The 112,627-nt window shown below is 69.7% G+C and carries 109 protein-coding genes and 1 pseudogene (2 of these 110 cut by a window edge); 69 read left to right on the top strand and 41 right to left on the bottom strand.

From position 1 onward, the window contains the following. Positions 1–315 carry the final stretch of a LacI family DNA-binding transcriptional regulator gene (locus MST3598_RS01540; protein ID WP_029260156.1) on the top strand. Its footprint begins 690 nt before the window's first position, so the window shows 315 of its 1,005 coding nt (coding positions 691–1,005); its start codon lies beyond the left edge, outside the window; it ends in the stop codon at positions 313–315. A gap of 15 nt (positions 316–330) precedes the next feature. Here MST3598_RS01540 and MST3598_RS01545 read toward each other — a convergent pair whose 3' ends face one another. Continuing rightward, on the bottom strand, positions 331–1,551 hold the full coding sequence (locus MST3598_RS01545; RefSeq protein ID WP_029260155.1) for an MFS transporter: 1,221 nt from the start codon (positions 1,549–1,551) through the stop codon (positions 331–333). An 82-nt stretch (positions 1,552–1,633) separates the two neighbouring features. Here MST3598_RS01545 and MST3598_RS01550 point away from each other — a divergent pair, with 82 nt between their 5' ends. The 9 genes from MST3598_RS01550 to MST3598_RS01590 all read left to right on the top strand — a co-directional run bounded on the left by MST3598_RS01550 (position 1,634) and on the right by MST3598_RS01590 (position 8,895). Beyond that, positions 1,634–1,933, top strand: coding sequence for an ArsR/SmtB family transcription factor (locus MST3598_RS01550; protein ID WP_029260154.1), 300 nt, complete (start codon positions 1,634–1,636; stop codon positions 1,931–1,933). 73 nt (positions 1,934–2,006) lie between these two features. Further along, a complete protein-coding gene (locus MST3598_RS01555) occupies positions 2,007–2,534 on the top strand; it encodes a hypothetical protein (protein WP_136025486.1) in 528 nt (175 codons plus the stop codon). Positions 2,535–2,621: 87 nt separating this feature from the next. Beyond that, complete coding sequence (locus MST3598_RS01560; RefSeq protein ID WP_029260152.1) at positions 2,622–3,188, top strand: TetR/AcrR family transcriptional regulator; 567 nt, start codon at positions 2,622–2,624, stop codon at positions 3,186–3,188. 107 nt (positions 3,189–3,295) lie between these two features. Continuing rightward, positions 3,296–4,726, top strand: coding sequence for an MFS transporter (locus tag MST3598_RS01565; protein WP_029260151.1), 1,431 nt, complete (start codon positions 3,296–3,298; stop codon positions 4,724–4,726). Between the two features lie 220 nt (positions 4,727–4,946). After that, positions 4,947–5,723, top strand: a complete 777-nt coding sequence (locus MST3598_RS01570) for a Rossmann-like and DUF2520 domain-containing protein (protein WP_029260150.1) — start codon at positions 4,947–4,949, stop codon at positions 5,721–5,723. Further along, on the top strand, positions 5,720–6,619 hold the full coding sequence (gene panC, locus MST3598_RS01575) for a pantoate--beta-alanine ligase (RefSeq protein ID WP_029260149.1): 900 nt from the start codon (positions 5,720–5,722) through the stop codon (positions 6,617–6,619). The genes MST3598_RS01570 and panC overlap by 4 nt, the downstream gene beginning before the upstream one ends. Continuing rightward, positions 6,616–7,485, top strand: coding sequence for a 3-methyl-2-oxobutanoate hydroxymethyltransferase (gene panB, locus MST3598_RS01580; protein WP_029260148.1), 870 nt, complete (start codon positions 6,616–6,618; stop codon positions 7,483–7,485). The genes panC and panB overlap by 4 nt, the downstream gene beginning before the upstream one ends. 151 nt (positions 7,486–7,636) lie before the next feature. Continuing rightward, entirely contained in the window at positions 7,637–8,137 is a 501-nt protein-coding gene (locus MST3598_RS01585) for a hypothetical protein (protein WP_157749845.1), read from the top strand. Then, positions 8,080–8,895, top strand: a complete 816-nt coding sequence (locus MST3598_RS01590) for a hypothetical protein (protein WP_096359365.1) — start codon at positions 8,080–8,082, stop codon at positions 8,893–8,895. The genes MST3598_RS01585 and MST3598_RS01590 overlap by 58 nt, the downstream gene beginning before the upstream one ends. Before the next feature lie 99 nt (positions 8,896–8,994). On the opposite strand, the gene MST3598_RS01595 is transcribed toward MST3598_RS01590, so the two are convergent. Beyond that, the gene (locus tag MST3598_RS01595; protein WP_157749846.1) at positions 8,995–10,629 is read right to left on the bottom strand and encodes a glycosyltransferase family 2 protein; all 1,635 of its coding nucleotides are present in this window, start codon (positions 10,627–10,629) and stop codon (positions 8,995–8,997) included. Positions 10,630–10,870: 241 nt separating this feature from the next. After that, entirely contained in the window at positions 10,871–11,149 is a 279-nt protein-coding gene (locus tag MST3598_RS01600; protein WP_029260145.1) for a helix-turn-helix domain-containing protein, read from the bottom strand. Positions 11,150–11,236: 87 nt separating this feature from the next. On the opposite strand from MST3598_RS01600, the gene map reads away from it, so the two are divergent. From map to MST3598_RS01625, 5 genes are all read left to right on the top strand, one after another. Continuing rightward, positions 11,237–12,010: a type I methionyl aminopeptidase gene (gene map, locus MST3598_RS01605; protein ID WP_029260144.1), complete on the top strand. Its 774-nt coding sequence runs from the start codon at positions 11,237–11,239 to the stop codon at positions 12,008–12,010. A gap of 44 nt (positions 12,011–12,054) precedes the next feature. Next, entirely contained in the window at positions 12,055–12,573 is a 519-nt protein-coding gene (locus MST3598_RS01610; RefSeq protein ID WP_029260143.1) for a hypothetical protein, read from the top strand. A 43-nt stretch (positions 12,574–12,616) separates the two neighbouring features. Next, positions 12,617–13,252, top strand: coding sequence for a PadR family transcriptional regulator (locus tag MST3598_RS01615; RefSeq protein WP_021198429.1), 636 nt, complete (start codon positions 12,617–12,619; stop codon positions 13,250–13,252). Between the two features lie 45 nt (positions 13,253–13,297). Further along, positions 13,298–14,992 carry an ABC1 kinase family protein gene (locus tag MST3598_RS01620; protein WP_029260142.1) on the top strand — a complete coding sequence of 565 codons (1,695 nt, stop codon included), beginning with the start codon at positions 13,298–13,300 and terminating at the stop codon, positions 14,990–14,992. A gap of 134 nt (positions 14,993–15,126) precedes the next feature. Then, positions 15,127–17,127, top strand: coding sequence for a BCCT family transporter (locus MST3598_RS01625; protein ID WP_021198427.1), 2,001 nt, complete (start codon positions 15,127–15,129; stop codon positions 17,125–17,127). Positions 17,128–17,153: 26 nt separating this feature from the next. On the opposite strand, the gene MST3598_RS01630 is transcribed toward MST3598_RS01625, so the two are convergent. Beyond that, on the bottom strand, positions 17,154–18,770 hold the full coding sequence (locus tag MST3598_RS01630) for an SDR family oxidoreductase (RefSeq protein WP_096359367.1): 1,617 nt from the start codon (positions 18,768–18,770) through the stop codon (positions 17,154–17,156). Positions 18,771–18,928: 158 nt separating this feature from the next. Between MST3598_RS01630 and MST3598_RS01635 the strand changes: the two genes are divergently transcribed. From MST3598_RS01635 to MST3598_RS01645, 3 genes are all read left to right on the top strand, one after another. Beyond that, the gene (locus tag MST3598_RS01635; RefSeq protein WP_029260140.1) at positions 18,929–20,152 is read left to right on the top strand and encodes an MFS transporter; all 1,224 of its coding nucleotides are present in this window, start codon (positions 18,929–18,931) and stop codon (positions 20,150–20,152) included. A 232-nt stretch (positions 20,153–20,384) separates the two neighbouring features. Then, positions 20,385–20,858 (top strand): SRPBCC domain-containing protein, encoded by a 474-nt coding sequence (locus MST3598_RS01640; RefSeq protein ID WP_231924906.1) that lies wholly within the window; start codon positions 20,385–20,387, stop codon positions 20,856–20,858. Further along, the gene (locus tag MST3598_RS01645; protein WP_029260139.1) at positions 20,855–21,172 is read left to right on the top strand and encodes an ArsR/SmtB family transcription factor; all 318 of its coding nucleotides are present in this window, start codon (positions 20,855–20,857) and stop codon (positions 21,170–21,172) included. Before MST3598_RS01640 ends, MST3598_RS01645 begins: the two co-directional genes overlap by 4 nt. Before the next feature lie 4 nt (positions 21,173–21,176). On the opposite strand, the gene MST3598_RS01650 is transcribed toward MST3598_RS01645, so the two are convergent. Both MST3598_RS01650 and MST3598_RS01655 read right to left on the bottom strand, forming a co-directional pair. Beyond that, positions 21,177–21,731, bottom strand: coding sequence for a MarR family winged helix-turn-helix transcriptional regulator (locus MST3598_RS01650; RefSeq protein WP_021198422.1), 555 nt, complete (start codon positions 21,729–21,731; stop codon positions 21,177–21,179). Then, a complete protein-coding gene (locus tag MST3598_RS01655; protein ID WP_096359369.1) occupies positions 21,731–21,973 on the bottom strand; it encodes a hypothetical protein in 243 nt (80 codons plus the stop codon). The genes MST3598_RS01650 and MST3598_RS01655 overlap by 1 nt, the downstream gene beginning before the upstream one ends. A gap of 128 nt (positions 21,974–22,101) precedes the next feature. Between MST3598_RS01655 and MST3598_RS01660 the strand changes: the two genes are divergently transcribed. Both MST3598_RS01660 and MST3598_RS01665 read left to right on the top strand, forming a co-directional pair. After that, complete coding sequence (locus MST3598_RS01660; RefSeq protein ID WP_029260137.1) at positions 22,102–22,545, top strand: MarR family winged helix-turn-helix transcriptional regulator; 444 nt, start codon at positions 22,102–22,104, stop codon at positions 22,543–22,545. 66 nt (positions 22,546–22,611) lie between these two features. Then, positions 22,612–22,938: a DUF7882 family protein gene (locus tag MST3598_RS01665; RefSeq protein WP_021198419.1), complete on the top strand. Its 327-nt coding sequence runs from the start codon at positions 22,612–22,614 to the stop codon at positions 22,936–22,938. A gap of 154 nt (positions 22,939–23,092) precedes the next feature. On the opposite strand, the gene MST3598_RS01670 is transcribed toward MST3598_RS01665, so the two are convergent. Together MST3598_RS01670 and MST3598_RS01675 are read right to left on the bottom strand one after the other, a co-directional pair. After that, positions 23,093–23,845 (bottom strand): SDR family NAD(P)-dependent oxidoreductase, encoded by a 753-nt coding sequence (locus MST3598_RS01670; RefSeq protein ID WP_029260136.1) that lies wholly within the window; start codon positions 23,843–23,845, stop codon positions 23,093–23,095. 269 nt (positions 23,846–24,114) lie between these two features. After that, positions 24,115–25,473 (bottom strand): formylglycine-generating enzyme family protein, encoded by a 1,359-nt coding sequence (locus MST3598_RS01675; RefSeq protein ID WP_157749847.1) that lies wholly within the window; start codon positions 25,471–25,473, stop codon positions 24,115–24,117. 144 nt (positions 25,474–25,617) lie between these two features. Between MST3598_RS01675 and MST3598_RS01680 the strand changes: the two genes are divergently transcribed. From MST3598_RS01680 to MST3598_RS01690, 3 genes are all read left to right on the top strand, one after another. Next, positions 25,618–26,007, top strand: a complete 390-nt coding sequence (locus MST3598_RS01680; RefSeq protein WP_029260134.1) for an ArsR/SmtB family transcription factor — start codon at positions 25,618–25,620, stop codon at positions 26,005–26,007. 2 nt (positions 26,008–26,009) lie between these two features. Next, the gene (locus MST3598_RS01685) at positions 26,010–26,987 is read left to right on the top strand and encodes an SRPBCC family protein (RefSeq protein ID WP_029260133.1); all 978 of its coding nucleotides are present in this window, start codon (positions 26,010–26,012) and stop codon (positions 26,985–26,987) included. A gap of 161 nt (positions 26,988–27,148) precedes the next feature. Continuing rightward, a complete protein-coding gene (locus MST3598_RS01690; protein WP_029260132.1) occupies positions 27,149–28,501 on the top strand; it encodes a flavin monoamine oxidase family protein in 1,353 nt (450 codons plus the stop codon). Here the strand turns inward: MST3598_RS01690 and MST3598_RS01695 are convergent. The 8 genes from MST3598_RS01695 to MST3598_RS01730 form a co-directional block, all read right to left on the bottom strand. Next, positions 28,492–29,217 (bottom strand): Pr6Pr family membrane protein, encoded by a 726-nt coding sequence (locus tag MST3598_RS01695; RefSeq protein WP_029260131.1) that lies wholly within the window; start codon positions 29,215–29,217, stop codon positions 28,492–28,494. The genes MST3598_RS01690 and MST3598_RS01695 overlap by 10 nt on opposite strands. A gap of 92 nt (positions 29,218–29,309) precedes the next feature. Continuing rightward, a complete protein-coding gene (locus MST3598_RS01700; protein ID WP_021198399.1) occupies positions 29,310–29,699 on the bottom strand; it encodes a DoxX family protein in 390 nt (129 codons plus the stop codon). A 29-nt stretch (positions 29,700–29,728) separates the two neighbouring features. After that, positions 29,729–30,490, bottom strand: coding sequence for a ribonuclease H family protein (locus MST3598_RS01705; protein WP_029260130.1), 762 nt, complete (start codon positions 30,488–30,490; stop codon positions 29,729–29,731). 58 nt (positions 30,491–30,548) lie between these two features. Next, positions 30,549–30,809: a hypothetical protein gene (locus tag MST3598_RS01710; protein WP_029260129.1), complete on the bottom strand. Its 261-nt coding sequence runs from the start codon at positions 30,807–30,809 to the stop codon at positions 30,549–30,551. Positions 30,810–30,904: 95 nt separating this feature from the next. Continuing rightward, a complete protein-coding gene (locus MST3598_RS01715) occupies positions 30,905–31,240 on the bottom strand; it encodes a hypothetical protein (protein ID WP_021198396.1) in 336 nt (111 codons plus the stop codon). A 64-nt stretch (positions 31,241–31,304) separates the two neighbouring features. After that, positions 31,305–31,610: a protealysin inhibitor emfourin gene (locus tag MST3598_RS01720; protein WP_029260128.1), complete on the bottom strand. Its 306-nt coding sequence runs from the start codon at positions 31,608–31,610 to the stop codon at positions 31,305–31,307. Next, entirely contained in the window at positions 31,585–32,655 is a 1,071-nt protein-coding gene (locus MST3598_RS01725; protein ID WP_029260127.1) for a M4 family metallopeptidase, read from the bottom strand. Before MST3598_RS01725 ends, MST3598_RS01720 begins: the two co-directional genes overlap by 26 nt. 179 nt (positions 32,656–32,834) lie before the next feature. Then, positions 32,835–33,278 (bottom strand): hypothetical protein, encoded by a 444-nt coding sequence (locus MST3598_RS01730; protein ID WP_029260126.1) that lies wholly within the window; start codon positions 33,276–33,278, stop codon positions 32,835–32,837. A gap of 163 nt (positions 33,279–33,441) precedes the next feature. Here MST3598_RS01730 and MST3598_RS01735 point away from each other — a divergent pair, with 163 nt between their 5' ends. The 7 genes from MST3598_RS01735 to MST3598_RS01765 all read left to right on the top strand — a co-directional run bounded on the left by MST3598_RS01735 (position 33,442) and on the right by MST3598_RS01765 (position 41,526). Further along, positions 33,442–34,758 (top strand): ABC transporter substrate-binding protein, encoded by a 1,317-nt coding sequence (locus MST3598_RS01735; RefSeq protein ID WP_051671179.1) that lies wholly within the window; start codon positions 33,442–33,444, stop codon positions 34,756–34,758. 2 nt (positions 34,759–34,760) lie between these two features. Next, on the top strand, positions 34,761–35,723 hold the full coding sequence (locus MST3598_RS01740) for a carbohydrate ABC transporter permease (protein WP_051671178.1): 963 nt from the start codon (positions 34,761–34,763) through the stop codon (positions 35,721–35,723). Continuing rightward, positions 35,720–36,664 (top strand): carbohydrate ABC transporter permease, encoded by a 945-nt coding sequence (locus MST3598_RS01745; RefSeq protein WP_081860178.1) that lies wholly within the window; start codon positions 35,720–35,722, stop codon positions 36,662–36,664. Before MST3598_RS01740 ends, MST3598_RS01745 begins: the two co-directional genes overlap by 4 nt. Then, on the top strand, positions 36,661–38,298 hold the full coding sequence (locus tag MST3598_RS01750; RefSeq protein ID WP_136053515.1) for an amylo-alpha-1,6-glucosidase: 1,638 nt from the start codon (positions 36,661–36,663) through the stop codon (positions 38,296–38,298). Before MST3598_RS01745 ends, MST3598_RS01750 begins: the two co-directional genes overlap by 4 nt. Positions 38,299–38,420: 122 nt before the next feature. Beyond that, on the top strand, positions 38,421–39,737 hold the full coding sequence (locus MST3598_RS01755) for an ABC transporter substrate-binding protein (protein WP_029260121.1): 1,317 nt from the start codon (positions 38,421–38,423) through the stop codon (positions 39,735–39,737). Between the two features lie 2 nt (positions 39,738–39,739). After that, on the top strand, positions 39,740–40,633 hold the full coding sequence (locus MST3598_RS01760) for a carbohydrate ABC transporter permease (protein ID WP_029260120.1): 894 nt from the start codon (positions 39,740–39,742) through the stop codon (positions 40,631–40,633). After that, a complete protein-coding gene (locus MST3598_RS01765; RefSeq protein WP_021198386.1) occupies positions 40,630–41,526 on the top strand; it encodes a carbohydrate ABC transporter permease in 897 nt (298 codons plus the stop codon). Before MST3598_RS01760 ends, MST3598_RS01765 begins: the two co-directional genes overlap by 4 nt. Before the next feature lie 66 nt (positions 41,527–41,592). Here MST3598_RS01765 and MST3598_RS18835 read toward each other — a convergent pair. Beyond that, a pseudogene (locus MST3598_RS18835) lies at positions 41,593–42,270 on the bottom strand (GntR family transcriptional regulator); the annotation flags it as partial. A 78-nt stretch (positions 42,271–42,348) separates the two neighbouring features. Here MST3598_RS18835 and MST3598_RS01775 point away from each other — a divergent pair. Together MST3598_RS01775 and MST3598_RS01780 are read left to right on the top strand one after the other, a co-directional pair. After that, complete coding sequence (locus MST3598_RS01775) at positions 42,349–43,437, top strand: mandelate racemase/muconate lactonizing enzyme family protein (protein ID WP_029260117.1); 1,089 nt, start codon at positions 42,349–42,351, stop codon at positions 43,435–43,437. A gap of 105 nt (positions 43,438–43,542) precedes the next feature. Then, complete coding sequence (locus MST3598_RS01780) at positions 43,543–44,910, top strand: MFS transporter (protein ID WP_157749848.1); 1,368 nt, start codon at positions 43,543–43,545, stop codon at positions 44,908–44,910. Positions 44,911–44,978: 68 nt separating this feature from the next. Here MST3598_RS01780 and MST3598_RS01785 read toward each other — a convergent pair whose 3' ends face one another. Both MST3598_RS01785 and MST3598_RS01790 read right to left on the bottom strand, forming a co-directional pair. Then, complete coding sequence (locus tag MST3598_RS01785) at positions 44,979–45,797, bottom strand: SDR family oxidoreductase (RefSeq protein ID WP_029260115.1); 819 nt, start codon at positions 45,795–45,797, stop codon at positions 44,979–44,981. 167 nt (positions 45,798–45,964) lie between these two features. Then, on the bottom strand, positions 45,965–46,621 hold the full coding sequence (locus MST3598_RS01790) for a GntR family transcriptional regulator (RefSeq protein WP_021198381.1): 657 nt from the start codon (positions 46,619–46,621) through the stop codon (positions 45,965–45,967). Between the two features lie 149 nt (positions 46,622–46,770). On the opposite strand from MST3598_RS01790, the gene MST3598_RS01795 reads away from it, so the two are divergent. The 6 genes from MST3598_RS01795 (at position 46,771) to MST3598_RS01820 (ending at position 55,606) form a co-directional block, all read left to right on the top strand. Further along, the gene (locus MST3598_RS01795) at positions 46,771–48,852 is read left to right on the top strand and encodes a beta-galactosidase (RefSeq protein ID WP_029260114.1); all 2,082 of its coding nucleotides are present in this window, start codon (positions 46,771–46,773) and stop codon (positions 48,850–48,852) included. Next, complete coding sequence (gene gcvPA, locus MST3598_RS01800; protein ID WP_096359373.1) at positions 48,849–50,231, top strand: aminomethyl-transferring glycine dehydrogenase subunit GcvPA; 1,383 nt, start codon at positions 48,849–48,851, stop codon at positions 50,229–50,231. Before MST3598_RS01795 ends, gcvPA begins: the two co-directional genes overlap by 4 nt. Further along, positions 50,228–51,811: an aminomethyl-transferring glycine dehydrogenase subunit GcvPB gene (gcvPB, locus tag MST3598_RS01805; protein ID WP_029260112.1), complete on the top strand. Its 1,584-nt coding sequence runs from the start codon at positions 50,228–50,230 to the stop codon at positions 51,809–51,811. The genes gcvPA and gcvPB overlap by 4 nt, the downstream gene beginning before the upstream one ends. Then, complete coding sequence (locus MST3598_RS01810) at positions 51,808–53,094, top strand: ATP-NAD kinase family protein (RefSeq protein ID WP_051671177.1); 1,287 nt, start codon at positions 51,808–51,810, stop codon at positions 53,092–53,094. Before gcvPB ends, MST3598_RS01810 begins: the two co-directional genes overlap by 4 nt. Positions 53,095–53,142: 48 nt before the next feature. Continuing rightward, a complete protein-coding gene (locus MST3598_RS01815) occupies positions 53,143–53,901 on the top strand; it encodes an SDR family NAD(P)-dependent oxidoreductase (RefSeq protein WP_029260110.1) in 759 nt (252 codons plus the stop codon). 184 nt (positions 53,902–54,085) lie between these two features. Then, positions 54,086–55,606 carry an SDR family NAD(P)-dependent oxidoreductase gene (locus MST3598_RS01820; RefSeq protein ID WP_029260109.1) on the top strand — a complete coding sequence of 507 codons (1,521 nt, stop codon included), beginning with the start codon at positions 54,086–54,088 and terminating at the stop codon, positions 55,604–55,606. 111 nt (positions 55,607–55,717) lie between these two features. Here the strand turns inward: MST3598_RS01820 and MST3598_RS01825 are convergent, their stop codons facing one another. Then, positions 55,718–56,056, bottom strand: coding sequence for a winged helix-turn-helix transcriptional regulator (locus MST3598_RS01825; protein ID WP_021198374.1), 339 nt, complete (start codon positions 56,054–56,056; stop codon positions 55,718–55,720). Positions 56,057–56,132: 76 nt separating this feature from the next. Here MST3598_RS01825 and MST3598_RS01830 point away from each other — a divergent pair, with 76 nt between their 5' ends. Then, positions 56,133–56,789: an FMN-dependent NADH-azoreductase gene (locus tag MST3598_RS01830; RefSeq protein ID WP_029260108.1), complete on the top strand. Its 657-nt coding sequence runs from the start codon at positions 56,133–56,135 to the stop codon at positions 56,787–56,789. Positions 56,790–57,054: 265 nt separating this feature from the next. On the opposite strand, the gene MST3598_RS01835 is transcribed toward MST3598_RS01830, so the two are convergent. Both MST3598_RS01835 and MST3598_RS01840 read right to left on the bottom strand, forming a co-directional pair. Beyond that, complete coding sequence (locus MST3598_RS01835; RefSeq protein WP_029260107.1) at positions 57,055–58,137, bottom strand: sensor histidine kinase; 1,083 nt, start codon at positions 58,135–58,137, stop codon at positions 57,055–57,057. A 10-nt stretch (positions 58,138–58,147) separates the two neighbouring features. After that, complete coding sequence (locus MST3598_RS01840; RefSeq protein WP_021198371.1) at positions 58,148–58,819, bottom strand: response regulator transcription factor; 672 nt, start codon at positions 58,817–58,819, stop codon at positions 58,148–58,150. An 87-nt stretch (positions 58,820–58,906) separates the two neighbouring features. Between MST3598_RS01840 and MST3598_RS01845 the strand changes: the two genes are divergently transcribed. From MST3598_RS01845 to MST3598_RS01865, 5 genes are read left to right on the top strand one after another with little or no spacing between them, the layout of a single operon-like run. Further along, positions 58,907–59,575 carry a M15 family metallopeptidase gene (locus tag MST3598_RS01845; protein ID WP_029260106.1) on the top strand — a complete coding sequence of 223 codons (669 nt, stop codon included), beginning with the start codon at positions 58,907–58,909 and terminating at the stop codon, positions 59,573–59,575. Then, positions 59,572–60,696, top strand: a complete 1,125-nt coding sequence (gene alr / locus MST3598_RS01850; protein ID WP_029260105.1) for an alanine racemase — start codon at positions 59,572–59,574, stop codon at positions 60,694–60,696. The genes MST3598_RS01845 and alr overlap by 4 nt, the downstream gene beginning before the upstream one ends. Then, positions 60,693–61,643, top strand: coding sequence for a D-alanine--D-alanine ligase family protein (locus tag MST3598_RS01855; protein WP_029260104.1), 951 nt, complete (start codon positions 60,693–60,695; stop codon positions 61,641–61,643). The genes alr and MST3598_RS01855 overlap by 4 nt, the downstream gene beginning before the upstream one ends. Then, positions 61,640–62,683 (top strand): acyltransferase family protein, encoded by a 1,044-nt coding sequence (locus tag MST3598_RS01860; RefSeq protein WP_051671176.1) that lies wholly within the window; start codon positions 61,640–61,642, stop codon positions 62,681–62,683. The genes MST3598_RS01855 and MST3598_RS01860 overlap by 4 nt, the downstream gene beginning before the upstream one ends. Before the next feature lie 53 nt (positions 62,684–62,736). Beyond that, positions 62,737–63,126 (top strand): VOC family protein, encoded by a 390-nt coding sequence (locus tag MST3598_RS01865; protein WP_029260102.1) that lies wholly within the window; start codon positions 62,737–62,739, stop codon positions 63,124–63,126. A gap of 67 nt (positions 63,127–63,193) precedes the next feature. On the opposite strand, the gene MST3598_RS01870 is transcribed toward MST3598_RS01865, so the two are convergent. The 5 genes from MST3598_RS01870 to MST3598_RS01890 are packed head-to-tail and all read right to left on the bottom strand — an operon-like array spanning position 63,194 to position 69,139. Next, positions 63,194–64,210, bottom strand: coding sequence for an ABC transporter substrate-binding protein (locus tag MST3598_RS01870; RefSeq protein WP_029260101.1), 1,017 nt, complete (start codon positions 64,208–64,210; stop codon positions 63,194–63,196). A 39-nt stretch (positions 64,211–64,249) separates the two neighbouring features. After that, positions 64,250–65,029, bottom strand: a complete 780-nt coding sequence (locus MST3598_RS01875; protein ID WP_029260100.1) for an ABC transporter ATP-binding protein — start codon at positions 65,027–65,029, stop codon at positions 64,250–64,252. Continuing rightward, positions 65,026–66,174 (bottom strand): FecCD family ABC transporter permease, encoded by a 1,149-nt coding sequence (locus tag MST3598_RS01880; protein ID WP_029260099.1) that lies wholly within the window; start codon positions 66,172–66,174, stop codon positions 65,026–65,028. The genes MST3598_RS01875 and MST3598_RS01880 overlap by 4 nt, the downstream gene beginning before the upstream one ends. Next, on the bottom strand, positions 66,171–67,937 hold the full coding sequence (locus MST3598_RS01885; protein WP_029260098.1) for a prolyl oligopeptidase family serine peptidase: 1,767 nt from the start codon (positions 67,935–67,937) through the stop codon (positions 66,171–66,173). The genes MST3598_RS01880 and MST3598_RS01885 overlap by 4 nt, the downstream gene beginning before the upstream one ends. Next, positions 67,934–69,139 (bottom strand): hypothetical protein, encoded by a 1,206-nt coding sequence (locus MST3598_RS01890; RefSeq protein WP_029260097.1) that lies wholly within the window; start codon positions 69,137–69,139, stop codon positions 67,934–67,936. The genes MST3598_RS01885 and MST3598_RS01890 overlap by 4 nt, the downstream gene beginning before the upstream one ends. Before the next feature lie 115 nt (positions 69,140–69,254). Between MST3598_RS01890 and amiA the strand changes: the two genes are divergently transcribed. From amiA to MST3598_RS01920, 7 genes are all read left to right on the top strand, one after another. After that, positions 69,255–69,353 (top strand): streptamidine family RiPP, encoded by a 99-nt coding sequence (gene amiA / locus MST3598_RS18745; RefSeq protein ID WP_017831216.1) that lies wholly within the window; start codon positions 69,255–69,257, stop codon positions 69,351–69,353. A gap of 85 nt (positions 69,354–69,438) precedes the next feature. Continuing rightward, positions 69,439–70,239, top strand: a complete 801-nt coding sequence (locus MST3598_RS01895) for a hypothetical protein (protein WP_036271764.1) — start codon at positions 69,439–69,441, stop codon at positions 70,237–70,239. Beyond that, a complete protein-coding gene (locus MST3598_RS01900) occupies positions 70,236–71,213 on the top strand; it encodes a CocE/NonD family hydrolase (protein WP_029260095.1) in 978 nt (325 codons plus the stop codon). Before MST3598_RS01895 ends, MST3598_RS01900 begins: the two co-directional genes overlap by 4 nt. Beyond that, positions 71,210–72,613: a YcaO-like family protein gene (locus MST3598_RS01905; RefSeq protein WP_029260094.1), complete on the top strand. Its 1,404-nt coding sequence runs from the start codon at positions 71,210–71,212 to the stop codon at positions 72,611–72,613. Before MST3598_RS01900 ends, MST3598_RS01905 begins: the two co-directional genes overlap by 4 nt. Positions 72,614–72,621: 8 nt before the next feature. Then, positions 72,622–73,641 (top strand): hypothetical protein, encoded by a 1,020-nt coding sequence (locus MST3598_RS01910; protein WP_029260093.1) that lies wholly within the window; start codon positions 72,622–72,624, stop codon positions 73,639–73,641. Beyond that, complete coding sequence (locus MST3598_RS01915) at positions 73,638–75,293, top strand: ATP-binding cassette domain-containing protein (protein ID WP_036271762.1); 1,656 nt, start codon at positions 73,638–73,640, stop codon at positions 75,291–75,293. The genes MST3598_RS01910 and MST3598_RS01915 overlap by 4 nt, the downstream gene beginning before the upstream one ends. Then, positions 75,290–76,999 carry an ATP-binding cassette domain-containing protein gene (locus MST3598_RS01920; protein ID WP_081860173.1) on the top strand — a complete coding sequence of 570 codons (1,710 nt, stop codon included), beginning with the start codon at positions 75,290–75,292 and terminating at the stop codon, positions 76,997–76,999. The genes MST3598_RS01915 and MST3598_RS01920 overlap by 4 nt, the downstream gene beginning before the upstream one ends. Here MST3598_RS01920 and MST3598_RS01925 read toward each other — a convergent pair. Continuing rightward, positions 76,960–79,494 carry a DEAD/DEAH box helicase gene (locus tag MST3598_RS01925; protein WP_029260090.1) on the bottom strand — a complete coding sequence of 845 codons (2,535 nt, stop codon included), beginning with the start codon at positions 79,492–79,494 and terminating at the stop codon, positions 76,960–76,962. The genes MST3598_RS01920 and MST3598_RS01925 overlap by 40 nt on opposite strands. Positions 79,495–79,643: 149 nt before the next feature. Here MST3598_RS01925 and putP point away from each other — a divergent pair, with 149 nt between their 5' ends. Then, positions 79,644–81,155 carry a sodium/proline symporter PutP gene (putP, locus tag MST3598_RS01930; protein WP_021198353.1) on the top strand — a complete coding sequence of 504 codons (1,512 nt, stop codon included), beginning with the start codon at positions 79,644–79,646 and terminating at the stop codon, positions 81,153–81,155. Positions 81,156–81,177: 22 nt separating this feature from the next. On the opposite strand, the gene deoD is transcribed toward putP, so the two are convergent. From deoD to MST3598_RS01945, 3 genes are all read right to left on the bottom strand, one after another. Beyond that, on the bottom strand, positions 81,178–81,891 hold the full coding sequence (gene deoD / locus MST3598_RS01935) for a purine-nucleoside phosphorylase (protein WP_096359375.1): 714 nt from the start codon (positions 81,889–81,891) through the stop codon (positions 81,178–81,180). Between the two features lie 70 nt (positions 81,892–81,961). Next, entirely contained in the window at positions 81,962–82,630 is a 669-nt protein-coding gene (locus tag MST3598_RS01940; protein ID WP_029260088.1) for a DNA alkylation repair protein, read from the bottom strand. 19 nt (positions 82,631–82,649) lie between these two features. Further along, on the bottom strand, positions 82,650–83,687 hold the full coding sequence (locus MST3598_RS01945) for an FUSC family protein (protein ID WP_021198350.1): 1,038 nt from the start codon (positions 83,685–83,687) through the stop codon (positions 82,650–82,652). Positions 83,688–83,800: 113 nt separating this feature from the next. Between MST3598_RS01945 and MST3598_RS01950 the strand changes: the two genes are divergently transcribed. The 13 genes from MST3598_RS01950 (at position 83,801) to MST3598_RS02005 (ending at position 98,495) form a co-directional block, all read left to right on the top strand. Continuing rightward, positions 83,801–84,379, top strand: a complete 579-nt coding sequence (locus MST3598_RS01950; RefSeq protein ID WP_051667828.1) for a TetR/AcrR family transcriptional regulator — start codon at positions 83,801–83,803, stop codon at positions 84,377–84,379. Positions 84,380–84,603: 224 nt separating this feature from the next. Beyond that, positions 84,604–85,920: a cytosine permease gene (locus MST3598_RS01955; RefSeq protein ID WP_231479821.1), complete on the top strand. Its 1,317-nt coding sequence runs from the start codon at positions 84,604–84,606 to the stop codon at positions 85,918–85,920. Further along, positions 85,917–87,056, top strand: a complete 1,140-nt coding sequence (locus MST3598_RS01960; protein ID WP_029260086.1) for a DUF917 domain-containing protein — start codon at positions 85,917–85,919, stop codon at positions 87,054–87,056. Before MST3598_RS01955 ends, MST3598_RS01960 begins: the two co-directional genes overlap by 4 nt. Beyond that, a complete protein-coding gene (locus tag MST3598_RS01965) occupies positions 87,056–88,606 on the top strand; it encodes a hydantoinase/oxoprolinase N-terminal domain-containing protein (protein WP_029260085.1) in 1,551 nt (516 codons plus the stop codon). The genes MST3598_RS01960 and MST3598_RS01965 overlap by 1 nt, the downstream gene beginning before the upstream one ends. A gap of 70 nt (positions 88,607–88,676) precedes the next feature. Then, the gene (locus tag MST3598_RS01970) at positions 88,677–89,735 is read left to right on the top strand and encodes a hypothetical protein (RefSeq protein WP_029260084.1); all 1,059 of its coding nucleotides are present in this window, start codon (positions 88,677–88,679) and stop codon (positions 89,733–89,735) included. A gap of 94 nt (positions 89,736–89,829) precedes the next feature. Then, positions 89,830–90,075: a hypothetical protein gene (locus MST3598_RS18505; RefSeq protein WP_029260083.1), complete on the top strand. Its 246-nt coding sequence runs from the start codon at positions 89,830–89,832 to the stop codon at positions 90,073–90,075. 65 nt (positions 90,076–90,140) lie between these two features. Next, a complete protein-coding gene (locus MST3598_RS01975) occupies positions 90,141–93,023 on the top strand; it encodes a helix-turn-helix transcriptional regulator (protein ID WP_172889120.1) in 2,883 nt (960 codons plus the stop codon). Between the two features lie 74 nt (positions 93,024–93,097). Then, positions 93,098–93,301: a cold-shock protein gene (locus MST3598_RS01980; protein ID WP_017831237.1), complete on the top strand. Its 204-nt coding sequence runs from the start codon at positions 93,098–93,100 to the stop codon at positions 93,299–93,301. 257 nt (positions 93,302–93,558) lie between these two features. Beyond that, complete coding sequence (locus tag MST3598_RS01985; RefSeq protein ID WP_029260081.1) at positions 93,559–94,584, top strand: iron-siderophore ABC transporter substrate-binding protein; 1,026 nt, start codon at positions 93,559–93,561, stop codon at positions 94,582–94,584. Between the two features lie 33 nt (positions 94,585–94,617). Then, positions 94,618–95,667: a FecCD family ABC transporter permease gene (locus tag MST3598_RS01990; protein WP_029260080.1), complete on the top strand. Its 1,050-nt coding sequence runs from the start codon at positions 94,618–94,620 to the stop codon at positions 95,665–95,667. Beyond that, on the top strand, positions 95,664–96,746 hold the full coding sequence (locus MST3598_RS01995; protein WP_029260079.1) for a FecCD family ABC transporter permease: 1,083 nt from the start codon (positions 95,664–95,666) through the stop codon (positions 96,744–96,746). The genes MST3598_RS01990 and MST3598_RS01995 overlap by 4 nt, the downstream gene beginning before the upstream one ends. After that, a complete protein-coding gene (locus MST3598_RS02000) occupies positions 96,743–97,543 on the top strand; it encodes an ABC transporter ATP-binding protein (RefSeq protein WP_029260078.1) in 801 nt (266 codons plus the stop codon). Before MST3598_RS01995 ends, MST3598_RS02000 begins: the two co-directional genes overlap by 4 nt. Beyond that, positions 97,533–98,495 carry a siderophore-interacting protein gene (locus MST3598_RS02005; RefSeq protein ID WP_029260077.1) on the top strand — a complete coding sequence of 321 codons (963 nt, stop codon included), beginning with the start codon at positions 97,533–97,535 and terminating at the stop codon, positions 98,493–98,495. Before MST3598_RS02000 ends, MST3598_RS02005 begins: the two co-directional genes overlap by 11 nt. Before the next feature lie 135 nt (positions 98,496–98,630). On the opposite strand, the gene MST3598_RS02010 is transcribed toward MST3598_RS02005, so the two are convergent. Continuing rightward, a complete protein-coding gene (locus tag MST3598_RS02010) occupies positions 98,631–99,473 on the bottom strand; it encodes an alpha/beta fold hydrolase (protein ID WP_096359379.1) in 843 nt (280 codons plus the stop codon). A 96-nt stretch (positions 99,474–99,569) separates the two neighbouring features. On the opposite strand from MST3598_RS02010, the gene MST3598_RS02015 reads away from it, so the two are divergent. Further along, a complete protein-coding gene (locus MST3598_RS02015; RefSeq protein ID WP_029260075.1) occupies positions 99,570–100,136 on the top strand; it encodes a TetR/AcrR family transcriptional regulator in 567 nt (188 codons plus the stop codon). Between the two features lie 112 nt (positions 100,137–100,248). Then, the gene (locus MST3598_RS02020; RefSeq protein ID WP_029260074.1) at positions 100,249–101,061 is read left to right on the top strand and encodes a tryptophan-rich sensory protein; all 813 of its coding nucleotides are present in this window, start codon (positions 100,249–100,251) and stop codon (positions 101,059–101,061) included. Here MST3598_RS02020 and MST3598_RS02025 read toward each other — a convergent pair. From MST3598_RS02025 to MST3598_RS02050, 6 genes are read right to left on the bottom strand one after another with little or no spacing between them, the layout of a single operon-like run. Further along, positions 101,043–101,714, bottom strand: coding sequence for a response regulator (locus MST3598_RS02025; RefSeq protein ID WP_029260073.1), 672 nt, complete (start codon positions 101,712–101,714; stop codon positions 101,043–101,045). The genes MST3598_RS02020 and MST3598_RS02025 overlap by 19 nt on opposite strands. Next, positions 101,711–104,269 (bottom strand): ATP-binding protein, encoded by a 2,559-nt coding sequence (locus MST3598_RS02030; protein WP_029260072.1) that lies wholly within the window; start codon positions 104,267–104,269, stop codon positions 101,711–101,713. Before MST3598_RS02030 ends, MST3598_RS02025 begins: the two co-directional genes overlap by 4 nt. Beyond that, positions 104,266–104,868 carry a potassium-transporting ATPase subunit KdpC gene (kdpC, locus tag MST3598_RS02035; protein ID WP_029260071.1) on the bottom strand — a complete coding sequence of 201 codons (603 nt, stop codon included), beginning with the start codon at positions 104,866–104,868 and terminating at the stop codon, positions 104,266–104,268. The genes MST3598_RS02030 and kdpC overlap by 4 nt, the downstream gene beginning before the upstream one ends. A 25-nt stretch (positions 104,869–104,893) precedes the next feature. After that, positions 104,894–107,035: a potassium-transporting ATPase subunit KdpB gene (kdpB, locus tag MST3598_RS02040; protein WP_029260070.1), complete on the bottom strand. Its 2,142-nt coding sequence runs from the start codon at positions 107,033–107,035 to the stop codon at positions 104,894–104,896. Between the two features lie 2 nt (positions 107,036–107,037). After that, positions 107,038–108,717: a potassium-transporting ATPase subunit KdpA gene (gene kdpA / locus MST3598_RS02045; protein WP_029260069.1), complete on the bottom strand. Its 1,680-nt coding sequence runs from the start codon at positions 108,715–108,717 to the stop codon at positions 107,038–107,040. After that, positions 108,717–108,806 carry a potassium-transporting ATPase subunit F gene (locus MST3598_RS02050; RefSeq protein WP_017201862.1) on the bottom strand — a complete coding sequence of 30 codons (90 nt, stop codon included), beginning with the start codon at positions 108,804–108,806 and terminating at the stop codon, positions 108,717–108,719. The genes kdpA and MST3598_RS02050 overlap by 1 nt, the downstream gene beginning before the upstream one ends. Positions 108,807–109,112: 306 nt before the next feature. Here MST3598_RS02050 and MST3598_RS02055 point away from each other — a divergent pair, with 306 nt between their 5' ends. Both MST3598_RS02055 and MST3598_RS02060 read left to right on the top strand, forming a co-directional pair. Beyond that, positions 109,113–110,276 (top strand): SLC13 family permease, encoded by a 1,164-nt coding sequence (locus MST3598_RS02055; RefSeq protein ID WP_029260068.1) that lies wholly within the window; start codon positions 109,113–109,115, stop codon positions 110,274–110,276. Positions 110,277–110,393: 117 nt separating this feature from the next. Continuing rightward, the gene (locus MST3598_RS02060) at positions 110,394–110,843 is read left to right on the top strand and encodes a hypothetical protein (protein WP_029260067.1); all 450 of its coding nucleotides are present in this window, start codon (positions 110,394–110,396) and stop codon (positions 110,841–110,843) included. Positions 110,844–110,896: 53 nt separating this feature from the next. Here the strand turns inward: MST3598_RS02060 and MST3598_RS02065 are convergent, their stop codons facing one another. The 3 genes in view from MST3598_RS02065 to MST3598_RS02075 are tightly spaced (at most 32 nt apart) and all read right to left on the bottom strand, a layout consistent with a single transcriptional unit that may run on beyond the window. Then, positions 110,897–111,493: a GNAT family N-acetyltransferase gene (locus MST3598_RS02065; RefSeq protein ID WP_029260066.1), complete on the bottom strand. Its 597-nt coding sequence runs from the start codon at positions 111,491–111,493 to the stop codon at positions 110,897–110,899. Between the two features lie 32 nt (positions 111,494–111,525). Further along, the gene (locus tag MST3598_RS02070) at positions 111,526–112,134 is read right to left on the bottom strand and encodes an FMN-binding negative transcriptional regulator (protein WP_029260065.1); all 609 of its coding nucleotides are present in this window, start codon (positions 112,132–112,134) and stop codon (positions 111,526–111,528) included. Beyond that, positions 112,134–112,627 carry the 3' portion of a DMT family transporter gene (locus MST3598_RS02075; protein ID WP_029260064.1) on the bottom strand. The gene runs 439 nt beyond the window's last position, so only the last 494 of its 933 coding nucleotides appear in the window; its start codon lies off the right edge, out of view; the stop codon is at positions 112,134–112,136. The genes MST3598_RS02070 and MST3598_RS02075 overlap by 1 nt, the downstream gene beginning before the upstream one ends.

A 112,627-nucleotide genomic window follows, 5' to 3' on the forward strand; every position in this document is an offset into this window, starting at 1 on the left:
TTCGCCCGCGCCGGCGTCGATGCGGCGCTCGCCGCGGGGCCGGCACCGGATGCCCTGGTGTGCGCCAGCGACTCGCTCGCCGTGGGCGCGCTGCTGGCGGTCGCCGCCGCGGGGCTCTCGCTGCCGGTGATCGGCTTCGACAACACGCCGACCGCCGAGGCGCTGGGCTTCTCGAGTGTCGAGCAGCGTCCGGAGGACGTGGCGACGGCGGTCCTCGAACTCCTCATGGGTCCGACGGGCGAGATCGTCGCCCCGCGCACCCTGCAGGCGGGGTCGGCGCACGCACTGATCACCCCCGAGCTCGTCGTGCGCTGAGCGGCGCCCGTGCGTCTATGCCGCGCGGCGCATACGCAGCGTGAAGGCGATCCCGGCCAGTGCGATCACGACGATCCCGTACCCCACGCACACCGTTTCGAGGCCGACGATCCCGACCAGCGAGCCGGCGATCACGGCCGGCACCCCGAACGCGAGGTACGCCAGCAGGTAGATCACGGCGAACGTGTCGGCGCGCTGCGTCGCCGGGATCCGCGGTGCCAGCGACGCCACGACGCCGGAGAACGCCGTGCCGAATCCCATGCCCGTCACAGCGGCCGCGACGAGGTAGAACGGCAGCGATCCGAGGCCGAGCGCGATCAGGGACAGCAGGGTTCCGACCGCCAGGGCCGATGTGCCGAACAGCACCATCGACCGGGCCGCGATCTTCCGGAGCGTGAACGCCGTCACGGCCCCGACCCCGGCGAGCAGAACGACGCCGAGGCCCTGCCAGACGTGGGCCTCGCCGCCGAGTTCGCCGCGCACGATGTTCGCGCCCAGCGACAGGAACAGCCCGCCCGTCGCCCACCCGGCGATCACGGCCGGAGCGCCCCGCCAGAAGTCGGCGCGGATCGCGGACGGGATCGACAGGCGGAAGCTCAGCGACGCCCACACTCCTGGCGTGCGGGGCGCGGTCTCCGGGACGAGGAAGAACAGGGCGGCGAGCACGATGTAGGCCGAACTTAGTGGAGCGAACACGTCGAGCAGGGCCTCGCCGCTGACGTCGAGCATCACCCCCGAGGCGAGTGCGCCGAGCGCGAGGCCGATCCCCGGGCTGAGCGCGTTCCACAGGGCGGCGATCCCGGCCCGTCCACCGGGGGCGAAGTCGAGGACCGTGGCGGACAGCGCCGAGATGAGCAGACCGCTCGCGATGCCTTGCAGGATGCGGGCCAGGAACAGCATGGCCACAGCGTCCGCATGCCAGAACAGGAACATGCTTCCGGCGAGGAGCAGGAACCCCACGATCGCGACCGGTCGACGACCGACATGATCCGAGAGGGAGCCGGCGGTGAGCAGGGTGAGCAGCAGCGCCACCGCGTAGACGGCGAACACGGCGCTGATGACGATCGCGTCGAAGCCGATCTCCTGCGCGAGCACCGGGTAGAACGGCGAGGGAGCGCTCGCACCGACCATCATCAGGATCTGCGCGACGATCGCCAGGACGAATCCGAACCGCGTCCGCGGCCGAGGCGGTGCGGTCGGCTGCGGGACGGCGACGATCGGCTCGGTCGTGGTCATGGCGTCTCCTCGTAAGGTTCGAGAATCATCGAACTATCGGAGCGTACTCGCCATTCGTCGATTGTTCAACTATTCTCGAACTATGCCTGGCGATCTTCCCCATCCGGAGCGCTCCGAGATCCAGCTCACCGACGTGCTCTTCGCGCTCAGCGACCCCGAGCGCCTCGCGATCACGCGCCAGCTGGCCGACGGCCCCCTCGACATGGCCGCCTGCCATGCCACCGACCCGAATCTCCCGAAGTCGACCAAGTCGCACTTCATGAAGGTGCTTCGCGAAGCCGGCGTCATCCGCAACGAGCCGAACGGACGCCGGCGGATGCTGACGCTGCGACGCGACGACCTCGACGCGCTCTTTCCCGGGCTGCTCGACTCGGTGCTGTAGGCCTCGCGGATCCCGCCATCACGTTTGAGATACGTTCGCGGTCGTCGCGTGTGCGGGCGGATAATGTGCCTTCATGAAAACTCGGCACGTCGCTGCGGTGCTGCTCGTCACGCCACTGCTTGCGCTCACGGCGTGCACCCCGGGCGCAACCGGAACTCTCGGTCTGCTCCGGCAGGAGGATGGCTCCCTCGAAGTGCTCGTGCGCCTCTGTCACGGGTCTGTCGATCTTCTCAACCTGCAGGCCATCAACTCGTTCCCTCCGGACTCCGAGCTCGGATCTCAGCCCGACGACAACGGGTGGCAAAACGTCAAGGCCAGGGAATACCCGATGCCCGCGCCGATCGTGGGGGATGCCGAACTCGCCATGCCGTTTCGGGAGAGAACCCTCGGCTCGGATGTGCTCTTCCTCTTGACGGCCTACGGAGACGACGGAGAGAACGCGGTCTCGGGCCAGTTCGGAGCGAGTGAGCTGGCGGACGTGCAGCCCGGCGAGGTGTTCACGCCCATCGGGATGTTCGCATCCGACATCTGGGATTCGTCCGACGACCCGATCGTGAGTCGCGAGGAGTTCGAGCGTTTCGCCGACGACTTCTGTTCGTGACGGTCGGCGCGGGGAGGGGCGACGCCGTTTTCGCGCCTGAGCTCTCAGCGCTTGCCCTCCAGGGAGAGTGAGTGTACAGTCACTCATATGTCCACCACGCGCAGTTCGATCCTCTCCACGGCAGACGCCCGCAAGCCCCTCGTGGCCGCGGCGGCGCTGGCGGCGTTCGCACGCGGCGGGTATCACGGCACCACCGTCGCCGACGTCGCGCGCGAGGCCAAGATCTCGCCGGCTTACGTCTTCAAGCTGTACTCCGGCAAGGAGGCACTGTTCGTCGTCGCGCTGGAAGCGTGCTTCGACGCGATCGTCGCCGCCCTGGAAGAGGGGGCGGACGCAGCGAGTAATGCGTCGCCCGAGGGGGTCCTCGACGCGATGGGGGATGCGTACGCGCACCTCATCTCCGACCGGACGCTGCTCATGCTGCAGGTGCACGCGCAGTCGGTGGCCGAGATCCCCGCGATCGGCGAGGCGCTTCGAGCCGGGCTCGAGCGCGTCACGACATTCGCGAAGACTCGTTCGCGAGCAGACGACGATGATGTGCAGCGGTTCATCGCCTATGGGCAGCTCTGCCACCTGATCGTCACCACCCAGCTCGACGGGCGCCCCGGGGAATGGGTCGCCCTACTCACGAAGGGGATCACGCACCCCGGCTGATCCCTCCCCGGAGTGGGCCCTTCTTCGCATGCCCTCAAGAGTGAGTGAGTAATCACTCTCTACGCCGAGATCCAGACACGAACCCTGAACAAGAACAGGAGCACCTCATGACCACTCTCACCCCCACGACCACCGCGGCCGGCTCTGGCGCGCAACCGCGCAGCACGCGTCGCTGGCTCGCCCTCAGCGTCCTCGCCCTCGCGCAGTTCCTCGTCGTGCTCGACGCCTCGATCGTGAACATCGCCCTCCCCGTCCTCGGCGACCAGCTCGGAATGGAAACCACCGCTCTCGCCTGGGTGATCACCGCCTATGTGCTGGCTTTCGGCGGACTCCTCCTTCTGGGCGGACGCCTGGCCGACCGCTACGGGCACCGCCGTGTCTTCCTGATCGGGACGGCCGGCTTCGTCGTGGCATCCGCGCTCGCCGGGCTCTCCGTCTCGAGCGAGATGCTCCTCGGCGCCCGCGCCCTGCAGGGCGCCTCCGCAGCGCTCCTCGCCCCGGCGGCTCTGGCGCTGCTCACCCACCTGTTCCCGGACGACCGGGAGCGTACCAAGGCGCTGGGTGTATGGGGCGCCGTCGCCGGAATCGGCTCGGCGGCCGGCGTCCTGCTCGGTGGAGTGCTCACCGCGACTCTCGGCTGGCAGTCGGTGTTCTTCGTCAACGTGCCGGTGGGCGCACTCGTCTTGATCGCCATCCCGCTGCTCGTCACGCGCGACGGCGTCCGCATCCCCGGCCGTCTGGACGCTGCAGGTGCCGTCACGGTCACGGCTGCGCTGGTCGCTCTCGTCGGGGGCCTCAGCGCGGTCGAACAGCTCGGATTCCTGCACCCGCTGCCCCTGGTGCTGTTCGCGGCGACGCTCCTGCTCGGCGCCGGCTTCGTCGTTATCGAGCGCCGCAGCTCGAAGCCTCTCATTCCGCTGTCGGTGTTCCGCAACCGCAACCTCGCGCTCGGCAACATTGTGATGCTGCTCGGGGGTGCAGCGATGGTCGCGCTCTTCTTCGCCCTCTCCGTCTACATGCAGGCCGTGCTCGGCTACGACGCTCTCGCCGCGGGGTTGTCGCAGCTGCCTCTCGCCGGCGTGCTCGTGCTCGTCGCGGGCGTCGCTCCCGCCGTGATCGGTCGCGTCGGCACGCGACCGGTGCTGATCGGGGCTCTGCTCGTCCTCGCGGGAGGCCTCGTCTGGCTCGCGGCTGCTCCGTCCAACGCGATGTTCCTCGCGCAGCTGCTCGGACCGACGCTCCTGATCGGCATCGGACTCGGTGGCGCCGTGGTGGCGACGACCCAGCTCGCCGTCGACGGTGTCGACGGCGGAGAGGCCGGACTCGCGGGTGGCCTGATCAACACGAGTCAGCAGATCGGTGGAGCAGTGGGGCTCGCCGTGCTCGGAACGGTCGCCGGATTGCGCACCGCAGGGCTTGCGGCGGATGGGGCATCGGCCGCAGTCGCCCTCACGGGCGGCTTCTCCTGGCTCTTCCTCGGCGCGGCGGGGCTGGCGGTTCTCGGGGCGGTGATCGTCGCGGTCTGGCCTCGGGACTGAACACGGAGGCGGATGAAACCCCTGGGGTGTGCAGATGCGCCCCAGGGGTTCGCCGCTCGTGCCGAATGACGCAATGTCAATTCACCGACCTATTCCTCGCGCAAACAGACAACACCTGCATACATCTATGTTGGCATTCTGCTCCAGGATTTGGATCGGACGCCGCGCGAGGCAGATACTTCTGGCACCCGGACCTCGTCAACCGGCTCCGGGAATCGACATGCAGACATCCTTCTCTCTTGCGCCAGGAACGACCATCGCCATCGTCGGCGCCGGCCGTCTCGGACGCGTACTCGCGCGGGTCCTGCGGTCCGCCGAGATCGAGGTGCTCGGGCCGGTCGGACGCGACGAACGGATCCCGGATGCGGACATCGTCCTGCTGTGCGTCCCGGACGCGGCGATCACCGGGGCCGCCGTCGACGCACGGCCCCACGCGGGCTTCCTCGGACACGTCTCCGGCGCGACTGCGCTCACGGATGTGGACTTCAGCCTCCATCCGCTGCAGACCTTCACCGGCGCGGAGGGCCCCGAGGCGTTCCGTGGCATCGGTGCCGCGATCGCCGGCCGCACACCAGAAGCGCGTCACATCGGGGAGCAGCTCGCCGTCGCCCTCGGTGCACGTCCGTTCGCGGTCGACGACGCGCAGCGCGCGAGCTATCACGCGGCCGCGTCCTTCGCCTCGAACTTCATCCTCACCGTGCTCGACTCCGCGGAAGGCCTGGCCTCGGCGGCGGGCATCCCCCGCGATGAAGCACGGGCGCTCCTGGCCCCGCTGGTGCACCAGACGGTCGAGAACTGGGCGACGAGCGGTGCCGCTGCTGTTCTAACCGGACCCATCGCCCGCGGCGACGAGGCCACTGTCGCGCACCAGCGCGCTGCTGCCGCCGAGCTGGACCTCTCCGACCTGTTCGACGCGCTCGCTGCAGCCACGCGTGCGATCGCCGCGCGCCCTGCTGCCAGCACCCCCATCACGAAAACCGAGGAGGCATCCGCATGAGAATCCTCCGCACGATCCCCGAGGTCCGGGCCGCGATCCGCGACGCCAGAGCCGAGAGCAAGACGGTCGGCCTCGTGCCCACGATGGGCGCCTTCCACGACGGTCACCTGTCCCTCATGCGCGCCGCGCGCGAGGGCTCCGACCTCGTCGTGGTCTCGCTCTTCGTCAATCCGACCCAGTTCGGCCCGAACGAAGACCTCAGCGCCTACCCGCGCGACGAGGCGCGCGATGCCGCGCTCGCCGAAGCCGAGGGGGTCGACATCCTCTTCGCTCCGGACGCGTCCGAGATCTATCCCGGCGGGTTCGCGACGAACATCCACGTCGCAGGTCTCACCGACGTTCTCGACGGCGCGAGCCGTGGGGCGCACCACTTCGACGGCGTCGCCACGGTCGTCACGAAGCTGTTCGGCATCGTCCGTCCCGACACCGCCTACTTCGGGCAGAAGGATGCGCAGCAGGTGCTCGTCGTGCGCCGCGTGGTGCGCGACCTCGATCTCGATGTGCGGATCGTGGCGTGTCCCATCGTGCGGGAGGCGGACGGACTCGCCATGAGCTCGCGGAACGTCTACCTCGACTCCGCCGCTCGTGCACAGGCGGTGGCGCTGAACCGCGCCCTCGACGCCGGGCTCGCGATACTCGAGGCGGGTGACCGCGACGCGGGCAGCATCCTCTCCGCCGCGCGCGACGTGCTCGGCGAGGCGGGGATCGACCCCGAGTACCTCGAACTCCGAGACGCCGAGACGCTCCGCCCCCTCGCCCGTGTCGACCGTGACGCCCTTCTCGCGGTCGCCGCGCACGTGGGCGCCGCACGTCTGATCGACAACCACGTCCTGCGCGTCGCCGATGCCTCGGACTCCATCGACACGAATCCCACCGATACGGAGACTCGCGCATGAGCGCTCACGCCGATTCCCGCCCCCGCGTCACCCTGGCCGCCCTCGCCGCGAAGAAGGAGGCGCACGAGCCGATCGTCATGGTCACCGCCTACGACCACCCGAGTGCGCAGATCGTCGAGGCTGCCGGCGTCGATGTCGTGCTCGTGGGCGACTCCGCGGCGATGACCGTGCTCGGCTACGACAGCACGGTGCCGGTCACGGTCGACGAGATGCTCATGCTGACCGCGGCGGTGAGGCGCGGACTCACTGCTCCGCTGCTCGTCGGCGATCTGCCGTTCGGATCGTACGAGGCCTCCGACGAGATCGCCATCGCGACCGCGCAGCGCTTCGTCAAAGAGGCCGGCTGCGACCTCGTCAAGATCGAACGTGGCGGCACGACCGTCGACCGGGCGCGTGCGCTCGTGCAGGCGGGGATCCCGGTCGTCGGACATGTCGGGCTCACGCCGCAGACCGCCACCGCGCTCGGTGGATACCGTGCTCAGGGGCGCACCGCCGAGACCGCGCTGACCGTGATCGACGACGCCCTCGCGCTGCAGGCGGCCGGGTGCTCGATGCTCGTGGTCGAGGCGGTGCCCTCCGAGGTGACCGCCGCCCTCGTGCCGCGGCTCGACATCCCGGTGATCGGCATCGGCGCCGGTGCGGATGCCGATGGGCAGGTACTCGTCTTCCACGACCTGCTCGGTCTCTACGACGGCGGGGCCGCCAAGTTCGTGAAGCGCTACGCCGATCTGCGCGCCGCCGCGATCACGGGTGTCGAGGCGTATACGGCCGAGGTGCGCGCTGGCGTCTACCCGGCAACGGAGCATGGGTACCGGATGCCGGAGGGCGAGGCGGCGCGTCTCGCGGAACTGCTCGCCGAACGGTAGATCGCGTGGGGCCAGGCGGCTGCTCGTCGTTGCGGCTCTCCTGCACAGCCTCCGAGTTCGACGAGTTGCCGACACCTTGTGCTTCCGGGGCGGGGAGTGCAGTCGGTGGCGCTCTAGCGTTGCGCGGATGAACCTCTCTGAGCATGTGCACGTGACGTGGGCACTTCACGTCGGGTTGTCTGTCGCCGATCGTCCTGAACTCACCCGAGTCCTCCGCGTGCCACGCGACGCCCCCTCCTACTGGGTCGTGGAGGCGTACCGCCTCAGTCTCGGGCGCGAACCCGACGTCCCGGAGAGCGAGGAGGAAGCCGACCCGCCACCCCTCATCGATCTCCTGCCCTGGCGATGTCGCACGCAGCAGGTGTCGATCCCCGGCGTCGCCGAGTCGGTCGACGTGACGATCACCGGTCCGTTCGAGACCCGTATGGGCGATCCGCGGGTCACCGTCGTCGATGCGGGCCCTGCGGACGAGGATGAGCGGGTTCCGGGGGATTGGCAGACGCGACGACCGCCGTTCCGGGCGGAGCATGTGGAGTTCGAGCTCGCACAGCGTTTCGGCCTGGTGCAGCCGCGCCTCGACCCGTCGATGGGGGAGTGGTCGGCGACGCCCTGCGCGACCCCTCACCGCTGGCGTCGCTGTGCGAGTCGTTGAGTCCGGCGCGTCGACTGGCTCTTCTCGCGCACCTCGAAGACACAGGGCTGATCGACGCCGCACAGCCCGATTCGGTGACGGATGATTCGGTGACGGCTGGTTCGGTGATGGCTGACTCGACGACGGTGGAGACCGTGACGGAGGGTGTGCGGGCGCTGGTGGCGCAGATCGGTGTCGATGGGGTCGAGCAGGATCCGGCGGACGGATGGCTGCCTCGCCCGGTCGCAGCCCGCGCCGTCGAGGCCCTCGGGTGGCCGGACGCGGCGCCTCCCGGCCGGCCCGACCCCGCGGAGACCCTGGTGCTGCTCGCGCGTCGCACGAAGGCGGTCCGCCGATTTCGCAGGCGCGTCGTGGTCACTCACCGCGGGCAGGCACTGGCGAAGGGCGAGCTGCGTGCATTCGCGCGGATCGTCGAGGCCGTCCGCGCGATCGGAAGAGAGGGGATGTTCCCCAGCGGGCAGCCGCGCACGGTGACCCTGGCGCTGCTGGCCGTCGCCGATGGCTCGGCCGCGACGTTCGATGAGCTCTCCGAGTTCATCGAACGCGGTGAGGCGGCCGTAGCGGAGGGGCGACGAGGCGGAGCATGGGGCTTCGAATGGTCGCTGCGATCGCGTCAGGAGGACGGTGCGGACCGCCGTTTCGATCACCGAGACGCGGCGGGGCGGGTGATCGAGATCCTGTGCGCACTCTCATCGCCGGGAGCGTTCGGCTCGATCACTCCAGCGATGCGCGTCGTCGCACGAGCGGCTCTGCGGTGACTCCGCTGGTGGCGGGCAGGGCTGACGGCGGGCAGGGCTGACGGCGGGCAGGCACGCCGATGCGGGGATGGTGAAGGAGAGCGCCGGAGTGGGGTGGCGTCAGCGGCGCCGCGCGAGTGCTCGGACCCGACGGACAGCGCGTCCGGCGAAGTCCTTGAGGCGACCGCCCGGCCATTCGCGGCGAAGCTCGACCGTGCCGTCATCCCTGGCCGCGAGCGTGCAGCTTCGGCCGGCGAGCAGGGGCGACTTTCCCGCGCGGGCGAGCACCGCCGGGGCGGCGACGAGTGGCGTCTCGAAGGTCCATCCCGCGCGCCGGACCTTCACGGTCAGAGCGCCTCCACGCGATTCGTCGTCCGGGCCGAAGACCCTCACAGGGTCGATCGATACGCGGGCGGCGTCGAGGTTGCGAGGGTGGCGGCCTCCGATGCGGCGCTCGGCACCGGTCTCACCGTCGGTGAGGAAGAGGTCGACCCGATCATTGCGAAGCTCGCGGTCGGCGACGAGAAGCGTCTCCGGAAGGCCGTCGATCGTCGAGACGGGAAGCGAGGTCAGGCGCGTCACCTTCTTCTTCTTCTTGGAGACGGAGTTCCGGGGGACGGAGTTCTGGGAGACGGATGCCCGGGGGTCCGGGTCGGGGGATTCCGCCACAGGAACTTCGACGACCGTGGTTTCGAAGACGAAGGCATCATGCCCTTCGCTCGTGAGGGTCACACGCAGCGTCAGGTGCAGGCCGCCTCCACGAGACCAGCGTGCCTCGGTCACCGCCGCGTGACAGGTGATCCCGGCCTCGAACTGCGCAAGCGCCAACAGGTCTTCGCGTCGATCGGCCCGGAGCAGGCTCGCGCGGATCCGATGCGGCAGGCCGAGACCGGCATCGACGCCCGGCCCGAACTTCTTCTGCACCAGGGGAGTGACGACGTCGAGCAGGCGGTCGCGGTAGTCGTCCGGATAGCGGGCCATCTGTCGACCGGAGAGCCGCTTCAGGATCTTGCCGCGGAACCAGTGCCGCAGAAGCCGGTCGCGTAGCTTTCCGGGCTCGGTGTGCGCCTCGACGAGGTCGAGCACCGTCTCGAGATGGGGGAAGTACGATTCCGGGTCGATACGAGAAGAGCTCGCGCTGCCCGGTTCTTTGACCCAGGCATAGCAGGGTTCGCTCGCGAGGATCGAGATCGTCGACGCGGCGAAGTACGCCTGCATCACGAACAGGTGATCCTCGAGGCGCACCTTTCCTTCGGGGAAGCGGATGCCGTTCACCCGAAGGAAGGAGGTGCGGAACATCTTGTGCGGGGTGAGCATCTCCAGGAGCGGGTCGGTTCCGAGGACCGCGTCGGGGACGTCGTGGCTGAAGATCCGGCTCGGCAGACGACGGCCGATGCCCACCTCCTTGCCCACGATCACATCGGACGAGTGCTGGTCGGCATAATCGCACAGCTTCTCGAGCGCACCGTCGAACAGGTAGTCGTCCTGGTCGACGAACTGCACATACGTTCCGCGAGCAGAGTCGACGCCGTGGTTGCGAGGCATGCCGGGCCAGCCGGAGTGCTCCAGCGACAGCACCCGCACATGGGGGCGGTCGCGGGCGATGGCTGCCAGACGTGCACCGGTGGGCTCGCCCGAGCCGTCGTCGCACAGGAGCACCTCGAGCGAGGCTGTGCCGAGGGTCTGTCGATCGAGCGACGCGATGAGGTCGTCGAACGAGGGCCCGGGCCGGTACACCGGGACGATCACACTCACGCGGATGTTGTCCGCGGATGCCTTGCTCTTCTCCGGCCGATCACTCTGTGACAAACGTCTCACTCCCCCAAGTCGACAATCCCCCGAGCTAAACACGACTTCCTGTGTGCGTCACCGGGCTTGCGCGACGGCCGGGCGTGTGCGCGGTTCACGCGACACGAGGAAGGGGGATCGAACGACGGGCGGCCGCGACGGAGAATTGGAGCAGAGGAGGGGACGAAAACCCGTGCTCATCCGGAGCTCAGGAGGCGATTCTCTGCGCGCCCGAGTCTGCGGAGCGCGAGCCGACCTCGGCCCACACCGCATCCAACGAGAGGCACAGTACATCGGCCACTGCAGCGATGGTCGAGAAGGCCGGCGTGGCCACGCGGCCGGACTCGATCTTCCGCAGCGTCTCGGGGGAGATGCCGGCATCCAGCGCGACCGCCAGCATCGATCGTTCACCGCGTGCGCGGCGCAGCAACGCTCCCAGACGCTCGCCGCGTTCGACGTCGGCCGGGCTCAGAGGCATGCGGACCATCATGACGCCCATTCTAATACCGGGATAGTATTACCGGGATAGTTATTGGACCAGCGAAGCCGCATCGAACGACACGGAGGAACACCCATGATCGAGATCCTGAGCGCCGAGGAGCTCGTCCGCGCCAGGGCCGCCGGTGCGCTCGTCGGCGACATCCTGCAGGCGCTGAAGACCCGCGCCGAGGTCGGCGTGAACCTGCTCGACCTCGACCGATGGACCCGCGAGATGATCGAGGAGGCCGGCGCTGAATCCTGCTACGTCGACTACGCGCCGTCGTTCGGGCGAGGCCCCTTCGGGCACTACGTCTGCACGGCTGTGAACGACGCCGTTCTGCACGGCATGCCTCACGACTATCGACTCGCCGACGGCGACCTGCTCACGCTCGACCTGGCCCTCACGCTCCGTGGAGTCTCCGCCGATGCCGCCGTCAGCTTCGTGGTCGGCGACAACCCCGCAGCCGAAGACCTCGCGATGATCGCGACGACCGAGCGCGCGCTCGCCGCAGCCATCGCCGCCGCACGCCCGGGTGCGCGCATCGGCGACCTCTCGTACGCGATCGGCTCGGTCCTGAGTGCCGAGGGCTACCCGATCAACCTCGAGTTCGGAGGTCACGGCATCGGCTCCACCATGCATCAGGATCCGCACGTCGCGAACGATGGGCGTCCGGGCCGCGGCTACACGCTCCGCCCGGGGCTCCTGCTCGCCCTCGAGCCCTGGGTCATGGCCGACACTGATGAACTCCGCACGGATGCGGACGGGTGGACTCTGCGCAGTGCGACCGGATGCCGCACGGCCCACAGCGAGCACACGATCGCGATCACCGAGCACGGCGCGGAGATCCTCACCCTCCCCTCGCGCTGACCGGCCGTCGCGCTGACGGGGGCCCGGCCCCTACAGTGGGTGCCATGCGCGACGCGGCGTCTCTCGACTGGACTCAGGTGAATCTCACGAGCCGTCGCGGCGCCTGGGGTCAGCGCATCACGGCCGGCCTGCTGGTCGCGTCGGGAGTGATCGGCTTCGCCCTGAGCTTCCCCTCACTGTCTGGGTGGTGGTGGGAGCTGGCCCTCCTCGGTTTCGGGTGCCTGCTCATGGTGCTGCTGGGGACCGGGCTCTGGATCAACGCGAGTGTGAACGCGGACGAGACCGTCACGCTGAAGGAGTCGGGGGTCCGTGTCGAGCTGCCGGTCGTCGGGGCGTTCGAGACGACCGACGAAGCTGTGCGGTACCAGCTGCAGCTGCGTCTTCCGGAGCCCGAGCAGGGCCGCGAGTACCTGGTGCACGCGTGCGGCGACCGCCGATGCATCGCCGCCGGGCGTGCAGCGCCGAACGCCGAGCTGCCCGTTCTCATCGATGCGAAGACGAAGACATGGGGGGTCATCCACGGGGTCGACGCATCGGAAACTCCCACCCCACCCTCAGGGTGAACGATATATCGTTGAGTATCGTTCACCACAGCAGGAGGTCATCATGAACAACGCATTCCCCTCCAACCCGTTCGGCGGCAACAGCGGCCCCGGGAGCAACGGCGGACCCGGCGGACTCTTCGGCGGATCCGGCTTCGGCACGGGCCCCGGCGGCCCGGCATCCGCGATCTTCGAAGCCATGGACCAGCTCCGCAAGTCGTTCGAGTCCCGCCCCTCCGGCGGCTCGCGCATGGCCCGCGGCGATGTCCGCGCGGCGGTGCTCTCCCTGCTCGGCGAGAAGCCGATGCACGGTTACCAGATCATCAACGAGATCGCCGAGCGCAGTGGCGGCACCTGGAAGCCGAGCGCCGGTTCCGTGTACCCCACGTTGCAGCTGCTCGCCGATGAAGGACTCATCGAGGCCGAAGAGCAGAACGGTCGCAAGACGTACTCCCTCACCGAGGCCGGCCGTGCCGTGTCCGAGGAGAACTCCGAGACCCCTGCTCCGTGGGAGTCGTCGTCCGGCAAGGACGGGCACCGCGACAGCGCCCGTTTCAACGCGCTGCCGAAGGCGGGCGTCGACCTCGCCGCCGCCGCAGCCCAGGTCGGCCGGAGCGGTTCGCCCGAGCAGGTGCAGCAGACGATCGAGGTCCTCGACGAGGCCCGCCGTAGGCTGTACTCGATCCTCGCGCAGGACTGACCGCGCAGTGCGGCATCGAGCGGGGACCTGCGAAGGAGCCACGCGATGACGGATGCTGCGGCACAGGGCGTTCACCGCGCCAGGTACCGCCGCATCCTGTCGTTCGCGGGCCGGGAATTCCTCAAGATCTGGTGGTTCGAGCTCGTCCTCCCGCGTTTCGGGATGAGCAGGATCGCGGAGCGCACCCGTGGCCAGCGGATGCAGACCTTCGCACGGCGCTTCCATGTGCTCGCGGTCGAGCTCGGCGGGCTCATGATCAAGGTCGGCCAGTTCATGTCGTCGCGCCTCGATGTGCTGCCGCCCGAGATCACGAAGGAACTCGAAGGGCTGCAGGACGAGGTCCCACCCGTGCCCACGCCGGCGATCCGCGCTCTCGCCGAAGCCGAACTGGGCATCCCTCTCGAGCGCACGTATGCCTGGTTCGACGACACGCCGCTCGCCGCCGCCTCGCTCGGGCAGGTGCACCGCGCCAGGCTCTCGGCCCTCGACGCCGCCGACACCGGTCTCGGAGCGGTCGTGGTCAAGGTGCAGCGGCCGGGTATCGACGAGATCGTCGCCGTCGACCTCGCGGCGCTGCGGCGCGTCGCTCGCTGGTTGACCCGCGTGCGCATCGTCGCCGACCGGGTGGACGCCCCGGCGCTCGTCGAGGAGTTCGCCGAGACCAGCCTCGAGGAGATCGACTACCTGCACGAGGCGGCGAGTGCCGAACGCTTCCGCGAGAACTTCGCCGACGACCCTCGCGTCGATACCCCGGAGATCGTGTGGGAGCGGTCGACCCGTCGGGTGCTCACGCTGTCGGATGTCACGGCCATCAAGATCAACGACACCGACGCCCTCCGCGCGGCCGGCATCGACCCGGCGCAGGTCGCCGCGGTGTTCGCCGAGGTCATGTTCGACCAGGTGTTCACGCACAGCTTCGTGCACGCCGATCCCCACCCGGGCAACATCTTCGTCACTCCAGCGCCGTCGATCGACGGAGAGCCGGGGCCGGGATTCCGCCTCACGTTCATCGACTTCGGCATGATGGCCGAGATCCCGGCGAGTCTCCGCGACGGGCTGCGCACACTCCTGATCGCGGTCGCCGGGCGTGACAGTCGCGGCCTCGTCGCCGCGGCTCAGGAGATCGGCGTGCTGCTGCCCTCCGCCGACACCGCCGAACTCGAACGGGCTCTGAGCACGCTGTTCGCCCGCTTCGGCGGCATGGGTTTCGCCGAGCTGAGCAAGGTCGATCCGCGCGAGTTCCGCGATTTCGCGGAGGAGTTCGGCGACATGGTGCGCTCGCTTCCGCTGCAGCTGCCCGAGAACATGCTGCTGTTGATCCGTGCCGTCTCGCTGACGTCGGGCATGTGCAGCGGGCTCGATCCCGCCTTCAACGTCTGGGATGCCGCCGAACCCTATGCCGGTCGTCTGCTGCGCGACGAGAGCGGGAACATCGTGCAGGCCTTCGCGAACCAGGCGATGGGCACGATGGCCACCACGTGGAATCTGCCCGGCCGGATCGACAAGATCATCACGCGCATCGACGACGGCAATGTCACGTTCGACACCTCCCGACTGGAACGCCGCCTCGATCGGCTCGAAGGCATCGCCCGCCGTATCGCGTCGGGAGTGCTCTTCGCGGCGATGCTCATCGGCGGAGCGCTGCTCGTCCCCTCCGTCGCGCCGTTGGGCATCACCCTGATCTGCGTCTCGGCGCTTCCGCTGCTGCACTCCGTGTTCGGCGGGCGCCGCTCGCGGTAGAAACGGCACGCCCGGGAAACCCAGGTCATCCGGCATCCGTCCGGCGTGCCGTGCGCCGACACGCCGCGGATCGCGAGGGTCGTCTGGGTTTTCGCCTCCGTGCGTGGCCACCTCACGTGACAGGATGGGATGCCATGGAGACCCCTGACGAGAAGCCCGACGAACGCTCCGCAGGACACAATCCTCCGCGCCCCCGCACGGATGCCGTCGGTACGGGAGCGAACCGCCTCCCCGCCAAGGCCACCGAGACGGCACGGAAGATCGTCCGCGACATCGCCGCCGTCCCACCCCGCAGCGTGCACCCGGCGCTCGTGCCCGGTGTCTCGGTCGAGGAGACCGGGCGCACCTATCGCACCGACCCGCTCGTGTTCGGCGTCGCGGTCGCCCTCACCCTCGCCTTCATCGCGTGGGGAGTCTTCGCGGGCGACAACCTCGCCGGCACGACCCGCACCGTGCTCGACTGGGTGGTGGAGTACTTCGGCTTCTTCTTCACGACCATCGCCACGGTCATCCTGGTCTTCATGCTGTTCGTCGGCTTCAGCCGCTACGGACGCATCCCGCTCGGTCGTGACGACGAAGAGCCCGAGTTCTCGATGTTCTCGTGGATCTCGATGCTGTTCGCCGCGGGCATGGGGATCGGTCTCGTCTTCTGGGGCGCCGCAGAGCCGCTGAACTTCTTCGAGAACCCGCCGCCCGGCACCGTCGAGGCGAACACCCTCGACGCGATGCACACGGCCCAGACCCAGGTGCTCTACCACTGGGGCCCGCAGGCATGGGCGTTCTACGCGCTCGTCGGCGGCGCCATCGCGTACGGGGCCTTCCGTCGCGGTCGCACCCCGCTCATCTCCTCGATCTTCGCCCCGCTGCTCGGCGAAGGACGCACGACCGGGCCCCTCGGACGCACGATCGACATCTTCTCGATCATCGTGACGCTGTTCGGCACCGCCGCATCGCTCGGACTCGGCGCCCTGCAGATCGGACACGGTGTCGAGATCGTCAGCGGCGCGGGGCCGCTCGGCAACGGCGTGCTGATCGCGGCGATCGCCGTGCTCACCGCCTGCTTCATCGCCTCCGCCGTGTCGGGCGTCTCGAAGGGCATCCGTGCGCTGTCGAACATCAACGCCGTCGTGGCGCTCCTGCTGGCGTTCTTCGTCTTCTTCGTCGGACCGACCCTCCTCATCCTGAACGTGATCCCCTCGGTGGCCGTGCAGTTCATCGGCGACCTTCCGCAGATGATCGGTCGCTCGGCCTCGCAGGGCGAGGCTGCTCAGACGTTCCTGTCGAGCTGGACGATCTTCTACTGGGCCTGGTGGATCTCGTGGTCGCCCTTCGTGGGCATGTTCATCGCCAAGATCTCGCGCGGACGCACACTGCGCCAGTTCGTTTCGGTCGTCATCGTGGTCCCGTCCGCCATCTCGCTCGTCTGGTTCGCGATCTTCGGAACCACGGCGATCCAGCAGCAGATGGGCGGAGCGAACCTCACGGTCGATCCGCCGGAAGAGGTGCTGTTCGGCGTGCTCGAGAACCTCCCGTTCTCGATGATCACCAGCGTCGTGCTCATCCTGCTGATCGCGATCTTCTTCGTCACCGGGGCGGACTCCGCGTCGCTCGTGATGGGCACCCTTTCGCAGCAGGGGAGGCCGGAGCCGGCGCGTTGGGTCGCAGTGGTCTGGGGTGTGCTGGTGGGTGTGATCGCCGCCGTGCTGCTCGTGACCGGCGAGGAGGGGAGCGGTCTGAAGTCTCTGCAGAACGTGACCATCATCGCCGCGCTGCCGTTCGCGATCATCATGGCCTTCATGATGGTCGCGTTCATGAAGGACCTGCGGCGTGATCCTCTGATCCTGCGCGAGCGCTACGCCAAGGCCGCGGTGCGGCACAGCGTCATGGCGGGACTCGAGGAGTACGGCGACGACTTCGCGCTGGTGCCCGTCGCGTACGACCATTCCGAGGACGATCTCGACTGGATCGACGAGTCCACCGTCGACGATTCGCTCGCCGAGGTCTACGAGGCCGCGACCGAGGCGATCGACATCATCCCGCCGGCCGAGGTGGATGCGGTCGTCGACGCGGCGCTGGAGGACGGCCCCGTCTCTCCGGATGCCGCGGTCGATCCGGAGCAGCGTCGCGCGGACTGAAGCGGAGCGGCGCGGAGATCAGGCGATCACGCCGGACCAGGCACCTTCTCCGAGGGTCGGCCGGAATCGGCGGGGTCGCCGGTCGCCGCGACGGATGCCTGCGCCTCTTTCGCCTCTTCGGCAGCGGCCGTGATGCGTGCGGCCATGCCGGCGAAGATGGCGCCGTGGAACGGCAGGACGGCGAGCCAGTACAGCCGACCCGTCAGGCCGCGGGGGAAGAAGATCGCGCGCTGCTCGTAGCGGGCGCCTTCGTCGTCGGGCACGGCACGCAACTCCAGCCACGCCTCGCCCGGCACCTTCATCTCGGCGCGCAGGCGCAGGAGCGATCCGGCATCCGTCGTCTCGACGGCCTCGACGCGCCAGAAGTCGATCGCGTCACCCACGCGGGCGGCGGTGCGGCTCCGGCGTCCGCGGCTGAGGCCCACGCCGCCGACGATGCGGTCCATCCACCCCCGCACCGCCCACAGCAGCGGTGAGGAGTACCAGCCGTTCTCGCCGCCGATGCCGAGGATCACGCGCCACAGCTCCGCCGGGGAGGCGCTCGTGGTGACCGAGCGGGAGTCGGTGAAGACCGTGCGTCCGGCCCATTCCGGATCGCTCGGCAGGGGGTCGCTGGGCGCGCCGGAGACCTCGGAGTCCTGCCAGCTCGTCTCGATCGTGTCGCCCCGGACTCGACCGAGCGCCAGATCGACCGCGCGGCGGTAGGGAGTCAGCCCGCCTTCCGGGCGGGGGATGAGCTCGTCGACCTCGTGGTCCTTCATGATGCACTCGTTCTGCAGTGACGCGACGAGCGGGCGGGCGATCGACCGCGGCACCGGGGTCACCAGATTCACCCAGTGCGATGCGAGGCCGGGGGTCAGCACCGGGAGGGCTGCGATCGCACGCTGCCGGAGCCCGGCCTCGACCGCATAGCCGTTCATCATCTGTCCGTAGCGCAGCACGTCGGGGCCACCGATGTCGACCGCACGACTCACGTCGGGGTCGACCCGCGCCGCTCCGAGCAGGTAGTGCAGCACGTCGCGCACAGCGATCGGCTGGATGCGGTTGCGCACCCACTTCGGCGCGGGCATATACGGCAGCACGTCGGTGAGATGACGGATCATCTCGAAGGACGCCGAGCCCGATCCGATCACGACGCCCGCTTGCAGCACGAGCGTCGGCACGCCGGATCGCAGGAAGATCTCGCCCACGTGCACGCGCGAGCGCAGGTGCGGTGAGAGCTTCGCGTCGTCCGGATGCAGGCCGCCGAGGTAGACGATCCGACGCACGCCCGCGCGGGCCGCCGCCTCGGCGACCGTCGTCGCGGCTCGCTCGTCGCTCTCCTCGAAGCCCTTGCCCGCAGACATCGAGTGGATCAGGTAGTACACGACGTCGACGTCGTCCATGGCCGCGGCGACGGCGTCGGCGTCATCCGCCGACCCCTCGACGATCTCGCAGTCCGGACCCCAGGGGAAGGATGCCGCCCGCGCCGCATCCCGTACCAGCGCGCGCACGCGGTATCCGGCGTTCAGCAGGCGCGGGGTCAGCCGCCCTCCGATGTATCCGGTCGCACCGAGGACGAGGGCGCGCGGCGCGGAGCCGTCGTCGCGGGGGACGGCGCGCAGCGTCTCTTCGCGACCGGTGGGCTGGGTGAGTTCGGGCATGTCCTGAGCGTAGGCCGGGCGTCCGACGCGCGGAACGGGGTTGCGGGGTGCGGCGGCGGTCTGTAGGAGGGCGGTGCGCAGGCGGCCGTCGGCGTCCGTGGAGCCGGGCGCGGATTCCGTGTGGGCAGAGCCCCTCGTCGCCCCGTACGATCGTAGACATGGCTTCAATCGAATCGATTCGACGATCCGTGCCGGATCAGGCGTCCCGGCGCGCCCGCATCGCCGTCTCCGCGCTGTTCCTCACGAACGGGGCCCTGTTCGCGAACATCCTGCCGCGTTATCCGGAGATCAAGTCCGCGCTCGGGTTGGACAACCTCGGCTACGGCTTCGCGATCGCCGCCTTCCCTGCCGGCGCCATCGCTGCCGGGCTCTTCGCGGCGGTGCTGATCCGGCGCTTCGGGTCGTCGCGCATCGCCGTCATCGGCACCGTGCTCACGAGCCTCGGGTTGCTGTCGGCGGCTCTCGCGCCGTCCGGGGTGCTGTTCGCCGTCGCGCTCTTCCTCGGTGGAGCATCCGACGCCATCACCGACGTCGCGCAGAACGCCCATGGCCTGCGGGTGCAGCGGCGCTACGGGCGCTCGATCATCAACGGCTTCCACGCGATCTGGTCGATCGGTGCGGTCCTGGGCGGCGCGATGGCCGCAGTCGCGATCGCGTTGCAGCTGCCGCTCGGTGTGCACCTGGGCATCTCCACGGCCGTCTTCGCCACGGTCGCTCTCGTCGCCCTGCGGTTCTGCCTCCCTGGCCGTGACGACGAGGTCGCCGATGAGGCGGCGGTGGAGCCCGTCGACCTCGCTGGTGCGGTGCGCCGCGGTGTGACCCCGCGCACCGTGATCGCGATCATCGCGCTGACCCTCATCGCGATGGCGGGTGCCGTCGCCGAGGATGCGGGGAACTCGTGGGCGACGCTGTACCTCGCCGATTCGCTCGGGGCTGCCGCGGCGATCGCGCCGCTCGGCTTCATCGCCCTGGTCGGCGCGCAGTTCGTCGGCCGGATCATCGGCGATCCGCTCACGGATCGCTTCGGGCAGCGGTGGGTCGCCAGGGTCGGCGGTCTCATCGCCGCGGCCGGCATGACGCTTGCGCTCGCGTTCCCCACCGTGCCCGGTACGATCCTGGGTTTCGCCGCCGTCGGATTCGGCATCGCCACTCTGATCCCCGCGGCCATGCATGCCGCGGACGAGCTGCCGGGGCTGCGGCCCGGCGTGGGGCTCACGGTCGTCTCGTGGCTGCTGCGCCTCGGTTTCCTGCTGTCCCCGCCGTTCGTGGGATACATCGCCGAGAACGAGAGCCTGCGCGCCGGGCTCCTCGTCGCCCCGGTCGCCGCTCTCGTCGCCGTGTTGCTGGCGGGGTTCCTGGAGAAGCGCCGACCGCGCAGCTGACCTCCGTCTCTGAGATGCGGGTGTCGTTTGGATGTCGGGAGGGCGGGTGCAGGGTGTTCTCGCAGCGATTCGTCCCGCATTCGGGAACACTCCCGCCGCCTGGTGCGGCTGGGGATCTTGCATGCAACCCGGGGGTTGCGCAAGAGGATCGCATGTGCAACTCTAGAGTTGCAGCTGGCCGATCGGCCGGCGAGGCATGCAGGTGACCACGAAAGGACCCATCATGGTGAACATGACCCACAACGAGGCATCCGTCGTCGATGAGGAGACCTTCTCCGTGCGGCGGAGCATCCAGATCGCAGCCCCCGTCGACAAGGTGTGGCGAGCGGTGGCCGAGCCCGAGCACATCTCCCGCTGGTTCGGGCGCACGGTGCTGGAGGGTGCGGGCGTCGGAGCCACCGGCACGATGACCTTCCCCGACTACGACGTGATCCCGTTGCGCGTCGAGGAGTACGACGAACCGCGACGCATCACCTACCGCTGGAACAACGACGATGCGCTCGGGAAGCTGCCGGAGAGCATCGACGAGTCGACCTCGACCGTGTTCACCTTCACCCTCGAAGAGGCCGACGGCGGCACCAGGCTCACGGTCGTGGAGAGCGGATTCGAGCGCACGTCGGATCCGCTCTCGAACCTCGAGTCCCACCGCACCGGCTGGGACCTGGAGCTCGACAAGATGGTCGCACTGGTGGAAGGCGAAGCGTGACCACGGAGACTCTGCTGCCCGTGTTCGCGGCGCTCGCGGACGAGACGCGCTGGAGCATCCTGACGGCTCTCGGCGAGGGCGATGCGTCGGCATCCGCCCTCGCCGGGCGTCTTCCGGTGTCTCGGCAGGCGATCGCGAAGCACCTCGCCGTCCTGCAGGAGGTGGGTCTCGTCGAGCCGGTGCCGGTGGGGCGCGAGGTGCGCTTCCGTGTGGTCGGCGCCGAGCTCTCCGCCACGGCCGCGAGGCTCGATGTGATCGGGCGCGAGTGGGACCGCCGCCTCGCCGCGATCAAGCAGATCGCAGAGGGGCTGTAGGGCGTCACTCCGCGGCTTCGGAGCCTTCCTGGTCGCGGATCACGTCGCGAAGCTCCTGGTCGAGGTCGGACGCCTCCTCGATCGCGGCCGTCATCCCGGCGAGGAACCGGGTGACCACGGCACGTTCCTGATCGGAGAGCTCGTCGACGAGCGTCAGCATGCGGCGATGCATCGCGCCGAGGGTGGCGCGCACCTCTTCGTCGCTGCTCACCGTCGGGACCACGACGCCCGCGCGGCGATCGGTGGGGTGCGCCTCTCGGCGGACGTGGCCGCCCTTCTCCAGGCGGTCGATGAGCGTGGTCGTCGATGCGGTCGAGATGTTGAGCATCCTGGCGATGTCGATCGGTCGGACGATCCGCCCGGCGCGCTGTTCCCTGAGCAGGAATCGCAGCGCCATGAGGTCGGTCTCGTTCATGCCCATCGAGGAGCGCGTGCGTGCGCGCATGGCGGTCTCGGCTGCGCGGTAGCGTCGCAGCATGTTGAGCACGTCGACGGTGCTGGCGCTCTCTCCGTCCGGGTACCAGTAGCCCGAACGTGCGTACTCCTGGGAGTCGTTCATCAGGCGACCACCTCTCCGCCGTCTGCGCTGAGCGCCGTCTCGCGTTCGAGCATCTCGACAGCCCCTGTTGCGACCTCGGCGGGGACGACGAGCAGGAACCCGCCCGTGATCGCATCGTTCTCCGCGGTGATGGTGCGCGCGATCCGCTCGCGACCGGCTGTGGGGAACTGCTGGTGCAGCTGGTCGAGCAGGTCGGCGTAGCGGACGTATCTCTCATCCTTGAGGTCTATTGGATCGACCATGACGTCCCTTCTCGTCGTGATTCCATCCTCTCACCGTCGGAAGCGCCTGATGATCGCCCATTTTGCTAGACAGTCCAGTAATCAGCTCGTCGAGGTAACATGGGGCGGCGGAGATGGGGAGTGGTGACATGGGGCAGAGGCTGGAGATCGCGACACCGGAACTCGCGCGGGAGGTGGATGCGCTTCGCCGTGCCGACGCGCGGCTCGGGCGCCGGCTCGCTGCGGGGCGCCAGCCGAACGAGACCGATCGTGCCGCCATGCGTCTGATCGCGGAAGCGCCCGCCGATCGTCCGGTGACCCCGCGGGATCTGGCCGGGCATCTGGGCGTGAGCACCGCCGCGGTCACGTCGGTGCTCCGTCGACTCGCGGAAAGGGGCCAGGTGGTCGTCTCCACCCATCCCCAGGACGCGCGTTCGAAGATCGTGCGCCCGTCGTTGCGTGACCTGCATTCTCCCGCCGACGAGATCTCGCGGCGGGTCGAGGGGATCGAGAGCGAGTTCACACCCGACCAGCTCGCGGTGATCTCGCGGTTCCTGCGACGTCTCACCGAGGAGATCTCGGACCTGACCTGAGCCGACTTCCAATTAGCTAGCTAAACTAGTAATCTATTTTCCGAGAGATAAATCGGAGGAGGAGTCATGGGTCAGCTCAGCTATGCCGGAGAGTCGCAGACGTTCGAGGTCGACGACGAGGTGCTCTCTCACCTCCGTCTCGTGGCGGTCACCAAGCTTCGCCGCGGCGAGTCGTTCCCGCTCACGCTGCGTGTCTCGGACTCGCGCACCGAGACGCTGTGGATGCACGCCTCGATCCCGGTCCGCTTCACGATCGACGCCGACGTGGAGTTGCAGCGGCCGGTGCTGGTCAAGATGATGGCGGCGGCGAGCGGCGCCGGGGGCCTCGACCTCACCGACATCGACTTCACGCCACTGAGTTCCTCCGCGAGGGTGATGCACGCCGTCGCCTGACGACAAGCTCGCCTCCCTCGCCGATGCACTCCTGGGCAAAGCAGTGCAGCTCGCGGGCGGGGAGGTGCGCGGCCACGCAACCGGGGGGTTCGCGTCGCCGCTTCTGACGCTCGGCCATCGAGAATCGGGTCCCGATGGCCGAGCGTCGATTCTGTCAGAGCGCGGTGTATCCGCCGTCGACGAGGTGGTAGCTGCCGGTGATGAAGCTCGCCGCATCGCTGGCGAGGAAGGCGATGAGGTTCGCGACCTCGTCGGCCTGGCCCAGGCGTCCGATCGGGTGCTTGCTCACGAGGAAGTCCTTCGCCTCGTCGCCCATGTTCGCGAGCAGCGGGGTGTCGATGAAACCGGGACCCACGGAGTTCACGCGCACGCCCTTGGCGGAGTACTCGAGCGCCGCCGACTTGGTCATGCCGACCACGCCGTGCTTGGCGGTGACGTAGGCGGGGGAGCCGGCGAAGCCGACGCTGCCGAGGATCGAGGCGATGTTCACGACCGAGCCGCCGCCGTTCGCGAGGATCGAGGGGACCTGTGCCTTCATGTTGCGGAAGACCGCGTTGAGGTTGATCGCGATGACCTTGTCCCACGCCTCGTCCTCGTACTCGGCCGTCGGAGCGCTGGCGCCGCCGATGCCCGCGTTGTTGACGCCGATGCGCAAGGGAGCGAGCGAGTTGGCGAGTTCGATGGAAGAAGCGATCCAGGCCGCATCCGTCGCATCGCCGACTGAAGCCTCTGCCGTGCCGCCGGCAGCGCGGATCTCTTCGACGACCGCGTTCGCATGCTCCGCGTTCAGGTCGTTCACGACGACGGATGCGCCGTTCTTCGCCAGCAGTAGGGCGGTCGAGCGTCCGATTCCACTGCCTGCTCCCGTCACGATCGCCGAGCGGTTCGAGACGTCGTACTGAGCCACGAGTGACTCCACTTCCGGGCGGGCGCGGTGCCGGGAGATCTTCTCGGACGGTCCGTCCTTCACTCCAGCCTACGCCTGAAAATGTGGGGTGGATTCACGTGAATGGATGTCGGCGACGCGATGCCGCCGGCACCAGCGGACTCTGTCGGAGCAGGCGAGCCCGACGAGCCCGGCCGGGGCGGTCGTTGGTCGCGCCCGTCGCGACGGAGCGTCCTCGACCGATCGACGAGGACGCTCCGCGGCATGTGGTGGACGGTCTTCGTCGCCGTTCAGAGCACGCGCACGAGGCGGAATCCGAACATGTTGGTCGCGGTCTCCGACGAATAGTAGGCGCTGCGATAGTCCAGTCGCAGATTCTGGGGCTGATAGTTCCACGCGCCCCCACGCACGACGGGGAACGGTACTCCGCCGTCATGCGGGCTCCCGTCGTTCGCTGCGGCGGAGAGATCCTGTACCCAGTCGTCCGCGACGAATTCACGCGCGTTCCCGGTCACGTCGTACAGCCCGTACCCGTTGGGCGCGAAGCTCGCCACCGGCGCGGTGTACGGGTAGCCGTCATCGACGCCGGTGCTGTCCCAGCCGAATCCGTTGGTCTCCTTCGACGAGAGGTCGAAGCTGTTCGCGTACTCGTTCACGCGAGAGAGGTCGTCACCCCAGTAGAACGTCGTGGTCGCACCGCCACGCGCCGCCCACTCCCATTCATCTTCGCTGGGGAGTCGATAGGTTTCCCCCGTCTTCGCACTGAGCCATGACGCGTACGCGTTCGCATCTTCACGCGTGATCGCGACGACGGGAGAATCGGCCGTCTGGGGGAATCCAGGATTCAGGTAGTCCAGCGCAGCGTTGAACTCCATGGCGGAAGGCTCCTGGGGGTTCCACCATCGAGCTCCACCGCGAGGACGATACTTCGTCTCTTTGACGAACGCACTGAACTGACCGACCGTCACCTCGGTCGTGCCGAAGGCGAGGGCCTCACTGATCGTGACGTCGCGCTGGGGCGTCTCGAAATCACGCCGGTTCTCCGGGACGTTCCAGATCTGCTGTTCCTCGGCTGTCGCCCCCGCAACGTAGTCGCCCTTCGGCACCACGACCATCTCCGGGAGGCCGGGAAGATCGCGGAACACCGTGCCCGGCTGCGTCTGAGCGCTGACATCGGCGCGCGATCCTTCCACTCGCGCCGGGCGGGTCTTGTCGCGCTTCTTCAGAGAGTCGTCCATCGAGGCCACGCGGTACTGCCATTCCGCCACGGAACCCTGAAGGAACATCACGGAATCGAGCACGCCCGGCTGGTATCCGGGCTGCGTGGCGAGATCGAGCAGATAGGTGGATTCCACCTGAAGCCGCTCCAAGGCCGTCTTGAAGCTCTCGTACTGCGGGATCCTCGAGCGATCTTCGTCCAGAGCGAGGATCGCTTCGTTCACGGCGGGAACGACGGCACCATAGGTGGTCTTCGCGTCGGATCGCCACACCAGCGAGTCCTCGAGATCGTCGAGTGCGCGATGGGCGGCATCTGCTCCACCGCGACCCATCGGGGATTGGGCGAAGACCGGCGTGGTGGAGGTGGCGACGAGAGCCAGCGTCAGAGCGACCGCGGCGGAGACCCGCACCGCCGTCGTGGAACCCTGCATCGGCCCGGAATCAATATTACGTAACATGTTAAGTGTTCCATTCTGTTGATCCGGGAGTATACCCACCCCGTCTATGGCGCGAGAGTGCGATCTCGACACTTTCACTCTTGACACACCCGCTCCGCGGGCATAACGTACAACCAAATGGTTGCACAAAGAGAACTGAGCGAAGCGGAGGTCGACCGTGTCTTCCACGCACTGGCGACGTCGACCCGGCGCGACATCCTGCGCCGGACGATCGAGCGTGAGCAGTCGGTCTCGACCCTCGCCTCCGAATACGAGATGTCGTTCGCCGCGGTGCAGAAGCACGTCGCCGTGCTCGAGGCCGCAAACCTCATCGTCAAGCGCGCCGAGGGACGCGAGCGGCTCGTCCGCGCGAACCCCGAGATGATCGCCCGCGCCAGGGCGCTCCTCGCCCGATACGAAGAGCTGTGGCGGTCGCGCATCGCCCGGCTCGACGACCTGCTGGCCGAGACGCCTCGGCCCGGCTCATCCGACACCAGCGACACCACGAAGAACGAACAAGGAGACTGAACATGCCTGTCACCGACGTCACCACCGATGCCGAGAACCTGACCATGACTGTGGTCGCCGATTTCGCGGCCCCCATCGACCGCGTCTGGAGCGCGTACTCCGACCCGCGTCAGCTCGAGCGGTTCTGGGGTCCTCCCGGATGGCCGGCCACCTTCACCGCCTGGGACCACACCGTCGGCGGGCGTGCGGTCTACTCGATGAACGGTCCGCGCGGCGAGAAGTCGTCGGGTGCGTGGGAATTCGTATCGATCGACGCGCCGCACGGCTTCGAGGTCATCGACTCGTTCGTCGATGAGGAGGGAAAGCCGCTCGACGGATTCCCCGCACAGCGGATGTCGTTCTCGTTCGAGCCCACCGACGAGGGCACCCGTATGGTGACCACGAGCCATTTCGACTCCGTCGACGCGCTCGAGCAGGTCGTCGAGATGGGCCAGGTCGAAGGCATCAAGATGGCGATGGCGCAGCTCGACACCGTGCTGCAGGATCTCCGCGAGTACGCGCAGGGCAAGGGCACACGGGTGGAACTGCTCGACGACACCCACGTGCGCATCACCCGCCTGGTCGAGGGGCCGCGGGAGCTGGTCTGGCGCGCGCACTTCGAGCCCGAGCTCATCCGCAAGTGGATGCTCGGACCCGACGGCTGGGAGATGACGGAGTGCGTGGCCGCCACCGAGGTGGGCCAGTCGTACCGGAACTCCTGGGCGCCGGTCGGCGACACCGAGGGGCAGCCGTTCGGCTTCGAGGGTGAGGCGCTGCTGATCGACGCCCCGCGCCGGGCGGTCAGCACTGAGCGGATGCAGGGCATGCCCACCGAGACGCTCAACGATCTGAACCTGTATGAGGAGGACGGCGCGACTCTCGTCACGCTGCTCATCGAGTATCCCGACAAGGAGACGCGCGACATGATCCTCGCCACCGGCATGGCCGACGGCATGGAGTCGTCGTTCGCCCGCCTGGAGCGGGAGCTGCTCTCCGTCTGACGCTGCATCTGCGCGCACGCAGTCGCCGTTTCAGGCGTTCACGCCGGGTCAGGCCGATCTCCCCCGAGACGGCCTGACCCGGCGTTTCGGCCTGACCCGGCGAGGCCGAGCATCGAGGCGCCACGCCTCCACGCAGGTGTTCGGGATAAGGTGGCGACACGATGAGGATCACGCGCCGCACTCTGCTCCTCGGCGCCGGAGCCGGTGTCGCTTCGGTGCTTCTCGCCTCCTGCACCCCGGAACCGGCACCCACGCCGACGCCCACTCGCACGCGCGAGCCCGAGCCTCCGCCCGGTGTCCCGGCGGCAGCCGGCAGCATCCGCAGCACCTGGACCACCGATCCGTTCGCGCTCGGCGCCGCCAGCTTCACGCCGGTGGGCGTGCTGGCCGGCACGCGTCTCGCGCTGGGGAAGCCCGTCGACGGGCGCCTGTTCTTCGCGGGGGAGGCGACGGATGAGGATGCTCCCGGAACGGTGCGCGGCGCGATCAGCTCCGGTGCGCGCGCGGCCGAGGAACTCCTGATCCCGGCGACCTCGGGAGAGCGTGTCGCCGTCGTCGGCGCAGGGCTCGCCGGAGCCACCGCTGCCGCTCTGCTCGCCGAGGGAGGGCTGGAGGTGACGGTCTTCGAGGCCAGGGATCGCGTCGGTGGGCGGGTCTACTCCCGCGTCGACGAATCGTGGCCCGTGCCGGTGCAGCTCGGCGCCTGGCTCTTCGGCCCAGACGACGCCGACGTGCTCGACCGGATGAGCGAGGGAGAGGTCGGCGTCGTCGAACTGGCCGGCGAGATCTGGCGCGGACCCGACGGAGCTGTCGACCCGGTCGACCCTCAGCCCTTCGACGCGGCGATCACGACGGCACAGGCCGCGCCCGAAGACTCCTCGGTGGCTGATGCTCTGACCGCCGCCGGAATCGATACCGCCGACCCCGCGACGACTGCGCTGCTCGCGATCCTCGCCGCCCGCACCGGTGCCGGAGCCGACGAACTGTCCAGCTGGTTCGCGCCGCCACTGCCGACAGGCGACCCGAAGGCGGCGACCGGCGACGTCACGCCGTTCATCGAGCAGGCCCTCGACGGCGTCAAGGTGGGGCTCAACTCCCCGGTCGCTCGCCTCGCGTACGACGACTCCGGAGTGAGCGTGCGCCTCGGTACCGGAGAGGCGCTGTCGTTCGACCGCGTGCTCGTGACCGTGCCGCTGGGTGTGCTCCAGGACCGCAGCATCGAGTTCGACCCACCCCTGCCGTTCTCCAACCGCGGTGCGGTGTCGGCGCTCGGCATGGGCGCGATCGAGACCGTGTGGCTGCGGTGGGACGAGCCGTTCTGGGAGAACGAAGAGGCGATCTGGCACGCGGTGGGCGCCGATGTGGTGATCCCGACCTGGATCAACCTGCGACCCGCGACCGGCGAGAACGTGCTCGTGGGCATCGTGGGAGGTGCCGCGGCCGCCGAGTTCGCGAAGCTCGACGAGGACGAGGCCATCGAAGCGGCCCTCGCCTCGCTGGCCCTCTACGTCTGACCGATACGTTCACCGATCGGCGCCTGCTCGGGTGTCGGGGTCTCGGAGCTCGCGTCGACGTCCACGCGCAGTCGTCTCGGCAGCGGCATGCGGCTGACGAGCACGAGGACCGTGGCGACCGCGGCGAAGGTGCCGAGGGCGATCGCCGACGAGAGGATGAACTCCATCGGGCCGCTCACCTGCCGCGGGTCGAGGAAGTAGTACGGGTACCAGCCGATGAGCGGCCCGCGGATCATGGTGGCGACACCCCAGATCACCGGGTAGGCGAGCGTCACCGGGATGACTCGCCAGGAGACGGAGCGGTGGCCGGGTGCCAGTGCCCACGCCGCCACCGTCACGGCGGGGAGCCAGAAGTGCAGCACCTGATCCGACCAGGGCACATCGATGCGGATGCCGCGGATGCCGGCCTGCCAGACCAGGATGGCGAACACGAGTCCGGCGGTGATCGTCCAGGTCAGCACGAGCGCCAGGGCGACCGTGAGCCAGCGCGGATCGCGAGCCGTGCGCAGGGCGATGACCCCCGCGATGCTCAGCAGCACCACGAACGCGATGTTCGACTGGTTGGTCAGATATGCGAAGAAGTTCTGGCTCGCGATGGTGTTCGACGCCAGTCCCCAGGCGAGTCGATGGATGAGTGCGACCAGGCAGACGGCGGCAGCGCCGAGGCGGAGCAGGCCGAAGACGGTGCGGGCCTTCACCGCTGCGTCACCACCCATTCCGTCATCAGCCGAGTCTACGGACCGCAGCTCGGAGGACCCGTCATGCGCGGAGGGTCAGCGTTCTGGTGGTGGAGAGGACGTGGTGTGAGTCAGCGTCGGGGCTCGCGGGTCGACCACAGGGCCAGCGCGACGAGCACGGGCTGGAAGAACAGCCGCACGAAGCGCTTCATGTCCGTGTCGAGCCCGAATCCGTCACGGTGGTGCATCCACTGCGCCACGTTGCCGGGAAACACAGCGACGAAGAACAGGGCGGCGAACGTGCCGACCGCACGTCGACGGCGCCGTGCCAGCAGCAGCGCGGAGCCGAGCGCGACCTCGGCCACGCCCGAGGCGAGCACCGTGGTGTCGGGGTCCAGCGGCAGCGACTCCGGCACCTGCGCCTGGAACTCCTCGCGGGCGATCGTGAGGTGCGAGACCCCCGCGAAGACGAGGGAGGCGCCGAGGAAGATGCGGCCGATGGTGCGGGCGGGAGTCGACATGATGCGAGTGTACGCCTCGGTCGCTGCGCTCAGATCAGGCGGCGGAGCGCCTCTTCGAGCGAGACACCTTGAGCCTCGGCGCGGTCGCGCAGCCGCGCGTGCTCGTCGGACGAGAGCGGGATGCGCAGCTCGATCGGGTCGTCTTCCGGCGCATCCAGGCCGTCGAGGAGATCGGATGCCTCGGCCCACAACGGCTCGGCGACGGCGGACGCAGCGGTCGGGGAGGCGGCGGAGGCCATCGTCGGCGAGGCCGCCCGAGCGGGGGCCGACGAGGGGGCGGAGGCGGCGACCGGCGCCGACGCGGCGACCGCGGCTCCGGCATCCGTGCCGCGGGTGAAGCCCGGTCCTCGACGTGGTTCCTGCTTCGCCTGGTATGCCTTGGCCGCGGCGTTCGCACGTTCGTCGGCGGCCTCGTTCAGCGGGTGCCCCGCGTGCCCCTTGACCCAGGAGAACTCGACGTCACGGCCGCGGATGGCCTCGTCGATGCCCTCGAGCAGGTCGCGGTTGAGCACGGGGCCGCCGTCGGACTTGCGCCAGCCCTTGCGCTTCCAGCCCGGCATCCACTTCGTCACGGAGTCGATCACGTAGCGGCTGTCGCATTCGATCAGCAGTTTCTCGTCGGTGCCCGCCGTCGCGAGCAGCAGTTCGAGCACCGCTCGCAGTTCCCCCTGGTTGTTGGTGCCGTGCGGCGATCCGCCGGCCGCCCAGTTGTCGTCGTCGATGTACCAGGCCCAGCCGTTGGGGCCGGGGTTGCCCAGGGCGGAGCCGTCTGCGGCGGCGGTGATCGTCATCCCTCAACCGTAACGGTGAGCGCGACGTCGCCCTGTCGCGTGAAGGGCGAGCAGTCGGTCAGTCGCCTTCGGGGTCGTCGTCCAGCGGCTCGTCGTCCAGCGGCTCGGCGTCACCGGTCGAGGCGGCCTCGGGGACCGGGGGCGCGACCGGGAACAAGACCGAGCTCAGGTCGCCGCTGGTCTCCGCGCCGAGACCGATCGACAGCGGATCGACGACGGGTGCGGTGTCGAGCACCTCGGACTCGGAGCGCTCGAGCGGCTCCGAGGGCAGCACCCACTGGTTCTCTTGTTCTTCAGGCTTCTGCTGGAACAGTCCCATGAGTTCCATTGTGAACCCGAGCCGCCGTGAGGAGGCCGGATTCACACGGGATTGATCGGATGCGGCGCCGGTGGTCGTCGCCGACGTCGTGGCTGTCAGGCCGAGGCCGCGCGCCGGAAGGTGAAGTATCCCGAGACGGCGCCGTGATTCACGACGCCCGTTCCGGTGCTCATCACCCGATCGGATGTGGTGGCGCCCGATCCGACGAAGGCGTATCCCGTGTGCTCGAGGCGCCAACCGACTCTCTCGACCTCGCTGAGGAAGTAGCCGACGCTCTCGTTCTGGAGGTAGTCGTTCGCCGCCGAACCCCAGGACGACGGGGCACCGGTGAGGCGGCTGACCTCGACGTGCAGGTGCAGGAGAGGGTCGCCGCGGGTGTGTGCTTCGCGTGCCGCACCGAGCAGTCGTTCAGCTTCTTCTATCGTCAGCATGAGCCCCCTCTTCGTGTCGCCGTCGGCAGACGGCTCACCTGAGAGCGTACGTGGACTGACGTCGTCAGGCCGAGGCCGCGCGCACGGCTTCGACGAGTGCCCGCCAAGGGCCTTCGAGCGCGGAGTCGGGCAGTTCGCGCTCGCGCCGCTCGGACGGTGTGCGCGCCTGGATGCTCCACATGAACCGATCGGCGCCGGGTCCGCCGTCCCGCTCCTGATCCCACGGGCAACGGTCGATCAGATCGATCCACTCCGCCGCGTCGTCAGTGCCGGCTTCCACATGCCACTGACGGCGGATGCCGGCGATGCCGCCGGTGCGCACCACCGCGATCACGACCTGCGCGTCAGTCGGTGGAGGGGACTCGCTCATCCTCATAGACTCCCACGGTCGTCCACGCCCGTCGAGCTGCTGCGGCTGTGGCGGCATCGATGGCCGTGGCCGCGGCGACTGTCGCGTCGGCGAACTGCGTGAAGGTCGCGGTGCTCGACAGGCCTCCGGTGAGAGCGCGGTACCAGACTGTTCCCGCCCGCTCCCAGGCATTGCCGCCGAGATCGATCGCGAAGAGGGCGAATGCACGGTTGGGGATGCCCGAGTTGATGTGCACCCCGCCGTTGTCTTCGGTGGTGCGGACGAAGCCGCTCATGTGGTCGGGCTGCGGATCGCGGCCGAGCTCATCGTCGTCGTAGGCGGTGCCGGGTGCGATCATCGAGCGCAGCGCCGCGCCCTCGACGGCGTCGGTGAAGATCTCGGCACCGATGAGCCACGTCGCCTGGTCGGCCGTCTGGCTCAGGGCGTACTGCTCGGTCAGGGCGCCGAACACGTCGGCGATCGACTCGTTCAGGGCGCCAGGCTGCCCCTGGTACTCGAGGTTGGCAGTGTGCTGCACGACGCCGTGTGCGAGTTCGTGGCCGATGACCGTGAGCGAGCCGGTGAAGTGCTGGAACACCTCGCCGTCGCCGTCGCCGAACACCATGCGCTCGCCGTCCCAGAACGCGTTGTCGTAGTCGACGCCGTAGTGCACGGTCGCATCCAGCGGGGCGCCCGCGTCGTCGAGGGAGTTGCGGTCGAAAGCCGCGAGGAGCATCTCGAACGTGGCGCCGAGGCCGTCGAAGGCCTCATTCACCGCGGTGTCTTCGACCGGGGCATCGTCTTCGCCTCGCACGACCGCGCCGGGCAGCTGCTGCGTGTTGCCGGCGTCGCTGATCGTGCGGTTGGGGGCATCGGACAGCTGCGCCACGAGGTCGCCGTTCTCGTCGATCGACAGGTCGATGCGCGCGCGGAAGGGCGGTCGACCGGCGGTCAGCGTCTGTCTCGCAGCTGCGGCGGCCTTGGGGAATCGGCCTGACTCGGCCAGACGCGCGAGCAGGTAAGAGGGGACCACTCCATGACGTTCTCCGGATGCTGTGCTGCTCATGCTGCGACCCTACGCCGGGACGCCGACGTTCGTGTGGCGCGGGCGGGTTGCGGCGAGAACCGCGTCGGGCGGACCGGCGTGGGGCGGAGTTCTCTGTGTCGGGAGGAGCCGTGCCGCGTGGCTGTCCGCCCGACGCGGAGTTCTCCGCCGCACACGGTGCCGCCTCCCGGCGCGCGCCCTCAGTCGTTCTCGATGCTCAGCACGGTCGTGCGCAGGCCGTCGGACTCGTACTGCACCGGCATGCCCGGGTGGTCGATCGAGAACCAGAAGATGCCGTCATCGGTGTCGTACCGGCGGCAGGTGAGCGCACCGAGCGGGGTCGTCAGGCTCACGGTCGACACGCTCGTCGTGCCGGCGTCGAAGGCGGCATGGCCCTGCAGTTCCGCCCAGGTCACCCGATTCGACACGACGGCCTTGGGGTCCTCCGCTGCCCAGCGGTCGAGCGTCGCTCCCTCGTCATCGGTGTCGTGGAAGCGGTTGACGTGCTCGCCCATCGGTCCGTCGGGGCCTTCGAGCAGCAGGTGGATCACCATCCCCGTGCCGGTGGCGTCGCGGATCTCGGCGGCGGTGAACGGCGTCGGGAGGAGTCCGGGGCCGAGCAGGTGCGGATCGGGATCGGTCATGAAGACAGTCTGCGCCATGGTCCGGGCTGCACGTCACGGGATGGTCTCGATAGGCAGGTCCGTCGCCCCATTCCTTGACAGGATTGCGTTCTGTATACAGAATACCAGTACGCCCGAAGGGGCGATCCCGACCTGATCTTCCAATGATGAAAGAGGTAGCGAGATGGCACGTGCGAACGTGACGCGGTATCTGGCACTGGGTGCCGCCGGCGCTCTGGCACTCGGACTCGCCGCGTGCAGCGGTGGGGGTGGAGGAGGCGGTGGAGGCGTCGACGCCGACGGCAACGCCACCGTCGTCTGGTCGACCTGGGGCACGGCCGACGAGCTCACCCGCTACGAGGAGTTCAACAAGGACTTCATGGAGCGCCACCCCGACATCACCGTCAAGCTGCAGCCCGTCGCCGACTACGGTGACTACCACTCCAAGCTGCTCGCACAGCTCACCAGCAACACCGCGCCCGACGTGTTCTACGTGGGCGACGACAAGATCGGCCAGTTCGTCGACTCGAACCGGCTCATGCCGCTGAGCGACCTGATGGACTCGAAGGACAGCAAGACGAAGAAGGATGACTTCTTCCCCGGGCTCTTCGGCGCTGCCGAGAACGACGGCGAGGTGTACGCCGCCCCGAACGACTCGAACCCCGACGTGTTCTGGTACGACAAGCAGGCGCTGGCGGCCGCAGGGATCACGGAGGACCCGGCGACCCTCGCCGAGAACGGCGAGTGGACCACCGACAAGTTCCTGGAGATGAACGAGAAGCTCCACGACGCGGGCCTCACCGGCACCATGTACTGGAACTACTGGGCGACGCACTGGAGCTGGCTCTCGTCGCAGGGCCTCGATGCTCCCTATGACGATTCCGGTGCCTTCGTCGCGAACAAGGACGCCGCCACCGTCGAGTCGGTGCAGCAGCTCGGCGACCTGTTCGAGGACGGCACCTTCGTCGTCGCCGACACCCTTCCTGACGGTGCCGGCGCCGACAGCGTGTTCGTCACGCACAAGGCCGGCTTCTTCGTGCAGGGCCGCTACACGATCGGCACGGTGGATGCGACGGGCGAGCAGGACAGCTACGACATCGTGCAGTGGCCGACCCCTGACGGCGAAGCTGCTCCCACCGGCGTGGCGACCAGCTTCCTCGCGATCAACGGCAAGACCAAGGTGAAGGACGCGGCGTTCACGTTCTGGACCGAGTTCCTCTCCGCCGAGGGGCAGACCTTCCGTCTGCAGGGCGGCGGCAACGCGGTCCCCTCGATCAAGGGCGCTGACGAGGTCGTGCTCGAGGACGACTATCCCGCACACGCCCAGACCTTCCTCGACATGCGCGACATCGGGTTCGAGGACTACCCCGCCGAGGCGCGCGTGCCCGGTCTGCCGACCGCCATCGCCGACGAGTTCCTGAAGCTGTACCAGGGCAAGGCCGACGCGCAGGAGACGCTCGACACCATCGCCGACGTGGTCAAGGAACGGTCGGAGAAGTAGGAGTGAGCACTCTCACCGAGAACGGGCGGATGCCGCAGGTCACCCCTGCGGCATCCGCCCCGCCCCTGCGCAAGGAGGCGCTCTGGCGTCGCCGCGACCGGCTGTGGGGGTACGTCTTCGTCGGCCCCCAGATGATCGGCATGGGGCTGTTCGTCGTGCTGCCGTTCGCCGCCAGCCTGGTGCTCGCTTTCGCGGACTGGGACGGGCTGACCGATCTCACCTGGGTGGGTTTCGCCAACTTCGCCGATCAGCTGACCGACCCGCTCCTCGGTCGGGCGATCCTCAACACGCTCATCGTCGCGATCGTCACGGTCCCCATCGGTCTCGGCCTCTCGGTGATCGTCGCGGTCGCGCTCGAGAAGCTCAAGACGCGCACGCTCTACCTGATCCTGTTCTTCGCCCCCGTGGTGACCTCGACGGTCGCGGTGGCGATGATCTGGCAGCAGATGTTCCGCTCCGACGGGCTGCTGTCCACGACGATCTCGAAGGTCTTCGGGGTCACCCCGCCCGACTGGCTGCAGGACCCGAAGCTGGCCCTCCTCGCCGTCTGCATCGTCACGATCTGGTCGTCGATGGGCCTCAACGTCGTGATCTTCCTCGCCGGATTGCAGAACATCTCACCCTCGGTGATCGAGGCGGCGCGCATCGACGGTGCCGGCCCGTGGCGGCTGTTCACCAGCATCCGCCTGCCGCTGCTCTCCCCGATCGTCTTCTTCTCGTCGGTGGTCGCGTTCATCTCGTCGCTGCAGACGTTCGACACGGTCTATGTGCTGGTGCAGGACGCCGGCCCCGACAACGCGACCCGCACGATCGTCTACCACATCTTCGATCTGGGCTTCGGGCGGTTCGAGTTCGGTCCGTCCAGCGCCGCGAGCATCATCCTGCTCCTGCTCACGCTCGTCATCACCGCGGTGCAGTTCGGCGCGCAGAAGAAGTTCGTCCACTACGAGGATGACCCCGCATGAGCATTCAGACGCCCCCGCTGACCGGCCCTGCTCCGGCCACGGACTCCACCATCGCGATCACTGCGCCCGGCTACCGGTCCCGTGGCCGTGGTGGCCCCGCCGTCGACCGCGCACGCCGCCGGTTCGGTTCGACCCTGCTGCACGTGGTGCTCGTGGTGGCAGGGATCGGCATGGTGTTCCCGTTCATCTGGATGCTGCTGACCTCGTTCAAGACCCTGCCGCAGCTGCTGAAGAACCCGCTGCAGTTCCTCCCGGATCCCTGGACCTTCGACAACTACACCCAGGCCTGGAACGCGGTCCCGTTCGGCCAGGCGTACCTGAACAGCGCGTACATCGCGATCCTCGTGGTGGTCGGCACGCTGCTCACGGCGTCGATGGCGGGATATGCGTTCGCGCGCATCCGGTTCCGCGGCAGCAAGGTGCTCTTCATCGTCTTCCTCGCGACGCAGATGATCCCGAAGCAGGTGACGCTGATCCCCTTCTATCTGCTGATGTCGAACCTCGGCTGGGTGGATTCGCACCTCGCGCTGATCGTCCCGGGCATCATGGCGAACCCGTTCGCGGTGTTCCTGATGCGGCAGTTCGTGCTGGCTCTGCCGCGTGAGCTGGAAGAAGCGGCGATCGTCGACGGTGCCGGTCGCTGGCGCATCTTCTGGAGCGTCGTGCTCCCCAACCTGAAGCCCGGCCTCGCTGCCCTCAGCATCATCGTGGCGCTCGACGTGTGGAACGCCTTCCTGTTTCCGCTCGTGCTGTTGAACTCGCCCGACCTGTTCACGGTTCCCCTGCTGCTGAACGCCTTCGAGGGACAGCAGGGCTCGATCAACTACGGACTCGTGATGGCGGCCTCGGCGATCGCGACCGTGCCCATGCTGATCGTGTTCGTCATCGGTCAGCGGAAGATCCTCAACAGCATGGCCGCATCGGGGCTGGGAGGGCGATGATGACGGATGCCGCCGCCCTCGCCGGCCGTCACCTCGACCTGGCCTCGGCGCCGTTCACGTTGCCGCGTTCGCGCGTGCTCGTCTTCCGCGCGGAGGACGGGAACGGTGTGCGCGTGCACACTTCGGAGTATGAGCGGCGGCTCTCGGAGTGCCGGGTGCTGGATGCGCTGATCATGGTGGACGCCTCAGGCGAGGCGCGTGCGGTGACCGACGTGCATCCGGCGCGAGTGACGTTCGGCGCTGCTGCGGCGACGCTGACCTTCGCCGATCCGTCGACGCTGAGCCTCGGCGGAGAACCCGGGTCGCGGGTGCGGCTGCGGCGACCGGACGGGAGTGTCGAGGAGCATCCGCTCGGAGACGGTCTTCGCCTCCGCATCGATGCCGACCGCACTGTCACGGTCGAGCCCGGCGACCACGCGGCGGCGCTCGCCGCGACCGAGGCGATCTGGACCGACTGGTTCGCGAAGTGCCCGACCGTGCGCGACGACCTGCAGGAGATGACCGCGTTCTGCTGGTGGGTGCTCGGCGCGAACATCGTCGAGCTGCCGTCGCTGGGCGATGCCAGGGCGATCGTGCCGTCGAAGATCGGCTACGTCGGGCTGTGGCAGTGGGATGCGTACTTCATCGCCGTGGGACTGCGACACGGCGACCCGGAGCTCGCGCGCGAGCAGCTCGACATCGCGTTCCGGTTTCCACAGCCCGACGGCCAGCTGCCCGACGTGGTGCACGAGCTCGGAGTGCTCGCGACCAGCGACGACCTGCCCGAGAGTGACCGTGCGAACCTGCGCAGAGCCGGATCGCAGATCGCCGACCCGAGCGCCCCCGTGCCGCTCACCAAACCGCCGCTCGCCGCTTGGGCGCTGCGCAAGGTGCTCGAGGCTGAGGACGCCCCCGACTACGCGCGCCGGCAGTTGACCCGCATCGTCCGCTCGCAGGACTGGTGGTTCGCCGGCAGCGACCTCGACCACGACGGGATGCCGGAGTACGGGCACCCATACTCCTCCGGGCTCGACGACAGCCCGATCTTCGATGGTCCGCTGCCGACAGCGGCTCCCGACCTGGGGGCGTATCTCGTGCGACAGGACGTGGAGCTCGCGGACCTGCTGACCCGCTATGAACCGGATGCCGACGTCTCGCGGTTGAGGGAACGGGCCGAGAGCACGCAGGAGCGGCTGCTGCGCATGTGGGATCCGGACCTCGGGCGATTCCTCGCGTATGGCGGCGGGGAGCCGCAGCTCAGCGACACGGTCGTCGGGTTGATGCCGCTGCTCACGGGCACGTTGCCGGCGCCGATCGCCGATGCGCTGCGCCAGGCCGTCGACGACCCCGAGCGCTTCGCCCTGCCCTGGGGGCTGCCGACGGTCGCAGCATCGGATCCCGACTTCTCGGACGAGCGGATGTGGCGCGGACCGGTGTGGGTCAACACGAGCATGCTGGTCGCCGAGGGGCTGGAGGCGTCGGGGTACCCCCAGCGGGCACGGGAGCTGCGCGAGCAGACCGTGGCCCTCGTGATCCACGGCGGCGGTCCGCACGAGTACTTCAACCCGCACACAGGTCGGAAGGCGCGTACGGCGACCACCGCGTTCGGCTGGTCGGCTGCGCTGTTCATCGACCTCGCCGTGCAGCTCAGCTGACGGCATCCGTTCCGGTCGCGATTCCTGTCGCTTGCCGGGGCGGCGACCGACAGGAACGGCGACCGGAACACTGCGGAACTCGATTGTATTCAATATTCATTTCAACGACGAAGGAGTCAGACATGAAGAAGAAGCTCACAGGGATCGCCGCGCTCGCGGCGGTCGGGATCGCGCTCGCCGGATGCGCCACCGGAGGAGTGCCGACCGGAGGGTCCGACGCGGTCGCGCTGGACCCCGACGCGAAGCTCGACGGAGAGATCACCGTGTGGTCGTGGGATGTCGGAGCCGTCGCCCTGGAGCGGCTCGCGGCCGACTTCGAGAAGGCCCACGAGGGCACGACCGTGAAGGTCGTCGACGTGGGCTACGACAACGCCTATGACAAGATGTCGGTCGGCTTCCAAGCGGGCACCGGCCTGCCCGACGTGGTCACGATCGAGACGGATGCCGCCCCCGGCTACATCACGCAGTTCCCGAAGGGGATGCTCGACCTGAACCCGATCCTGGGCGGTGATGAAGTCGACTTCGACCCGTTCAAGTGGTCCGCGGGTTCCGATGCCGACGGGTCCTTGCGCATCGCTCCGTGGGACTCCGGCACCGTGGCGCTGTACTACCGCACAGACATCGTCGAGCAGGCGGGCGTCGACATCGAGGCCGCGGCGACCTGGGACGATCTGATCGCGGCGGGCAAGGTCATCAAGGAGAAGACCGGCCACACGCTGCTCTCGACCGACCTCTCCGCCGGTGGCGGCTTTCAGATGCTGCTGCAGCAGCTCGGGCAGGGGCTGTTCAACGAGGCGGGAGAGATCACGCTCGACTCGCCGGAAGCCGTGCGCGTGCTCACCATGCTGCAGGAGATGAACGAGGCCGGTCTCATCAAGAACGTCACCGGATGGGACGGCCGGGTCACCTCGGCGAAAGACGGCGACTCCGCCGTGACGGCAGACGCCGTCTGGTGGATCGGCACGCTCCAGGGCGATGCCCCCGAGCTGAGCGGAAAGTACGCCGTGCTCCCGCTCCCGGCGTTCGACGAGGGCGGTGCGCGCACGTCGAACAACGGCGGATCCGGCCTCGCGGTGCCGGCGCAGGCGAAGAACCCGCAGCTGGCCGCGGCGTTCGTCGACTTCGTGCTGGCGGATGCCGACAACCAGGTGTCGATGATGACGAACGAGGGACTCTTCCCGTCGTACCTGCCCGCACTGGAATCGGACTACTTCTCGAAGCCGGTCGAGTACTTCGGCGGTCAGCCGGTCTACGAGACCTTCGCAGAGCTCACGGCCCAGATCCCGCCGATCGTCTACACCTCGGACAGTGCAGAGGCCTCGGACATCGTCGCCAACGCCGTCGCCGCCGCCGTGCTGAACGGCGCCGACCCCGCCACCGTGCTCGCCGATGCGGCCGCGCAGCTCGCCACCTCCACCGGTCGAGAGGTCGCGAAGTAACCATGACCTCCGCGACCTCGCCCGGGTCCGGCCGCCGACGGCTGGACCCGGGCAGGGCCGGACGCTGGTTCGTGCTGCCGGCTGCCGCCCTGTTCCTGTTCTTCTTCGCCTATCCGCTGGGCGCCTCGCTCTGGCAGAGCCTGTTCCGCACCGAGGGCGGCGTGACGAGCTTCGTCGGACTCGGCCAGTACGAGCGGCTGTTCTCCGACCCGCTGATCGCGAAGAGCCTGTTCAACGCGGGACTGATCCTCATCGTCCAGGTGCCGCTGATGATGGTGCTCGCGGTCGGGCTCGCCTACCTGCTCAACCAGTCATGGCTGCGGTGGCGTTCGGGATTCCGCCTGCTCACGTTCCTGCCCGCGGTGACCACGCTGGTCGCCTACGCCGTCGTGTTCCGCGTGCTGCTCGCCACCGACGGCGGCGCCGTGAACCAGATGCTCGGTGTGATCGGCGTCGCCCCGATCGACTGGCTGAACAACGAGTGGTGGGCGCGTGTCTCCGTGATCGCCGCCGTCACCTGGCGATGGACCGGCTACAACATGGTCATCATCCTCGCCGGCCTGCAGTCGATCCCCCCGGAGCTCTACGAGGCGGCGAAGGTCGACGGCGCCGGACGCTGGCAGACGTTCTGGAGCGTGGTGCTTCCGCAGCTGCGGCCGGTGCTGATCTTCACGGGGATCACCTCGACGATCGGCGCACTGCAGCTGTTCGACGAGAACTTCATCCTCACGGGCGGCGGCCCCAACGACGCCACGCTCACCCCGGTGCTCTACCTGTACAAGGTCGGGTTCCGACAGTTCGACTTCGGCTACGCATCAGCCATCGCCTGGATGCTGGTGCTGATCACCGCGATCATCGCCGTCGTGCAGTTCCGGGTCATGAGGGAGAAGCCATGACAGATCTCGCCACCCGCACCCTGGTCACCTCCGGCCGCGACACCCGCAGCCTCGGAGCGGGGGAGCGCGGCGCCCGTTCGCGCATGCTGCGGCTGCCGCTCTACCTGCTGCTGGTCGTGGCCTCGCTGGTGTCGATCATCCCGTTCCTGTGGATGGTCATCGCCTCCACCCATCCGAGTTCGGAGCTGTTCGGCACGCCGCTCCCGGTGCTCCCCGGCGACGCGCTGTGGGAGAACCTCGCCCGCTTGGAGGAGAGCATCGGCTTCAGCCGAGTGATGCTCAACAGCCTGCTGATCGCGGTGATCTACACGGTCTTCAGCTCGATCGTCAGCATCATGTGCGGCTACGGGCTCGCCACCTATCGATTCCGTGGACGCGGTGTGCTGCTCGCGCTCGTGCTCGTGACGATGATGATCCCGATGCAGGTGCTGCTGGTCCCGCTGTTCCAGATCATGGCCGGCATGGGGTGGATCGACACGTATCAGGCCGTGATCCTGCCGTTCCTGGCGAACGCGTTCGGGATATTCCTGATGCGCCAGGGGTTCCTCGACTTCCCGCCGAGCCTGATCGAGGCGGCCAGGATCGACGGCGCGAGCGAGCTGCGCACGTTCTATCGGATCGTGCTTCCCGTCGCGAAGCCGCAGATCGCGGCGCTCGTGATCTATACGTTCATCAGCCAGTGGAACGCGTTCATCTGGCCGCTGCTCATGCTCAACACCGAGGCGAACTACACGGTTCCGGTCGCGCTGAACACGATGATCGGCATGAGCCGCGTCGACTACTCCGGCCTGATGCTGGGGTCGCTGCTGGCAACACTGCCCCTGCTCCTGCTGTTCCTGATCTTCCAGAAGCAGTTCGTCGCAGGTCTCCTCGGCGGCGCGGTGAAGGGGTGACGGGAGCAGGCGGCGTCTACTCGGGGTGCGGGTCGACAGTCGGTCCTGAGCCGCCCGCAGATGCTCCGTCATGGCTGCCTCGGCGCCGTCCGCGTCACCCGCGATGATCGTCTCCACGATGCGCACGTGCTCCTCGAGAGTCGCCTCGCCGGTCTCGACGTCGTAGGCGAGCCGGAAGGCGTGGAGGTGGAAGTGGGTGCGCTCCAGCGCCCTGGCCACCGCGAGGTTGCCCGAGGCCCTGGCGATCAGCTGGTGCAGCAGGGCGTCGTGTTCGCTGAATCTGGCGTAGTCGGTCAACTCCGCCGACCCGGGTGCGTTCGCGTATCGATGCAGTTCGGTCGCGAGCGCGTCGCGCTCCTGCGGGGTCGCGCGCTCCGCGGCACGGCGGGCGGACACCGGCTCGAGCAGCAACCGCAGGTCGTAGAGGTCGGCGAGCTCTCGCGACGTGAGCACCGGTGTCGTCCGGTAGCCCTTGAGGTGCGTCTTGCGCACCAGCCCGGCGTCCTCGAGTCGTGTGAGCGCTTCGCGGATCGGCGTCGGCGACACGTCGAGGCGCTTGCCGATCGCATTGATGTTGACCCGCGCATCTGCGGGCAGCTCGTTGCTGAGGATGAGGGAGACGAGTCCTTCGTAGACGTTCTCGGCGAGCGAGGGATCGTCGGGATCCCGCCTGTCATCCACTCGCGCCATGCCCGCAATCCTAGTGCGGCGGCTGTGTGTCGATCGGGCGCGCCGGGCGGGCATTTGACACGGGAACGGCGAACGCGTACGTTCGCAGAATCAAATTGAATTTGATTTTGACACTCTCGAGGAAGAGACACCGTGACCCTCATCACCGCTGCAACCGCCCGCCTGGTCGACATCGAGGTGGAGAAGGTGCGCACCGACGCCATGCAGTCCTTCCTCAAGCAGGAGACCATCGTTGTCACGATCCAGACCGCCGACGGGCTCACCGGACGCGGCTACTCCTACACGATCGGCACCGGGGGTCGCGCGACGCTCTCGATGCTCAACGAGCACCTCCTGGCCGAGCTGATCGGCGAGGATTCGCGTCTGGTCGAGCACCTGTGGCGGCGGCTCTACGACTCCACGCGTGCGACCTCGGTCAGCGTCATCACCGCGCTCGCCCTGGCGGCGGTCGACACCGCGCTCTGGGACATCCGGGCGCAGCGGGCGGCGCAGCCGCTGTGGATGATCGCCGGGGGGAACCGTCGCGACGTGCCGCTGTACGACACCGAGGGCGGATGGCTGCACGTGTCCGTCGACGAGCTCGTGGAAGAGGCCCGCGCCTCGGCGAGCAGGGGATGGAAGGGCGTGAAGATCAAGGTCGGCAAGCCGAGCATCGCCGAGGACGCGAGCCGCATCGCCGCCGTGCGCGACGCCGTCGGTCCGGACGTCGAGATCATGGTCGACGCCAACCAGAGCATGACCTCCGCCGAGGCCGTGCGCCGCGCGCACGCGTTCGAGCCGTTCGACCTCAGCTGGTTCGAGGAGCCGCTTCCGGCCGACGACGTGACCGGCCATGTGCGCCTCGCCCAGTCGACCAGCATCCCGATCGCGGTCGGCGAGTCGATGTACTCGCTCGGTCACTTCCGTGAGTACCTGGAGCGCGGAGCGGCCGGCATCGTGCAGGTCGACGTCGCCCGCATCGGGGGCATCACCCCGTGGCTCAAGGTGGCGCACCTCGCGGAGGCGTTCAACGTGCAGGTGAGCCCGCACTTCCTGATGGAGCTGCACGTGAGCCTCGTCGCCGCCATCCCCAACGGACGCTTCGTCGAGCACATCCCGCAGCTGCGCGCCGTGACGAACAGCGAGATCCGCATCGACGGCGGACACGCCTTCGCCCCGGATGCCCCCGGTCTCGGCATCGACTGGAACCTCGACGCGCTCGACGACCGCACCGTCGCCTGAACCGCACCGTCGCGTGAACCGCACCGTCGCCTGACGGCCCCCACATCCCCCCACCCCCGCGCTCATCGATGAGCAGATGGCGCCCGCCATCACGAAAGGACGATGATGTCATCACCCACACGCACTCCCGCGCAGCCGCCGACGGGCGAGAAGAAGACCGGATCCCGCGGCGTCGCCGCCGCAGCGCTCGTCGGCTCCGCCCTCGAGTGGTACGACTTCTACCTGTACGGCACGGCCGCGGCGCTGGTGTTCAACCGCATCATCTTCGTGAACGACGACCCGCTGGTGGGGACCATGGTCGCGTTCGCCGCGTTCGGGCTCGGATACATCATCCGCCCACTCGGCGGGCTCATCTTCGGGCGCCTCGGCGACCACTTCGGGCGCAAGTACGTGCTCGTGCTGACGCTGATGATCATGGGGATCTCGACCGTGCTGATGGCGTTCATCCCCACCTACGCGCAGATCGGGTTGTGGGCGCCAGTCCTCTTGATCCTCCTGCGCCTGGTGCAGGGCATCGGCGCCGGCGCCGAGTTCGGCGGTGCGGCGATCTTCTCCGTCGAGCATGCCGACCCGCGTCGTCGCGGCCTGCAGGGGGCGTGGCCGGCGGTCGGCGTCTATCTCGGTCTCCTGCTCGCCTCCGGCGCGTTCGCGCTCGTCTCCTCGCTCCCCGAAGAGGACTTCCTGGCCTGGGGTTGGCGCATCCCGTTCGCCGGCAGCATCCTCGTCGTCGTCGTCGCGCTGATCATCCGGCTGCGGCTGTCCGAGACCCCCGCGTTCCAGCAGGCCGTCGAGCAGGACGAGGCGCCGGTCGCGCCGCTGCGCGAGGTGTTCAGCAAGGAATGGCGCGGCATGCTCGTGCTCATCGGCACCCAGACGCCGCAGAACGTCATCGCCTACATCAACCTGACCTTCATCGCCGCCTACCTCACGAGCACGCTGATGCTGGCCAACAGTGTGGGGCCGATCGCGGTGACCGTCGGCACAGCGGTCACGATGGTGACGCTGCCCCTGTTCGGGGCGCTGTCGGACCGCATTGGACGCAAGCCCGTCGTGCTCGCCGGCATCATCTTCTCCGCGGTGTTCGCCTACCCGTACTTCCTCATCATCGACGGCCTGCAGACGCCCTTCGCGGTCGCCGTCGCGGTGACGGCGAGTCTGAGCCTCGGAGTCGGCGCGATGTTCGGCCCTCAGGGTGCGTACTTCTCCGAGCTGTTCACCAGTCGCGCACGCTTCACCGGCCTCGCGTTCAGCCGCGAGGTGGCCGGTGCGATCTCCGGTGGATTCACGCCGCTCATCGCCGTGGCGCTGGTGGCGGCCGCCGGCGGGTCGTCGTGGCTCGTCGCGATCTTCATCATCGGTGCCTGCATCATCGGGGCCGTGGCCACGTTCCTCGGACCGGAGACCCGCGGACGCAGCCTCCGCGTCGCCACCGTGGAAGAGCTCCGGGCATCGACGGGGAGCATGCGCGACTAGCGGCGTCTCCCGATCCTCCCGGTGTCGGGCCTCCTCGGAGAGGGGCCCGTCACCGCTGCATCGGATCGTCAGGCGCGGAACAGGTCGGCGTTCTCGTGCGCCCACTGCGCGAACGTGCGCCCGGGGCGTCCGGTGAGTCGCGTCACGGTGTTCTGCACCACCTGTCCGATCTCCGGCGGGTTCAGTGCCAGCTCGACGCCGAACTCGACGTAGCCCTCGTCGTACCCGAACGAGCGCAGTCGTTCCCGTTCCTCGTCCTCGGTGAGCCGGATCCAGGCGACCTCCTCGCCGATCGCCTCGGCGATGCGCGCCGTGCGCTCGGCCGGAGTCAGCGCCTCCGGCCCGGTCAGGTAGTACGTCTGCCCCTCGGCGGGGGCGCCCTGCAGCACCGCGACCGCGACGGCGGCGATGTCGGCCTCGTGAACCATGGCGCTCGGCCAGTCAGCCAGAGTGCGCACCCGTCTGTCGGACACGACCTCCGGCGCCCACTCCCGCGCGTTCGACATGAACTCCACGGGCGCCAGCAGCGCCCAGGCGAGCTCGCTCTCGCGCAGAGCCGGCTCGAGGGTGCTCTCGTCCCATCCGCCGAGCATGCTCACGCGTCGCACCCCTGCGTCCTCCGCGGCCGCCACCAGCTCGGGGCCGTTGGTCAGCGTCTCACCGAACTCGCCGTTGAACGTGATGAAGTGCACGGCGTCGCAGCCTTCGACCGCGTGGCGGAACGCCTCGACGTCGGTGAGGTCACCGCGGACGACCTCGACGCCCTCGGGGAGGTTCGCGCGCTGCGGATCGCGCGTGAGGGCGCGCACGCTCTCGCCGCGTTCGCGCAGTTGGCTGACGATGTGGCGTCCGACCGTGCCCGTCGCGCCGCTGACCAGGATTGTCATGAGGAGTCCCTTCTTCGTGGTGGGACTCACTCTTGCGGGCAACCAGGACACATCCGGTCCGCAATCTGCGACGGGTGGGCAGGGGGTCGTTCCGGTCGCAGGTGCCGCCGCCTCCGGGCCCACCGGACGGCAGGAAGTGCGACCGGAACGGGGTCGCCGGGGCGGCCTCAGGCCGTGAAGTACGAGCTCGTGGCGTTGTCGAGGATGCGCTGCATGCCGTGCATCCAGTTGAGCTTGAGGGCCTCGACGGCGCCGGGGATGTCGCCGACGGCGAGGTGGCGGGCGATCTCGGCGTGCTCGGCGGCGACGCGTTCCACCTTGACGTCTTCGGGGACGAGCAGCGACTCGTAGCGGTGGAACGAGCTGCGCACGTTGTCGATCACGGCCAGGAGCCGGGCGTTCGGGCAGGCCGACAGCATCACGCTGTGCCACTCGTCGTCCTTGGTGATGACGAGCTGGTGCTCCACGAGCTCGTCGGCGAACGCGTCGGCCATCTCTTTGAGCTGCGCGCCGATGCGACGCAGCTCGTCGGGCGGGCTGAGCTCGATCGCGAGGCTCTCGAGCGCCGCCAGGACGGGAGCGAGATCGCGGAACTCGGAGGCGCTGAGCGGGACGAACCGGAAGCCCTTGCCGTTCTCGCTCTCGATCTGCCCTTCGGACTCCAGGGCGATGAGCGCCTCGCGCAGGGGAGTGCGGCTGACGCCGAGCTCGGTGGCGAGCTGGACCTCGTTGATGCCCTCGCCGGGCTGCACGAGTCCGGCGCGCATGCGGTTCAGCAGCTCCTGCCGGACCTGCGAGCGCAGGTTCTTGCGTTCGATCGCCATGCGTCCCCTCTTCTGCCGCCTGCCCGTCAGCCTATGGGTTGACGGGCCTGGGACGACGTCCTAGTGTGTTGTATACAGAATACAGCCGATTCCGGATTCGCACCAGTGCACCGCCGGATCGGCCGGTGATGACTCAGAGAGGAGACTTCGTGCCCGCACCCGGTGGCGACCAGCCCACCCGACGCGTCCGCCTCGACGCCCTCGCCTACGGCGGCGACTACAACCCCGACCAGTGGTCGGAAGAGATCTGGCACGAAGACATCCGCCTGATGCGCGAAGCCGGCGTGAACATGGTGAGCCTGCCGATCTTCAGCTGGCCGCAGCTGGAGCCGGAGCCCGGTGTCTACGACTGGGCATGGCTCGACCGCATCATCGATCTGCTGTGGGAGGCGGGCATCGCGATCGACCTCGCCACCGCCACCGCGACCCCGCCGTCGTGGCTGCTGCGCGCCCACCCCGAGATGGCGCCGTGGGATGCCGACGGGCACCGCCTCGAGTTCGGCTCCCGCCAGACCTACTGCCCCTCGTCGCCGATCTGGCGCGAGAACGTCGCCCGCATGACCAGGGCCATGGCCGAGCGCTACGGTGAGCACCCCGGCCTCGCGATGTGGCACATCTCGAACGAGTACGGCGATCACACCTCGCGCTGCTGGTGCCCCGAATCGGCGCGCCACTTCCGGCGCTGGCTGCAGGACCGCTACGGCGATCTGGACGGTCTGAACGAGGCCTGGGGTGTGAACGTGTGGGGTCAGCGCTACACCTCGTGGGAGCACATCGAGACGCCGAAGAAGGCGCCCGGCCCTGTCAACCCGACCAAGCTGCTCGACTTCGAGCGCTTCTCGTCTGACGCCCTGCTGGAGCTGTTCCAGGTCGAGATCGATGTGCTGCGCGAGGTCACCCCCGACATCGCGGTGACCACGAACTTCATGAGCATGTTCCGCGACCTGGACTACTGGGACTTCGCCGCCGTCGAAGACGTGGTGACCGATGACGCCTACCCCGAGCCCGCCGACCCGACATCGCACGTCGGCGCGGCTCTCAACTACGGCCTGATGCGCTCGCTCAAGGGCGGACAGCCGTGGCTGCTGCTGGAGTCATCTGCCAGCGCGACCAGCTGGCGCGACGTGAACGTGCCGAAGGCGCCGGGCAAGATCCGCATCGAGAGCCTGCAGGCCGTCGCCCACGGCTCCGACGCGGTGATGTTCTTCCAGTGGCGCCAGGCCAAGTACGGCCAGGAGAAGTTCCACTCGTCGATGCTCGGCCACCGCGGGGAGCGCTCACGCAGCTTCCGGGAGACCAAGGCGCTGGGGCTCGAACTCAAGAAGCTCGAGCAGGTGCGGGGAACCCGGGTGCGCTCGCGCGTGGCGCTGGTCGTCGACTGGGACTCCTGGTGGGGGACCAGTGCGGTCGAGTCGCTGCCCTCGCAGCGGCTGCAGTGGGCACAGCAGGCGCGCGCGTGGCACCGAGCGCTGTACACGCTCGGTCAGCCGGTGGATGCCGTTCGCGCCACCGGCCCCTTCGACGCCTATGACGTGGTCGTCGTGCCGAACCTCTACATCGTCGAGCAGCCGCAGGCCGAGGCGCTCGCCGCCTTCGTGCAGCGCGGCGGGCACCTCGTGGTCGGACCGTTCTCGGGAGTGGTGGACGCCACAGAGAAGGTGCACGACGGCGGAGCCCCCGGGTTGCTGCGAGACCTGCTCGGCATCGAGGTCGACGAGCAGTGGCCGATCGCCGACGGTCTGACCGAGAGCATCGACTATGCGGGCGAGCGCCTGAGCGTGCCCTCGTGGAGCGAGTGGCTCGAAGCGGATGATGATGTCGAGGTACGCGGGGCGTACGCGAGCGGCGAGCTCGAAGGGTTGCCCGCGGTGACCCGTCGCACGACGGGGGCGGGGTCGGCCTGGTACGTCAGTGCGATGTTCGACCCTGAGGGCCTGCTCCCGGTCTTCCGTGATGTGCTGCGCACCGCCGGCGTTCCCGCCCGCGAGCGCACCGACGTCGAGGTCGAGGTCGTCACCCGTGCCGACGACACCACCGACTACACCTTCTATCTGAACCACGGGCGCTCCCCCGTCGCGTTCGAGATCCCGACCCCGGGCGTCGACCTGCTCACCGGCATCCGTCACGCGGACCGGCTCCAGCTCGACCGTTACGGCGTCGCCGTTCTCGCCGCACCCCGCGCCGCCTCAATCCCTTTTGCCACCCTGATCCCCGAGAAGGAGGACGCATGACCGCCCCGTTCGTGCATCCGTACATCCCCAACACCGCCCCGGCCTCCCGAGCGGCGATGCTCGCGGCCGTCGGCGCCGCCTCGGTCGACGAGTTCTACGCCGACATCCCGGAGTCGCTGCGACTCGGACGTCCGCTCGACCTTCCGACCCCGTTCGTGGCCGAGCAGGACCTCGCCCGCCACGTGCGGGGGCTGCTCGCCAAGAACCGTTCGACCCAGGAGCGGCTGAGCTTCCTCGGCGCGGGCACCTACAACCACTACGTGCCCGCCGTGGTGGACGAGGTCATCGGCCGCAGCGAGTTCCTGACCGCGTACGCCGGTGAGCCCTACGAGGACCACGGTCGCTTCCAGGCCCTGTTCCAGTACCAATCGCTGATGGCCGAGCTGCTCGAGATGGACGTCGTGAACGTGCCGACCTACGACGGCTACCAGGCGACGGCGACCGGCCTCACGATGTCGGGGCGACTCACGGGCCGCGGGCGGGTGCTGGTCGTCAGCGACGTGCTGCCGGCGAAGCTCGCGAAGGTGCACGACTACGTCCGCGCGCACCTGACGCTCGAGCTCGTACCCGCCGTCGGCGGTACGGCCGACGTCGCCGCCGTTCGCGCGGCGCTGGGCGATGACGTGGCCGCGGTCTGGATCGAGACGCCGAGCGCCACCGGCGCCGTGGAGGCGTCCCTGCAGGAGATCTCGGATGCCGCCCACGCGGCCGGCGCCGTGGTCGTCGTCGGCACCGACCCCATCGGCTACGGCGTCCTCGCCCCGCCCTCGGTCTCGGGAGCGGACATCGTCACCGGCGACATCCAGTCCCTCGGCCTGCACCAGTGGTTCGGCGGCGCCCACGGCGGGTTCATCGCCGTGCACGACGACCCGACCTTCGTGATGGAGATGCCGTCGCGCCTGTTCGGGCTCGCCACCACCGACGTGCCCGGCGAGTACGGCTTCGGCGATGTGGCCTACGACCGCACCTCGTTCGCGCACCGCGAGGAGGGGAAGGAGTGGGTCGGCACGGCCGCGGCCCTGTGGGGCATCGCCGCCGGGGTGTACCTCGCGCTGATGGGACCGGCCGGGATGGCCGAGCTCGGCGAGGTGCTGCTCGCCCGCACCCGGTACGCGCAGCAGGCGCTCTCCGCAGTGCCGGGTGTCTCCCTCGACGACGACGCCGTGCACCTGCGCGAGTTCACGGTGACCTTCGCCGACGTCACGGCCGAAGCGGTCGTCACGGCGCTCCGCACCAAGGGCATCGAGCCCGGCGTGGTCGTGGGGGAGCGCCGCCTGCTCGTCTGCGTCACCGAACTGGTCTCCCAATCCGACATCGATACCCTGGCCGGCGCGCTCGCCGCAGTCGTCGCCCCCGAACTCGCAGAGGAGCAGAAGTGAGCCTCCCCGTCGCGCCCAAGCCGGCGCTCCGCCGATTCCAGCAGGCCCAGTGGGATGAGCCGATCATCTTCGAGCTGAGCACCCCCGGTGAACGCGGCGTGCTGGTGTCGCAGGTCGAGCCCGGCGTTCGCGAGGCCGTGGGCGACGTGGTCGCCGCGCTGCCCGCCTCCCTGCGCCGTGCCGCGAAGCCGAACCTGCCCGAGATGGGGCAGATGCGCGTGCTCAAGCACTACCTGCGTCTGTCGCAGGAGAATCTCGGCGCCGACTTCAACGTCGACATCGGCCAGGGCACCTGCACCATGAAGTACGCGCCGAAGATCAACGACCAGCTCGCGAACACTCCGCAGCTCACCGCGATGCACCCGCATCAGGATCCGGCCGACGCGCAGGGCGTGCTCGAGATCGTCTGGCAGCTGGAGCGGGTGCTCGCCGAGATCTCCGGCATGGACGAGGTGTCGCTGCACACGCAGGGCGGCTCGGCGGCGATCTGGTCGAACATCGCCATGATCCGGGCCTTCCATGAGGCGAACGGCGAAGGCGAGCAGCGTCGCGAGGTCATCACCACGATCTTCAGCCACCCCTCGAACGCGGCCGCTGCGAAGGCGGCAGGCTATGAGGTCATCACGGTCTACCCCGACGCCGAGGGCTATCCGTCGCTCGACGCGTTGAAGGCCGCCCTGTCGCCCCGCACCGCGGCGATCATGGTCACGAACCCGGAGGACACCGGAATCTACAATCCGGCGATCCGGGAGTGGGTCGACGCTGCGCACGCGGTCGGAGCCCTCGCCTCCTACGACCAGGCCAACGCGAACGGCATCCTCGGGGTCACGCGCGCCCGCGATGCCGGCTTCGACGTGTGCCACTTCAACCTGCACAAGACCTTCGGCACCCCGCACGGCAGCGGCGGACCGGGATCTGGCGCGAACGCCGTGAGTGCGGCCCTCGCCCCGTTCCTGCCGGGGCCGCGCGTGGTGCGGGCCGATGACGGGACCTTCGGGGTGGTCGAGGCGGGAGAGCTGTCGATCGGCGCGGTCGGCCCGTTCTTCGGCGTCATCCCCGCGCTCGTGAAGGCCTACTCGTGGATCATGGCCCTCGGCGCCGAGGGACTGCTCGCCGCCGCCGAGACCGCCGTGCTGAACAACAACTACCTGATGGCTCGTGTGCTCGCGATCCCCGGAGCCTCGGCGCCGTATGCCACGGGTCGCCGCCGCATCGAGCAGGTGCGTTACTCGTGGGAGGAGCTGTACCAGGAGACCGGCATCTCGTCGGAGGAGATCGGCGTGCGCATGTCCGACTTCGGGATGCACTACTGGACGAGTCACCACCCCTATGTCGTGCCGCAGCCCTTCACGCTCGAACCGACTGAGTCGTACTCGATGGCAGAGCTCGATGAATATGCGGCGACCCTGGCCGAGGTGGCACGCGAGGCGCGGGAGACCCCCGAGGTGGTGCGCACCGCCCCGCACAACCAGACCGTGCACCACACGCACCATGACGATCTGGACGACCCGGAGCGGTGGGCGATCACGTGGCGCGCGTATCAGCGGAAGTACTTCCCCGCGGAGTCTGTCGCGTCGTGATCGGAGTCGTCGTCAACCCTGTCGCCGGTGTCGGCGGGCCCGCGGGCCTCGCCGGCTCCGACGGTGCGGACGTGCAGCGCAGCGCCCTTGCGCGTGGTGCCCGCTCGCGCGCCCAGGAGCGGGCGATCCTCGCCCTGACGACGCTCGCCGAACGGCATCCGGGACTCGTGGTCGCGACCGTCGCCGGTGCGATGGGGGCCGACGCGGTGCGTGCAGCGGGACTCGTGTCGCGCGTCGTCGGGGTGGGCGCGCGTGATGCGGGGTCGGCGGGATCGCCTGAGGCGGCGGGGGTGACGGAGGCGGCGGATACCTCGCGTGCGGTCGCAGCGTTGGCCGCGGTAGGGGCCGATCTGATTCTCGTCGTGGGTGGTGACGGCACCCTGCGCGACGCGGTCTCGGGGCTCGGTGCCGTGGGGCATCCGTGGGGTGAAAGGGTGGATGGCGGGAGAGGCGACGACGGATCTGCGTTCGAGGCCGAAAACTCCCGACAGGCGCACGGTCAGGGCGGATCGGCCACGCGTACGCCGCGGCTCGGTCTGCCGGCGGTCCTCGGAGTTCCGGCAGGAGTGAAGATGTACTCGTCCGTGTTCGCGGTCAGTCCGCGGGCGGCGGGATCGATCGCCGCGGACTGGGTCGACCACGAGGGCCTCCCGACCGAGGAGCGCGAGGTGCTGGACATCGACGAGGCCGCGATGCGGCGTGCTCGCGTCGACCCCACGCTGTATGGAATGCTCCGGGTGCCGCATCGTTCGGGCCGCACGCAGGCGCGCAAGGCGCCGACGCCGGTCACCGAAGCGGCCGCGGTCGAGGCCGCGGCTCGCGGGGCCGTCTCCCGCATGCGACCGGGCGTGCGTTATCTCCTCGGCCCCGGAGGCACGATCGCCGAGATCACCCGGCAGCTCGGCGTCGAAGGATCGCCACTCGGCGTCGACGTCGTTCTCGACGGTGCCATCCTCGTCCGCGGGGCGAGTGAGCAGGAGCTGCTCGACCAGATCGCCCAGGGCCCCGCGCAGGCTGTCGTCACCGTGATCGGCGGGCAGGGATTCCTGCTCGGGCGCGGCAATCAACAGCTCTCGGCGTCTGTGCTGCGCGCCCTCGGCGACGACCCGCTCCTCGTCGTCGCCCCCGAGCAGAAGCTCATCGACCTGCACGGACGCCCGCTCCTCGTCGACACCGGCGACCCGGAACTCGATGCGAGACTCGCCGGGCACGTCCGCATCATCACCGGCGTCGGCACCCGCAGCCTCTACGCCGTGAATGCGCCCGAACTGATCTCCGTCTGACCATCTCCTGTCTGACCCCCAGTCTGAACGAACCCGAAAGGACACCCCATGCGTCTCGAGAACAAGAAGGCCATCGTCACCGGCGGCGCCGGCGGCATCGGTCGCGCCACGTCGCTCGCGCTCGCCGCCGAGGGCGCGGCCGTCGCCGTCGTCGACCTGAACGCGGATGCGGCCGAAGCCGTAGCGGAGGAGATCCGCGCGACCGGCGGCACGGCCGTCGCGATCGCCGCCGACGTCGCGAGCGAGCCCGACATCGAGCGGGTGATCGCGACCTCCCTCGCCGAACTCGGCGGCGTGGACGTCGTCTTCAACAACGCCGGGATCATCCGTCGCACCACTGCGGTCGAGACGACCGTCGAGGAGTGGGACCGCGTCTTCGGCGTGAACGTGCGCTCGATCTTCCTGATGTGCAAGCACGTCGTTCCGGTCATGGAGGCGGCGGGTGGAGGCTCGATCATCAACACCGGATCGGGCTGGGGCCTCAAGGGCGGCGGCCAGGCCATCTCGTACTGTGCGTCGAAGGGCGCGGTCGTGAACATGACCCGCGCGCTCGCGATCGACCACGGCCCCGCCGGCATCCGCGTGAACTCGGTCAACCCCGGTGACGTGAACACCGGGATGCTGCGTGACGAGGCCCGGCAGCTGGCGCAGGACACCAAGGCGTTCCTCGCCGAAGCCGCCGATCGTCCGCTGCGCCGCATGGGTGAGCCGAACGAGGTCGCTCAGGCCGTGGTGTGGCTCGCGAGCGACGACTCCTCGTACGTCACGGGCTCGGCGCTCGTCGTCGACGGCGGGGGCATCGCCTAGCGAGGTGTCGCCACGGGGGACGTGTGTGCGTCGAGAGCACGGGATCTCGCCGAGCGCACGGCTCTTCGGCGTTGATACGCCGTGCGCTCGGCGACATGCCGTGCACTCGGCACCGGGGGCGAGGGCGAGGGCGAGGGCGAGGGCGAGGGGCGGATGCCCAGGACACTCGCGTAAAATCGGCACAATGACCGACGCCCCCTCCGACGCTGCACCCGACCTCGGACCGGGCGTCGACCCCGAAGATCTCGCCACCACGCTGCGCGTGCTGCGCGAGCTGCACCGGATCGACAACGAGCACCCCGACTTCATCGCGGTACGCCAGGCCACCGCGGCGATGTTCAAAGACGTCAAGCGCGTGCGCCGCAAGCAGATCCGCGACGCTATCGCCGAGGCCGACAAGGCCGTGGTCGCCCGCACCGCCACCGGGGCGCCCGACCGCATCGACGACGAGACCCGCGGCCATGACCTCGCCACGAGCGTGGTCGACGCCCCGATCGCTGGCGAACTGCTGAAGCCGCGCAACTGCTACATCTGCAAGCAGCCGTACACCGTGGTGGACGCGTTCTACCACCAGCTCTGCCCGGACTGCGCCCGCTTCAGCCACGGCAAGCGCAACGCCCGCACCGACCTCACCGGCAAGCGCGCCCTGCTCACGGGTGGCCGCGCGAAGATCGGCATGCACATCGCGCTGCGGCTGCTGCGTGACGGCGCACACACCACGATCACGACCCGCTTCCCGCGCGACGCCGTGCGACGCTTCTCGGCCCTGCCCGACTCGGCCGACTGGCTGCACCGCCTGCGCGTGGTCGGCATCGACCTGCGCGACCCTGCTCAGGTGATCGGCCTGGCGGACTCGGTCGCCGCTCAGGGCCCGCTCGACATCCTCATCAACAACGCCGCACAGACTGTACGCCGCTCGCCGGGTGCTTACTCCCTGTTGGCGGATGCCGAGCTGCAGCCCCTCCCCGACGGACCCCTGCCTGAGATGGAGACCTTCGGGCACACGGCCGACCCGCACCCGCAAGCGCTGCAGGCCTCGGTCGATGCGCATCCGCTGCTCTCGGTCGCGGCCCTCGGCGGCACGGTCGCCGAGCAGGGTGGTCAGGCACTCACGGCCGAAGATCTCGCGCGCCTCGCGATGGCGCCCGGATCGTCGTCGCTCCAGAAGCATGCCGACGGCACCGCGATCGACGCCGGCGGCCTCGTGCCCGACGTGAACCGCGTGAACAGCTGGGTGCAGTCGATCGAGCAGGTCGATCCGCTCGAGATGCTCGAGGTGCAGCTCGCCAACACGACCGCGCCGTTCCTGCTGATCAGCCGTCTGCGCGCCTCGATGGCCGCATCCGATGCGCACCGCAAGTACGTCGTGAACGTCTCGGCCATGGAGGGCCAGTTCTCACGCCGCTACAAGGGCCCCGGCCACCCCCACACGAACATGGCCAAGGCCGCTCTCAACATGCTCACGCGCACGAGCGCGGGCGAGATGCTCGAGAAGGACGGCATCCTGATGACCGCCGTCGACACCGGCTGGATCACCGACGAGCGTCCGCACTACACGAAGGTGCGCCTCGCCGAGGAGGGCTTCCATGCCCCGCTCGATCTGGTCGACGGCGCCGCCCGCGTGTACGACCCGATCGTGCGCGGCGAGGCCGGCGAAGACATCCACGGCGTGTTCCTGAAGGACTACGAGCCCAGCCCCTGGTGACGGGTGTGGGGCTTCCACCTGCATGAGAAGGCCCCGGATGCATGAGGGTTACTCGGTGTGTTCGCATGCATCCGTTGATCGGTCATGCGGGTGGCAGACGGATGAAACGTCTTAGTGGGCGCGCGCGGCGAGATTCGCCGAGGCCCACTGCCCGAGTTGGTTCAGGATCGGCAGGAGTCCTTCCCCTGCGGGCGTGAGTGCGTACGACACGGTCACAGGCGGGCCGGCGTCGACCGTGCGGGCCACGAGTCCGGCCTCGGCGAGTTCGGCGAGGCGGTCGGAGAGCACGGTGTCGCTGATTCCGGCGACGGCCCGACGCAGAGCGACGAAGGTCGATGGACCCCCGCCGAGCGACGACACGATCATGCCGTTCCACCGCTTTCCGAGCACGCTGAAGGCGAGTGTGACGGCAACGTCGCACACCTGACGCTCTTCGTCGACCTCGGCCATGCCCTCATCCTATCGTGCTACGTTAATCACTGCCGCTAAGAAAAACCTAGCGACTACGAAAACGAGAGGTAGGCCCATGTCCCTGTTCCGCCTGGATGCCAGCATCCTTCCCGCGTCGTCCGCCAGCCGAGCGCTCGCCGACCTCGTCGAGGCCGAGTGGACCGCGTCCCACCCCGACTCCACGGTCACCCGCCGCGACCTGGCGAGCGACCCGGTGCCCGCGACCGCCTGGGCGGATGCCGTGACCGGCGGCTTCGTCGACGCGGCCCAGCGCACTCCCGCGCAGAACGATGCCCGCGCTCTCGCCTCGCAGTTCGCCGATGAGCTGATCGGCGCCGACGTGCTCCTGTTCGCGGTGCCGCTGTACAACTACGGCGTCTCGCAGCACTTCAAGACCTGGTTCGACCTGGCCTACACCGACGCGCGCATCGACCCGACCGGCACTGCGCTGAACGGCAAGCCCGCCACGCTGGTCACCGTGCTCGGCGGCAACTACGCGGCCGGCTCGCCCAAGGAGGGCTGGGACCACTCGACCGGGTGGCTGCGCCGCGTGCTCGAAGACGTCTGGGGCCTCGACCTGCGCGTCGTGCAGCGTCCGTTCACCCTGGTCGGCGTGAACCCGGCCCTCGACGCCTTCGCCGACACGGCGCGCGAGCTCAAGGAGAACGCCGAGGCCGACGCTCGCACCTACGGCCGTGAGCTCGCGGCGACGCGCGACCCCCGCGTGGCCTGAGCCGAGCGGCATCCGGTTCGTCTTCGGCGTCGCGTCGGGTATCGGGTTCGGGTATTTGGTCGGGCGTCCGGTTCACCCGTCGGAAGGATGCACGGATGTAGGGCGGGAGACCGCCTACCGGCCCGACATCCGTGAAATCCTCCGACATCTGAACCGGGCGAACGTGAGGGCCTCGGCCGAGGGGACGTGAACCGGGGTGGACCCGAGGGGCACCGGACCCGGGACGTCAACGGGAGGGCGTGAACCACGACCGACCGGCGTGCGGTCAGGCGGGAGGCTCCACCGGGTAGGGATGCGGGAGCCACACCGTCACGATCAGGCCGCCGTCCGTGCGCGGGGTGAGCACCAGAGTGCCGCCGTGCGCCTGGGTGATGCGGTCGACGATCGCGAGGCCGAGCCCCGCTCCGGCATGATCGTCGCTGCGGGTGCGCTCGGCTCCGCGCTGGAATGGCTCGACGAGCGTCGCCACGCGGTGGGCGGGGAGCACCTCGCCGGTGTTCTCGACGACCAGCGCGACCGCATGGGGCATCGAGTGGGTGCGCACGGCGACGGCTCCGCCGGACGGCAGGTTGTGCACGATCGCGTTGAGCACGAGGTTCGTCACCAGCTGCGGCAGGAGGGCGGCGGAGCCGAGCACCGGTGCCGGTACGCCGCCCACCTCCACGGCGACACCGCGACGATCCGCGAGGGGCACCAGCGCCTCGACTGCTCCCTCCGCGAGGAGCGACAGATCGACGATCTCGCGGGTGAACGTCCGTCGGTCCGCCCGGCTGAGCAGCAGCAGTGCCTCGGTGAGGTCGATCGCGCGGGTGTTGACCTGTTGCAGGCGTGAGATCAGCTCGTCGACGTCGCGCTCCGGGTCGTCGTGCGCGACCTCGAGCAGCGTCTGCGAGATCGCGAGAGGTGTGCGCAGTTCGTGCGAGGCGTTGGCGGCGAATCGCTGCTGTTCCGCGACGTGCGCCTCGAGCTGTTCGAGCATCGAGTCGAAGACGTCGGCGAGGTCGCGGAACTCGTCGCGGGGGCCGGGGAGAGCGATCCGATGGGAGAGCGATCCCTGCGCGGCCAGCCGCGCCGCGTCGCCGATGCGCTCCAGCGGCGCCAGCATCCGTCCGGCGAGCAGCCATCCGCCCCCCAGACCCAGGGCGAGCAGCACGACCATGACGGTGGAGGCGACCGGCACGAAAGCCCGGATCAGGTCGGAGCGGTTCGGCACGCGGACCTCGAAGTAGGGGATCTGCACGTCCGGCACGTACCGCAGCAGATACAGAGCCACGGCGGCGAGAAGCAGGAGTCCCGACACCAGCACGATCCCCGCATAGCTGAGGGTGAGCTTGAGGCGGGCGCTCATCCCGCGGCGTCTACGCATCGGCGTCCGTCCCGATCCGGTACCCGACGCCGGGCACCGTCAGGATCAGCCACGGCTCGCCCAGGCGCTTGCGCAGCGACGACACCGTGATGCGCACCGCGTTGGTGAACGGGTCGGCATTCTCGTCCCAGGCGCGCTCCAGCAGCTCCTCGGCGCTGACCACTCCGCCATCGGCATCGACCAGCACCTCCAACACCGCGAACTGCTTGCGCGTCAGTGCGACGTAGCGGTCGTCGCGGTACACCTCGCGACGGAAGGGGTCGAGGCGCAGCCCTGCGACCTCGAGCACGGGCGGCCGGCTGCGCTGACGGCGACGGTCGAGGGCGCGCAGGCGCAGGACGAGTTCGCGCAGCTCGAACGGCTTGGTGAGGTAGTCGTCCGCGCCGATCTCGAAGCCGGTCGCCTTGTCATCGAGGCGGTCGGCGGCGGTCAGCATCAGGATCGGGATGCCGCTGCCGGAGGCCACGATCCACCGGGCGATGTCGTCGCCGGAAGGGCCGGGAACGTCGCGGTCGAGCACGGCGAGGTCGTAGGAGTTGATGCTCAGCAGTTCGAGCGCGGTGTCGCCGTCGCCGGCGATGTCGGCGGCGATCGCCTCCAGCCGCAGTCCGTCACGTACCGCCTCGGCGAGGTAGGGCTCGTCCTCGACGATCAGTACACGCATGGCTGCGATCCTACGCAGTGCGGCATATCGCGAGCATATGCAAAAGCCCATACGCCCCGGCAACCGGCCCCCTTCTTCACTGGGAGCATGAACACCCGCACCATCCCCCATCCACCGCGAGTGCGTCGCCGTCGCCGTGTCGTCGTCACGCTGATCGCGATCGCCGCGGCCGTGATCCTCGCGTTCGCGGTGCAGCAGTCGCTGTCCGCGGCATTCGCCGATGCGGCGCACACGATCCCCTCGCCCGCCCCGACGCCCGTTCCGACCGGGGGATCCGCCGGCTCGGTGGTCGCCCCGACCGAGGCCGACGGTGTGATCCTCGACGATGACAAGCCCACGGTCTTCGAGGTCGACAGGGTCGCCGTCGGCAACCTCGACCCCGCTCTGCTCGCGGCGCTGCAGCGCGCCGCGTCCGACGCCGAGGCCGACGGGGTGACCATCCGTGTGAACAGCGGATGGCGTTCTCCCGCGTTGCAGGAGTGGATGCTGCAGGATGCCATCGTCCAGTACGGATCAGAAGAAGAGGCGCGCCGCTGGGTGGCCACCCCCGAGACCTCGGAGCACGTGACGGGCGATGCGGTCGACCTCGGACCGTGGGCGGCGCTCGACTGGCTCTCCCAGCGCGGCTCGCGCTACGGCCTCTGCCAGATCTACGCGAACGAGTCGTGGCACTACGAGCTGCGCCCCGATGCCGTCGACGACGGATGCCCCGAGATGCTCGCCGACCCGACCGCCGACCCGAGGACGAAGCGATGACCACCCTTCTCGCCACCGAGCGCACCACCTACTCGCGTCTGCACGCGCCGACGCTCCACACCCTTCCCGGTGCCGTCGCCGAGAACCTGCGCCGTGTGCAGGCCGTGACCGCCGTGCCGATCATGGCCGTGGTGAAGGCCGACGGCTATGGGCACGGGGCCGTCGTCGTGGCCAGGGCCGCGGTCGCCGCCGGAGCCGGATGGCTGGGGGTGACCGATGTCGCCGAGGCGGTCGCGCTCCGCGATGCTGGGCTCGATGTGCCGATCCTCTCCTGGTTGAACCCGTCAGGTGTCGACGCGGACGTCGCCGCGGAGCACGGCATCGACATCGCCGTCGGTTCGGTCGAAGAGCTGCGCCAACTGATCGCCGATGCCGGGGATCCGGTACGCGTGCACCTGCATCTCGACACCGGCATGGCGCGGGGAGGGTGCCCTCTCGACGACTGGTCCGAGCTGTTCCGGCTGGCGCGTACCGGGCGGGGCAGGGTCGAGATCACGGGGGTCATGGGGCATCTGCCGCGCGCCGATGAGGCCGACCCGGCGGCGAACGCGGCAGCGGTGCTCCGGATGCGACAGGGGCGCGACGCCGTGCTGCGCGCAGGACTCGGCCCCGTGCTCGTGCATCTCGCCGCGACGTCCGGAGCGCTGACCGACCCGGCGACCCATTTCGGCATGGTGCGGATCGGGGCGGGACTCGTCGGCATCGACCCGTCGGAGACGACCGCGCTGGTGGGGGCCGCGCGCTGGACGGCACCGGTCGTGCACAGCGTGCGCGTGCCGGAAGGAACCGCGGTCGGTTACGGAGGCGGGGCGGTGACCGATCGGGAGACGCACCTGGCCGTCGTCGGCGTCGGGTACGCCGACGGCATCCCGCGGGAACGGGAAGCGGGCGCCGGCGTGGAGATCGACGGGGTGAGGTATCCGCTCGTCGGGAGGGTGTCCATGGATCAGATCGTGATCGACACCGGCGCCGTGCGGTTCCCCCGGGGCACGATCGCAACCGTGTTCGGACCCGAAGGGGGAGCCGTGCCGTCGGTGCAGGAGTGGGCGCGGTGGGCGGGAACCATCCCGCACACGATCGTCACCGGAATCGGGCCGCGAGTGCAGAGGAGTGTCGCATGACGACGAAGGTGCTGGTCATCGGCGGGGGACAGAACGCCGAGCACGAGGTGTCGCTGGCATCGGCAGCCGCGGTCGCCGCGGCCCTGCGGATGGGCGATCACGAGGTCACGTGCGTGACGATCGACCGTGACGGGATCTGGCGCGTCGAGGGCCGCCCGCACGGGGGCTCGGCCGCCGAGTCGCTCGCCCTCGCCCTTCCGCTGCTCACGCGGACCGACGTGGTCTTTCCCGCGGTGCACGGTGCCCCGGGCGAGGATGGTGCCCTCGCGGCGCTGTGCGCGCTCGCCGGCGTGCGTGTGGTCGGCTCGGGCCTGCGCGCCGGAGCCATCGGCATGGACAAGTGGACGACGAAGCTGGTGGCTGATGCCGTCGGTCTGGGCACTGCACGCGGTCGCCTGGTCTCGGCCGACGACATCGGCGACGTGGAGTTCGAGGGCGAGGTCGTGGTGAAGCCGGTGTCGTCCGGATCCAGCCACGGTGTGGGTCTCGTGACGCGGGAGGAGGATCTGCTCGTCGCGCTGCACGAGGCCGCGCGCTTCGACCGCCGGATCCTGGTCGAAGAGGTCGTGCGGGGGCGTGAGATCGACGTGGCGGTGCTGCGTGAGAAGGGCGGCATCCGCTGGGCCGCTCCGCCCCTCGAGATCCACGCGGCGGGACTGTTCGACACGGCCACCAAGTACGACGGCAGCGCGCGGTTCACGGTTCCGGCGCAGCTCGACGCGGGTGAGGTGTCGGCGCTCAAGCGGGCGGCGATCGCCGTGTTCGATGCCCTCGGATGCGAGGGCGTGGCGAGGATGGACTTCTTCCTGACCGACCGCGGTCCGGTGCTGAACGAGGTCAACACGATGCCGGGGCTGACCGCGGCATCGCAGGTGCCGCGGATGTTCGCCGCGGCGGGAGTGACATACGTCGACCTGGTGGCGCGGCTCGTGCGCGCGGCGTCGTGACGGCGGCTCCCGCGCCACGCGTCGGATGGCCCGATGTCGCGAAGGGCATCTGCATCATCCTGGTGGTGCTCTGGCACGTCGTGACCAAGCACGCGATCGAGGCCCCGGGTGCGGGGCCGGTCACCGACGCCTGGGCGACGCTGAACGCCCAGCTGCTGCCGTTGCGGATACCGCTGTTCTTCCTGGTCTCCGGGATGTTCGCCGCACGCGCGGTGCTCGTCGACGACGGCAGTTCCTGGCGGCGGCGCGCGGCACGGCTGACGATGCTCTACATCGTCTGGGTCGTCATCCAGACGTTCGTGCTCGCTCTGGCGCCCGACTTCGACACGGCTCGGGCGACCAGCGGGTGGGAGCTGCTCGCGCAGCTGACCATCAGTCCGACGAACCTCTGGTATCTGCTCGCGCTCGCGGTGTACCTGGCGATCGGTCGACTGACTCGCCGCATCCCGGCGGTCGTGGTGCTGCCGGTCGCCTTCGTGATCGCGGCGGTCGCCGGGGCCGGGGTCATCCCCGACCTCGGCAACCTGTGGCAGCTGGTGCAGAACCTGTTCTTCTTCCTCGTGGGGCTGCGGCTGCGCGCGGTCGTCGAACGGTTCGCGAAGAGCGTCGGGGTGTGGAGCACCGTCGCGCTCGCCGCCGTGTACGTCGCGGCGCTGGCCGTCGTGGCGGGCCTGGCCATCCGCCTGCTGCCGGGCGTGTGGCCAGCGCTCGCCCTGATCGCGGTGGCGTTCGGGGTGTCGCTCAGCGTGCTCCTGGACCGCCACGTCGACGTGGTCGCGCGGCCCCTGCGCTGGATCGGACAGCGCACCCTGCCGATCTACGTGCTGCACATGATGCCCCTCGCCCTCATCGATGCGGTCCTGCGCTCGACGCGCGGGCGGACGACGGACGTGGTCGAGGCCGTCGCCCCCATCCTTCTCACCGCGATCGTGATCGGGATCTGCCTGGGTGTGCATGCGCTGCTCGTGCGCTTCGGGCTCGGGGCGTTGTTCGATCCGCTGCGGGTGACCGACCGCTTCACGGCACGGCTGCGGCGATGAGGGCGTTCGAGGAAGGCCTCGACAATCGGCGGAGGACGGCGGATGCTGGGATCATGGCGGCCTTCACAGCGGACAACGCATTCAGCGGATTCAGCGTCGACGACATCGACGCGGCGGAGGAGTTCTACGGCACGGCGCTCGGGCTCGACGTCGAGCGCAATGCGATGGGTTTCCTCGACCTGCGGCTGCCGAGCGGCGGATCGATCCTCGTCTACTCGAAGCCCAACCACACCCCGGCGAGCTTCACGATCCTGAACTTCCCGGTGGCCGATGTCGACGCCGCCGTGGATGAGCTCATCGCCCGGGGCGTGCAGACCAAGATCTACAGCGATGAGGAATTCCCGTCCGACGAACGCGGCATCGTGCGCGGCAACGGTCGGGGTCCGGACATCGCGTGGTTCCGCGATCCCGCGGGCAACGTGCTCGCGGTGATGCAGGCCTGACAGCGAGACCGGAGGGTCTGCGCCCCGGAGACCGAGGTCCCCGGGGCGCAGTGCCTACCGACGCGGCTCAGCCGAAGACGGCGTCGGGGTAGAGGGCCTCGGCGATCAGCCGGACCGCCGAGACGTTGCCGAGCGTGCCGGGGAACAGATCGGTCGAGGGCACCGCGATCAGGCGGCCGTCGCGCACGGCGGGCATGTCGGGGAAGGTCGCGGCGAGGTAGGAGCGGACCGCCGCCTCGTGCGCCGGGTCGGACACCGCGAAGACGAGCGCGTCGGGTGCTTCGGCGGCGAGGGATTCCGGGGTGATCTCGGCGGCGAAGAAGTCGGCGAACGCGGGGTCTTCCGGCGTGAAGACGTTGTCGGCACCGGCGCGCTGCAGGATGTCGTACTCGATGCCGGCGCCGATGGCGGTGAGGGTGGTCCCCTCGATGAAGACCTGCGCGACGCGGGGGCGATCCTGTCCCTCGACCGCCTTGTCGACGGTGGCGAGCTCGGCCTGCGACGACGCGATCAGGTCGTCCGCCTCGTCTTCCACGTGGAAGATCGCGCCGAGGTTCTCGAGGTCGGTGAAGAGGTCGTCGACCGTGCCCTCCATACGGCGATCGAAGCAGCCGCCCGTCGCGGTGTACGCGGCGACCCCGGCGTCCGCCAGCTGCTCGATGCTGGCGAATCCCTGCTCGGCAGTGAACTCGTACGTCGTGGGCGAGTAGACGAAGTCGGGTTCGACGGCGAGGAGCTCTTCTCGGCTCGGAGGGGCGTCACCGCCGATGACCGGCACCTCGGCGGCGAGGTCCGCGACGTCGGACGGCAGCTTCTGGGTCGTGGCCTGGGCCTGGCCGACGAGCGCATCGGCGAGGCCGAGACGCAGCAGCAGCTCGGTCTGCGACGGGTGCAGCCCGACGACGGCGGTGGGCGTGGACGGGATCTCGACCGTGCGGCCGCAGTTCTCGATCGTGATCGCCTCGCCGGAGGCGGAGGGCGTGGTTCCGGCGGAGACTCCTCCGCCGCACCCGGTGAGGGCGATCGCGCCCAGACCGACGGTCACTACGGCGAGGAGGCGGGTGGTTCGGGTACGGGGTGTCATTCTTCTTCTCCTTGGTGATGGGTTCGGGTGTCGGGTCGATCAGCCGCTGACCGGCTCTCGGGGATGGAAGGTCATCGCGCGTGCCCCGGTGTCGACCTCGACGGCGATGCGGGCGGTGACGTGGAAGACCTCGTCGACGAGCGCCGGGGCGAGCACCGTGTCGGGCGGACCGAAGGCCACGAGTCGGCCCTCGTCGAGCACGGCGACCTCGTCGCAGAACGCCGCGGCGATGTTGAGGTCGTGCAGGGCCGCGATCACGGTCGTGCCGAGTCCGCTCACGACGCGCATCAGGTCGAGCTGGTGCGCGATGTCGAGATGGTTGGTCGGTTCGTCCAGCACGAGGATCTCGCCGCTCTGCGCGAGAGCGCGGGCGAGCATCACCCGCTGGCGCTGACCGCCCGAGAGCGAACGGACCAGGCGGTCGCCGAGGTCGTGCACGTCGGCGGTGCGCAGAGCCTCGTCCACGATGCGCTGATCCTCCGCGGTGTCCCGGCTGAAGGGCGGACGATGCGGCGAACGGCCCACGAGCACGGTCTCCCGCACGGTCAGGTCGAACTCGGAAGGGGAGTCCTGCAGCATGACCGACACCGTGCGGGCGAGGGCGCGCGGGGCCAGCTGCGACACGTCGGCGCCGTCGATCAGGACGCGCCCCGTGTGCGGACGCTGACCCGTGAAGAGCGCGCGCAGGAGCGTGGACTTGCCGCTGCCGTTCGGGCCGAGGAGCCCAACGATGCGCCCGGTGCCGACCTCGAGGTCGATGCCGTGCAGCACGGTGCGACCGCCGCGTGCGACGCTCACGCGGTCGAACAGCACGCTCATCGGTCGAACCCCGCGCGCTCGCCGCCACTGCGCATCAACCACAGGAAGAAGGGAGCACCGACGAAGGCGGTGAGGATTCCGAGCGGGATCTCGGTCGGCATCGCGACCGTACGGGCCAGCAGGTCGGCGACCATGAGGAACAGCGCGCCGCCGAGGACCGTGATCGGCAGCATCCGACGATGATCCGACCCGACCAGGAGTCTCGCCATGTGCGGCACGACGAGGCCGACGAAGCCGATGCCGCCGCTCACGGCCACGATCGCACCGGTCAGGAGCGAGGCGAGCACGAGCAGCAGCCCACGCAGCCGGGTCGTTCGTACGCCGACCGCCATCGCGGACTCGTCACCGGCGAGCAGCGCGTTCATCGACCGCGAGAGCCCGAAGACCGCGATGCAGGCGACGGCGAGTGCGACCGCGGGGATCAGCAGCGACGACATGTCGGCGGCCGACACGCTGCCGAGCAGGAAGAACATCACGCTGACGACGTTCTGGGCATCGGTGGTGAGCGTGAGGTAGCTGGTCACCGCGCTCAACAGAGCGCCCAGTGCGACGCCGGCGAGGATCATGCGGGTCGGAGACAGCTCTCCGCGGATGCGCGCGAGCATGGCCACGAGGATGCAGGCGACCATCGCGCCCACGAACGCCGCCCCGCTCATCGTGAGCCCGAGGAACGTGGCGCCGCCCGACACGATCACCAGCACGGCGCCGACACTCGCGCCGGAGGAGACGCCGAGGATGTAGGGCTCGGCGAGCGGGTTGCGCACGACCGCCTGCATCATCGCCCCGGCGAGAGCGAGACCTGCGCCCGAGAGCGCGGCGAGGAGCGACCGCGGCACCCGGAACTGCCACACGGCCTGATCCTGCAACGGCGTGAGGGTGCCGTCGGACATCCAGGGCATGCCGGGGGCCAGATGGCCGATCACGATCTTCGCGGCATCGAGGGGCGAGACCGTGACGGGTCCGGTGGCGGCCGAGAGCATGAGGACGAGCACAGCGAGCACCGTGATCGTCGTCACGGTCGGGCCGACGGGCAGCATCCGCCGGAAGCCGACGCGGCCGCCGGTGCGCCGACGAAGGCGCGGGATGCGCCGAACGGGGGTGCGCCGTGTGTCCGTCCCGGTGAGGGCTCCGGTGGATTCGCTCATCGGGCACGTCCCATCGTGGATTCGGTCGTGGATTCGGTCGTGAGTTCGGCCGCGAAGTCCAGCACGGTGAGTCCCAGCTCGTGCAGCGCGGCGGACTCGTTCGCACCGTGTCCTGCCCCCGAAGCCGTCCAGAGCCGGGCGGACCCGCCGGCTCGTCGCAGCGCCTCGACCATCCGGTGCGTGTCGCGAGCGCGCACTCGGGTGTCCTCACCGAGTACGACGCCGAGATAGGAGGGGATCCGGGCACCGGCCGGAAGGGCTTCGGCCTGCGCCAGCGGAGACAGGGCCCGGAGGTGAGCGCGCGATTCGCGAGTGCCGTCATCGCCGACCTCCGCTCGCCAGCGTGCACCGAGCGGATGATCGTCCAGGTGGAGCAGATCGAGGGGAGCGGCGGTGGTGACGAATCCCGCGCACAGCTCCGGGTGCGCGATCGCACACCCGGCTGCGACGACCCCGCCCAGAGAGGCCCCGGCGAGGACGATGAGGTCGGGTCGCGTGATTCCGGCCTCGATGAGTCCGCGCGCGATGTCGGCGAGGTCGGCGATCGTGCGGTGCTTGCTCCTGCCGCGGCCCGCCTCGCGCCACGCAGCTCCGCGCTCGCCACCACCGCGGAGCTGCGCGACGGCGTACGCTCCACCGCATTCGACCCAGGCGGGCACGGTCGGCTCGAAGAGCGGAAGGTGCGGCACGCCGAACCCGCCGTAGCAGGTCAGGATCAGCGGCAGCGGACCCTCCGTTCCCGGGGGAGAGGTCACGTGGACGGTCAGGATCACGCCGTCGTCGGCGCGGATGTCGTGGCGGACGGTCGTGCCGAGGGGCCGCACGGCAGCGGCCGGCACCACCACGGTCCCCCGGCGCTCGCGCTGCAGGAGGCGAGGGGGAGTGAGCGGGCCCTCGACGCCGAGACGCAGCACGCCGTCGTCGACGCCGATCATCGTGGTGGTGAGCGCATCGGAGGGGCTCGACGCGGCCTCGATGCGCGCGACCTCGACACCGTCGACCAGGTCGATGAGCACGCTGCGCCCGTCGGCGACGGCGAGGACGACGACGCGGTCATCATGCACCGCGACATCGACGATCAGCGCGTCGGGATCGTGCCAGCGCCAGAGTGCATCGTCTTTTCCGGCATCGTCTTTTCCGGCACCGACGTTCGGCACGGCATCGAGCCCGCGGTCGTGCCACACCAGCACGCCGGTGCCGAGAGGGGAGGCCCGCAGGAGCGCCGGCCAGCGACCCAGCGATGCTCCGGTGCCCCGGTCGGTCAGCGTCGTGCCTCGCGAACCCGAGCTGAGGGCGCGCAGGCCGCTCTCCCCGCCGGGGAACAGTCGCAGTCGTGCATCGGCCTCGAGGGCGGCCGCCCGCTGCTCGCCGGTCTGCAGATCCAGGGTCACGAGCATCCGGTCGCGGCTCGCGACGACGTCGAGGCTGCGCGAGTCGGGTGCCCAGAGCGCGGTGTCGTAGCGCAGACGGATGTCGGGGTGCAGCTGCAGGGTGCCGCCGTGGGCATCGACGATGCCGAGGACGGCGTTCTCGTCGGCGGTGGGCGCCCACTCGACGGCGATGCGCCGACGGTCGGGCGACGGGAAGATCCGATGGAGGTGCCCGTCGGGCTCGATCACGGTCGTGCCGTCGAGGCGGTGGATACCGCGACGAGAGCGACCGTCGGCCCGACCCAGGATGAAGCCCCCGACGGGAAGACCCGGTCGACCGTGACGTTCCGCACGTGCGAGGGCGTCGTCGAGCGCGGATCGGCGAGCGCTCATCGGCCGACCAGATCGTCGACGCGGTGGTCGGCACCGGCCCACAGCAGGTGCCCGCCCTCGTCGAGTGGGGTGGGGAGCTCGATGGTCGAGATGCCGCTGTCGTCGACGAGGTGGATCGTGCCGTCTCCGCCGCTGGTGACGGCGATCGTTCCGGTGCCGGGGTCGATCGCGATGGACCGGCGCTGTGCGGGGCGGCCGTCGACGCCGTCCCACGGCAGTCGTCCTGCGCGGGGCGGGTGCGTCATCGCCGGGATCGGGGTGATCCGCGCGATGCGCGCGTCCTCCCGATCGATCACGATCACGACATCCTCGTCGGGATGGATGACGGAGACGGCTGCGACGCCCGTGGCGAGGGCGAAACGGAAGGCGAGCCCCGGCGGCAGCGGCACGGTGCGGGAGGCTCCCGACGCGAGGTCGATATCGACGAAGGTGTTGGTCCACTCCGGCCACGATCCGGGAGAGGCCGGTCCTCCGCGGACGATGCCGGTGGCGCGCCCGGTGTCGCCCGCGAGGCGCAGGTAGTACGCGCGTCCTGCGACGGGCCACGGGACGATGCCGATGGCGCGGGGAACTCCACCGTCGACGATGAAGCGCTCCAGACCGCGGCTCGTCGCGATGCCGATGAGGCCGGAAGCGGGGTCCACCACGTCGCCGTGTCCGTCTGCAGCGAGGTCGTCGATGACGTGCCCGCGCAGGACCGGTGCGTGCGCTCCGACCTCGAGCGCCGCCGCGAGGGGCAGTGCCTCGACGGCTCCGGGTTCGCGATGGCGGAGCACGATCATCGGCTCTCCCGTGGCCTGATCCGGGGCGACCACGACGCCGGGCTCGCCGGTGCGCACGCGGAAGCGCACGGAGGAGTCGGTCGCGAGATCGACGACGGACACCAGGTCGGTCCAGGCTTCCTCGTTCATGCCCAGACCGGAGGTGACGACCACGTGGCGTCCGCTCGGATCGCAGGCCAGATGCTCCGCCGGGATGGCGATCGGGACGCGTCGTACGGAGTCCGCGTCTGCGATGACCAACGCACCGCCGCGGTCGTCCGCGAACGCCCAGCGGCCGGATGATCCGGCGGGAAGCCGGAGGAAGCCCGCGTGCTCGGCGAGCCAGCTGTCGGCGACGGCGACACGCCGGGAACCGTCATGAATCTCGTAGACGACTCCGGCCCGGTGATCAGCGGCGAGGAGGGGGATGGAGGAGGACATGTCAACGATCCTAGTAGATATTGAGAATCATTATCATTTAGGGTCGTCAGTGTTCACTCACCGTGGACACCGCCCCGCACCCCGCGAGGCGGACACCTCACAGAAGGAGAACGAAATGGAAAAGCAGATCCTCGCCGAGATCGAAGAGTCCGAGCAGCTGGCGCACCTGTCGGCATCGCACTCGAACGCCCTGGTCGAGAACCCGTTCGACTGATCGCGGATCCTTCCGTCGCGCTTTCGAGCGCACTCCCGTCCGGCCGGGCGTTCGCGCCCGGCCGGACCCCTCACCGAGAGACACCATGACTTCCGAACCCCGCATCCTGCCGCTCCCCGACACCGGGGCGCATCTCGTCGTCGGTGCCGACGGCCGCCCCCGGATCCGTCTGCGCACCGGACGACTCATCCTGGTCGACGCACCGGCCGCCGCTCTGGTCGAGGCCCTCGAGAGCGGGGCCCACGGAGAGCGCTCGACCGCGCTCGACCGGCTGACGCTCGAGGTGCAGGAACGCGAGTCCGCCGATGCCCTTCACCGCTGGCCGCAGGAGCACCGCGACGTCTGCCTCCTCGGAACGGGCCCGCTCGTGCACGACCTCGAGCGCGTGCTCGCCGCCTGGGGCGCACGGGTCGCCGTCCTGGATCCGGAGGCGGCACCGTCCGAGCACGCCGCCCTCGTGGTCGCCTATGCCGAGGACGCCTCCGGCCGCCGCCGCTGGGCGGAGCTCGATCGGCTTCCGGAGCGGGGCACCGCGTGGCTCCGCGTGCACCGGGAGGGCGAGGTCGTGCTGATCGATCCGCTCGCCGTCGACCCCGGCGACCCCACCTCCGTGCAGGTGGCCGCGCGACGGGTGGCCGCGAGCAGCGCGCCCGCGTCGACCGAGGCCTGGCAGCGGGCGCGTCCGCTCACCCCTGGCGCGCTCGACGACGCGACCAGAGCGCTCGTGCTCGCCCGACTGCTGCACACCGTCCTCGCGTGGGCGCAGGAGGGCGCAGAACTCGACCGGCTGCGGACGACGCTCTGGAAGGTCGTTCCCGCAACCGGTTCCGTGAGCGCGCACACGGTGCTGCCCTTCCCCGCGGCCCCGCGCCGGGTGATCCGATGACGCCGCCGCGCGACGCCCGCCCTCATGCCGTGCTCGCGGAAGACGGCGCCCTGCTGCGCGGCTGGGTCTGGGAACCCGCGGAGCCTCGCGGCGTCGTGCTCATCCGTACGCCATACGGCGCCTGGCGACACGGCGACACCGCCCGCGCCTGGGTCGGGCGGGGCTACCGCTGCGTGATCCATGACGTGCGCGGACGCCACTCCTCCGACGGCGAATGGCGCCCCTACCTCGCGGAACGCAGCGACGGGCGCGCGGTGGTCGAGCAGGTCAGGGCCGAGAGCCCCGGGGTCCCGCTCGTGCTGTCCGGCGGCTCGTATGCCGCGCACACCGCACTCGAAGCGGCCAGGGCCGTCGTCGTCGAGGCCCTGGTGCTCCAGGTGCCGGCGCTCGGGCTCGCCGAGACCGCGTGGGACGAGAACGGGCGTCCCCAGCTGCGCGACCGGATCGGGTGGTGGCACCAGCACGGCCGCGGCCCGCGTTCCCTGGCGCCGCTGTCGGACGAGCAGCTCTCGGCCCGTGTCCGGCGGGCATCCGACGTGGGCGTGCATCGGGCCGCCGACGAGTGGGGGTGGTCTTCCGAGGTCCTGTCCGGATGGCGACGCCTCTGGTCTGCTCCGGCCGTCGACCTGGACCGTGCCTACGGGGCGCTCCTGGCACCGCTGCTGCTCATCCGCGGCGATCACGACTTCTTCTTCACGCATGCCGGTCGGCTCGCGGCCGCCTGGCAGGGCCCCGTCCACCTGGTCGACGGTCCGTGGGGACACCGACTGGCCGCGGACATCGACGACGACGATGTCCGCTCCCGGCTGCGCAGTGCGGGCGGCATCGGCGGCGTACTCGACTCCTGGCTCGCCGAGACCGGACTGCCGACCACGGCATCCGCGCTCCCCGCACCGGCGTCGGCGCGAAGCCGCCGGACCAGATCCGCCTTCGAACCCGAGACCGGCCGCTGGCGGTACGAGAGGACAGCATGAGCGTGCACGACAACCTTCACCGCCGCACAGCGCGGGCGACGCTGTCGGCCGAGGCGCTGGTCGACGCCGAAGCCGGCATCATCCGCTCGGTGCGGGAGGTGCCGCATCCGATCGGCGCCCCAGACCGGTACCTGGCCTTGACGGCATCCGTGGCCGACGCCCGGATCCTCGGCGAGTGGCCCGCCGATCGGGTCTCGCTCGGCACATCGTTCGGCGACCCCGCTCAGGCGCGCATCGCCGCGATCGGCGAGGGCGTGGAGCGGTACTGCGGCAACTGGCTGCCCGATGAGCTTCCTCACGACGAGCTCCGCGTCGGCACCGCCGACGAGTTGCGCGCCGACGGGGAGAGCGTCATCGACGAGCCCGATCTGCCGCGCTTCGCCGACTGGCAGCTCGCACGGCCCGGGTTCGCGTATCAGCGTCTGCTCCCCTCCACACCGACGCTCTGGGCACGCTGCGACGAGATCAACGGTGGCTCGGTGTGGGTGCCGGACTCTCTCGTGCACCTGAACTGGCGGCAGTCCCGGTTCCGCGCGCTGCCGCGGACACACCATCTGAACTACGCCGGCATCGCGACCGGCGCAGGCTTCGACGACGCCCGCGACCGCGGGGTGATCGAGGTCATCGAACGGGATGCGCTCGAGGTGTGGTGGCACCTGGACGGACCGACGTTCGGCATCGATCCGGCCACGGTCCCCGGCCTGCTCGACGATCTTCAGGGGAGCAGCCTGCGGGTGTGGCTGGTGGCGATGCCCTCGGAGTTCGCTCCCGCGATCGGCGCGCTCGTGCACGACGAGGAGCGCGGGCTCTACGCTGCAGGCTTCTCGGCCTCGCTCGACCCGGCGCGGGCCGCGCGGAAGGCCGTGCTCGAAGCGGTGCACACCTGGATCTACACGCAGGGATGCACGACGGACGACGGATGGGTGTTCCGCGCGGTCGCTGCGGGACTGATGGCGAAGGGCCTCACCCTCGACTTCCGTCCGCACGCCGACTACCTCGCCGCGGCCGGGCCGCAGTTCGAGAACGTGATCGACCTCGGCGCGCACGTGCAGGTGTGGCTCGACCCGAGCGTGCACGACGAGGCCCGGCGGTTCCAGTCGCCCGCGCAGGGCGTGCGTCCGCTGAGAGCGGTGGACCCGGTCACGATCGACGAGGTGTACGGGCGTCTGCGCGATCGCGGTCACCGCGTCCTGACCCGCGACCTCACGACCTCCGACGTGCGACGCACCGACCTGCGCGTGGTGCGTTCGATCGTGACCGGACTGGTGCCCAACGCCCCGGCGGCGTTCTCGTACCTCGGAATGCCACGGTTCCGCGAGGCGGCCGAGGAGCGCGGCTGGCGCACCACCTGGACCGGCGGCCCGGAGGACTTCACGCTCCTCCCGGCTCCGCACATGTGAGGGCCGTCATGGATCGCACACGCCGCGAGAGCCGCGGCCTTCCTGCCCCGCTCGACGAGGCGCTGACCTCGCGCATGCCCGCAGGTCCCCTGCCGCCGGGGCCGCGCGCGAACGCCTGGGATCGGGTCGGCGCCGTCGCGGACGAACCTCACCGCGGGGTGTCAGAGCTCGTCGACGCCCTGTGGCACCCGGGGGAGTACCACCGGGATGCCGACGGCTCGGCCACCCGCATCCGTCGGCGCCCCGTCCCCTCGGCCGGAGCGTGCTATCCGGTGCAGACCCACCTGATCGACCCCACCGGTGTGCGCTGGACGGTCGACCAGGAAGGGGTCTTCCATCGTCGCGTCCTCGCATCCGACCGTGCGGACGGATGGCCGTCGCCGGCATCGGACGACGGCACCGCACGCCTGGTGTTCACCGTGCTGCCGGGGCGGTCGTTCGGCCGCTACCGGCACCGGGCGTGGCCCCTGTGGATCGCGGATGCGGCCTACGCGGTCGCCGCCGTGCGATTCCTGCTGGGGGAGCGCGCCGGGCCCGTGCAGGTCGGTCCCTCGAAGTGGCTGCGGGAGATGCTCGGCGTCCCCCGGGCTGCGGATGCCGACGCCTGGGTGCGTCGAGGACTCGCGCCGGAGATCCCGCTCGCCGCCGTCGGGATCCCGCACGTGCCGACCCCGCACGCCGCTGCTGTGCAGGCTCTCGGCACGCGACGCTCGCCCGCCATCTCGGAGTTCGCCGATCGGATCGGGGGCTCACCGACCACCGAGGTCGAGCGCGTCGCCCGCGCCTCCGGACAGGGCTGGGTGCGCGGTGCGACCGAAGTGCGCTCCTGGTCCGTGCCGAGCAGGGCACCCTCGACGATCGTCGGCGCCACCCTCTGGAGCGCCCATCTCGCCGCTGCACGCCTCTGCTACGAGGCAGCTCTCACCGGAGACAGGCGCACGCGCCCGGTCTCCGGCTTCTCCTCGACGGGGGACCGGTGGATCCTCCACGCGATCGCCGTCCTCGACTCCCGCGGAGGTGCACGATGATGATCGTCCCCGAGCTGTGGCGCGAAGCGCGACGGCACCCCTGGCTCCTGTCCATGAGCATCCTGCTCCTCCTCCTCGTGTTCGCGACGCACCTCGCGCAGGCGCTCGCCCTCGCGTGGTCTCTCGCCGCCTTCGTGCGCGGTGACACGGCCGGCGCGGTGGCGGGCATCGGCGGGATCCTCGCGATCGGGGTGGCGCGGATGCTGCTGACGCTCGCGCAGGGCGATGCCGCCGCCCGCCTCGGAGGGCGGGTCAGGGAAGATCTCCGAGGTGCGGCCGTCGCCGCGGCGCTGGTGCCGGAACGACTGCACGATGCCCGCCTCCGCGACGGCTCGACCCAGCTCGCGCTCGGCGACGGCATCGACGGCACCGACGCTTATGTGTCGAAGTACATCCCTGCGGTGGCGCAGCTCGTGGTCGGCAGCCTGATCGCGGTGTGCCTCGTCGCGGTGCTGTCGCCCGTGATCGCGCTGTGCGTCGCCGCGGGGATCCTGCTCGCGGTGCTGGGCCCTTTGGCCTGGAAGCGGATGCTCGCTCGGCGCGGTTTCGACCACTGGGACAGCTACGAGGCTCTCAGCGGCGACATGCTCGAGGCACTCCGGGGGATGTCGACGCTGCGGGCGCTGGGCGATGTCCCCGCGACCCGTGAGCGCTTGCAGGCGAGGTCGGAGTCGTTGCGCGTGGCCACGGAACGTGTCATGCGATCGTCGCTCGCCGAGACGGCGATCACCGACTTCGCGGTGCAGGCCGGAGTGGTGGTCGCCGCCGGGCTGGCCGTCGTGTCCGTGATGACCGGACAGCCACCGGCCATCGAGGTGTACGCCCTGCTCCTGCTCTCCTCGGAGGCGTTCCGACCGGTACGTGAGCTCTCGCGCCACTGGCATGCCGGATTCCTCGGGCTCACGGCGGTTCCCGGGCTGGCGGCCCTCGGTGCGTTCCGTCGGTCCGCACGGGTCGCGACGGAGATCGAGCGCATCGAGGAACCCGAGACCGGGGCGGTGACCGGCGGGGGAGACGTGCTCCGCATCTCCGGCCTGTCGTACCGATACCCCGGCACCGATCACGACGTCCTGCGCGGGGTCGACCTCCGTGCCGGGCGTGGCGAGGTGCACGCGATCGCCGGCCCCTCCGGTGCGGGCAAGTCCACGCTCTTCGACCTCGTCCTCGGCTTCCTCCCGCCCACGGCGGGAACGGTCGAGCTCGACGGGCGCCCGCTCCGCCCGAGCGATGTCGCCGTGGTCTCCCAGCACCCCGTCCTGTTCACCGGGACCATCAGGGACAACGTCGATCTGTTCGACGCCGGACAGGAGGCGCTGGAGGATGCGTGCGCCGCAGCCGGTGTGCTCGACGAGATCCGGGCGATCCCCGGAGGCCTCGACGCGATGGTGGCGGAAGCGGGGACGAGCCTGTCGGGCGGGCAGCGGCAGCGTCTCGCCCTCGCCAGAGCATTGCTCGCCCGGCGCCCCGTGCTTCTCGTCGACGAGCCGACCAGCGCCCTCGACGACCGCAGCGCCCTGACCGTCGCCGAGACGCTCGAACGTGTCGCCGCAGAGAGGATCGTGCTCATGATCAGCCACCGTCCGGAGGCCCTGTCCAGGGTCGCCGATGTGCGGGTGCTCCGTGACGGAATGCTCGTGGAGGAGGCCTCATGACCTCGTCCGCGGGCATCCTCGCTCGGCTGCTTCCGCCGCTGCGACCCGAATGGCGGCGCATCGTCGGCAGCTACCTGATCGCCACCACGAGCCTGTGCGCGCTCGCCGCCATCGCGGTGCTCACCGCGCTCGGCGTCGGCGGGGCCGTCGTGCACGGCACCTGGCCGCCGGCGGTCTGGTGGTTCGCCCTCGGAGGCCTCGTGCTGCTGCGCACCTTCCTCACCTGGCGCGAGATGGACGTGTCGCACGCCCTCGCGTACCGCGTGCTCGCCCGGCTGCGGATGGCGCTCTTCGACGCGTACTCGCGCAGCGTTCCCGGTCGCCGTCGCGAGCACTCCGGGCGCGCGGCGTCGGTCGCGATGACAGACATCGAGAAGCTGGAGTTCTTCTACGCCCACACGGTCGCGCAGATCGGTGCCGCGTTCACGCTCTTCGTCGGAGCCCTGGTCTGCGCGTTCCTGGTGATGCCGGTGGCGGCGGTCGTGATGCTCGCCGGAGCGGTCGCGGTCGCGCTCACCGTCTGGGCCGGGGCGGGTCCGTCGCGGCGTATCGGTGCGCGCGAGCAGCAGGAGCGCGAGGAGCAGTCCGAACGACTGGTCGATGCCCTCGGTGCGCTGCGCGAGATCCTCGCCTTCGGGCTGCAGAGCCGGATCGTGCGCGAGGCCGTCGACGGTACCCGGCGGTCGGCGCGCGTCACCCGCCGCCGGGAGGTGATCGCCCAGCTCGTCGACGGCACGCGCGAGCTGATCCTCACCGCGGTCGTGATCGGGGTGATCGCCGTCTCCCTTCTCGACGGATCGGTTGACGGGGCGGTCGACGCCGGGCGAGCGGCACTGCTGCCCGCGGTGATCGCCCTCGCCGTCGCCGGCGTCGCCGCGGTGGCGGACGCCGCGCACACGGTGTCGGAGCTGCATCCGCTGATCGCCAGTGCCGATCGCGTGGGTGCAGGGCTGCACCGCCCCCCGGTCGTGGCGCCGGTCGATCGTCCGCTCCCGCTGCCGCCGGGGCCGCTCGGTGTGCGCTTCGAGAGGGTCGCGTTCTCCTACGACGACCGCACGGAGGTTCTGCGCGGCTGGTCGATCGACGTCGACCCCGGTGAGCACATCGCCCTCGCGGGGCCGTCCGGCGCCGGCAAGAGCACCGTGATCGCGCTCGCCGCGCGGCTGTGGGACCCTGCAGAGGGCACCATCGCTCTCGTCGATGCGGCGGGGGTCGCGTACCCGCTGGGTCGCATCCGCGATGAAGATCTTCGCCGGACCGTCGCCGTGGTGGAGCAGGATGCGCGCCTCTTCCACGGCACCGTGCGCGACAACCTCGTGCGGGGTGTCGGCGCCCGCACCGACGAGCAGTTGCGCGAGGCGCTCACACGGGTCGGCGCCGACGACTGGATCACCCTCGACGACGAGCTCGGCGAGCACGGGGTGAGGCTCTCCGGTGGTCAACGGGCACGGTTGGCCCTGGCGCGGGCGCTGTGCCGCGAGCCCCGGGTGCTCATCGTCGACGAGATCACAGCGAGCCTGGATGCCGAGTCGGAGCGCATCATCTCCGACGTGCTCGAAGGGTTCGACGGCACGGCCATCGCCGCCTCGCACCGGCGCGAGACTCTGGGGCGGTTCGGGCGGGTGGTCGGCGTGGAGCGCGGAGGCCAGGCGAACGACGGCGGCGGCTACAGCCGGTCGACTCCGGTGACCGTCACGACGGCCTGACCGGCTTCGTCCGAGGCTGCGAGATCGATCGTCGCGGTGATGCCCCAGTCGTGGTCGCCGGCGGGATCGTCGAGGATCTGCCGTGCGGTCCAGGCGGTGGGCCCCTCTGTGAGGATCAGCAGCTTCGAGCTGCGGGCATCAGCGCCGGTGAGGATCTCGTCGTGGTCGGAGAAGTACCCGTCCAGCGCGTCCGACCAGGCGTCGGCGCCGAAACCGGGATCGAGCTCGGCCAGCGCGTTCACGTCTTCCCTGGCCGCCAGCTGCACCCGGCGGAAGAGTTCGTTGCGCACCAGGATGCGGAAGGCGCGGATGTTGCTCGTGAGGCGCTTGGGTGCGGGCGGGACGATCGGCTCATCGGGCGCGTGTGGATCGAAGCGTCCGTTGTCGACGCCGGCGATCAGCTCCTCCCACTCGTCGAGCAGGCTGGAGTCGACCTGGCGGACGAGCTCGCCGAGCCACTCGATGAGATCGCGCAGATCCTCGTCCTTGAGCTCTTCCGGGATGGTCTGCGAAGCCGCGCGGTACGCGTCGGAGAGGTAGCGCAGCACCACACCTTCGGAGCGCGCGATCTTGTAGTACGCGACATATTCCCCGAACGACATGGCCCGTTCGTACATGTCACGCACCACCGACTTGGGGTGCAGCTCGAAGTCGCGGATCCACGGCTGGGCCGCGCTGAAGGTCTCGAAGGCCGCGGTCAGCAGCTCGTCCAGCGGCTTCGGGTAGGTGATCTGCTCGAGCAGCTCCATCCGCTCGTCATACTCGATGCCCTCGGACTTCATCGCGGCGACCGCCTCGCCCCGGGCCAGGAACTCCTGCTGACTGAGCACGGCGCGGGGATCGTCGAGGGTCGACTCCACGATCGAGATCATGTCGAGTGCGTAGGAGCCGGTCCCCGTGCCGGCGGCGGGATCGGGGTCGAGCAGCTCGAAGGCGGCGAGGGCGAACGGCGACAGCGGCTGGTTGAGCGCGAAGTTCGGCTGCAGGTCCACCGTGAGGCGGATCTCTCCTTCGGGGGTCTTCTCGACGATGCCCGATTCGCGGAGCGTGCGGTAGATGCCGATGGCCCGTAGCGCGAGCTCCCGCTGGCGCCTCCGCGGCTCGTGGTTGTCGTATACCAGTGCGCGCATATTGCCGAACACGTCGCCGCCGCGGGCGATCACGTTGAGCATCATCGCGCTCGTGATCTGCATGTGCGAGGTCAGCGTCTCCGGCACGGCGTCGATGAGCTTGCGGAACGACGGCTCGCCCCACGACACGAAACCGTCCGGTGCCTTCTTCCGGACGATCTTGCGCTTCTTCTTCGGGTCGTCGCCGGCCTTCTTCACCGCAGCGACGTTCTCGCTCTCGTGCTCGGGCGCCTGCGCGACGACCGTGCCGGCGGTGTCGTAGCCCGCGCGGCCCGCGCGGCCCGCTATCTGGTGGAACTCGCGGGCGTTCAGCTGCCGCATCCGGGTGCCGTCGAACTTCGTGAGCGCCGTGAGCAGCACCGTGCGGATCGGCACGTTGATGCCCACCCCGAGGGTGTCGGTGCCGCAGATCACGCGCAGCAGTCCGCGCTGGGCGAGCTGCTCGACCAGACGCCGGTACTTCGGCAGCATGCCCGCGTGGTGCACGCCGATCCCTGCGCGCAGGAACCGTGAGAGCGTCTTGCCGAACGCGGTCGTGAAGCGGAACTCGGCGATCAGGGCGGCGATCTCGTCGCGCTGCTCGCGGGTGGCGACCTTGGTGCTGGAGAGCGCCTGCGCGCGCTCCATCGCTGCGGCCTGCGAGAAGTGCACGACGTAGATCGGCGCCTGTCCGGTGTTCAGCAGATCGTCGATGGTCTCGTGGATCGGCGTCGTCTCGTAGAAGAAGTGCAAGGGGACCGGACGCTCGACACCGGTGACCGTGGCCGTCTCGCGGCCGGTGCGACGGGTGAGGTCGGCGGCGAGCTCGGTCACATCGCCGAGTGTCGCCGACATGAGGATGAACTGCGCCTGAGGCAGCTCGAGCAGCGGCACCTGCCACGCCCACCCGCGGTCGGGGTCGGCGTAGAAGTGGAACTCGTCCATCACGACCTGGCCGACGTCGGCATCGGTTCCCTGGCGCAGCGAGAGGTTCGCGAGGATCTCGGCCGTGCAGCAGATGATCGGAGCATCGGCGTTCACGGAGGAATCGCCCGTGACCATGCCGACGTTCTCGGCGCCGAACACATCGACCAGGGCGAAGAACTTCTCGCTCACGAGCGCCTTGATCGGTGCCGTGTAGTAACTGCGCCGTCCGGCGACCAGGGCACTGAAGTGGGCACCGATCGCGACGAGCGACTTCCCGGTGCCGGTGGGGGTGGAGAGGATCAGGTTGTTGCCGGAGACGATCTCGATGACCGCCTCGTCCTGCGCGGGGTACAGGCTGATGCCCGTCGATTCCGCCCATTCGACGAACGCGAGGTAGACGGCATCCGGATCCGCGGCGTCCGGGAGGAGGGCGGGGTCGAGCCGCGGAGAGGAAGTCATGGTGATTCGATCATCCCTCATGCGCGGGGGCACCTGCTCTGCGGGACCGACATCCCGCCGCGCCGGGCGACGTCTGGGCGGCACCGCCGGCGGTTGACATCATCGAACGACGACCGGATGCGGTGACTCCACCGCGAGGGGGGACGACGATGCCCGACCAGATCTTCACTTTCGCCGCGCTGGGTGTGTACTTCGCGGCGATGCTGCTCATCGGATGGATAGCCTTCCGGCGCACCGGCGATCACGAGGACTACATGCTCGGCGGACGGAATCTGCCGCCGTGGGTGGCCGCCCTCAGCGCCGGGGCCTCCGACATGTCCGGCTGGCTCGTGATGGGGCTGCCCGGTGCGATCTACGTCTCCGGTCTCATCGAGGCGTGGATCGCGATCGGCCTCACCATCGGCGCCTACTTGAACTGGCTGCTCGTGGCTCCTCGGCTGCGCGCCTACACGCAGGTGTCGCGCAACTCCATCACGGTGCCGAGTTTCTTCGAGAATCGACTCCGGGATACGACGCGACTGCTGCGGGTCGTCTCCGGTGTCGTCATCCTCGTCTTCTTCACCCTCTACATCTCCTCCGGCATGGTCGCCGGTGGGGTCTTCTTCGAGAGCTCGTTCGACGGCGACTACCTCACCGGCATGCTGCTTGTCACGGGCGTCACGCTCGCGTACACGCTCTTCGGTGGGTTCCTCGGTGCGTCACTGACCGATGTGGTGCAGGGACTGATGATGGTGATCGCGCTGGTCGTGATCCCGGTGGCGGCGATCGTCGCGATCGGGGGACTCGCCGAGACGGGCGAGCTGATCAACGAGGTGGCGCCGGACCACCTCTCCATGCTCTCCGGAACGGCGCTCACGGGCGGCACCATCCTCGCCATCGTCTCGTCGCTCGCCTGGGGCCTCGGATACTTCGGACAGCCGCACATCATCGTGAGGTTCATGGCTCTGCGCTCGCCCCAAGAGGCGAAGAGCGCTCGACGCATCGGCATCTCCTGGATGATCGTCTCGCTCGGCGGCGCCGTGCTGTCGGGCCTGGTCGGCATCGCCTACATCGCCAAGACGGGCGTCGACCTCGCCAACCCCGAGACCGTGGTGCTGCTCATGTCGCAGACGCTGCTGCATCCGTTCGTCGCCGGCCTCGTCCTGGCGGCCGTGCTCGCCGCGATCATGAGCACGATCTCCAGCCAGCTGATCGTGTGCTCCTCGGCCCTCGTGGAAGACCTGTACGGCGTGTTCCGGCGCACGCCGCCCTCGCAGAAGACGCTCATGCTGATGGGGCGGCTCGGTGTGCTCGGCGTCGCGATCGTCGCCGCGGTGCTGGCGATCACCCCGAACGACACGATCCTCGGACTCGTCTCCTTCGCCTGGGCCGGATTCGGCGCCGCATTCGGCCCGGTCATCCTGCTCAGTCTCTACTGGCGCAAGCTCACCAACTGGGGTGCCCTGGCGGGGATGTTCGTCGGCGCCGCGACCGTGTTCATCTGGAAGGCTCTCGACACCGGGCTCTACGAACTGCTTCCCGCCTTCGTTCTCGCTCTGATCGCGGCCGTCGTGGTGAGTCTCGTCACGTACCGGCACGACGACGAGATCCAGCAGGAGTTCACCGACACCGGCGCCATGCTGGCTCTGCCCCGTCCGCACGCGGTCGGCGACACGCCGTAGCGGCCGAGCGCGCCGGGGACGCTCAGACCGCGGTGGCGGCGCGCAGAGCGATGCGGATCATGTCGCCGAAGGTCTGCTCGCGCTCCTGCGCCGAGGTCTCCTCGCCCGTGACGATGTGATCGCTGACCGTGCAGATCGCGAGGGCGCGCCGACCGTAGTATGCCGCGAGAGTGTAGAGACCGGCGGCCTCCATCTCGACGCCGAGGATGCCGTGCTGCACGAACGGCTCCATGAGCTCGGGGCGCGTGCTGTAGAACTGGTCGCTCGAGAACAGCTGGCCCACGTGCACGGTCGAATCCAGAGGTTCGGCCTCGCTCGCTTCGACCGCGGCGCGCAACAGCGAGAAGTCGGCGACGGGCGCGAAGTCGAGTCCGTGGAAGCGCACCCGGTTGATGCCCGAGTCGGTGCTGGCGGCGTTGGCGATGATGATGTCGCGGATCTTGACGCGCTCGGTCAGGGCTCCGCACGAGCCGACCCGCACGATCGTCTGCACGTCGTACGCGTCGAACAGTTCGTTCGCGTAGATCGCCATCGACGGCTGCCCCATGCCCGAGCCCTGCACCGACACGCGATGCCCCTCCCAGGTGCCGGTGAAGCCGAGCATGCCGCGCGTCTCGGAGTAGAGCTCGGCATCGTCGAGGAAGGTCTCGGCGATCCACTTCGCCCGCAGCGGGTCGCCGGGGAACAGGACGATGGGGGCGATCTGACCGGGCTCTGCGGCGATGTGGGTGCTCATGGCCTCAGCGTAGCCAGCCTCATCCCGCCGCGCCCGCGCACCCGTGTCCCCGGGGGCGATACCGCGCCGATCACCCCTCGCGTCGCCGCACGATCTCGCCGATCCAGAGCGGGGCGAAGGGCGAGGTGCAGCCGGGTGCGGTCGGGTAGTCGGCGAGCACCTGCAGGCGTTCGCCGATCGCCAGCGCCCTGGCGCGGTACTCGGGGTGGAAGATGCCGATGTTCGCGAGGGTCTCGTTCATGGACCACTGCAGGCGCGACGGCGCATCCTTCATGTCCCGCTCGATCAGGTCGAGCAGGTGCGCAAGGTCCAGGCCGTCGGCGGCCTTCATCACGCGCACGGTGGTGAGCGACCAGGCTGCAGCAGCCACCGTGGGGTCGGCGTCGTCGAACCACCGCAGCCGCAGCTCTTCGGCGAGCGGGGTCTTCTTGGCGACGTAGTTGACGAACCAGTCGTTGACCTTGGGTGGGCGGGTCTCGCGCAGCATGGCGTCGAGCTCGTCGGCGGTGAAGTCGCGCGGGCGGCAGATCAGCAGGGCCAGCAGCCGTGCGGGCGTCTCGCCGGTCGCCCACAGCTCCTGCGCGAGGGGCTGGTCGGTCTTGATCTTCTTGGCCAGTGCCCGCATCCGGCTGAGGTTGATGCCGTGGTCGTCGCCCCGCTTCTCGTTGGCGGCGCGCATCTTCGGGTCTTCCAGTGCGGCGAGTTCGCCGAGGGCTTCGGCGACGGTCATGTCGGACATGCCTCCAGAGTAGGCGGGCTCAGTCCTCGTCGAGCAGCTCGCCCCTGATGCGGCGCAGGTCTTCCATGAGGGAACCGATCAGGATCCAGTGCTGTGACGACGGCGGCCGGATCACGAGGGGAGCGGTGAGCGCGGGGATCGCCGAGGTCATGGTGTCCGGCTCCGGCGAGGCATCGGCGACCTGCACGGCGAGCCGTACGTCGTGCCCTGCCCGTCGCAGCTGCTCGGCGATCGCGGCGACGGCGGGCTCCTCCCCGATCCGGTCGTCGTAGTGGTCGAAGTAGGCCCGGGTCATGCCGATCGTCTGCGTGACGATCGGGGAGAGCCGGTCGAGCAGCGCCCGCATCTCACGCAGATCGGCACGATGGGTCGAGCGCCGCGGGTTCAGAGTGAGCGACTCCTCTCCGGCGGCGATCGAGGCCTCGGCGGCCTCCTTCATCGGCCGCAGCAGCCGTACCTCCAACATCAGCTCCTGCAGCCGTGCGGGCGTCTGGGGTTCGGGCAGTGCGTCGGCCAGGCGATCCAGGCTCGCGGCGAGCTCGAGGCCGAGGAGCCCCACGTCCCGACGGGCCGGCGCGACGAGCACCGGAGGCACGATCAGGGCGTTCACGACGATGCCGATCACGACGCCGATCAGCGTCTCCACGATGCGGGCGAACGCATACTCGGGGCTCGACGAGCCCAGAGCCAGCACCAGCATCGCCGAGATCGCGACCTGATTGCCGGTGCCGGGCGAGGCGCGGAAGATCCACGCCACCAGCATCGCGACGACGATCGCGAGCAGCACGATCCAGCTCGGCGAACCGAGCAGCAGGCCGAGTGCGACGGCGATCACGACACCGGCGATCACGCCGATGCTGCGCTCGAGTGCCTTCGACAGCGACTGGTTCACGCTGGGCTGCACCACCAGCAGCGCGGCGATGGCGGCGAAGACGGGCAGCTGTGCGGGGAACACCCATCCGGCGATCAGCCACGCCGCGATGGTCGCCGCGGCCGACTTCACGACCTGCAGCAGCGGGGAGCGCTGGGAGGCGCGGATCGCGGCGGGGATGCGCATGACCTCAACGCTAGTCGTGCGGATGCCCCGAGCGCGGCTCTTGCGTCGCGGGGAGATGCGGGGTTACGCTCTGCCTAACTAACAGTCGTTAGGTAACGAGTCTGAGGCGGAAGATGACCAGAGCAACGATCCTCGCGGAGGCCCGCACGATCTTCGCGCGCCAGGGCTACGCCGAGACGAGCCTGCGCGAGATCGCCGAAGCCGTCGGGATCAAGACGCCCTCGCTCTACGCGCACTTCTCGAGCAAGGAGGCGCTCTACGCCGAGGTGTATGCCGCGGTGTCGATCGATCACACCGCGTTCTTCGACGAGCTCGTGCGGAGCAGCTCCGATATGGAGCCGCTCGCGCGTCTGCAGCACCTCCTCGGCGGCATCGAGGCCTACTATCGCGACCGGCCCGACCTCGCGGAGTTCAGCCTGCGGGCCGCGGTCACCGAATACGGTCCCGGTGGCGAGCAGCTGCGGCAGATCTTCCTCGACTCGGAGTCGACCCTCGCCGCCGCGGTGCGCCAGACATATGACGACGGGGTCGCGACGGGGACGTTCGTCGCCGGTGACGCAGACGGTTTCACGGCACTGGTCTTCGTCGTCATGGACGGCCTCTTCCTGCAGCTCACCCACTACACGCCCGAGGTCTACCGCGAGCGCTTCGATCAGGCCTGGCGACACCTCTCCACGATCCTCTCCCGATGAACACCACGCTCTCCCGATGAACACCGCTCTCCCCCGATGAACCACCGCCGCAGCGATGCGGGACACGCCTGACCCGCCGGCACCGAGCCACGAGCTCCGACCCGGCATCGCACGACACGGCCGCAACGACAGGCCGCCCCCGACCCGCCCTGCGAGTCGTCCGCACCACGGGAACCCGAATCCCCGCCGACGGACTCGCAGGGCCACTTCTCAAGGACAAGATGATGACCACCACCGACTACGAGCACGGCGTCGTGCCCCAGGACCAGCGCAAGAGCTGGCTGTCGATCGCCACCGTGTGGATCGCGATCGGCATCGACCTCTCCGGGGCGTTCCTCGGTGTCTCGCTCGCCTCCGGCATGGCCTTCTGGCCGGCGATCGGCGCGACGATGCTCGGTTCGCTGCTGCTCGGACTGCTCGCGATGGCCTGCGCCTACGTCGGCGCCGCCACCGGGCTCTCCACCGCGATGATCTCCCGCGCGGTGTTCGGGCGCATCGGCGGGGCGATCCTCGCCCTCGCGATCGCGATCAGCCTGGTCGGCTGGTACGCCGTGCAGGCGGGCTTCTTCGGAGCGAACGCGCAGATCGCGTTCGCCGAGTTCACCGGCATCGATGTACCCGTGCAGGTGTTCACCGCGATCGGTGGCGTGCTCATGGCGATCACCGCGTTCTGGGGCTACCGCTCGATCAACCGCCTCAGCACCCTCGCCGTGCCGCTGCTCCTCCTCCTGCTGATCGTCGGCGTGGTCGTGGCGTTCACGGTGAACGGGGCGGCAGGGCTCGAGGCCCCGGTCGAGGCGACGTTCACGTTCGGCGGTGCGGTGTCGCTCGTGATGGGCATCTTCATCCTCGGTGTCGTGCTGGCCCCCGACATGGCGCGGTGGGCGAAGACGCCGAAGCAGGCCATGATCGCCGGGTTCGTCGGCTTCTTCTTCGGCAACTCGATCATCCTGGTGGTCGCGATCCTTCTCGCCCGCATCATGGACGGCACCGAGTTGATGGCGATCTTCTTCGCCCTCGGTCTCGGCGGCGTCGCCGTGGTCGTGCTGATCCTGGCGCAGTGGACCACGAACACGACCAACCTCTACTCGGCCGGCCTCTCGTTCGCGTCGATCAGCGAGCGCCTGAGCCGCCGCACCGTGACCATCGTGCTCGGCGCCATCGGCATCGTCGTCGGAGTGATCGGCGCGGCCGACTACTTCGTGCAGTTCATCCTCGTGATCGGCACGATCATCGCCCCCTACGGCGGCGTGTACCTGGCGTCGTTCTTCACCGGCCGAAAGACCGCGCGCTGGGCGCACGGCGCCACCGTGCCGCTGGTCGACGGGTGGTCGATCACGGCCTGGGTGGTCGGCATCGTCGTGGCCGTCGCGACGACGAACCCGGCGGACGGTCCCGGCTTCGGCTGGTTCACGATCACCTCGATCTCCGCTCTCGACGGTCTCCTCGTCGGCTTCGTCGCCTACCTCCTGCTGCTTCCGCTCCGCCGCCGCGTGGCACCGGACCCGGCCGCCCCCGTCACGGACGAGGTGAGCGCATGACCACCGCTCCTTTCCTCACAGAAGCCGACATCGACGAGATCGCCCTGGGCGCCGCGGTGCTCGGTACCGGCGGCGGAGGAGACCCGCACGTCGGCTCGCTCATCGCCAAGCGCCTCATCCGCCTGCAAGGACCGGTGCCGCTGGTGGCTGTCGACGACCTGACCGACGACGACTTCGTGATCCCGATCGGCGGGATCGGAGCGCCTTCCGTGAGCGTGGAGCGCATCCAGGCCGAATCCGAGCTGCTCGCGGCCCTGCAGGCGATCGAACGCGCGGTGGGTCGCAAGGCCACGGCCGTGATGCCGATCGAGGTCGGTGGAGGCAATTCCATGATCCCGATCGCGGCCGCCGCGCTCGCCGGACTCCCGGTGGTCGACGGTGACGCGATGGGACGCGCCTTCCCGGAGGCGCAGATGGTCACGTTCCATCTCGCCGGCTACGGACCCGGCACGACGGTGCTCGTCGATCACCACGGCAACGAGGTGGTCAGCCGCCCGGTCGACGGCGGCTGGTCGGAGCGCATCTCGCGGGCCGTCACCGTCGAGATGGGCGGAGGGGCGACCATGATCGACTACGCCTACGGTGGCGACGTCGTGCGCGAGTGCGCGATCCCGGGCACTCTGGGGCTCGCCCAGCGCATCGGACGCATCCTCCGGGGGCGCGATGGCGGCGGACGCGAACTGCGCGACGACGAGCGCATCGACGCTCTGTGCGCCGACCTCGATGCGGTGCGGCTGTTCGACGGCAAGGTGGCAGACCTGCAGCGCTCGGTCGACGGCGGCTTCACCCGCGGTGCGGCCGAACTCGTCGGCGTCGGTGCCGACCGGGGAAGTGCGTTCCGCCTCGACTTCCAGAACGAGATGCTGCTCGGGCGTCGTGACGGCGTGCTGGCGGCGGTGACCCCCGACCTGATCGCGGTGCTCGACCTGGCGACCGGCATGCCCATCACGACGGAGTCCCTCCGCTACGGCGCGCGGGTCGCGGTCATCGCGATCCCCTGCCATGACAAGTGGCGCACGCCGATCGGGCTGGAGACCGCAGGGCCCGCCCACTTCGGATACGACGTGGAGTGGATTCCCGTCGAAGACATCGCGCAGCCCTCCGGTGCGCGCCCGACGGACGAGGAGGCCGCGTGATGGCCGGCACCTATCGCATCGGCATCGACGTCGGCGGCACCAACACCGACGCCGTGATCCTCGACGAGCGGCTCGACGTCGTCGCCTCGGTCAAGCGCCCGACCACGGCCGACACGGGCGACGGCGTGGCCGCGGCGATCGACGCCGTGCTCGCGGCCTCCGGCGTCGACGCCGCCCTGATCGGGCACGCGATGCTCGGCACCACTCACTGCACCAACGCGATCGTCGAGCGGCGCGGTCTCGGTCGCGTCGGCATCCTCCGCCTCGGTGCACCGGCCACCACGGCCGTCCCGCCGTTGGAGGGCTGGCCGGACGATCTGCGTGCGGCGATCGGCGAGCAGGCACACCTGCTGGACGGCGGCTTCGAGGTCGACGGCCGCGTGCTCTCCCCGATCGATGAGGATGCCGTGCGCGAGGCCTGTGCACGGATGCGCGGCGAGGTCGACGCGGTCGCCGTCGTGGGCGTCTTCGCGCCGATCGACGAGAGCCAGGAGGAGCGGGTCGCGGCCATCGTCACGGAAGAGCTGGGTGTCCCCGTGTCGCGGTCGGCGCGCATCGGCTCGCTCGGACTGCTCGAGCGCGAGAACGCGACGGTGCTGAATGCGGCGCTGATGCAGACGCTGCGGCAGATGGCCGCGGGCTTCGTCGCCGCTCTGCGGGAGCGGGGCATCCCGGCCACCCCGTACTTCGGCCAGAACGACGGCACCCTCATGCAGCTCGAGTACGCGCTCGAGTTCCCGGTGCTGACGATCGGCTGCGGTCCGACGAACTCGATCCGCGGCGCCGCGCACCTCTCGGGCGCGACCGACGCCCTGGTGGTCGACATCGGCGGCACCACGACCGACATCGGCGTGCTCGTCGACGGGTTCCCACGGCAGTCGGCGCACGCCGTCGAGATCGGCGGCATCCGCACGAACTTCCGTATGCCCGACGTGCTGTCGGTCGGCCTCGGCGGCGGCACGATCATCCGGGAGACGCCTGCGGGCGCGACCGTCGGCCCGGACAGCGTGGGCTATCGCCTTCCGCAGGAGGGTCTCGCGTTCGGCGGCAGCACCCTCACGGCCACCGACGTCGCGCTCGCGGTCGGCGGCGCCGAGATCGACGGTCTCGACGCCCCCGCCGTTCCCGAGGGGGTCGGCTCCGCGGCGTGGACCGCGATGCGGGAGATCCTCGAGGACTCGATCGATCGGATGAAGCCGAACGCCGCGCCGGTGCCGGTGATCCTGGTCGGCGGGGGCGGCATCATCGCCCCGACCGTGCTCGACGGCGTCGCCGAGGTGATCCGCCCCGATCACTTCGGCGCCGCCAACGCGGTGGGGGCGGCCCTCGGCGAGGTCGCCGGCCAGATCGAGAAGATCTACCGCGTCGATCCCACCGACCAGCGGGCATCCCGGGCGGACGCCGCCGCCGAGGCGACCGAGCGTGCCCGGCTCGCCGGCGCCGATCCCACGACGATCGAGGTCGTCGCGGTGGAAGAGCTGCCGGTGGCCTACTCCGACGGCACGGCCGTGCTCATCCGCGCCAGAGCGGTGGGTCGCCTGGCGGCCTGACTCTCCGCGGACGGCATCGCCTCGGGCGGGCGGGCTTCCGTCCGTCCGAGGTGCGTGCTTGCATGGGCGCATGGAGCGGGACGCGAAGCTGCGTGGCGAGACGAGAGCGGTCTGGGCGACCGTGATCTGCTTCGTGATCGGCACGCTCATCGGGATGCTCGTCCTGGGCGGTGCCGACCGCCCGCTCACGGGCGAAGGGGCGCTCGCGATGCCCGCCGCGCTCATCGCCGGAGCGATCGCGGCGGGCGCCTTCCTCACGAGCACACTGATGCACCGAGGGGGCGAGACGAGGTCGATGCCGCGCTGGCAGGCGGTGGTCTCCGAACTCTCGGCTGGTGCCCTCACCGTCGCGTTCGGAGCCGTCACGACGATGGGAGTGCTGCTCGCCGCCGAGGTGCTCACGGCCGGGCTCCAGGGACTGCAGCTCGCGGCGATCGGCGGCGGACTGCTCACCGGTCTGGCGGCGGCGGTCGGCGGGCGCTTCGCCTTCGGCGCCGGCGTCGACCTGCGCACGGCAGACCTCGCCGCGCTCCTGTTCGGTTTCCTCGTGATCGGTACCCTGTTCGCCATGATCACGGCCGCTGATCCGCGCTGGTGGGAGCAGAACTTCTCCCAGTTGGGCTCCGGTTCGTGGGCCTTCAACGGCACCCTCCTGGTCGCGGGGCTTCTCATCGCGACCGTCGGCTCGTACATCGGTCGTGACCTGCACCGGCTGCTCGGGGATTCCGCACTCTCCCGCATCGCCGTCGTCGTGGCGTCGTGGGCGGCCACCGGAATCGCACTGGCTGCGGTCGGGCTGCTGCCGCTGCATCGTGTGCCCATCCCGCACGACATCGCCGCGGTCTCCACGCTCGTCCTGTTCGTCGTGGCGGCCGCGACCACGGTCGCCGCTGTTCCCGGGCACCCCCGAGCGCTCCTGATCACCTCGATCGGCGTCGGTCTGCTCCTGGCGGCGGCGATCGTGCTGTGGGTGCCGTTCGGTCTCTTCTCGGCCACCGCTGTCGAGGCCGTCGTCGTCGGACTCGGACTCCTGTGGATGGCGACGCTCGTTCGGGTTCTCGCGATCCTGGTGCCGGCCCGGTCTCGCCCCTCCGCGCGCCTGTCGCTGATGCGCGCCCGGCATCCCTAGAGCGGCATGCACGAAAGATAGGGCAACTGCCCGATGCCCCGGGGGCGCCTCAGAGCGGACTGTAGGGATACAGCGAACCGTCGAGGAGAACCCCATGTACGAGCACCCGTATCTCAGCCAGCAGCTCACCCGGCACGACCAGGAGCAGATGGAGCGCGCCGCCGCGCAGAGGCTGCGTCTGATCGAGCACGCCGACCAGATCGTGCCGCGTCCGGAAGGGGTGGTCCGGCGGATGCTGCGCCGCGCGTTCGGTCGCACGGCGGCCGCCACGTCTCCGACCGCCCCGACGACGGCTCGTGTCGCGGGCGGATGCGAAGCGGCGGCGGCACACGCGCAGTGAGCGGCGTCGCGCAGCGCGAACCGCAGACCGTCCCGAATGTCGGTCGGGGGTGGGACGATGAATCCATGCCCCCTTCCGCGTCGAGCGCTGCGATGGTCGGCCGCGAGGCCGAGCTCGCCGAGGTGCGCCGATCGTTCGCCGGGGTGCGCGACGGCGTCCCGGCCGCGCTGCTCGTCGAGGGCGAGGCCGGCATCGGCAAGTCCCGCATGCTGCGCGAGTTCGCCGCCGAGATCGCGCCGACCGCCGACGTGCATGTGGGCTGGTGCCTCGATCTGGGCGCCTCGCGCACGCCCTACGGGCCACTCACCGGCATCCTCCGCTCGATCGTCACACGCATGGGCGTCGACCGGGTGCGCGAGTCGGTGGGAGTGGGGGTCGAGGCACTCGGCATGCTGCTTCCCGAACTCGTCGATTCCCCGACCGATCGCGACCGCACCAGTCCCGAACGCCTGCGCGACGCCATCGCCTCCCTCATCGAAGCGGCGGCCGAACGCGCCCCTCAGGTGCTCGTGGTCGAAGACCTGCACTGGGCCGACGAGTCGACGCTCGCCATCCTCTCCTTCCTGCTGCGGGCGCTGAGCCGCGGCCGCATCCTGCTGCTCCTCACCTGCCGCACCGACGATGTGCGCCGCGGGGATGCGGTGAGCCGCTTCATCGGCGAGGCGACGCGCGCGCGGTTGCTCGAGCGCCTCACCCTCGGCCGGCTCGACGAGGCCGCGGTTCGTGAGCTGGCCGAGCAGATCACCGGCCGGGCGCTGACCGAGAGCGCCCTCGATCGCATGCAGGAGCGGGCCGAGGGCGTGCCCTTCTTCATCGAGGAGATCGCGGGGTGCGCGAACGGCCCGCTCCCCGACGGTCTGCGCGACCTGCTGCTCGCCCGCTTCGACCGGCTCGGCGACGATGCGCGGCGTGTGGTGCAGGTCGTCTCCGGCGCCGAGCGTCCGCTCTCCCATCCGCTGATCACGGGCCTCGTCGATCTGCCGGAGCAACGCCTCGACGAGGCGATCCGCGAGGCGACGCGCAGCGGCATCCTCGTCGTGGGCGACGACGACTACCGGTTCCGGCATGCCCTGCTGCGCGAGGCCGTGCACGACGACCTGCTCCCCGGCGAGCGGGCACGCCTGCATCGCGCCTATGCCGAGGCGCTCGAGGCGCAGTGCGCGGGGTCGGATACCAGCGACGCCGCGGCCCTCGCCTATCACTGGCAGCTCGCGCAAGACGATCGGAAGGCGCTCGTCGCCGCCGCCGACGCCATGCGCCACGCGAAGGGGCAGTACGCGTTCGCGAGCGCGGCCCGCTTCGGCGAACTGGCACTGGAACTGTGGCCGCTCGTGCCCGACGCCGCCGCGGCGGCACGCGTCGAGAGACTCGACCTGCTCCTCGTGCTGGGATCGATCCTGCGCAATGCGGGCGACGGCGAGCGGGCGCTCGCGGTCGCGAATGTCGCGCTCGCCGAGATCGACCCCGCCACCGTGGACCCGCGTCTGCATGCCCGACTCCTGCGCAACAAGGCGCTGTACCTGGTCAACCTCGGCCGCCTCGGTGCGATCCCGCTGCTGCAGCAGGCCCTGGCCATCGCGGAGGAGCGCATCGGCGACGAGGTGTTCCGGGCCGAGCTGCTCAACCAGCTCGCGAGCCGACGCATGATCGCGGGCGACAGAGAAGAGGCGATCCGCCTCGCGGATGAGGCTGAGCTGGGGGCGGCCGGAGCCGACTCCACCGACCAGCTGTCGATCGCCGCGAACGTGCGCGGCGGTTCCCTGGCCCACCTCGGCCGGGTCGACGAAGGGGTGCGCGAGTACGAGCGGGCGCGTGAGCTCGCGGCGGGAACGACGGCCGAGATGCGCTATCGCGTCAACTACTCCGACCTGCTCACGCTGCTGGGCCGCTACCGCGAGGCGGTCGAGGTCGCCGAAGAGGGACTGCGGCGTGCCCGCGAGCTCCGCGTCGAACGCACCTCGGGGTCGATCATGGCCCAGAACATGGTGGTGCCCCTGCTCGAACTCGGCGAGATCGAGCGGGTCGAGGAGATGCTGTCGCGCGACTTCGTGCAGGGAACCCTGCGTGTGTTCCGCATGTACATGAGCATGACCCGCGTGCGGGTGCTGGCCTGGCGCGGGCGGTCGGCCGAGGCAGCAGAGCTGTTGCAGGAGTGGTTGCCGGCGTTCGAGGAGACGGGCGGCTCGGAGCGGCAGATCTGGTACGACCGGATCATGATGACGGTGGCTGTGGCCGAGAGCGAGGGGAATCTCCGGAGGGCGCTCGACACCATACTCGAGATGCTGCGCGACGAACATCCGGCGCTGCTGCACCAGCGCCGGCTGCTGCTGGAGGGTGGGGCGATCATCGCCGAGCTGCGCGCCGAGGGCGCCGACACCACGACGGCATCCGATGCCGTCCGTGCGGCGTGGCGCGCGCAACCCCCGCAGTTGCAGGACGACGCGTGGTCGACGATCTTCGATGCGCTGCTCGACCCGCGCCATGACGCCCTGGATGCGGCCCTCCACCATGCCGAGGGAGAAGACGTACCGGTCGTCTTCCGCGCCGTGCTCCGGCTCGAGCGCGCGCGTCTGCTTGTCCACGAGGGGGAGCGCGTCACCGCGGCGTCGGTGCTCGCCGAGGCGGCAGGCCTCGCGGAGGCACTCGGCAACGCCCAGGTGCGGGCTGCGGTCGCCCGGTTCGCCACCGACGCCGGACTGCGTGCCCCCGCCGATCCGCCGTCGGGCGACGACCTGCTCACGGCTCGCGAGCGGCAGGTGCTCGAGCTGATCGCCGAAGGGCTGAGCAACCGGCAGATCGGCGAGCGGCTGTTCATCAGCGTGAAGACCGTGAGCGTGCACGTCTCGGCCGTGCTGCGCAAGCTCGGTGTGAGCACACGCACCGAAGCGGCTCTCGTGCAGAAGAATCGACAGTTCCGTGTCCCTGCCCAGCCTGCCGTGGTAGCGTGACTGTGCGCGCGTCTCGGATGTTCCGATTCGGCGTAGGCCGTGTAAACGGCTAAGTCAACAGAAAGTAGAAACACATGGCCACTGGCACTGTGAAATGGTTCAACGCGGAAAAGGGCTTCGGCTTCATCGCTCCCGATGACGGCTCGGACGACCTCTTCGCCCACTACTCGGCTATCGCCGGCTCCGGTTTCAAGGAGCTCCGCGAGAACCAGAAGGTCGAATTCGACGCTGAGCGTGGCCCCAAGGGCATGCAGGCGGCGAACATCCGCGCTCTCTGAGCGCGCGCTGACTTCCTGAAACCGGTCGGATCCTCACGGATCCGGCCGGTTTTTTCGTGCCGCCCGCAGCTTTCGAATCGCCTGGATGGTCCTGACCGGCGGCGACTTCCGGCGAATCGCGCGATTCGAGAGGCAGCACGCGGCAGGGAATCCGGGGTGAGGTTCCCCTAACCTCCGTGTTAGATTAGGCGAGGCTTACCAAAGGCCCGGGCGCAAGTGACGCGCCGCCCCCTCACCCCGAACCCGAAGGAACGCCTGTGCGCACCTCTCGAATCCTCGCCATCGGCGCGGCCGCCGCGCTCGCCATCGGTCTCTCCGCCTGCGCATCCTCTGCCCCGGAGTCGACCTCGACCGCCGGCGGTAACCCCGCATCCGACGACGCCTTCCCCGTCACCGTCGAGCACGTCTACGGCGAGACCACGATCACCGAGAAGCCCGAGCGCGTCGCGACCGTCGCATGGGCGAACCACGAGGTGCCGCTGGCGCTGGGCATCGTTCCGGTCGGCATGAGCAAGGCGTCGTGGGGCGACGATGACGACAACGGCGTGCTGCCCTGGGTCGAGGAGAAGCTCGACGAGATGGGGGCCGAGACGCCGGTGCTGTTCGACGAGACCGACGGCATCGACTACGAGGCCGTCGCCGACACCGAGCCCGACGTGATCCTCGCCGCCTACTCCGGCCTCACGCAGGAGGAGTACGACACCCTCTCCAAGATCGCTCCGGTCATCGCCTACCCGAAGGTCGCCTGGGGCACTTCGGTCGACGAGATGATCGAGATGGACTCCAAGGCCCTCGGCCTCGAGAAGGAGGGCGACGCCCTGATCGAGCAGCTGGACGCCGACGCGCAGAAGGCGCTCGAGGCGAACAGCGTGCTGAAGGACAAGAAGGTCCTGTTCTCCTACATCGACCCGACCGACCTGAGCCAGATCGGGTACTACACGGCGATCGACACCCGCCCGGGCTATCTCCACGATCTCGGTCTGCCGTTCCCCTCGATCGTCGAGGAGAACAAGGACAGCGACCAGTTCTACCTGACGGTCAGCGCGGAAGAGGCGCAGAAGTTCGACGACGTCGACCTGTTCATCACCTACGGCGACGAGTCGATCATCCCGCTCCTGCAGGCCGACCCGCTGCTGTCGAAGATCCCGGCGATCGCCGAGGGCCGCATCGCGGTCCTTCCCGACGCCACCCCCATCGCGGCCTCCGCGAACCCGTCGCCGCTGTCGATTCCGTGGGGTCTCGACGACTACCTCGCGCTCCTGGCTGCACCGCTCGCTCCGTAGTCGTTCGATCCGCCTCCGCGGAGTGAATACCCAGTGACCTCAGCAACCGTCATCGCGCCCGCACCGGGGGCCGCAGACCTGCGGCGCCCGGTGCTGGTGCGAACCCTCTGGCTCCTCATCGGGCTCGTGGTGCTCGTCGTCCTCACCATCCTGTCGATCTCGTTCGGCGTGCGCGCCGTCTCATTCGATGACATCGCCGCAGCCCTCACCGGTCAGACCGACACGATCGCGCAGGCGGCGATCGTCAAGCGCATCCCCCGCACGGTCCTGGCCCTCCTCGTCGGTGCGGCACTCGCCCTCTCCGGCGCGACCATGCAGGCCGTGACGCGCAACCCCATCGCCGACCCCGGCATCCTCGGCGTCTCGAACGGCGCCTCGCTGGCCGTGGTGTGCGGCATCGCCTTCTTCGGTCTCGCCGACCCCTACGGCCAGATGGCGTTCGCGATCGCCGGAGCAGGGCTCGCCGCCGTCTTCGTCTACACGGTCGGATCCCTCGGACGCGGGGGAGCGACACCCCTCAAGCTCGCGCTCGCGGGTGCCGCCACCTCGGCCGCCTTCGCCTCGCTCATCAGCGCCGTCATGCTGCCCCGCGTCGACCTGCTGCAGACGTTCCAGTCGTGGCAGATCGGCGGCGTCGGTGGCGCGGAGTGGCCGCGCATCGGGCTCACCGCACCGGTTCTGGCCATCGGCGCCCTGATCTGCTTCCTGTGCTCCCGGGGCATGAACTCCCTCGCCCTCGGAGACGAGATGGCCAAGGGGCTCGGGGAGAACGTGTTCCGCACGCGCATGATCTCGGCGCTGGGCGCGGTGATCCTCGCCGGGGCCGCGACCGCGATCGCCGGCCCCATCGGCTTCGTCGGGCTCATCATCCCGCACGTATGCCGCATGCTCGTGGGCACCGATCACCGCTGGCTGCTCCCGTTCTCGGCCATCGCCGGCGCCGCCCTCCTGACCGCAAGCGACATCGTGGGCCGGGTGATCGCGCCATCGTCGGAGGAGATCCAGGTCGGTATCATCACCGCCATCATCGGAGCCCCGTTCTTCATCTGGATCGTCCGCCGGCAGAAGGTGCGTGAGCTGTGAGCACGACAGAGCACACCGAGCACACCCTCGATCGGGTCGACGAGCCGGCATCCGCCCGGATCGCGCGTATCGTCGCGGGGCGGCGCTCGCGCCACCGCCGGCATGCGGTGGCCACGATCGTCCTCGGCGTCCTGGTATTCGCCCTCTTCGCGGTGGCGCTCATGGTCGGCAACACGTTCTACACGCCGGATGAGGTGATCCGGGTGATCCTCGGAGAGACCGTGCCGGGCGCCTCGTTCACCGTCGGCGATCTGCGACTGCCGCGGGCGGTGCTCGCCGTCCTCACCGGCATCGCATTCGGAATGGCGGGTGTGTGCTTCCAGACGATGCTGCGCAATCCGCTCGCCTCGCCCGACATCATCGGCATCTCCAACGGTGCCGGTGCGGCGGCCGTGTTCGGCATCATCGTGTTGTCCGTGAACGGGCCGGTCGTGTCGCTGCTCGCTCTCGGCGGCGCCGTCGTCACCGCCCTCGTGATCTACCTGCTCTCGATCAAGGGCGGCTTCGCCGGAACCCGACTCATCCTGATCGGGATCGGCGTCGCGGCGATGCTGCAGAGCGTCATCTCGTACATGCTGTCGCGCGCCGCGAACTGGGACATCCAGACCGCGATGCAGTGGTTGACCGGGAGCCTCAACAACGCCTCGTGGGAGCGGGTGCTGCCGATGGCGATCGCCGCGGCGATCATCGTGCCGCTCATGCTGTCGCAGGGGCGCGCGCTCGGTGCGCTTCAGCTCGGCGACGACTCGGCTGCCGGCCTGGGCATCCGGGTCAACGCCACCCGCCTGCTCCTCATCCTCGGTGCGGTCGCGCTGCTTGCGTTCGCGACCGCGGCCACCGGCCCTATCGCATTCGTCGCCTTCATGGCCGGCCCCATCGCCGCGCGCATCACCGGTCCCGGCGCCAACCTGCTCCTGCCGTCGGCGTTCGTCGGAGCCGTGCTCGTGCTCGGCGGCGACCTGATCGGCCAGTTCGCCTTCGGCACCCGCTATCCCGTCGGCGTCATCACCGGCGTCGTCGGCGCGCCGTACCTGATCTACCTGCTCATCCGCACCAACCGCTCCGGGGGTTCGCTATGACCGTCTCGCACAGCCTGTCCGCCGAGGGGGTGACGCTCGCCTACGGGGACCGCACCATCATCGACGGCCTCGACCTGCAGATCGCCCCCGGTCGCATCACCACCATCGTGGGGGCGAACGGATGCGGCAAGTCCACGCTGCTGCGCTCGCTGGCGCGCCTGCTGTCTCCGAGCGACGGCCAGATCGTGCTCGACGGCAGATCGGTGCACGCCCGCCCCACCAAGGAGGTCGCGCGCATCCTCGGGTTGCTGCCGCAGTCGCCCGTCGCGCCCGAGGGCATCGCGGTCGCCGATCTGGTCGGCCGTGGACGGCACCCGCATCAGAAGATGCTCGCCCGATGGAGCACCCACGATTACGAGGTCGTGGCGGATGCCCTCGACGCCACCGGCATCTCCGATCTGGCCGACCGCAGCGTCGACGAGCTCTCGGGCGGTCAGCGCCAGCGGGTGTGGATCGCCATGGCGCTCGCACAGGAGACCGACATCCTGCTGCTCGACGAGCCGACCACCTTCCTCGACGTCGCCCACCAGGTCGAGGTCCTCGACCTGCTCACCGACCTGAGCGTCTCGCGCGGCACCACGATCGTCATGGTGCTGCACGACCTCAATCTCGCGGCCCGCTACGCCGACGAGCTGGTCGCCATGAAGGATGGGCGCGTGCACGCGACCGGTGCGCCGCAGGACATCGTCACCGCCGAACTCGTCGAAGAGGTCTTCGGCCTCGCCAATCAGATCACCATCGATCCGGTCTCCGGCAAGCCGATGGTCACACCCATCGGGAGGCACCATGTCCGCTGAGACGACCACGACCGACCGTCCGACCTACATCCTCACCCGCGCCGAGGTACGGGGGGTCGCGCGCGTCTCGCCCTCGTTCGTGCGGGTGACGTTCGGCGGCGACGAGCTGAGCGAGTTCGGCACGCCGGGTGAGGTGTTCGACAGCCGCATCAAGCTGGTGTTCCCACCCGCATCCGGAGTCCTGCCTGAGCTCGACAGGGCATCCGACAACTGGTGGCAGGCGTTCCTCGCGGTGCCCGAGGAGGAGCGCGGGTCCATGCGCACCTATTCCGTGCGCGAGCTGCGGGTCGATGACGAGACCGGCACCGAGGTGGACGTCGACTTCGTGCTGCACCTCGAGCCCGGACTGACCGGACCCGCGTCGCTGTGGGCGAGCCAGGCCGCGGTCGGGCAGGAGCTCTACCTGGTCGGCCCCCGCCGCGGGGTGGATGTCGACGCGCACGGAGGGGCCGAGTTCGCGCCGGGGACCGCGGCATCGGTCGTGCTCGCCGGCGACGAGACGGCCGCTCCGGCGATCGCCCGCATCCTCGAGGACGCACCGCAGGATCTGCGCGGCGTCGCCTTCATCGAAGTGCCCTCGCCCGCCGACGTCCTCCGCATCGACGCACCTTCGGGGGTCGAGGTGCACTGGCTGCCGCGCGACATCGGTGAGCCGCACGGCTTGCGGCTCATCCCCGCCGTGCTCGCCCACCTCGGCGACGCCGACGCCACGGACGAGATCCGGGTGAAGGACATCGATGGTGAGGACCTGCTGTGGGAGACGCCGGACTACTCCGGTCTCGGCGAGGACATCGCCACGGGGGATGCTGCGGCCGAACGCTACTTCTGGATCGCGGGGGAGAGCGGCGTGGTCACCACGCTGCGTCGCCACCTGGTCAAGGACCTCGGCATCGATCGCGGGCAGGTGGCGTTCATGGGCTACTGGCGTCGCGGCGTCGCCATGCGGGGCTGACCCGCTTCACCCCCCTGCCAAAACGGAGACGACCCGAGCACCGTCCGGCGTGTCATGTCTCGACGCGCCGCCCGGATGCCGGGTCGTCTCCGTTTCGGCCCGCCGCAGCCGCCGTGCGGCGTGCGGCAACGGGGACTACTTGGCGAGGAACTCCTTCAGCGCGGCGTTGACCTCGTCGGCGTGGGTCCACAGCAGGCCGTGCGGAGCGCCCTCGACCTCGACGTAGTCGGCGTCGGGCACTGCCTGGTGGAATCGACGGGCGGTGGCATCGATCGGCAGGATGTTGTCCTTCGTCCCGTGCAGGATCAGGGTGGGCTTTCCGGCGGAGCGCACGGCCTCGACGTCGGTGCGGAAGTCTTCGATCCACGCCGGCACGACCGCGTAGGCGGCCACGGGGGCGCTGCCGACCGCGACGTTCCAGCTGCCGGTCACCGCCTGCTCGCTGATGCGCGAGCCCAGGTTCTCGTCGAGGTTGTAGAAGTTCTTGTAGAAGTCGGTGAACCACGCGAAGCGATCGCCCTTGGCGGCAGCCTCGATGCCGTCGAAGACCTCCTGCGGCACGCCCTCGGGGTTGTCGTCGCGCTGCACGAGGAAGGGCTCGAGCGAGGCGAGGAAGGCGAGCTTGGCGACACGGTCGTGTCCGTGGCGGGCGACGTAGCGTGCGAGCTCTCCGGTGCCCATCGAGAAGCCGATCAGCACGACGTCGCGCAGGTCGAGGGTCTCGAGCACGGTGTTCAGGTCGGCGGCGAAGGTGTCGTAGTCGTACCCGGTGTTCACCTTCGACGATCCGCCGAAGCCGCGGCGGTCGTAGGTGATGACGCGGTAGCCCTGGGCGAGGAGCTCACGGGTCTGACGCTCCCAGCTGTGACCGTCGAGCGGATAGCCGTGGATCAGGACGACGGGCTGACCCGATCCCTGGTCTTCGTAGTAGAGCTCGATCGGGGTGCTGTTCTCGGTGCCGACGGTGATGTAACCCATGATCCTGATCCTTTCGGTTCCGGTGAGAACGGTCGTTCTCGCTCGATGTGACCAATCTAGAGAACGTTCGTTCTCGTGTCAAGTAGACTTCTGGACATGACCGAAGACGAGGCTCGCGAGCGCATCCTCTCCACCGCCGAGGAGCTGTACTACCGCAAGGGGTACGCGGCCGTCGGCATGGACGAGCTGCGTCAGGAGGCCGGGGTCTCGCTGCGCCGCCTCTACTCGCTGTTCCCGTCGAAGACCGACATCGTCGTCGCCGTGCTCGCACGCAAGCACGCCGAGTGGGAGTCGGGCCTGTCGGGTGCCGTGGCGGATGCGGGCGGCGACCCGCGCGCACGTCTCCTCGCCGTCTACGGCTATCTCGAGAACTGGTTCTGCGCCGACGACTTCCGCGGCTGCGCATTCATCAACGCGTTCGGTGAACTCGGCGGCACGAATCCCGAGGTTGCCGAGATCGTTCGGGCGCACAAGGCCTCGTTCCAGGAGTACATGGCGGGTCTCGTCGCCCAGACGGGCGCGTCCCCCGCGCTCGCCGCGCAACTGTCCATCCTCGCCGAGGGGGCGCAGAGCACGGCCGCGATCTCGGCCGACCCGGCAGTGGCCGCGCAGGCCAGGGGAGCCGCCGAAGTCCTGATCGACGCGGCCTTCACGCGCGCCTGATCCTTCCGCGTGAGTCGGGCATGATGGGGGTTTTGACTAACCTGGTTAGCGAAATGCCGTTCCGGTGTCAAGGGCGATGCGTCGCGCGCGGGCGTCTCGTAGCCTGCGGAGCATGGAATCACGCACAGAGGGCATCGGTCGTCAGTCGCTGATCATCGCGGCGGCGACGTTCATGGTGATCGCGGCCGCTGTCGGCGCGGGGGCATTCGGCGGTGCGTCCGTCGATGACCTGCAGGACGGGGCCCTCTCCGCCCAGGGCTCGTACCTCGCGCCCGCGGGGCCCGCATTCTCGATCTGGTCGCTGATCTACCTCGGCCTGTTCGCGTACACGGTGTGGCAGGCGTTCCCCGCCCAGCGGCAGGACCCGCGTCAGCAGGCCGTGGGCGGATGGATCGCCGCGTCGATGGTGCTGAACGGGCTGTGGCTGGTGACCGCACGATTCCTGACGCTCTGGCTCACCGTCGTCGTGATCGCGGCGCTGCTGGCCGTGCTCGCTCGAGTGATCGTGCTGCTCGGTCGCTTCCCCGCCCGCAGCCTCGCCGATCGCATCCTCACCGACGGCGCGAACGGCCTGCACTTCGGCTGGGTCACGATCGCCACCGTCGCCAACACCGCCGCCTGGCTCACGCAGATCGCACCGCAGAGCTGGGCGCAGGCCGCCGATGCCTGGGCGATCGGCGTGCTGGTCGTCGTCCTCGTGATCGGAGCCGCCGCCGCCTGGATCACCGGACGCATCGCCCCCGCCCTCGCGACGGCCTGGGGTCTGGCATGGCTCGCCGTCGGACGGCTCACCGGAGAACCTCAGAGCACGCCGACCGCGATCGCCGCGATCACCGTGGCGGTGATGCTCGTCATCACCGGCATCGTGGCGGTGTCGCGCCGGTCGCGCGCCGTGGACGCCGACGCTCAGAGCACCAGGCGGTAGCCCATCCCCGATTCGGTGAGCAGGTGCACGGGAGCGCCGGGCTCCTGCTCGAGTTTCTTGCGCAGCTGCGACATGTACAGGCGCAGGTAGCCGGAGTCGGAGACCTGCTCGCTGCCCCAGATCTCCTTCAGCAGATCCTGGCGCGTGACCAGGGCGCCCGGATGCCGGGAGAGGTGCTCCAGCATCCGCCACTCGGTCGGGGTCAGGTGCACGCGCGCTCCGCCCCGTGTCACGGTCTTCGTCGAGAGGTCGACCACCACATCGCCGAAGGCCACGGTCGACTCGCCGCTGGCCGGGATGGAGCGACGCGAGAGCGCACGCAGCCGCGCCAGCAGCTCGTCGACCTGGAAGGGCTTGGTCACGAAGTCGTCGGCGCCGGCGTCGAGCGCTTCGACCTTGTCGGCCGAACCCGTGCGACCGGAGACCACGATGATCGGCACGTTGGTCCATCCGCGCAGCGCCTGGATCACCTCGATGCCGTCGAGTCGGGGCATCCCCAGGTCGAGCATGATGAGGTCGGGGTGGGTCTGGGCGGCCGCAGCGATGGCGGCGGCCCCGTCGGGAGCCACGACCACCTCGTATCCGTGCGCGGCGAGGGTGATCCTCAGCGCGCGGACCATCTGCGGATCGTCGTCGGCGATGAGCAGCTTCACTCCGTGCCCTCCGTGTCGGCAAGTCCTGCGGCCAGCGGCAGGGAGATGACCATGGTGAGGCCTCCGCCAGGCGTGTCCTCGGGTGTCAGGGTACCGCCCATGCCCTCGGTGAACCCGCGCGACAGGGCGAGTCCGAGTCCCAGCCCTGTCGTGTTGTCGGTGTCGCCGAAGCGCTGGAACGGCTGGAAGATGCGGTCGCGCCGCTCGGGGGAGACGCCGTCGCCCCGGTCGATGATGCGGATCTCGGCGCGGCCGCCGAGGGCGCTCGTGGAGACGATGACCCGTGCGTCTTCGGGGGAGTGCCGATGGGCGTTGGCGATCACGTTGACCAGCACGCGCAGCAGCAGCACGGGGTCGGCATGCAGCGGCGGCAGGTCGGGGTCGAGGGCGAGCTCGACGTCGGACGGCCCGAGCCCCAGCTCATCGACGGCGGCGAGCACGCAGCCGGCCGCGTCCATCCGCGACGACGACACGGCGAGCACGCCGGCCTGCACGCGGCTCACGTCGAGCAGGTCGGTGACCAGCGTCGACAGCGTCGCGAGACTCTCGTCGGCGGTGGCGAGCAGTTCTTCGCGATCGGAGGCCGACAGTCCGTGCGCACCGCGCAGACCGCCGATGGCGGCGACCGCCGAGGCGAGGGGGCGGCGCAGGTCGTGGCTGACGGCCGACAGCAGGGCGCTGCGCACCTGGTCGGTCTCGGCGAGTGCTTCCGCCTCGCTCGCGGTGGCACGCAGATCGGTGTGCTCGATCGCGGCGGAGAGCTGGGCGACGATCGCATCCAGCAGGCGGCGTTCGGGTCCGGCGAGCGGCTCGCCGTTCAGCTCCAGCACCGCACGGGGCCCGCCCCCGGGGACGACGCCGACGGGGATGGTCGTGGCACGTCCGTCGGCCACGGGTTCGCCGTCGCTCGCGAGCACCTCGCCGTCGGGAGCGATCAGGCGCACGCCGCTCAGCCCGAACGCCTCTCGGGTGCGGCTGACCAGAGCCAGCACGGCGTTGTCGCCGCGGAGCACGTTGCCGGCGACTGCGGCGAGCAGCTCGGCCTCGGCGGCGGCGCGCTGCGCGGTGCGGGCCCGTCGCGCAGCCTGGTCCACGATGATGCTGACCAGGATCGCGATGAGCACGTAGAGGGCGAGCGCGAGCACGTGCAGCGGATGCGCGATCGTGATCGTGAACAGCGGAGCGACGAAGAGGAAGTCGAGAGTGACGCCCGAGAGCACCGCCGCGAACACCGCAGGGCGGATGCCGCCGATGAGGGCGACAACGACCACGAGCAGCTGGTACGCGAGCACCTCGGCGGTGATCGACTCGGGGCTGCGGAACGTGAACATGATCCACGACAGGATCGGTCCGAAGACGAGCGCGACGCCGAAACCGAGCAGCTGTCGACGCCAGCCCAGGGCTCCGCCGGTGATGCGCGGCAGCACCATCCGCCCACCCGCTGCGGCGTGCGTGACGATGTGCACGTCGATGTCGCCGGAGCGGCGGATGACCTCAGAGCCGATGCCGGGACCGGTCAGCGCAGCGGCGAGGCGACTGCGCCGGCTGACGCCGATCACGAGCTGGGTGGCGTCCGCGCCCTGCGCGAACTCCACCAGGGTGGCGGGGATGTCGTCGCCCACGACCTGGTGGTAGGTGCCGCCGAGCGACTCCACGAGCGTGCGTTGCGCGGCGAGGGCTCCCGGTGTCTCGTCGCGCAGGCCGTCCTGCGCGGTGATGTGCACCGCCAGCAGCTCGCCGCCGGCGGAGCGGGCCGCGATCCTGGCGCCGCGGCGCAGCAGGGTCTCGCCCTCGGGGCCGCCGGTCAGGGCGACGACCACGCGCTCCCTGGCCTGCCAGTTGCCCTCGATGCCCTGCTCCGCCCGGTAGGTGCGCAGCGCGCTGTCGACCTCGTCGGCGAGCCAGAGCAGGGCCAGCTCGCGCAGTGCGGTGAGGTTGCCGAGGCGGAAGTAGTTCGACAGGGCGGCGTCGATCCGCTCGGCCGGGTAGACGAGTCCGGCCGAGAGTCGATCACGGAGCGTCTGCGGGGCGAGGTCGACGACCTCGATCTCGTCGGCGGCGCGGACCACGGCGTCCGGGATCGTCTCCTGCTGCGCGATGCCGGTGATCTTCTCGACCACGGCGTTCAAAGACTCGATGTGCTGCACGTTGACGGTGGTCACCACGTCGATGCCCGCATCCAGCAGCTCGTCCACGTCCTGCCAGCGCTTGGTGTTGCGCGAGCCGGGGGCGTTGGTGTGCGCCAGCTCGTCCACGAGGGCGATCTCGGGTGCCCGCTCGAGCACGGCGTCGACGTCGAGTTCGGTCAGGGCGATCCCGCGGTGGAGGTCGACCCGGCGGGGCACCTCGGGGATTCCGGCGGTCTGCGCCTGCGTCGCGGCGCGGTCGTGCGTCTCGACGATCGCGATCACGACGTCATGGCCCTCGTCGAGCATGCGTCGTCCCTCGGCGAGCATCTCGTAGGTCTTGCCGACGCCGGGGGCGGCTCCGAGGAGTACCCGGAGCCGCCCCCGGCGGGAGTGGCCGTGAGATCGACGAAGTGGCGCTGCGGTCATTCGCCCTCCCGTTCATCGAGCGCGAGATTGAGCTCGGCGACGTTGATGCGCTCCGCGCCGAGGAATCCCAGATCCCGCCCTTGAATCCTAGACTCCACGAGGTCGCGCACCTCCTGTGCGGAGAGTCCGCGGGCCTCGGCGACGCGCGGCACCTGCAGCAGTGCGTACGCCACGCTGATGTGCGGGTCGAGCCCGGAACCCGAGGCGGTGACCGCGTCGGCCGGCACCTGCGACGGGTCGACCCCCTCGCGCTCCGCGATCGCGGCCTTGCGCTCCGCGATCGCTGCGACCAGGTCGGTGTTCTCCGGGCCGAGGTTGCTTCCGCTGGAGCCTGCGCCGTCGTAGCCGTCGCCCGCGGCGGAGGGCCGCGACTGGAAGTACTCCGGGAGCGCCTCGCCGTCGTCATCGGTGAAGGACTGGCCGATCAGCGAGCTGCCCCTGTCGTCGGGAAGGGGGGAGCCATTGGCCTGCCACGGGAGCAGGAGCTGCCCGATGCCGGTGACCAGGAGTGTGTAGGCGACACCGAGCACGAGGGTGAGGACGAGCATCGCGCGGACGGCGACACCGGTGGTGCGGACCGCGGTGCGTGTGGAGGACATGTCTGGATTCCTTTTCCGAGCCGGGTCAGAAGCCCGGGATGAGGCTGACGACGAGGTCGATGATCTTGATGCCGATGAACGGAGCGATCACGCCGCCGAGTCCATAGATCAGCAGGTTGCGCTGCAGGATCTGCGAGGCGCTCGCCGGGTGGTACTTCACTCCGCGCAGGGCCAGGGGGATCAGGAACACGATCACGATCGCGTTGAAGATGATCGCGCTGGTGACGGCCGACGCCGGCGAGTGCAACTGCATGACGTTGAGCGCCGCGAGTCCGGGGAAGACGCCCATGAACATCGCCGGGATGATCGCGAAGTACTTCGCGATGTCGTTGGCGAGCGAGAACGTGGTGAGCGCGCCGCGCGTGATGAGCAGCTGCTTGCCGATGCGCACGATGTCGATCAGCTTGGTCGGGTCGGAGTCGAGGTCGACCATGTTGCCGGCCTCCTTCGCCGCCGAGGTGCCGGTGTTCATCGCCACGCCGACGTCCGCCTGGGCGAGCGCGGGGGCGTCGTTGGTGCCGTCGCCGGTCATCGCGACCAGACGGCCGCCCTCCTGCTCGCGCCGGATGAGCTCGAGCTTGTCCTCGGGCGTCGCCTCGGCGAGGAAGTCGTCGACCCCGGCCTCAGCGGCGATCGCCTTCGCCGTGAGCGGGTTGTCGCCCGTGATCATGACCGTGCGGATGCCCATCGCGCGCAGTTCCTCGAAGCGCTCGCGGAGGCCGTCCTTCACGATGTCCTTGAGGTGCACCACGCCGAGGACGCGACCGTCGGCACCGGGCGTCTTCACGGCGACCACGAGCGGGGTGCCGCCGCTCTCGGCCACGGCATCCGTGCGCGTCGTGAGCTCGACGTCGTCGCCGTCGAGCCCGAGCCAGGCCCGCACCGCGGAGCCGGCGCCCTTGCGGATCTGCGTGCCGTCGGCGAGGTCGAGGCCCGACATGCGCGTCTGCGCCGTGAACGGCACGACCACCGCGTCCTCCGGTGCGGTCACCCGGATGTCGTTCGCGGCGGCGAGTTCGACGATCGAGGCGCCCTCGGGGGTGGGGTCTGCAAGCGACGACAGTGCGGCGACGTGCAGCAACTCCTCGCCGTCGACACCCGGGAGGGCGAGCACCTCGTGGGCGCGGCGGTTGCCGTAGGTGATGGTGCCGGTCTTGTCGAGCAGCAGGGTGGTGACATCTCCTGCCGCCTCGACCGCGCGCCCCGACATCGCGAGCACGTTGCGCTGCACGAGGCGGTCCATGCCGGCGATGCCGATCGCCGAGAGCAGCGCCCCGATGGTGGTCGGGATGAGGCAGACGAGCAGCGCGATCAGCACCGGGATGCTGACGGGAGAGGCGGCGTACGACGCGATCGGGTTCAGGGCGAGCACCACGACGACGAAGATGATCGACAGGCTCGCGAGCAGGATGTTCAGCGCGATCTCGTTGGGGGTGCGCTGGCGGCTGGCCCCCTCGACCAGCGCGATCATGCGGTCGACGAAGGTCTCCCCCGGCTTCGAGGTGATGCGCACCACGATGCGGTCGGACAGCACGCGGGTGCCACCGGTCACGGCGCTGCGGTCGCCGCCGGACTCGCGGATCACCGGCGCGCTCTCGCCCGTGATGGCCGATTCGTCGACGGTGGCGATGCCCGCGACGATGTCGCCGTCGCCGGGGATCAGCTCGCCCGCTGTCACGATCACGATGTCGTCGCGCTGCAGCTCGGCCGACGAGACCTGGGCGGTCGCGGCGTGCTCGGCGGCGGCATCCGCTGCCTTGTCGTAACCGACCACACGCCGGGCCATCGTGCTGGTGCGGGTCTTGCGCAGGCTCGCGGCCTGGGCCTTTCCTCGGCCCTCGGCGACCGACTCCGCCACGTTGGCGAACAGCACGGTGAGCCACAGCCAGATCGCGATGCCCCAGGTGAAGGGGGCGGGAACCGCGGTGCCGCCGGAGTCGGCCGGGCCGCCCAGGAACGGCTCGGCGATCGCGAGCACGGTGGTGAACGCGGCGCCGACCCAGACCAGCAGCATGACGGGGTTGCGCACGAGCGCTGCCGGGTTGAGCTTGCGCAGGGCCCCGGGAAGGGCCTGCACGAGCTGCGACCAGCCGAAGGAGCGCGGCGGTTGTGCGGGTGTGGATGCCGGAGCATCCTGCTGTTCGGAGGGGGTGGTGATGAGGGTCATGGTCAGACGAGTCCTTCAGCGAGGGGTCCCAGTGCGAGCACGGGGAAGTAGGTGAGCGCGGTGACGATGACGGTCACGGCGAGGAGCAGGCCGACGAACTGCGGCCGGTGCGTGGGCAGGGTGCCGGAGGTCGCCGGCACACGCTGCTGCGCCGCGAACGAGCCGGCCAGAGCGAGCACGAGCACGATCGGCAGGAACCGGCCGAGCAGCATCGCGATGCCGAGCGCGGTGTTGAACCACGGGGTGTTCGCGGTGAGTCCGGCGAAGGCGGAGCCGTTGTTGTTCGACGCCGAGGTGAAGGCATAGAGCACCTCGCTCATGCCGTGCACGCCGGGGTTCAGGATGCTGGTCGACTCGACATCGGCGCGGATGCCGGGGATCGCGAAGCTCAGCGCGGTGCCGGCCAGCACGAGGGTCGGCGTCACCAGGATGTACAGGCTCGCGAGCTTGATCTCCCGCGGACCGATCCGCTTGCCCAGGTACTCCGGCGTGCGGCCGACGAGCAGCCCGCCGACGAACACCGCGATGATCGCGAGCACCAGCATGCCGTACAGGCCCGATCCGACGCCACCGGGGGCGACCTCGCCGAGCATCATGTTCAGCATGGGCATCATGCCGCCGAGTGCCGTGTACGAGTCGTGCATCGAGTTGACGGCGCCCGTCGAGGTGAGGGTGCTCGCGCTGCCGAACAGCGTGGAGCCGAGGATGCCGAAGCGCACCTCCTTGCCCTCCATCGCGGCCCCGGCGAGTTCCGGAGCGGTGCCGCGGCCGGCCAGCTCGAGCGCCGAGAGGGCGAAGGTCGAGACGAGGAAGATCGTGCCCATGACGGCGGCGATCGCGTAGCCCTGGCGGTGGTCTCCGACCATGCGACCGAACGTGCGGGGGAGGGCGAACGGGATCACGAGGATCAGCAGCACCTGCAGCAGGTTCGTGAAGCCGGTCGGGTTCTCGAAGGGGTGCGCCGAGTTGGCGTTGAAGAAGCCGCCGCCGTTGGTGCCGAGGAGCTTGATCGCCTCCTGCGAGGCCACCGGACCTCCCGGGATGGTCTGCGTGCCGCCGGACACCGTGGTGACGTCGGTGAAGCCCGCGAAGTTCTGGATCACGCCGCCCGCGAGCAGCGCTACCGCGCCGATGAGGGCGATCGGGAGGAGGATGCGGCCGAGACCGCGGATCAGGTCGACCCAGAAGTTGCCGATCGTGGTCGAACCGCGGCGGGCGAGACCGCGGATGAGGGCGATCGCGATGGTGAGGCCCACCGCCGCCGACACGAAGTTCTGCACGGTGAGACCCGCGAGCTGCACGGTGTAGCCCATGGTCTGCTCGGGGGAGTACGACTGCCAGTTGGTGTTGGCCACGAACGAGGCGGCGGTGTTGAAGGAGAGCCCCTCCGGCACGGCCGGGAGGCCGAGGGACTGCGGCAGGAACGCCTGCAGTCGCTGCAGGCCGTAGACCAGCAGAACGCCGACCACCGAGAACGCCAGCACGCTGCGGGCGTACGCGCGCCAGGTCTGCTCCGACGACGAGTCGACGCCGATGAGCCGATAGACGCCGCGCTCGACCCGCAGGTCGCGCGCCGACGTGAAGACGTGGGCGATGTAGTCGCCGAGGGGGCGGTAGAGGAGCACGAGAACGACCACGACGGCCGTGACCTGCAGGATGCCGAACCAGATCGTCGCGTCCATCAGAACCTCTCCGGCGCGACGAGCGCGACCACGAGGTAGACGACGGCGGCGACCGCGAGGGCGGCGGCGAGGATCTCGAAGACGATCACAGCCGCTCCACCCCCTTGGCCACCAGGGACACGAGGGCGAACAGCGCGAGAGTCAGCGCGATGTAGATGATGTCGAGCACGGATCCGATACAACTCCCGCACGGCCCTGGCAGCCGCCATCCTCACGCTTCCCCTACGCCCTCCGCGCGGATGCATGCGGGTTGCTCACGGCATCCGTGTCCCCGCCGCTCCCGCCTGATCTCGTTCCGGTCGCACTTGCTGTCGCTTCCGATGCTCTCGGGCGGCAGCAAGTGCGACCGGAACGGCCCGCGTCGGCCATATGCTCACGAGGTGGGAATCGGAAGGATGCGGATCGGGGCCGGGACGTGGGTCGTCGCCGGGCTGGTCGTGGTCGCCCTCGTGTGCATCGTCACCGGGTTCCTGCCGCGCTCCGACGCCGGGGCATTGGGCGAGCGGATCGCGCCCGTGCTGGGGTTCGTCGTCGCGATCACGATCGTCGCCGAGCTCGCCCGCGACGCCGCGGTCTTCGACGTCGTCTCGCAACGACTCGCCCGCTGGGGACGCGGTCGGGTGCTCGTGCTGTGGGCGCTGGTGGTCGCGCTCGCCGTGGTGAGCACGGTGTTCCTGTCGCTCGACACGACCGCCGTGATCGTCACCCCGGTCGTCGTCGTCCTCGCGCAGAGCATCGGCGTCTCACCCCTTCCCTTCGCCCTGGCGACCGTGTGGCTCGCCAACACGGCATCCCTCGCGCTCCCGGTCTCGAACCTCACCAACCTGCTCGCCGCCCCCGCCATCGGCGACGGCCCCGCGGCGTTCTTCGCGCTCAGCTGGGCACCGACGCTCGTCGGCATCCTCGTGCCCGTCGCGATCCTGACGATCCTGCATCGGCGCACGGTCTTCGGTGCGTACGAGACCCCGGTGGCACGGCGGCCCGCCGACCCGACGCTGTTCTGGAGCGCGACCGGCATCCTGCTCGTGCTGATGCCTCTGCTCGCCCTGACCCACGATGTCTGGATCCCAGCCACGGTCGCCGCGCTCGCGCTGATCGGCCTGTTCGCGGTCCGGCGGCGCCGGGCGCTGCGGCTCTCGCTCGTCCCGTGGCAGGCGCTCGCGCTCGCCGCGTCGCTGTTCGTGCTGGTCGAGGCGGCGCACGCGCAGGGCCTGCTCGACTTCCTGACCTCGCCGACCGCGAACGGCGACGCTCCCGGCGACCTGTTCCGGCTGGCTGCGCTGGGGGCCGGGAGCGCCAATGCGATCAACAACCTCCCGGCGTACCTGGTGCTCGAACCGGCCGCCGGCGACCCGGTGGCACTCATGGCGCTGCTGATCGGCGTGAACATCGGTCCGCTCATCACGCCGTGGGCGTCGCTCGCGACCCTGCTGTGGCACCACCGGATCGTCGCGCTCGGTGTCACGATCCGATGGAGCCGTTTCATGCTGTGGGGTGTGGTGGCTGCGGTGCCGACCGTGCTCGCCGCCGTGCTCGTGCTCTGGCTCGTCTCGGGCTAGTGCTCCGTTCCGGTCGCACCTCCTGCCGTCCCCGAGGCGCGGAGGCGGCACGAAATGCGACCGGAAGGGGGAGCGGGCCGGAAGAGGAAGTGCGCCGGGCCTGACAGGATGTCGGTCATGAGCGTTCTCTACGACTACTTCTCCGCGCCGAACGACGAGCGGGCCGTCACCGTCCTCCAGGTGGAGGGCGGACCGACCGCGGAGGAGTCGGGCTTCGATGCCGGAACGCTCGGCGGCATCGACCCGGTCGTGCAGCTCGGCACGCTCGAGGCGCTGCTGACGGGCGTGCCGTACGACGAGGTGACCGACGACCCGCGTGCCGGCCACAACCTCGCGATGAGCGACGACTACGACCGGATCGTCATCACCGTGACGGATGCGCTGGCCGCCGCTCTCGCCGCAGCCGACGACGTCCGTCTGGCAGAGGTCGCGGAGCCGTGGTCGCAGACCGAAGAGCTCGAAGGGGCCGATCCGGCCCAGCTGGCCGCGTTCGCGCGCGACCTCGCCGCGCTCGCTCGTCGCGCCGCGGCGTCCGACCACCGCCTCTACTGCTGGACCAGCATCTAGGACGCTCGTCCGCGCAGGACGCACCCCAGCGGTGAGCCGTCACGGGGCCTCGATCAGCGTGCGGTCGGCCACTCCTCGGCGAGAAGGCCGTAGTTCATGCCGTCGAGCCATTCGCCCGAGCGATGCAATGCCGTCTTCCGGCTGAACTCCTCTCGGCGCATCCCGAGCCGCTCCATGAGGCGCCAGGACGGCTCGTTGTCGGCGAAGCACCCCGCATGCACCCGGCGCAGGCCCAATGCGCCGAAGCACACGTCGATCACCGCGCGGATCGCCTCTGTCGCGTAGCCGTGCCCGGTGTGCGCGGGGTCGAGAACCCAGCCGAGCTCGGCCTCGACGCCCTTCGCCCGGGCGTCGACCTCGAGCTGCGCCCACCCGTCGCCGCGCCGCACCATGATGTCGCCGATCGGGGTCGGGGCGGTGCTTTCGGCGTCGGGCAGCAGCTCCACGATGTACAGGGAGGCGAGCCGCTCGGGGTCGAGATACCGCTCACGGAACGCGTCTCGCGTGTCGGGAGCGGCACCGAGCCACCGGTTCACCTCGGGGAGCCGACGCCACTCCCACATCGCATCGACGTCGGCGGGCGTGCACGGGCGCACCTGCAGCCGGGCCGTCCGCGCGGGCCACGGCTCGGGGGTTCGCGTGTCGGTCATCGCTCCACCCTAGGCGCGTCCGGCGACGTCGATCACGGGGTCTCCCCGCCGACCCGTCGCATCTCCTCCGCGAGCGCGCTGTTCGTCTCGGCGAACCGTGCGGTGATGTTCTCGCGCACCTCGGGCGACTTGTTCTGGCTGAGTTTGGCTCGCGCATCGAAGCGGGTCACGCGCATCCGCAGTCCGACCGTGCCCTTGGCGGCGCGGCGGGTGCCCTCCTCGTCCTCCGACAGGTGCCGGCCGTGCTGCTGATGATCCTCGAAGTGGTCGGTCAGCCGCGAGAGCATGGCGTAGTTCTCCTCTTCGCTCAGGATCTCGGGGATGCCGTACAGGTGCGCGGTCACGTGGTTCCACGTCGGGACCAGATCGCCCGGTGCGTACAGTGTCGGTGACACGTAGTCATGCGGTCCCTGGATGATCACGAGCACTTCATGCCGACCGAGTTCGTGGAGCTGCTCGTCCGGGCGCCCGAAGTGGCTCGCGATCACGATGCCGTCGTCGTCCTCCATCAGCAGCGCGGGATAGTGCGAGGCGACCAGGCCGCCGCTCGCCGGGGAGACGAACGTCGCCCAGGGGTTCCCGCGGATGAGGCGCTTGACCTCGTCGGGATCGGTCATCAGGTAGCGGGGCGTGTGGCGCATCAGGATTCCTCTCTTCGGCGGTCGGTCAGACGGGTGCGCACCGCGAGGGCGGCGCAGGCGATCACGGCGAGACCCCCGACGGCGGTGGCCCAGCCGATGGGCTCGTGCAGCAGGAGCGCCGCCCAGGAGATGGTCATCACGGGCTGGACGAGCTGGATCTGACTGACCTGCGCCATCGGACCGATCGCGAGCCCGCGGTACCAGGCGAAGAAGCCGAGGAACATGCTCACCGCCGCGAGGTAGGCGAAGGCGAGCCATTGCACGGGCGTCGCGGCCGGAGGCTGCTCGAGTGCCGACACCACGGTCAGCACGGCCATCAGGGGAGCGACGACGATCAGTGCCCAGGAGACCGTCTGCCAGGATCCGAGTTCGCGGGCGAGCAGACCGCCCTCCGCGTAGCCGATCGCGGCGGCGAGCACGGCCCCGAACAGCAGCAGGTCGGCGCCGGTGAGGGAGCCGAGTCCGCCGTTCTGCAGCGCGGCGAACACGACGG

This window comes from Microbacterium sp. TPU 3598 (assembly GCF_002356155.1).
Classification (GTDB): domain Bacteria; phylum Actinomycetota; class Actinomycetes; order Actinomycetales; family Microbacteriaceae; genus Microbacterium; species Microbacterium maritypicum_A.

Coding starts and splice junctions, on each gene's coding strand:
- MST3598_RS01545 (WP_029260155.1), bottom strand. CDS start 1,551: ATGACCACGACCGAGCCGATCGTCGCCGTCCCGCAGCCGACCGCACCG.
- MST3598_RS01550 (WP_029260154.1), top strand. CDS start 1,634: ATGCCTGGCGATCTTCCCCATCCGGAGCGCTCCGAGATCCAGCTCACC.
- MST3598_RS01555 (WP_136025486.1), top strand. CDS start 2,007: ATGAAAACTCGGCACGTCGCTGCGGTGCTGCTCGTCACGCCACTGCTT.
- MST3598_RS01560 (WP_029260152.1), top strand. CDS start 2,622: ATGTCCACCACGCGCAGTTCGATCCTCTCCACGGCAGACGCCCGCAAG.
- MST3598_RS01565 (WP_029260151.1), top strand. CDS start 3,296: ATGACCACTCTCACCCCCACGACCACCGCGGCCGGCTCTGGCGCGCAA.
- MST3598_RS01570 (WP_029260150.1), top strand. CDS start 4,947: ATGCAGACATCCTTCTCTCTTGCGCCAGGAACGACCATCGCCATCGTC.
- panC (WP_029260149.1), top strand. CDS start 5,720: ATGAGAATCCTCCGCACGATCCCCGAGGTCCGGGCCGCGATCCGCGAC.
- panB (WP_029260148.1), top strand. CDS start 6,616: ATGAGCGCTCACGCCGATTCCCGCCCCCGCGTCACCCTGGCCGCCCTC.
- MST3598_RS01600 (WP_029260145.1), bottom strand. CDS start 11,149: ATGGTCCGCATGCCTCTGAGCCCGGCCGACGTCGAACGCGGCGAGCGT.
- map (WP_029260144.1), top strand. CDS start 11,237: ATGATCGAGATCCTGAGCGCCGAGGAGCTCGTCCGCGCCAGGGCCGCC.
- MST3598_RS01610 (WP_029260143.1), top strand. CDS start 12,055: ATGCGCGACGCGGCGTCTCTCGACTGGACTCAGGTGAATCTCACGAGC.
- MST3598_RS01615 (WP_021198429.1), top strand. CDS start 12,617: ATGAACAACGCATTCCCCTCCAACCCGTTCGGCGGCAACAGCGGCCCC.
- MST3598_RS01620 (WP_029260142.1), top strand. CDS start 13,298: ATGACGGATGCTGCGGCACAGGGCGTTCACCGCGCCAGGTACCGCCGC.
- MST3598_RS01625 (WP_021198427.1), top strand. CDS start 15,127: ATGGAGACCCCTGACGAGAAGCCCGACGAACGCTCCGCAGGACACAAT.
- MST3598_RS01630 (WP_096359367.1), bottom strand. CDS start 18,770: ATGCCCGAACTCACCCAGCCCACCGGTCGCGAAGAGACGCTGCGCGCC.
- MST3598_RS01635 (WP_029260140.1), top strand. CDS start 18,929: ATGGCTTCAATCGAATCGATTCGACGATCCGTGCCGGATCAGGCGTCC.
- MST3598_RS01640 (WP_231924906.1), top strand. CDS start 20,385: ATGACCCACAACGAGGCATCCGTCGTCGATGAGGAGACCTTCTCCGTG.
- MST3598_RS01650 (WP_021198422.1), bottom strand. CDS start 21,731: ATGAACGACTCCCAGGAGTACGCACGTTCGGGCTACTGGTACCCGGAC.
- MST3598_RS01655 (WP_096359369.1), bottom strand. CDS start 21,973: ATGGTCGATCCAATAGACCTCAAGGATGAGAGATACGTCCGCTACGCC.
- MST3598_RS01660 (WP_029260137.1), top strand. CDS start 22,102: ATGGGGCAGAGGCTGGAGATCGCGACACCGGAACTCGCGCGGGAGGTG.
- MST3598_RS01665 (WP_021198419.1), top strand. CDS start 22,612: ATGGGTCAGCTCAGCTATGCCGGAGAGTCGCAGACGTTCGAGGTCGAC.
- MST3598_RS01675 (WP_157749847.1), bottom strand. CDS start 25,473: ATGCAGGGTTCCACGACGGCGGTGCGGGTCTCCGCCGCGGTCGCTCTG.
- MST3598_RS01680 (WP_029260134.1), top strand. CDS start 25,618: ATGGTTGCACAAAGAGAACTGAGCGAAGCGGAGGTCGACCGTGTCTTC.
- MST3598_RS01685 (WP_029260133.1), top strand. CDS start 26,010: ATGCCTGTCACCGACGTCACCACCGATGCCGAGAACCTGACCATGACT.
- MST3598_RS01690 (WP_029260132.1), top strand. CDS start 27,149: ATGAGGATCACGCGCCGCACTCTGCTCCTCGGCGCCGGAGCCGGTGTC.
- MST3598_RS01695 (WP_029260131.1), bottom strand. CDS start 29,217: ATGGGTGGTGACGCAGCGGTGAAGGCCCGCACCGTCTTCGGCCTGCTC.
- MST3598_RS01700 (WP_021198399.1), bottom strand. CDS start 29,699: ATGTCGACTCCCGCCCGCACCATCGGCCGCATCTTCCTCGGCGCCTCC.
- MST3598_RS01705 (WP_029260130.1), bottom strand. CDS start 30,490: ATGACGATCACCGCCGCCGCAGACGGCTCCGCCCTGGGCAACCCCGGC.
- MST3598_RS01710 (WP_029260129.1), bottom strand. CDS start 30,809: ATGGGACTGTTCCAGCAGAAGCCTGAAGAACAAGAGAACCAGTGGGTG.
- MST3598_RS01715 (WP_021198396.1), bottom strand. CDS start 31,240: ATGCTGACGATAGAAGAAGCTGAACGACTGCTCGGTGCGGCACGCGAA.
- MST3598_RS01720 (WP_029260128.1), bottom strand. CDS start 31,610: ATGAGCGAGTCCCCTCCACCGACTGACGCGCAGGTCGTGATCGCGGTG.
- MST3598_RS01725 (WP_029260127.1), bottom strand. CDS start 32,655: ATGAGCAGCACAGCATCCGGAGAACGTCATGGAGTGGTCCCCTCTTAC.
- MST3598_RS01730 (WP_029260126.1), bottom strand. CDS start 33,278: ATGACCGATCCCGATCCGCACCTGCTCGGCCCCGGACTCCTCCCGACG.
- MST3598_RS01735 (WP_051671179.1), top strand. CDS start 33,442: ATGGCACGTGCGAACGTGACGCGGTATCTGGCACTGGGTGCCGCCGGC.
- MST3598_RS01745 (WP_081860178.1), top strand. CDS start 35,720: ATGAGCATTCAGACGCCCCCGCTGACCGGCCCTGCTCCGGCCACGGAC.
- MST3598_RS01750 (WP_136053515.1), top strand. CDS start 36,661: ATGATGACGGATGCCGCCGCCCTCGCCGGCCGTCACCTCGACCTGGCC.
- MST3598_RS01755 (WP_029260121.1), top strand. CDS start 38,421: ATGAAGAAGAAGCTCACAGGGATCGCCGCGCTCGCGGCGGTCGGGATC.
- MST3598_RS01760 (WP_029260120.1), top strand. CDS start 39,740: ATGACCTCCGCGACCTCGCCCGGGTCCGGCCGCCGACGGCTGGACCCG.
- MST3598_RS01765 (WP_021198386.1), top strand. CDS start 40,630: ATGACAGATCTCGCCACCCGCACCCTGGTCACCTCCGGCCGCGACACC.
- MST3598_RS01780 (WP_157749848.1), top strand. CDS start 43,543: ATGTCATCACCCACACGCACTCCCGCGCAGCCGCCGACGGGCGAGAAG.
- MST3598_RS01785 (WP_029260115.1), bottom strand. CDS start 45,797: ATGACAATCCTGGTCAGCGGCGCGACGGGCACGGTCGGACGCCACATC.
- MST3598_RS01790 (WP_021198381.1), bottom strand. CDS start 46,621: ATGGCGATCGAACGCAAGAACCTGCGCTCGCAGGTCCGGCAGGAGCTG.
- gcvPA (WP_096359373.1), top strand. CDS start 48,849: ATGACCGCCCCGTTCGTGCATCCGTACATCCCCAACACCGCCCCGGCC.
- MST3598_RS01815 (WP_029260110.1), top strand. CDS start 53,143: ATGCGTCTCGAGAACAAGAAGGCCATCGTCACCGGCGGCGCCGGCGGC.
- MST3598_RS01820 (WP_029260109.1), top strand. CDS start 54,086: ATGACCGACGCCCCCTCCGACGCTGCACCCGACCTCGGACCGGGCGTC.
- MST3598_RS01825 (WP_021198374.1), bottom strand. CDS start 56,056: ATGGCCGAGGTCGACGAAGAGCGTCAGGTGTGCGACGTTGCCGTCACA.
- MST3598_RS01830 (WP_029260108.1), top strand. CDS start 56,133: ATGTCCCTGTTCCGCCTGGATGCCAGCATCCTTCCCGCGTCGTCCGCC.
- MST3598_RS01835 (WP_029260107.1), bottom strand. CDS start 58,137: ATGAGCGCCCGCCTCAAGCTCACCCTCAGCTATGCGGGGATCGTGCTG.
- MST3598_RS01840 (WP_021198371.1), bottom strand. CDS start 58,819: ATGCGTGTACTGATCGTCGAGGACGAGCCCTACCTCGCCGAGGCGGTA.
- MST3598_RS01845 (WP_029260106.1), top strand. CDS start 58,907: ATGAACACCCGCACCATCCCCCATCCACCGCGAGTGCGTCGCCGTCGC.
- alr (WP_029260105.1), top strand. CDS start 59,572: ATGACCACCCTTCTCGCCACCGAGCGCACCACCTACTCGCGTCTGCAC.
- MST3598_RS01855 (WP_029260104.1), top strand. CDS start 60,693: ATGACGACGAAGGTGCTGGTCATCGGCGGGGGACAGAACGCCGAGCAC.
- MST3598_RS01865 (WP_029260102.1), top strand. CDS start 62,737: ATGGCGGCCTTCACAGCGGACAACGCATTCAGCGGATTCAGCGTCGAC.
- MST3598_RS01870 (WP_029260101.1), bottom strand. CDS start 64,210: ATGACACCCCGTACCCGAACCACCCGCCTCCTCGCCGTAGTGACCGTC.
- MST3598_RS01875 (WP_029260100.1), bottom strand. CDS start 65,029: ATGAGCGTGCTGTTCGACCGCGTGAGCGTCGCACGCGGCGGTCGCACC.
- MST3598_RS01880 (WP_029260099.1), bottom strand. CDS start 66,174: ATGAGCGAATCCACCGGAGCCCTCACCGGGACGGACACACGGCGCACC.
- MST3598_RS01885 (WP_029260098.1), bottom strand. CDS start 67,937: ATGAGCGCTCGCCGATCCGCGCTCGACGACGCCCTCGCACGTGCGGAA.
- MST3598_RS01890 (WP_029260097.1), bottom strand. CDS start 69,139: ATGTCCTCCTCCATCCCCCTCCTCGCCGCTGATCACCGGGCCGGAGTC.
- amiA (WP_017831216.1), top strand. CDS start 69,255: ATGGAAAAGCAGATCCTCGCCGAGATCGAAGAGTCCGAGCAGCTGGCG.
- MST3598_RS01895 (WP_036271764.1), top strand. CDS start 69,439: ATGACTTCCGAACCCCGCATCCTGCCGCTCCCCGACACCGGGGCGCAT.
- MST3598_RS01900 (WP_029260095.1), top strand. CDS start 70,236: ATGACGCCGCCGCGCGACGCCCGCCCTCATGCCGTGCTCGCGGAAGAC.
- MST3598_RS01905 (WP_029260094.1), top strand. CDS start 71,210: ATGAGCGTGCACGACAACCTTCACCGCCGCACAGCGCGGGCGACGCTG.
- MST3598_RS01910 (WP_029260093.1), top strand. CDS start 72,622: ATGGATCGCACACGCCGCGAGAGCCGCGGCCTTCCTGCCCCGCTCGAC.
- MST3598_RS01915 (WP_036271762.1), top strand. CDS start 73,638: ATGATGATCGTCCCCGAGCTGTGGCGCGAAGCGCGACGGCACCCCTGG.
- MST3598_RS01920 (WP_081860173.1), top strand. CDS start 75,290: ATGACCTCGTCCGCGGGCATCCTCGCTCGGCTGCTTCCGCCGCTGCGA.
- MST3598_RS01925 (WP_029260090.1), bottom strand. CDS start 79,494: ATGACTTCCTCTCCGCGGCTCGACCCCGCCCTCCTCCCGGACGCCGCG.
- putP (WP_021198353.1), top strand. CDS start 79,644: ATGCCCGACCAGATCTTCACTTTCGCCGCGCTGGGTGTGTACTTCGCG.
- deoD (WP_096359375.1), bottom strand. CDS start 81,891: ATGAGCACCCACATCGCCGCAGAGCCCGGTCAGATCGCCCCCATCGTC.
- MST3598_RS01940 (WP_029260088.1), bottom strand. CDS start 82,630: ATGTCCGACATGACCGTCGCCGAAGCCCTCGGCGAACTCGCCGCACTG.
- MST3598_RS01945 (WP_021198350.1), bottom strand. CDS start 83,687: ATGCGCATCCCCGCCGCGATCCGCGCCTCCCAGCGCTCCCCGCTGCTG.
- MST3598_RS01950 (WP_051667828.1), top strand. CDS start 83,801: ATGACCAGAGCAACGATCCTCGCGGAGGCCCGCACGATCTTCGCGCGC.
- MST3598_RS01955 (WP_231479821.1), top strand. CDS start 84,604: ATGACCACCACCGACTACGAGCACGGCGTCGTGCCCCAGGACCAGCGC.
- MST3598_RS01960 (WP_029260086.1), top strand. CDS start 85,917: ATGACCACCGCTCCTTTCCTCACAGAAGCCGACATCGACGAGATCGCC.
- MST3598_RS01965 (WP_029260085.1), top strand. CDS start 87,056: ATGGCCGGCACCTATCGCATCGGCATCGACGTCGGCGGCACCAACACC.
- MST3598_RS01970 (WP_029260084.1), top strand. CDS start 88,677: ATGGAGCGGGACGCGAAGCTGCGTGGCGAGACGAGAGCGGTCTGGGCG.
- MST3598_RS18505 (WP_029260083.1), top strand. CDS start 89,830: ATGTACGAGCACCCGTATCTCAGCCAGCAGCTCACCCGGCACGACCAG.
- MST3598_RS01975 (WP_172889120.1), top strand. CDS start 90,141: ATGCCCCCTTCCGCGTCGAGCGCTGCGATGGTCGGCCGCGAGGCCGAG.
- MST3598_RS01980 (WP_017831237.1), top strand. CDS start 93,098: ATGGCCACTGGCACTGTGAAATGGTTCAACGCGGAAAAGGGCTTCGGC.
- MST3598_RS02000 (WP_029260078.1), top strand. CDS start 96,743: ATGACCGTCTCGCACAGCCTGTCCGCCGAGGGGGTGACGCTCGCCTAC.
- MST3598_RS02005 (WP_029260077.1), top strand. CDS start 97,533: ATGTCCGCTGAGACGACCACGACCGACCGTCCGACCTACATCCTCACC.
- MST3598_RS02010 (WP_096359379.1), bottom strand. CDS start 99,473: ATGGGTTACATCACCGTCGGCACCGAGAACAGCACCCCGATCGAGCTC.
- MST3598_RS02015 (WP_029260075.1), top strand. CDS start 99,570: ATGACCGAAGACGAGGCTCGCGAGCGCATCCTCTCCACCGCCGAGGAG.
- MST3598_RS02020 (WP_029260074.1), top strand. CDS start 100,249: ATGGAATCACGCACAGAGGGCATCGGTCGTCAGTCGCTGATCATCGCG.
- MST3598_RS02030 (WP_029260072.1), bottom strand. CDS start 104,269: ATGACCGCAGCGCCACTTCGTCGATCTCACGGCCACTCCCGCCGGGGG.
- kdpC (WP_029260071.1), bottom strand. CDS start 104,868: ATGTCCTCCACACGCACCGCGGTCCGCACCACCGGTGTCGCCGTCCGC.
- kdpB (WP_029260070.1), bottom strand. CDS start 107,035: ATGACCCTCATCACCACCCCCTCCGAACAGCAGGATGCTCCGGCATCC.
- kdpA (WP_029260069.1), bottom strand. CDS start 108,717: ATGGACGCGACGATCTGGTTCGGCATCCTGCAGGTCACGGCCGTCGTG.
- MST3598_RS02055 (WP_029260068.1), top strand. CDS start 109,113: ATGCGGATCGGGGCCGGGACGTGGGTCGTCGCCGGGCTGGTCGTGGTC.
- MST3598_RS02060 (WP_029260067.1), top strand. CDS start 110,394: ATGAGCGTTCTCTACGACTACTTCTCCGCGCCGAACGACGAGCGGGCC.
- MST3598_RS02065 (WP_029260066.1), bottom strand. CDS start 111,493: ATGACCGACACGCGAACCCCCGAGCCGTGGCCCGCGCGGACGGCCCGG.
- MST3598_RS02070 (WP_029260065.1), bottom strand. CDS start 112,134: ATGCGCCACACGCCCCGCTACCTGATGACCGATCCCGACGAGGTCAAG.